The sequence below is a fragment of the Streptomyces sp. 4N124 genome, from assembly GCF_052245395.1.
In the GTDB taxonomy this organism is placed as follows: domain Bacteria; phylum Actinomycetota; class Actinomycetes; order Streptomycetales; family Streptomycetaceae; genus Streptomyces.
This window is the reverse complement of record NZ_JBQQBS010000003.1, coordinates 56,558-168,646: the sequence shown is the minus strand read 5'-3', so window position 1 is coordinate 168,646 and position 112,089 is coordinate 56,558. Positions and strand designations below refer to the sequence as shown.

The following is a 112,089-nucleotide window of genomic DNA, read 5'->3' as shown; positions in this document are numbered from 1 at the left end:
GGCCGGGTTCCCGCACAGCGAGTACTGCCGGGTCAGCCAGTTGGGCAGTGCCAGATCGATGTGCGCGCCCGGTTCCCAGGGGGCCAGCGGGCCGTCGGCGCCGCGCAGGACGAGCGACACCGCGCCCTCGGCGACCGGCTCCGCCTTCTCGAGGATTGTTCGTTGCATGGCCGTATCGCCTTCAGTACAGGTGCCGGTAGTCGTCTTCGAGCATCTCTTCCAGCACCGTCGGATCCGCGTCGGCGAGCCCCATCTGGTCGACGGCGATCTCACCCATCGACGGCAGTTCCTCGGCCAGGGCCTGGCTCGCCGGATCCCACAGCCGGGAGCGGATCAGCGCGCGGCCGCAGTGGAAGAAGACCTCAGTCAATTCCACGACGATCGCCAGCTCGGCGCCCTTTCCCTCGGTGCGCATCCGGGCGAGCACGTCCGGTTCGTCGGTGGGATAGGCACGACCGTTGACACGCAGCACTTCCCGCACTCCGGGGACGACGAACATCAGCCCGATCCCGTCGTTCTCGGCGAGATTGCGAAAAGAGTCGGCGAGGTTGTTGCCTGGCCGGTCGGGAATGGCGAGCGTGCGCTCATCGAGTACTTTGACGAATCCCGGAAAGTCACCGCGCGGTGAACTGTCGGGGAGTCCTGTCGCGTCCGACGTGGCCATTGCCAGGAAAGGGGAGTGGGCGATGAAACGGCGGCAGTGCCGGTCGAGCCGGTCGTGTATTTTGCGCTTGATCAGGTCCTCGGGCTCGCCGATCCGGGCGCGTACGTCCGCGAAGGAAATCCGGCGCGGACGGGCCTCGGAGATTGCGTCATCGCTGGTCACATGATGGTCATGAGTGATCATTCAGGTTGCTTTCTACTCGCTTCCACAAGGCCCGCGACAGGCCCAGTCGGCGTGCCGTGGGGGTCACCGGACGGCGTCGTACGGCAGCACGGCGTGTACGCCCCACGTTTCGTTGGCCACTTGGGTGATCCGCAGGTCGACGGTTGCGCCGGCCAGGGCCAGCGCGGCTGTCCTGTCCAGATCGAACAGTGAGCGCAGCCAGACGAGCATGGAGTCCAGCGCATCCCCCGTCGCCACGTTCAGGTCCTCGTCGAAACCGAAGGTGACCCGCCCTTCAGGCGTCTCGGCGTGGATACCGGGAACCGGGGCCCGCTCCCGGAGGTTCAGTGTCACTTCCGTCGTCATGGGACACTCGATCGCCGTGCCCGCGACCTCGCCGTTCCCCTGCGCCGCGTGGCCGTCTCCCAGGTGGAGCATCGCACCGGGCACGGTCACCGGCAGGTACAGCGTCGAACCCGCCACCAGTTCACGGCAGTCGATGTTTCCCCCGCTCCCCGCTCGCGGCGGGATGGTGGAATGCGGGCCCGGCTCCACCGGAGGGACACCGACCACACCCAGGAAAGGCGCGATGTCCACGGTCCGGCCGCGGTCGTTGGTGGCCGTCCCGTCGCCGATGTCCCACAACAGCCATGACGGGGGTCCGTCGGCGACGCCGAGTCGGCGCGTCAGCGGGTTGTCCTTCACCCCGGCGAGCGTCCACCCCCAGGTGCCGGCCCTGACGGACCCGAAGCGCACCTCGAGGACCATGCCCGGCTCCGCGCCCCGGACCGCGATCGGCCCGGTGAGACAGTGGCCGGTCCGGTCCTCGAACATCCTCGGCCTCGGGTCACCGGGTGTTCGCATCGGCTCCAGGTACCCTGCGGCGTCCAGCGAGCCGACCACCACCGAGTCGCCGGCGTCCACGGTGAGAACCGTTGGGGTGTCCCGGCTGAAGACGTTCACCACGGTGTCCCGTGTCGCCGGCAGTTCGTGTCGAACCATTCGAAGCCTCCCTTCGCGTCGTCGATGGATCCAGGTCGTGTACCGCAGTCCCGGTCCGCGGCAGCCGGGAGGGATGGGGTGGCCGGCGCCGCGGCACGGAAAGTTGGGCGGGCGGGGTCAGCGGAGCCCGGACCGTGGGGCAGGTTCCAGCCGGACCGTGGAAGCCGTCCCGCCCGACAGCGCGGAAAGGGTGTCGACGACGGTTGCGCACCGGGAATGCCCATGGACGGCGGCCAGGACGCGTTCCCGGTCGGCGGCGTCCTCGAAGCGCCGGATCCAGACGAAGGCGTCCTCGTCATCGGCCACCGTGAACGCTCCCACCACGTGCATCCCCATTTCCTGGTGCAGTGGGATGACGGTCTCGTCCATGTAGCGGGCCATTTCCGTGCCGCGGCCGGCGCGGGCGCGTTCCGTGCGTATCTCGTAGAACATGGGTTCCTCTCCGTTGCGTCCTCCGCGGCTGCCGTCAGGACGCGGGTCCGGTGCGGGCGGCGGCGAGCTCGTAGACGCCGGGGGAGCCCTCCCACGGGGCGGTGCGCACCACGGCCCAGTGGTGTATCAGCCAGCGTCCGCCGGATCGGCGGAGCCTGAGCCGCCAGAGGCCACGCATCGTGCAGTGGTCGGTGACACCGGGGTCCGCGGGGACGTGGTGGTAGGCGACCATGTGCGCGCGGCACTCGGCCTCGTCACCCGACAGCTGTATGACGAGGTCGGTGGCCGCGTGGTGGGTGCAGTCGAAGCCCTCCAGGGTCGTACGGGCGAGCTCGACCAGCTCGGCGGCCGGCACAGTCGCCGGCGGGGTGCCGTGGTGATGGGCCGACAGGTCCAGACGCACCGCGTCGGCGAACAGTTGCCGCAGAGCGGTCCAGTCCCGGTCGTCCTGGGCGTGGGCGAGACCGGCGACGACATCGGCGACGGCTGCCCGGTCCACCAGGTCCTGAAGTGCGCTCATGTCGGCTCCTCCGTTGCCGTGGGGTGTTCGGTCTCCGGCCGTTCGACCAGCGGTAGGACCAGGCGGCTCGGGTGGGCCGGTCCGTGGTGGACCCGGTTGACCGCGATGGCCAGGTCGTCCTCGCTGTCGGCCGCGATCGTCCTGCCCGTGTTGGTGTTGCGGTCGTAGCGGGGGAAGTTGCTGCTGGAGACTTCGAGCCGGATGCGGTGCCCGGGCAGGAACACGTTCGCGGTGACGCTCAGGTCGATGGCCAACTCGTAGACCGTTCCCGGCTCCAGGGGCTCCGGATCGGTGAGTGACGTGCGGTAGCGGGCGCGCTGGATGCCCTCGCACAGCAGGATCGCCCTGCCGTCGGGGTGCACGTCGACGAGCTTGCCGGTGAAGTCGGTGTCCGGTGCCGAGGAGGAGACGTGCAGGACCAGGGTGACGTGGCCGGTGACCTCGACGGGATGCTCGAGGACGGGAGTGGTGAAGCACAGCACGTCCTCGCGCGTTTCGACGGCTGCTTGGTCGGCCGGTCCGGGGAAGGCGCCGGAGGCGGCAGCGAGCACGGTGCCACCCAGGCTCGGGACCGGGCGGCGTGGGTCGTAGAGGAACGTGTCCGCCGCCGCCACCGACACGGCGTCGCGTGTCAGGACGCCGTCACCGCCGACGGTGTTGGCGCGGCCGCCCCCGGCGAGGAAGAAGTCGGTGTGACGGGTGTCGGGCAGCGGCCAGTCCACCTCGTCACGCCACCGGTCGACGCCCATGACGAAGATCCGGACCCGGTGGGCGTCGTCGGGGGCGTCCGTGAGGCCGCGGACCCAGCGGTCGTAGAACCGTAGGTGCTCGCCGGTGACGTCGGCGGACTTGATGCCGCTGTGGAGTCCGAACGACCGGTCGGGGAAGGTGCCGAGGTCGGCGCCGTCGGCGTGGCACCAGGGGCCGATGAGCAGCCGTTGACCGTCGCGGGCCGCGGCACTGCCACCGTGGCGGCGCATCATCGTGTAGGACCGCACGGTTTCGCCGATGAACACGTCGTACCAGCCTCCTATGTGGAGCGCGGGGACGGCGATGTCACCGCAGTGGTCGATCGAGGCGACCTCCTGCCAGAACGTGTCCCGCTCCGGGTGGTCGAGCACCTGGCCGACCCAGGGCAGATGGCGGGTGACCGCGCCGCGGTCGGCGACCGGCAGCGGGTCGTGCAGCAGCCGCGGTTCGGACAGGCCGGACAGAAGTGCGTGGGCGTCGCCCGGATCGCCGTGTCCGCCCGCGAGGCCGCGGCGCAGGTTACGCAGGGCCGAGAGCGTTCCCCAGGTCAGGACAGCGTCCTGCGACAGCGCTCCGCCCGGGGAGTACCACGGTGCCGCGTACGGGTCGGCGGAGGTCATCACGGGCGCGATCGCCCGCAGTGCCGGTCCACCGTGCACGGCCGCCTGCCACTGCGCGAATCCCATGTAGGACCCGCCCCACATGCCGACCGCGCCGTCGCACCACGGCTGTCCGGCCAGCCACGCGAGGGTGTCGGCACCGTCACGGCCCTCGTTGGCGTGGGGCACGAACGGTCCGGGTGAACGGGAGGTCCCGCGGACGTCCTGGGCCACCACCGCGTAGCCGGCCTCCACGAAGGCGAACACGTCCGGCAGCTTCGGGTTGCCGTACGTTCCGGCGTCGTCCTTGCCGTAGGGGGTACGGACCAACAGCGCGGGAAACGGTCCCGGCCCTTCAGGCCGCCACACGTTGGTCGCGAGCGCGATGCCGTCACGCATCGGCACCCGCACGTCCACTTCGACGACGAATGTCATGCGCCCACCCGGTTGTTCCCGGGGCGCTGCGGTCGCTGGGAGATCATCCAGTGGCTGAACGCGACATAGTTCTGCGCGAACTCCTGTGGTGTGGGCGCGTGTTCCACCGCCGCGGACAGTCGCGCGATGTGGGCGTACCGCGGGATCTGGTCGGCCTCGTAGGCGGCCAGCGCGACGGGCACGTCGCCGGTGGGGGTGAGCAGGCGGCCGAGCAGGGCAGCGTCCTCGATGCCCAGCGTCGCGCCCGCGGTGATGTGCGGAGACATCGCGTGGGCCGCGTCCCCGGCCAGGACCACCCGCGCGGAAACCCAGTGGGAGAGCGGCGGCACGAGCATGACCTGGTTGTGCAGGACGAGATCCTCGGGCGTCGCGTCGATCAACCCAGCCAGAACCCCGTCCCGCCCTTCCCCCTCCAGATGGACGACCCGTTCCATGGCCTGCTGCTTCGGACTGCCCGTCAGCGGCGGCGAGTTGAATTGGTTCAACAGCCAGTAGACGCGCCCGTCGTAGGTACGTATGTAGCCGCCCCGGCAGCCGTGGGTGCCCAGGATCAGCCGGTCCTCGGGCACCGTGATCCCGGTGGCCGGGATGACCGCGCGCCAGGCGTGGTGGCCGGGATGTTCCCGCGCCGGAGTGCCCGGCACCAACTGCGCGCGCACCGCCGAGTACGCCCCGTCCGCCCCCACCAGCACGTCGGCTTCCTCGCTGCTGCCGTCGGCCAGGTGGACCGTGACATGCTCCGCGTGCTCCTCGTACGCAGTGAACCCGGCGGCCAGGCGGATGTTGTCCCGCCCAACGGCGTCGGCGAGCAGATCGTTCAACTCGGCCCGGTGGACCAGCAGGTACTGATGGTCCTCGGAACCGAACCCCGGGGTGTCGAGCAGCCGCCCGGCGGGATCGTGGAAGTACATCTCTGTGGGGACACCGATACAGCGCACCTCCTCGCCGACGGCGAGGTCGTCGAAGACCGCCAGCGCGTTCGCCCAGAGCCCCAGCGAGGCCCCGTCGGCGCGGATCTCCGGCGCGCGCTCACAGATCACCACCTCGATCCCCGCATGGCGCAGTGCGAGCCCGGTTGTCAGGCCCACGATCCCGGCACCGATCACGACCGCGCGCATCACAGCCCGACCCTGGTCGCGCCGGAACCGCGACCATCAGCGTCAATGTGCCTGCTGTCGCGAGGTGGGCAGATGCGGATGTCCACTGCGAACTCCTCATGTCGTCGAGTGAGTTCGACGTTAGGAAACGCAGCCGATTCACACCAGTGCAACCTAGGTAAGTACTTCTTTCGTGAGTGATAATCCGGGGATGGACTACGTCGATCTGAACCTCATCGAGGCATTGGACGCGCTGCTCACCGAGAACAGCGTGACGAAGGCCGCGGAACGCCTGCACACCTCGCCACCGGCGATGAGCCGCGCCCTGGCCCGATTGCGCCGCGCCTTCGACGACCCGCTCCTCGTGCGTGCCGGACGCGACCTCGTGCCCACACCCCGAGCCCTGGAACTGCGTGGTGAGGTGCACGCGGTCGCCACCCGGGCGCGCGCACTCTTCGCGCCGTCGAACACCGCCGATCCCCGAACCGTTGTGCGCACGTTCGACCTGCAAGTCGACGACATGCTGTCCACGACCTTCATTCCGTCGCTCCTCGACGATCTACGGGTCCAGGCGCCCGGTATCTCACTGCGGTTGCGGCCGGAGAGCCTCGAGGACACCCCGGCCCTGCGCGAAGGACTGGTGGATCTGGAGATCGGGATCGTGCGTCCCGGTGATCCGGAGATCCGCTCGGAAACACTTCTCACGGAGACACTGATCGGCGTGGTTCGGCCGGAGCATCCACTCGCGAGGACGAAAACCGTCACACCGCGGCGGCTCGCCGCCACCGACCACGTCGTCGTGTCGCGACGCGGCCGAGCTCACGGCCCGATCGACGAGCAGCTCGCCGAACTGGGCCTGAGCCGACGCGTGGTGGCCGTGGTCCCCAGCGTCGCGACCGCGCTGTTCCTGGCCCGCGAAACCGACGTCGTCAGCGTTGCCCCGGCCGGACTCGGACGGCCGATGCTCAACACACTCGGGCTGCGCACGTTCCCGATCCCCCTGGCGCTGCCGTCCCTGACCATCGGCATGGCGTGGCACCCACGTAATCACCACGACCGCACGCATCAATTGCTACGCGAACGTATCCGCCACATCATGACCACGGCTGTCGACGGAGCCGCGTGAGCAGTCCGGTGCCCGGCCAGGGCAGAGGCCTGCCGCCGAGCGAGCGGGCGTCAACAGCGCCCGGCAGGGCGGTCAGCGGCATCCGCGGTCGCCATGAGCCGGGCTTCGAGGTATTCGTCGGGTCGCTCCGCATCGCCATCGACGGACCGGGCGTAGCGCTGTGTGCGTCTGGACCAGTCGAGGTTGCCGCGCATCCACGTCCGCATGCCGGTGAGGCAGGGGGCGAGTTGCCCGGCCCGGTGGGGATGGGCGGTGAGCAGTCGGGCCTCCGCTCGCAGGAAGCGGTCCGTCTCCTGCTGGATGGCTGTGTGGACGTGGTCCAGCGCGGCCGACCGGTCCAGTCCGCGATGGTGCTGGACGAGGAAGACGAGGTTGTGCACCTCGCCCCGCGAACGCTCCTTGGCCAGCGAGTAGACGTCGTTGGTCCAACAGACGACGTTGCAGGCGGCGTTGAGGGCGGAGGTGAACTCGGCGCCGGTGTAGAGGGTGTCGGGCACCGAGACGTCCACCGCGATCTCTATGAGGTCCATGCAGACGTAGATCGCGCCCGTGTGTCTGCGGTTGACGACGTACGCCTCCTCCGACGGGACGGTGCCGTGGACTCGATTGCCCACCTCCCAGACGGCCGCTGTCCTCAGACATGTCCCGAGGTGCCCGGCGAATCGACGGTGCCACTCGGGGTGTCCGAGCGGCGCGGTGCGCTCCCACAGATCGGCCAGTGCGGAGACAGCGGTGGGAGTGTCCGGGCTTGCCGAGCCGGTTGGGTGGTGCCCGCTCAGTACGGCGCACATCTGGTCCACGATCCGCAGTGCCCGTGCCGGGTCGCGTCCGACCGTTCCGTCGTCGAGCTGGTCGTCGACCAGGAACAGCCAGGCGAACCAGTCGGCCATGAGGTCCAGGCGAGTGGCGTCGGCGGTCGGATACACCGCTGCCGCGAACCACCCGAAGTCCGCTCTCTGGAAGCGTCTCCAGGCCGATTCCCGGTGGACGAGACGGGTGCGTCGTACCCAGTCGGCCACATGACGACGCGTCCGCTCCGTATGGGGATTGAGCCGGTGCGGGAACGGGCTGAGGATGCCCTGCTGAGAGGTGTCCATGAACGTACGGCCTTCTCGTGTCAGCGGTGCTCGAGGCGCAGCCGCATTCCGCCTCGGGGACGCAGCGTGATCAGGGCCTCCGGATGTACGTCGGGGGCATCTACGGGCAGGACCAGACGGTATGTACGCGCGACCGTGGCGAGCACCAGGGTGAGTTCGGTCAGGGCGAAGTGCCTGCCGATGCAGACGCGTTGCCCGCTGCCGAACGGGATGTAGGCGTGCCGGGGGCGGCCGGCGATCTCTTCCGCGCCGAACCGCTCGGGGCGGAAGGTTTCCGGCTCGTCCCAGAAGTCCGGATGCCGGTGCAGGACATAGCTGTTGATGAGCATGTTGCTGCCCGCCGGTATGCGGTATCCGGCGATCTCGTCGTCCTGACTCGCGTGACGCATGAACTGATAGGCGGGGGAATAGATGCGCAGCGTCTCGTCGACGACCATGCGTGTGTAGGCCAGTTCGGGAAGGTCCTCGAATTGCGGGATCCGGTCGCCGAGTACCCGGTCGACCTCCTCGTGCAGCCGCTTCTCGGCGTCGGGATGGCGCGCGAGGAGATGGAACGCCCAGCAGAGGGCGTTGGTGGTGGTCTCATAGGCGCCCACACAGAGGTTGAGGACCTCGTGGTGGAGCCGCTCGAGTGCCATTCCCCTGCCGTCTTCCTCGTCGGCGGAGTGCAGCAGGAGGGTCAGCAGATCGGGTTCCGCGTCCGTGTCCGCGCAGAGCCGTCCCTGGACGAATCCGGAGACGAAGGAGTCCATGGCGTCGATCGCGCGCCGGAGCCTGCGACGGCTGGGGGTGGGCACGCTCAACGGCGGGAAGGGACAGCGGAAGAATGCCGCGAGGATGCTGTTGGCCACCCCGAAGGCCCGCTCGAAACCCTGGGCCGTCGTGCTCACATCCGCACTGAACAAGGACCTGTTGACGATGGCGAGCGCGAGTCGGCCGAACTCGTCCATGGCGTCGATCACCCGCTCGTCGCGAGGGTCGCGCTCCCAGCGGTCCAGCATCCGCACGGTCTCGGTCGTCATGTTCCGGGCGAACGCGCCGACCGCGCCCGGGGTGAAATGCGGTGCCATCATGCGACGTTGCCGACGCCACTGCTCTGTGTCCGCGTTGGCGATCAGCCCCGTGCGCAGCACCGGACGTACGGCTTTGTAGAGGGAGGCGTTCTTGTCGTACTGCGTGCTCTTGTCGACGAGGATGCGGCGGATGTGGTCCGGGTGATTGACCATCACCATGGGGATGCCGAGCGTGCGGAAGCGGAAGATGTCGCCGTACCGCTCGCGGCCACGAGGCAGAAAGGCCAGCGGGTCACGTCTGAAGCTCGGTGACCCGCGGAGACGGTCGGTGAACCTGACGGACGGTAGAGCCCTTGGAGCCATGAACATCACCCCTGAGCTGGGTAAATGAATGTTCATTAACATCCAATAATCTGGGGCACGCGGGCTGGACCGTCAAGGAGTGCGCCCCAAGTCGACCGAATACCCGAGCGATCCGGCCGTAAGTCGTCGGTCGGCTTCCAGGCCCAGCAGCCGCTGTGCGTTGCCGAGCAGCCAGTCGTGGGTGACCGCCTCGCCCAGGCCGAGTTCGGCCACCTCCCGGATCAGGGTGCGCACGGGCACGGAGTGGACCCAGGTCGCGGTGCCGAACATGACCTTGCGGCGCAGGGTGCTACGGCCGTACAGCAGGAGGGGCTCCCAGCCCGAGCCCGGACGCGACATCCAGCTCGCGCGATGGGTGGAGAACTCCACGAAGACATGGGGGTGTCGTTGGGCGACCGAGATCATCTCGTGCAGCCACGGCCAGCCGCCGTGGCCCGCGACGATCCTCAGGTCCGGGTGGCGGCTCGCGAGCACGTCGATGACCCTCGGATGCGACAGCTCGTTCGGACGTCGGGTGCACAGATGGTGCCCGGTGTGGATCCACACCGGCAGCCTCAGCCGCTCGGCTGTCGCGAAGACGGTGGCGTAGCGCGGCGCCTGCGGTTCGACGCCGTCCCGGAACGCGATGACGGTGACGCCGCGCATGCCCAGCGCATGGCAGCGCTCCAGCTCCGCCAGCGCGGCGTGCGGATCGCTGAGGTTCAGGCCAGCCCAGGCCTCCATCCGCCCGGGGGCACGCGCCGCGAAGGCGGCCACCCGGGTGTTGACGCTGTCGCCGTCGGGCAGCCGGGCGCTGGAACCCATCAGCACCTGATAGGCCATGCCCTGCTCATCCATGGCGCGCAGATGGGCCGCCACATCGATGTCGTCGGGCTGGTTCGCCACGAGGGCCTCGACCGCCGCGTCCAGGTCGCCGGCGTCCAGTAGGCGGCGGTACTCGGTGAAGTCCGCGCCGAAGACGGTGGCCATATGGCGGCCGAAGGCCCGCAGATAGGCCGGTGCCTGGCCGCCCAGGTCGCGGAAGTAGGCGCCCCACGACTCGCGGTCGTACACCAGGGCGCACATGTCGATCGCACTGATCCCGTCCGTGCCGTCCGCCTCGCTCTTGTCGAGGACCCTCAAGATCTGCTCCCGTCCCGGGCGCGGTGAGCACGCGCCCGTCTCGGTCCGTGAGCCTCCTCGCCGGGAGGCTCCGCCTGGTAGTACCCGGCGTACCTTTCTGCGGCGGTGTGATCGCCATACGGCCGGTTGAGCCCGTAAAGTGAGCAGGTGAACGGCCATTCACCGGCTCCCCGCCACGCCGATGGCCGGCCGCCACCGAGGGACGGGAATCACTCCATGGCCATGTCGACCGAGGGAGCGTTCGCCCCGCCGCCCAGGGGGAGCACGCGGAGGCAGATCGAGTCGGTCGCCGCCGAGTTGTTCTACCGGCGGGGTTACGGCAACACGAGCGTCCGGGAGATCCTGGCGGCCCTCGGCATGACGCCCGCGGCCATGTACAACCACTTCAGGTCCAAGGAGGAACTCCTCCACTCGATCGCCTCGCGGACCTGTGCCGAGCTGGAGCGGCAGCTCGCGGATGCCTTCGAGCGGGGCGGCGGCGATCCCGTGCGCGAGCTGTGGGAGGCGGCCAGGACGCTGACCGTCTTCCACACGACGTACCGCCTGGAAGCGGTGGTCAGCCGGTCGGAGACGCATCACCTGCCGCCGTCGCTGTCCACGGAGATCCGGGACAGCGAGCGCCGCATACGCCGGGAGTTTGAGCGGATGCTGGAACAGGGGCGGACCCGGGGTGCGTTCCGGGCCGCGCTGCCCGGCGGGCGGGAGGCGGACATTCCGGTCACCGCGAAGGCGTTGCTGGACATGTGCATCCACGCCGGACTCTGGTTCCGCCCCGAGGGCAGGCTCAGCGCCGAGGAGATCGCCGAGCAGTACGGCGTCCTGGTGCTGCAGGCGGCGGGGGTCGGCCATGACGAGATTCAGTCGCTGTCCGCGAGCGTGCCCAAGTAGGCCTCCTGCAGCGCCGGTCCCTCGCGCAGCCGGGCGGCCGGTCCCTCGGTCACGATCCGGCCCGTCCGCATGACGTAGGCCCGGTCGGCCAGGCCGAGGACGCGCTCGACCGCCTGGTCGACGAGGAGCACGGTCAGGCCTGTCGTGCGCAGCTTCGCGACGGTCGCCAGGACCCGCTCGGCGGCGAGCGGCGCGAGGCCCAGCGACGGCTCGTCGATCAGAAGCATCCGCGGCTTGGCCACCAACGCCTGGGCGATGGCGAGGAGTTGCTGCTCCCCGCCGCTGAGCACCTCGGCCCGCGCCCGCAGCTTGTGTTCCAGGACGGGGAAGAGGCTGAACGTCCACTCCAGACGTTCGCGTTCCTCGGGTGCGGTCACCTTCCGCTTCCACAGGCCCAGTTCGAGGTTCTCGCGCACGGTGAGCCCGTGGAAGACGCGCCTCCCCTCCGGTACCTGGACCAGTCCGCGCAGGCTGATCGCCTCGGGCCGGTCGCGGGTGATGTCGGTGCCGCCGAACTCGACCGTGCCCGCGGTCGGGCGCAGCAGCCCCGAGATGGTGCGGAGCAAGGTCGATTTTCCGGCTCCGTTCGCGCCGATCAGGGCGCAGATCTCGCCTTCGCGCACCGCGAGCGTGACGTCGTGGACGACGGGGACGGGGCCGTAGCCGGAGTGCACCCCACTCAGGCGGAGCAGCGGTGGTTCGGGCGTCGCGGACATGCGGTTTCCCTCCGGTGCGTCCTGCTCGGTGGACATGGCGTCAGCCCCCCAGGTAGGCGTGGAGTACGCGGGCGTCGTGGAGCGCGATGGAGGGTTCGGCCGAGACGAGGGTGACTCCCGCGTCCAGCACGGTGACGTGATCGGCGACGGCCGCCACCAGCTCGATGTGGTGCTCGACGAGCAGCACCGTCATGTCGTGCGCCCTGATCTCCCGCAACAGGCCGTCCAGCATGGTGAGTTCGGCGGGCGACAGGCCGGCGGCCGGTTCGTCCATCAGCAGCAGCCGGGGACGCGCCATGAGCGCGCGGGCGATCTCCAGCAACCGCTGGTTGCCGTGCGGCAGGATTCCGGCCGGGGTCCGGGCGTACGGGGTCAGGCCCACGAAGTCCAGGTAGCCGGCGGCCTCTTCGCGCAGCAGGCGGGACTCGCTCCGCCCCCGGGGGAGCGCGAGCGCGTGCTCGACGACGCTCACCCGTTCCCTGGCATACGCCCCGAGCAGGACGTTCTCCAGCGCGGTCAGCCGGGGCAGCAGCAGGGGAGTCTGGAAGGTTCGCGCGACCCCGAGGCGGGCGATCCGCTCGGGAGCCTGGCGGCTCACCTCCGCCCCGCTCAGCAGCACCCGGCCGCGCTCCGCGGGCACAAGACCGGTCACGGCGTTCAGCAGCGTGGTCTTCCCCGATCCGTTGGGGCCCACCAGCGCGTGGATGGTGCCCGGCTCCACCGACAGATCGACACCGCCCAGCGCGTGGACACCGCCGAAGGAGCGCCGCAGGTCCGTCGTGCGCAGCCGCAGCCCACTCCCCGGGCGACTGGTCATGGGAGTGGGCCGCGGCGCGGGCGCGTCCACGGACGGCACCGCACCTGCTCCCTCGGAGCGGTGTCGTCCTCCCGCGGTCAGACGCGCCACGATCCTGGGTCCGTGCTCCTCCCACGCCCCGGCGATGCCGTGCGGCACGTACACGATCAGCACGAGCAGGGCGATGGCGTAGATGAGCAGCCGCCACTCGGCCAGGTCGTCCAGCAACTCGGGCACCACGAAGAACGCCAGCGTGCCCAGGAACGGCCCGGCCGTGCGACCGGCGCCGCCGATGATCACCACGAGGAGGAAGAACAGCGAGAACTCGATGGGGAAGTCGTCGGGGGTGACCATGCCGCGCGTCGTGGCCAGCAACGCACCCCCGAGTCCGGCGAGCGCGGCAGACAGACAGAAGGCGAAGATCTTCAGCCGGACAGGAGCCGCGCCCACCGTGCGTACGGCGTCGGGTGCGTCGCGTACGCCGGTGAGCGCCCGGCCGATCCGGGAGCGCAGCACGTTCGCGACCAGCCAGGTGGCCACCACGACCAGGGCGAGCACCAGCCAGTACAGCTGCTCTTCGGTGAGCGGCGTGCCGCCCGCCTCGGGCAGGGGGACGCCGATGATGCCCGCGAACCCGCCGGTGAGGTCCCGCAGTTCGGTCAGCAGACTGCCCACCACCATGGCGAAGGCGAGGGTGATCAGCGCCAGATGCCAGGAGGACAGCCGTAGCGCGGGCAGGGCCATCAGCCCGCCGACGGCGGCCGACACGGCCATGGCGGGGCCGACGGCCGCCCAGAACGACCAGCCGTGGTCGACGGTGAGCACGGCCGCGGTGTAGGCGCCGACCGCCACCAGGGCGCCATGCCCGAGCGACACCTGCCCGGCGTACCCGAACAGCACGTTCAGGCCCATGGCGATCAGCACATAGATGCCGACCACGGTGGCCACGTGGAGGACATATCCGTCCCGGGTGAGGGGGGGCAGTACGGCGGCCAGGACGAGGGCGACGCCAAGTCCCGTTCGTCGCAAGGAAGGTGACCTGAGCTCAGACACGGCGCAACTCCTCGCTTCCGCGCAGCCCCTGGGGTCGGACCAGGAGGATGGCGAGCGTGACGGCGAACAGCACGGCGGTCTGGGCGCCCGGTGAGACGTAGTCGGCGCCCGCGGCCTCGACGACGCCGACGATCCAGCCCCCGAGCAGTGCCCCGCGCACATCGCCGACCCCGCCGAGGACGGCCGCGAAGAAGCCCTTGATGAGCAGCCCGAAGCCCATCGCCACCGATGCGAGCGTCAGCGGTGCCGCCAGCGCACCGGTCAGCCCGGCCAGTGCCCCGCCCAGCAGGAAGGCCCGTCGGCTGAGCTTCGCGGGATCGATGCCGCGCAGCCGGGCCGCGTCCCGGTCGGCGGCCACCGCCCGCAGGGCACAGCCGGTGCGGGTCCGCGCGTGCCTCTCCAAGGCGGCGACCACGCCCAACGTGATCAGGACGACGGCCAGTTGGTAGCTGTTGAAGCGGACGCCGAGGAACGTGAGGGGGTCCAGGGACAGCGGCGCGGGGGGTTCGACGGTGCGCGGTTCGTCGGTCCACAGCCGGCCCGCGAGCTGGTTGAGGGCCAGCGAGAACGCCAGCGTGGTGATCACCCAGGCGCTGCCGTACGGCGAGCGCCGCAGCACGGGCGCCACGGCCACCCGCTCCTCGACCAGTGCCACGGCACCGACCCCGGCGGCAGCGATCGCCGCCGCGAGTGGCCAGGGCAGCGTGGTCAGCACCGCCATGGTCATCGCGCCCAGCATCACCAGGTCGCCCTGGGCGAAGTTGAGCACCCGGGTCGGCCGGTGCAGCACGGTGAGGCTCACGGCCACCAGCCCGTACAGGCTGCCGTACACCAGACCGGGCACCAGCACGTCGTTGATCACGTCTGGCCGCCCGGGGCCAGCTCGCGGAAGATGCCGTGCACCGACTGCTCCTTCTTGGCGGACAGCAGCGAGGCGACGACGAGGGCGCCGTCGTCGATGCCGGTGTGCCGTGCGGAGGTGAAGGAGATCCGTCCCCGGGGACCTTGGTGGTCGGTCACCTTGTCGAAGGCGGCTTTGAGCTTGTCCGGGGCCAGGGTCTTCTCCCGCTCGACGGTGTCGGCCAGCAGCTTGAGGAAGTCGTAGTACGGGGAGGTGGCGGCGGTGAACTCCAGCCCGGTGGCCGTGGGTTCGGCCGCGATCCGCCGGGCGTACTCCATCGCCGGGCCCTGGGCCGGCGTCTCGCCAGGCCGGTAGCTGAAGGCGGCGTAGGTGGTGGTGTACAGCCGCTCCATCAGCTCCTTGGGGAAGGCATCGTAGGCCTTGATGTAGCTGAGTTCGTGGGAGACGGTCGGTGGCGCGAAGCCGGTGGCGGCCATCGCCCGCAGGGTCAGCACGGAGGTCTGCGGCTGGCCGCTGAACAGGCCGACGGCGGCGGCGCCGTCCCGGTCGAGCTGTTTGACGAACGGGGTCATGTCGGGGGCGGCCTGGTTGAAGACCTGGACGGAGACGGGGCGCGTGCCGTAGCGGTCGTCGAGTACGGCGGTGAAGGCGTCGCGAATCGCTTCCCCGTACTCGGAGTTCTCCACCAGCAGCCCGACCTTTCTGAGGTCACGCACCTCGAACAGGTAGCGCCCCACGGCGGCCGCCTGCTGCCGGGTGTTGAAGACCAGTTGGTAGTGGAACGGGAACTGCCCTCCGTCGCCGAGCCGTTCGGCCACGCCCCAGGCGGACTGGAGTACCTCCGCGCGGCCCAGCACGCTGGCCGACGCCACCGCCTGGGAACTGCCCGTCGGTCCGAGCACGAACTGCGGCTTGTCGCGCAGCAGCCGCCGGGCCACCATCGGCTGCGTCCCGGGCTTGCCCTCGTCGTCCTCCTCGAGGAGTTTCAGCGGCCGGCCCAGCAGCCCGCCCGCCTCGTTGATCTCCCGCACGGCGAGCCGAGCCGCGGCGTAGGCCGGCTTGTACGCGGACGCCAAGGCGCCGGAGGCGGGCTGGATCCAGCCGAGCCGGGCCTGTCCGGCCGTGTCGCCGGCGTTGTCCGAGCCGCCGCAGGCGGCCAGGGCGGGGGCCGCCCCCAGCCCCATCGCGGCGGCGAGGCCGAACCGCCCGCTGCTGCGCAGCAGATCGCGACGTGACAGTTGCATGGCGCTCCCTCTCCCTGTGTGTATCTGGACCTGTGCGTAGGTGGACCTGTGCGTGGTGGAGTCGTTCCGTGGTGGCGCTGCCCGGGCCCGCCCCTTCGTCGGCGGGAAGGGGCGGGCGGGGGCGAACAGTCGCTCGCCGGCTCCGGCTCAGCACGTGGGCCTGAGCTCCGGGTCCGCGGGACCGGGGCGCTGCAGGGCGTTGCTGATCCACTGCAGCGGGACCTGGTCGAAGGCGAGGTTGAGATGGTTGATCGTGCTGCCCGGGCACCTGTCCTGGACGGTGATGTTGGTGACCTGGCTGGAAGCTCCCTTCAGGTGGGCGCTGGTGTACGGCAGGATGTACTCGTCGAACTTGGTGCTGATCGTCGTGTAGCTGACGCCCGGCTCCACCTCACGGCTCTCGTTGAGGTGGGTGAGGAACGCCGAGCCGACGTCGAACTGCAGGCACGACGGGCAGAACGCGGTGGCGACCCACTCGGGCATGTCGTGCCAGGGTGAGTGGAACGTCGTGCCGTGATTGGGTGGTCCGAGCGCGACGAAGTCGTCCACCCACCTGGCTCCGCCTTCGAAGCGCAGGTACTGACGGGGCATCAGGCCACCGGCGCTGTGCCCGACCAGGTCGACCTTGAGGGCGCCCGTCGTGATCCGGACCCGGTCGACGAACGCCTTGAGGTCCTTGGCGGATTCCTCCAGAGGCGCGACGCCCGGCAGCGGGTATTTCCCCTGCCCGGTGCCCCAGGTCAGCGCGTAGACGCAGAACCCGGCCTTATGAAGGTTTTCCGAAACGAACGGCCAGTTGACGTCCGGTGTGGCGTACAGGCCGTGGACCAGTACGACCGGTTCGGGGTGCTGCCGGGTGGGCCTGCACCGCCAGTCGTTGGCTCCGGGCAGTGGTGGGGCGGACGGTGCGTCGTCGACGGCCGCGAATCGGTGGTGCGGCTCGGGCTGGGCCGAGGACGACGTGGACGGCATTCCCAGTGCCACTGCGGCGAGTGCGGTCACGCACGCCAGCCGGAGGAGGATGTGGATCCGGCGGGTGCGAGAGGGGTTTTGGTTGGACAAGTGCGGCTCCTTCGGTCAGGCCGGGCGGGGTCCCGACCCTGCCCGGCCGTCGGAGCGGTCTTCGTCCGTGGTGGGGGACCGGTGGGTCCTCCGGTACGGGCCGGACCGCGGTGTGCGGTGTCGCATGCACCGGCTGCCCGGGCCGGCGCCCGATGCGGAACACCGGTCGCCTCCGGGGAGCCGAGTGCAGCGTGCGGGGGCGGCGGACGGACGGGGTGGGTCCGTCGGCCGCGGAGAGGGGCGATGACGTGGCAGGGTGTGTGCCGGTCATGCGGATTGCTCGCCTTCGGCCGTCACGGCGGTGCCGTGGAGCATGGTGAGTTCGAGCCAGGAGAGGTTCTCGGGGTCGTGGTGGACCGTCTGTTCGGCCACGACCGGGACGCTCTCCTGACCGATCGGGCCGCCGGTGTTGAGGTTCCGGTCGTACTGGGGGAAGTTGCTGCTCGAGACGTGGATCCGCAGGCGGTGCCCGGCAGGAAGGCGCCAGGCCGTGTGGCCCAGGTCCAGTCGGAGCGTGCTGACCGTGCCGGGTGTGAGGGGCCGCTCCGTGTCCGGACCGTGGCGGTGGCGGGCACGTGTGATGCCGTCGGCGACGAGCAGGGCTCGGCCGTCGGGGAGGACGTCGAGGAGTTTGCCGGTGAAGTCGGTGTCGGGTGCGCTGCTTCGGACCGACAGCACCAGCCGGACGGGGCCCGCCAGATCGAGGGTTTCGGGCAGCGGCTCGGAGGTGTAACTGAGCACGTCCGGGCGGTGTTCGAGATGGTTCTGGGCGAGGGGCCCGGGTACCAGGTCGCCCAGGTTGAGCACCCGTCCGCCGTGGCTGGGCACCGGGTCGGCCGGATCGTAGCGGTAGTGGGTGGCCGGCTCGTGCCGCTCGGGCGGGTCGCCCAGGATGCCGCCCTGCCGCAGGTACCACCGCCGGGTCACCGCGCGGGGCGGCGGCCACCGAGTGCTCGTACGCCACTCTCCCGCGCCCATGAGGAAGTACCGCACCCTGGGCAACTCCCTCTGCGCGCCCCGCAGATAGCGGTCGAAGAACGCCAGGTGCTGTTCGGCGAGCCCGCTGAAGCGCGCGGAGGAGGCCAGGCCGAAGTTCACTTCGCCCTGGATCGGCAGCAGTGCGCTCAGGTGGGCCCAGCTGCCCATGATCAGGTGGTGATGGTCCGCGCGGGATGTCAGGTCCTGGTGCAGGCCGAGGGTGGCGGTGGCGTAGATGTCGTACCAGCCGCTGATGGAGAGCGTGGGGATGTCGATGTCCTCGGCGTGGACGTCCGGGATCTCGGCCTGGCCCGCGAGGACGTCCCTGAGCAGCGGCGGGAATTCCTCCAGGTCGAGGATGTCGGTGAGGGGGAGCTGTTCCATCGCGCGCCGCGGATTCCTGGCGCAGTCCGCGATCGCCTCGGTCGTCTTGCGCGGTGGCGATTCGCCGCCGGCCAGTCGGCGGCGCAGCCACTCCGGCGCCATCAACACCGCGGCCCAGCTGACCAGTTGGTCCAGCCGCAGTGCTCCGCCGGTGGCGCGGGCGTCGTAGTCGCCGACCGCGCACATGGCCGGGGCGATGGCGCGCAGGTGCGGCGGGCGCAGCGCGGCGCCTACCCACTGCACGATGCCGAGGTAGGAGGGCCCCACCATGCCGACGTTGCCGTCGCACCACGGCCGGGTGGCGATCCACTCCACGGTGTCGTGGGTGTCCAGCGCCTCCTGTCGCCACATGACCGGCTGCCAGTCGCCGTCGGAGGCGAACCGGCCCCGGCTGTCCTGCAGGACCACGGTGTAGCCGGCCTCCACGGCCAGGGAGGCGGGCAGGACGTCCAGCATGGGCATCCGGCGCTTGTCGTAGGGGCCGCGGTAGAGCAGTGCGGGCGTGGGGCCGTCGGCGGGAGGGTGCCAGACGTCGGCGCGCAGGACCACTCCGTCCCGCATCGGGGCGGGCACGTCGCGCTCGATCGTCTCCGCCTGGGGCGTGGTCATGGCTGTCGGCTCCTCCCGAGGGACTCACGTTTGACCTTGATCCCGGCCTGCCGCCGGTCCCAGGTGTCGTCCGTCAGCCCCTCCGCGCGCAGCGCGTGCTTGAGCACCTTCGCGGTGGGCGTCTTGGGTAGTTCGTCCAGTACGCGGACATAGCGGGGCACCATGAAGTGCGGCATGCGCGGGACGAGGTATTCGATCAACTCGGCCGGGTCGACGGCCCGGCCCGGTGCGAGGGCGACCGCGAGGAGGACCTCGTCCTCGCCGTGTTCGCTCGGGACGGCCACCGCGGCCGACTCGCGCACCGCCGGGTGGGTCATCGCCTCGGACTCCACCTCGAAGGAGGAGATGTTCTCCCCTCGGCGGCGGATCGCGTCCTTGAGGCGGTCGACGAAGAAGATCCGGCCCGCACCGTCCTGGCGCACCGCGTCTCCGGTGTGGAACCAGCCGTTGCGCCAGGCCGCGGCCGTCGCCTCCGGCATCCCGTGGTAGCCGTGCGACAGCGACCAGGGGCGGTCGGCGCGCAGCACGAGCTCACCGCTGTGGCCCGGGGGCACCTGCCGGTCGTACGCGTCGACCACGCGGATCTCGATGCCGGGGCGCGGTGTTCCGCACAGTCCGCTCTCCTTCGGATCCGGCTCGGAGATCAGCGGGACCGATGTCTCGGTCATGTTGAACAAGGTGTGGACCTCGATGCCGAAGCGCTGTGACAGCTCAGCGCTGTTGTCGCCGAGCGGAAGCAACCACACCCACTTCAGCGGGTGTTGGAGGTCCTTTTCCGCCGGGCCGCGCTTGAGCAGGAAGGACGCCATGACTCCGAGCAGGGTGCAGCAGGTGACCCGGTGGGCGCGGACGACGTCCCAGAACGCGTCCGTGGCGAAGGAGTCGACCACGAGAACGGACCCGCCGAGCAGCAGCATCGCGTAGACCCCGATCGTCCCGCCCGCATGGAACAGCGGCAGTTGGACGAGGTAGCGGTCGGCCTCCCCGGCCCGGCCGGCGAAGGCGGCGACGGCCGCGGAGTAGTGGTGGACGTAGGAGCACAGCACGCCCTTCGAGGGGCCCGTCGTGCCCGAGGTGTAGATGATTCCGAACGTGTCCCACGGCTGCGCGGGATACGGTTCGAAGTCGCCCGGCTCGGCATGGAGTTCATGCGGGCCGACGACTGTGGGGCGCCGGTCCCCGGGCTCGATCTCCGCCAGTCGCGGGGCGAGTTCGCGATGCGCGACGACCAGCGCCGCCCCGGAGTTGGCCAGTACGTGCTCCAGCATCCGGCCCCGGTAGGCGGTGTTGACGGGCACACAGGTCGCGCCCGCGAGGTTGGTGCCGAACCAGGCCAGCAGCGCGTCCGGCCCGTTGGGCAGCCACGAGAGCACCCGGTCGCCCGGTCGCACCCCGGATGCCGCGAGGGCCGCCGCGGCGCCGAGGGAGCGCCGGAGCGTTTCGCCGTACGTCCAGCTCTCACCGTCGGCGAAGACGGCGAACACCCGGTCGGGGTGCGCGCGGGCACGGGCGGTGAGCAGTCCGGCCACCGTGCAGGACGCGGCGTCCGGCACCCGTGGATCGTCCATCGCCAGGATCCGCACCGGCGGTGTCATGACCGTATCCATCCGCCGTCGACGAACAGGCACTGGCCCGTCACGTAGCTCGCCTCGGAGGAGGCCAGCCATGCCACGGCTGCGGCCACCTCCTGCGGAGTGCCGAAACGGCTGATCGGCTGGGTGCGTACGTGCTTCTCGCCGATCCGGACGAGGTCCTCGGCCATGGCGAGCATGGGGGTGTCGACGAATCCCGGGCAGACGGCGTTGGCGCGCACGCCGGCCGGGCCCAGCTCGGCCGCGAGTGACCGCGTGAGGGTGGCGAGCCCGCCCTTGGACACGTCGTACGCCACCTGTCCGACGTTGCCGATCAATGCCACGGAGGAGAGGTTGACCACCGCGCCGCCGTCGGCCTGGGCGAGCAGCGGCGCGGCGCGGCGCGACAGGAAGAAGGGAGCGTGGAGGTTGACGGACAGCACCTTGTGCCAGATCTTCGGCGTGTGGTCCGCGAGCGTTCCGCGGAATCCGATGCCCGCGTTGTTCACCAGGACATCGAGTCCGCCCCAGGCCCGCTCGACGCGTTCCACCACGGCGTGGGCCTGCTCCTCGTGGGCGATGTTCGCCGGTACGGCGAGTCCGCCCACCTGCGCGGCCATGCGCTCGGCGGCCTCCTCGTCGATGTCGTTGACCGCGACCGTCGCGCCCTCCTCGGCGAGCCGGGTGACGATCGCCGCGCCGATGCCCCTGCCACCGCCGGTGACCAGCGCGGTGCGTCCCTTGAACAGTTCGTTCATTCGTAGCTCCCCACGAGTCGCTCCAGTGCTTGGAAGTGCCTCTCGTGCCTGCTCGCCGTCGCGTAGCTCACCAGGCGCCGCTGCGTGAGCGCCGCTTCGAGTCCGGTGTGCGTGGCCGTGCTGCGTACGGTCAGCAGCAGGGCGTCGCTGCCCGCGCCGCAGCCGTAGCCAAGGACCGCGATCCGGTCGTCGGGGACGGCCAACTCCAGTGCCCGGGCCAGTCCGAGCAGAGGTGCGGCCGCGCCCGTGTCGCCGATGCCGTGCGCGACGACGCAGGGCAGGGCAGAGCGGTCGGGCTGCCCGAGGCGCCGGGCCAGCCGGATCGGGGTGATGGCGTCCGGCTGGGGGCCGACCAGGAAGCGCAACGGCTCGGTCGGCGGGCCGAGTTGTTCCCAGGCGGTGACGCAGTGGTCGTACAGCCCGATGTCGGTGGCCGTCATCACCGCGCCACCGGTGCGGATGTGCCGCTCGCCGTCGGCGCGGAAGCCGTCGTTGGTGTCGGAGACCGCCGAGCCGACGGCGTCCACGGTGGCCAGCGTGGCGTCGCGGGTGACCAGGAGCGCCGCCGCTCCGGAGCCCGCGGTGTACTCCTGCGGATCGCCCGGCGCGATATGGGGTCCCAGCGTGTCGGTCCCCACCGCCAGTGCCGCCTCGGCGAATCCGGCCCGCACCCAGGCCAGCGCGCACAGCAGGGCGGCCGTCCCGGACTTGCCGGAGAACTGCACGTCGGCGGCGAAGGACGCGGGCGGCAGCCCGGCCATGTCGGCCAGCAGCGCCGCGCCGGCCTTGGTGAGGTACGGGCCGGTCTGCGAGCCGAAGAAGACCGCCTGAGGTGTCGCGGGCGCCTCGCGCAGGGCGATGGCCGTGGCTTCGGCAGCCAGCGTCACGGCGTCGGCGTCGGGGTCGCACACTGCGCGGTGGGTCACGCCCTTGCGCCGCACCACGTCCAGCGGCACATTGCGCCACACCTCGTGGATCTCCTCCACGGCGAGCCGGCCGGCGGGCAGCGCCGTGCCGATCGCGGAGATCCCCACGTCGTTCGTGGCGGGACCGGGCGTGTTCCCGGTGGCGTCGGTGACGTCCACGGGGATGCCGGTGAGCCGGGGCCAGTCGCCGCTCATCGCGCCCTCCGCGGCCGGAACTTGTAGCCGTACTGGTAGGGCCCCGAAGCCTCGCGCCGCCACTTGCGGACGACCAGCTCGACCTCGGTGCCTTCGGCCACAGCCGGGGGATCGCCGTCGTAACCGGCGTCGACGTCGACGAGTTCGGTGAGCACGTGGGGTCCGTCCTCCAGCTCTACGATGGCGAACGGCCGGGCGGCGCGTCCGGCGTGACCGATCAGCGGGGTGTAGTCCTCCGCCGTACTCACCACCCGGCCGAAGGGCGCCAGTTCGGTCTCGGGCAGGTCGCGCGAGCGGCAGTCGGGGCAGACGCGCCGTGCGGGGAAGAACGTCAGCCCGCAGCCCGTGCAGTGGTTGCCGACGAGGCGGTAGCGCCCGGCGCGTGAACGCCAGGCCTTGGCGGGGGTCGGGGTGGCGATGCGGTAGACCGGTTCCGTGGGGGACCACATGGGAGCGCTGTCCCTCCTTCCTGCGTGGGTCGTTCAGCGCGGGCGGCGCAGCACGGCGACGGCGCTGGTGGCGTTGGAGCCGCCCATGGACTGGCAGACCGCGACATCCGGGTCCTGGACCTGGCGTTCCCCGCACCGGCCGCGCAGTTGGAGTGCCGACTCCACGGCGACGCTGATTCCGGTGGCACCGGTGGGATGACCGAGGCCGATCCGGCCGCCGTCGGTGTTGGCGGGGCAGCGGCCCTCCAGCGTCGTCTCCCCGTCGGCCACCGCCGCCGCGGCCTTGCCCGTGGGGAAGATCCCCAGCCCCTCCAGGTGCAGCGCGCCCATCACGCTGAAGCAGTCGTGCACCTGGGCCAGCCCGACGTGCTGCGGCTCGATGCCGGCCTGCGCATAGGCGGCCTTGGCGGCCACCGCGGTCGGGACCGCCTCGGCGATGTCGGCGCCGGCGGAGGCCGGATGGCCGAACTTCGTGGCCAGTACGTTGGGCCCGGTGGCCTGCGCGATGCCCGCGATCTCCACCGGCTCGCACGCTCCCGGAGCGTCGTCGCGGCGCATCAGCACGACCGCCGAGGAACCGTCGCAGGCCCGGCCGCAGGCCGCCCGGGTGATCGGCCGCGACACCATGGGACCGTTGAGGACCTGCGGCACGGTGAGTTCCGGCCGTCCGTAGTCGACCGCGTTCGGGTTGCGCGTGGCGTACCAGCGGTCCTGTACGACCCACTGGGCGATCGCCTCGTGCGTGGCGCCGTACTTGCGCATGTACTGGTCGTGCATCAGCGCCATGAGGTCGACGTAGTCGAAGCCCGCCGGCGCCTCGAACTCGGCGTCGGGGAAGTGCAGCATCGAATCGGCGGTCGATGCCGCGTCCGACACCTTCTCCACGCCGATGACCAGCACGGCCCGCGCCATGCCCGAGGCGAGGGCGGCCACGGCGCTCCGCAGGGCCACCGTGCCTCCGGCGCAGGCGGCGTTGACCTGGCTGAAAGCCATCGGGGCGAGGCCGAGTTCGTCGGCGGTGACGGCACCGAGGTTCTGCTGCTCGAACGTCTCCGGCAGCGAGACCGACACGAAGCCGTCGGTGATGTCCCCGGCGTCGAGGCATGCGTCCTGAAGGGCCGAGAACGCGGATTCGACGACGAGGTCCTTCCAGTCCCGCGCCGGGAAGAAGCCGTGCCGCGTGATCGCGGCGCCGGCGATGACAACTCCCGTTCCATCCATGGGAAGACCCCGCTTCACGAGGGTTAATGAATGTTCATTAATGTCCGGGAGGATGTACGGACTGTCAAGGCGGTGCGCACGAGGTTTCTCCGGCGGGCGGCGCGGCCGGTACCGCGAGTCCCGGCGCGGCGGTCCGGTCGGTACCTGTCGTGCCTGGCCGCCCGGGTCGTGACGGGATGTGCTGATGGGGAGCGCGTTCCCGGCTCACTCACAACGCTCCGGCGACCCACCGCTGTTGACAGGGAGGCCCCATGCCGCATTCGGCCCGCGTAACCGGTACGGCGTTCGAGGACGTGCTCATCACCGGACTCGGTTTCGTACTGCCAGGCGCCGACAGCCCAGAGGTGGTCTGGCGACAGCTACGGGAAGGCGACTCCCAGCTCAGCGCGCTGCCGCCGGTCCTCTCCTCCGGCACGGGCATCCACAGCGCCGGCCGGCTGGGGGACTTCGAGCACACGCCCTACCTGCCGGACCTGCCGGACAACTTCGCCAAGCGGTACAGCCGGGAGATCCTCGTCGTCCTCTCGGCCGTGCAGAACGCCGCGCGGGACGCCGGCCTGGCGGACGACGGAGTGATCGACCCGCCGCGCACCGGGGTCGTCGCCTCCTGCTCCCGCGGACCGGCCGAGTGGTGGTCCCAGACCGCCTCGGGCACGGCGTGGGACCCGGCCCGCCCGCCGGTCTCCCCGGCCCAGGCGGTCTTCGCCTCACTCGCCGGGACACCCGCGTCGCTCAGCGCCATCCGGCTGGGCGCGCAGGCACTGGTCTCCACGGTGAGCAACGCCTGCGTGGGCGGCCATCAGGCGCTGGCCCTGGCAGCCCACGAGATCCAGCGCGGCGCCGCCGACGTGATGTTCGTCGTCGGCCACGAACTCCCGCTCACCCCGGAGGTGTTGCAGGTCTACTCGGCATCGGGCACCAGCGTGCTGTCCCGGGACACCGAACCCCGGCGGGCGATCAAGCCGTACGACCTGCGCAGGGACGGCTTCGCGCTCGGCGAGGGCGCCGTGGTCGTCGTACTGGAACGCAGGAAGCACGCCGAGGCCCGGCAAGCACCGGTCTACGCCGCGCTGCGGGCCTGCCACAGCATCAGCGAGGCCGCCCACGCGACCCGGATGGACCTGAGCGGGCAGAGCACGGCGCGGCTGATGGCCGACACCCTCGACACGGCGGGCGTCTTGCCGGGGGAGCTGGACTACATCTGCGGTCATGGCACCGCGACCCGCTACAACGACCTGGCCGAGAGCCACGCGCTCGGCCACCTCTTCGGACCGCGGCGCGGCGACTGGACACCGCTCGGCTCGGTCAAACCGGTCTACGGCCATCTGCTGGGCGCCGCGGGCCTGGTGAACTGCGCCGCGCTCGCCCTGATGCTCAAACACCAGTGCCTGGCGCCGACGATCAACTGCGAGACCGTGGAGCCCGAGTGCGACCACGACCACGTCACCGAAGGCGCCCGCCCCGGCGAGGTGCGCCTGGCGATGTCCCTGGCCTTCGCCATCGGCAGCCAGAGTTCCGCGCTGATCATGGAGGCCGCCGGATGAGCCCGGTGGTGGCCGCCGACCCCGACGAGCTGTGCAGGCAGTTCCTGACGCCGGGCATGCGGGTGCACATCGCCTCCACCATGTCCCGCCCCAACGCCCTGGTGCTGGCGCTCGCCCGGGTCTTCCGGGGCACGGGCCGGTTCCGGATCAGCGTCAACGCCCTGCACGCGGGGGTGCACGCGCTGACCATGGCGGGAGTGGTCGAGCACGCCGTCATCGGCTTCGCCGGCGACACCTTCCCGACGTCCCGCCCCAACCGGCTCTACGCGAGGCTGCCCGAGGGCGACCCGTTCCCGGTCGAGGAGTGGAGCCTGCTCTCCCTGCTGCAACGGCTGATCGCGGGAGCCACGGGCGCCCCGTTCGCGGTCAGCACCTCACTGTCCGGCTCCGATCTGCCGCAGGGGCACCGGCAGGTGGACGCCCTGCGGCATGAGGCGGGGGAGGCGGTGCTGGTGCCCGCGCTCCGCCCCGACGTGACGCTGCTGCACGCACAGTGCGCGGACGAGCGGGGCAACCTGTATCTCTCCGGTCCCGTCGCAGAGGGCTGGTGGGGCGCGCTGGCGGCCGAGCAGGGCGTCCTCGCCACGGTGGAGACGGTGCGCGCGGACCCACCCGCGGGCGCGGTCTGCCAGATCCCGGCCGAGCGGGTGCTGGGCCTCGCCCCCTGCCCGTACGGTGCCCACCCGCAGGGCCTCACGCCGCTGCCCGACGCCGGAGTGGACGGCTACCTCGACGACTACCTGTTCCTGGAGGACCTGGCCCAGGCGTGTGCCGATCCCGCGCTCACCGAGGAGTGGTTCGAGCGGTGGGTCACGGGAACGGCCGGACACCAGGGATACCTGGCCCGGCTGGGGGAGGCGCGGCTGGCCGGCCTCCACCCGGCCTCGCCGGTCACCGCGGCGGTGCCCGACGTCATCGCGCGCTCCGCGCCACCGACCGACCGCGAGCACCACCTGGTGCTGGCGGCCCGCACCATCGCCCGCACCATACGAACGCGGGGCTATGGCACCGTCCTCGCCGGCATCGGCACGGCCCACATGGCCAGTTGGCTGGCCGCACGCCTGCTGCGGGAGGAGGGCGTCGACGTCCAGGTCGTCAACGAACTCGGCATGATCGACTTCCTGCCGCGGGCCGGGGACACCTTCCTGTTCTCCCAACGGCATGTGCAGGGGTGCCGTCAGCACGCCGGGACGTGGGAGGTGCTCGGCGGCCTCGTCGCGGGCGGCGCCGAGCGCACCCTGGGCGTCCTGTCCGCCGCGCAGATCGACCAGCAGGGCCGTATCAACACCAGCCGTACGCCCGGCGGCGGCTTCCTGGTCGGCTCCGGCGGCGCCAACGACGTGGCCAGCCATGTGGAGACGATCGTGGTGACGGCCGCATCACCGCGCCGCTGCCCCGAGACGGTCGGCTTCGTCACCAGCCCCGGCCGCAACGTCAGCCAGGTGGTCACGGAGTTCGGCTGCTTCGAACGGGACAAGACGTGCGAGCCCTTTCGCCTCGCGACCTGGGCACCTCCGCCCGGCCTCGTCCGCACCGACGCCGCGGGCCCTGCCGAGACCGTGCGGGACCGCACCGGATGGCAGGTCAGGATCGCCGACCCGCTGCGGCACGAACCGCCCCCGACCGCCGACGAACTGGCCCTCCTGCGCTCGATCGACCCCGAAGGGATCTTCCGATGACCCTCTTCTGCCCGCCCGTCCAGCTCGCCGGGATCGGCCACGACTTCCCCGGGGAGCCGGTCCGCAACGACCACTTCACGAGCAGGCCCGAACTGGGCGTCGATGAGGAGTGGATCCTGCGCCACACCGGAGTCGCCGCCCGGCACTGGCCGCCCGAGGGCGAACGGCACGTGGACATGGCCGAGCGCGCCGCCCGCCGGGCGCTCGCCGAGGCCGAGTTGGAGCCCGGCGATGTCGACGTCATCCTCGGCACCAGCGCCACCGCGCGCCCCCGCGTCAATCCCACGAGCCCCGGCAACAACTACATGGACGTCGCCCTGCCGGTGCAGCGCCGCCTCGGCGCCCCGAAGGCGATGTGCCTGGACGTGACCGGCGTCGCCTGTTCCGGCTTCCTGCACGCCTCCGCCGTCGCCCGCGGCCTCATCGCCACCGGCCACCGCACCGTACTGATCGTCTGCGCCGAGAACCCCCGGCCGATCCTCAACTTCTCCTACCGCAACTCCGTACTGTTCGGCGGGGGCGCCGCCGCGGGCGTGTGGCGGGCGAACCCCGGGGCGGACGACGGCCTGCACGCCGTGACACTGCACTCCGACGCCACCCACTACGACGCATTCGACATCGACGAGCACGACACGATGGTGATGAAGGGAAAGGTCGTCGGCGAGTTCGCGCCCGGCGTGCTGGCGGACGCGACCCGACGGGTCCTGCGGCAGGCGGATGCCGGCCTCGACGACGTCGACTGGATCATCCCGCACCAGGGCAACATCAACCTGATCCACGACGTGCAGGACGCCCTCGGCATCCGCGACGACAAACGCGTGCTGCTCAACATCGAGCGGCGCGGCAACACCTCCAGCGTCAGCGTGCCCAGCTGTCTGTCGGAGTACGTCCACGACGGCACGATCGCGCCCGGCGACCGCATCCTGAGCATGGCCATCGGGCGCGGTTTCAGCTGGGGCGCGATGCTCTTCAGCTACGGCCGCCCCCGCCCGTGGGAGGTGTGATGCCGAGGCGGGGACAGGCCGTCGTCATCGGCGGCAGCCGGGGCCTCGGTGCCGCGATCGCGTATGCGCTCGGCGCCGCGGGATGGCCGACGACCGTCGCGGCCCGGGACGCCGAGCAGTTGGAGCGCTGCCGCAAGGAAGCCGCCGAGCGGGGCGTGGAGTTGTCGACGGCACAGGTCGACACGCTCGCGCCGGCCGACGTGCGGCGCCTGTTCGCCGAACTGGCACAGCGGGGCGAACTCGGCGTGTGCGTCATGGCGGCGGGCCGCAACCTCTCCCAGCGGCTGCTGCGTCCGCCCCGTCAGGCGGGCGGCGCCTGGAGCGCGCACGGCATCGAGGAGTGGCACGCCACTGTCGACCTCAACCTCACCGGCACGTTCCTCGCGGGCCGCGAGGCCGCGCTCACCATGGCGCAAGCGGGAACCGGTGGCGTGCTCGTCCCTGTCGTCAGCTGCACCTGGCAGGGCTCCTGGGGCCAGTCGGCGTACGCGGCCGCCAAGGCCGGCGTGGTGTCGCTGACCCGCAGCTGGGCGCTCGAACTGGGCGAGTTCGGCATCCGGGTCGTCGCCGTCGCGCCCGGTGTGGTGGACGGTGCCGCTCTGCGCGAGAAGGGCGCGCGGCACCCCGCCCACGCCCGCTACATGGAGCGGCTGCGCGAACAGGTCCCGTTGCGCCGGTTCGCCGCCGAGCACGAGGTCGCGGAGACGGTGCTGCACGCCGTGACCAACCAGTACCTGACCGGCACTGTGATCGAGGTCGCCGGAGGGGGGTTCCCGGCCCGCATTCCCTGAACCGACGGGCGTCACTGCAACTCCCTTGGGCCGGTGACCAGTACCGCAAGTCCCGGCCGGCCCGCCGAGGAGGTACTCGGCGGCCGATGTGATCGCCGTCCGCGCTGCCTAGCGTGGTCGGCGCCCCTCCCTCGTACGACCGAACTTCCCCTCGTACGACCGAACTCCCTTGACGGAGGTGTCCCTTGGCGAGCGGAATTGTCGTCGACCAGGACGTCGAGATCCCCATGCGCGACGGCACCGTGCTGCGCGCCGACGTCTGGCGGGTGCCGGGCGAGGCCCGCCCCGCGATCGTCTACCGCACGCCGTACGACAAGACGGCGACCAGGATGGACCCGCTGCCTCCGGAACGCTGCGTCCGGGCGGGTTATGCGGCCGTCGTGCAGGACACCCGGGGACGCTTCGCCTCCGACGGCGCGTGGGACACCGGGATGTGGGCCACCGAGGCCCGCGACACCCACGACACCGTCGAGTGGGTCGCCGCCCAGGACTGGTGCGACGGCGCCATAGGGATGAGCGGGACGTCGTACCTCGGCATCGTGCAGTGGGTCGGGGCGATGCTGAAGCCCCCGCACCTGCGGGCGATCGCCCCGGCGATGACCACCTCGGCCGCGCACGATCCGCGGGCCACCGGTGGTGCGCTGCGCCTGTCCCAACTCGCCGGATGGCTCGGCTTCATGGCCGTCGACTGGATGCGCCGCCAGACGGCCCAGGGGCGCAGGCACGGCTTCTCGGCCGTAGTCCGCTACCTGAACTCCCCGCAGGAGCAACTGCGTCGGCTTCCCCTCGGCCGGATCCTGGACGTGCCGGACAGCCCGCTGTCCCTGGGGGCGATGGTGGAACGGGGCCGCGCGCACGGGCCCGACATCCGCACCACGGACGTCGCCGTGCCCACCCTGTCGCTCACCGGCTGGTTCGACATCTACAACGGGCCGAGCATCGCCCTCCACGACGAGCTGGCACGCCGCGATCCGGGCGGCCACCGGCTCGTCATCGGGCCCTGGAGCCACTCCGGAACCCTGCCGCAGTACCAGGGCGAGCTGAACTTCGGCCTCACCGCGGCGGGGGAGTACGGCCCGGTGGCCGAACGGGTCCTGGACTTCTTCGACACCCACCTCAAGGGCGTCGAGCGCGCGGCCGAGCCCGTGAGCTACTTCATGATGGGCGCCAACGAATGGCGCACGGCCCGGACTTGGCCTCCTGAGGAGTCGGCCGCCAACCTCTGGTATCTGCGCGAGGGCGGCCGGCTCGCCCTGCATCCGCCGCAGGACGACGAGCCCGCCGACACCTACACCTACGATCCGGACGATCCGTCCCCCACCCACGGGGGCCGCGTCCTGGCCCTCGGGGAACTCGTGGGCGGCCCGCTCAACCAGCGGCACCTGGAGGCGCGCGCCGACACCGTCGTCTACACCGGACCCGAACTCGCCGTCGCCGTGGAGGCCGTCGGGCACGTCACCGCCTCCCTCTGCTTCGCCAGCACGGCGCCCGACACGGACATCGTCGTGAAGCTCACCGACGTCTTCCCCGACGGCCGTTCGATCCTGGTCTGCGACGGAGCGCTGCGCACCCGCTACCGCGAGGGCTTCGACAGCGAGAAGCCCCTCACCCCGTCGGTGCCCGAGCGGTGCACGGTCGACCTCGGGCACACCGCCTGGCGGTTCGAGGCCGGACACCGGTTGCGGCTGCTGGTCACCAGCAGCAACTTCCCGCATCTGGACCGGAACATGAACACCGGCCGGCGCCCTGGCCAGGACACCGAGGGAGTGGTGGCCCGACAGTCCGTCTTCCACGACGCCGTCCGGCCCTCGCTGCTACGACTGCCCGTGCTGGGCCGCCGACGGCCGGGGGAGGACGACGGATGAGCCCGCACAGCTCCGTGACCGCGCGCGAGGAGTGCGTCGTCAGCGAGCAGCTCGCCCGAGGGGCCGCCCGCCATCCCGACCGGCTCTTCGCGCTGTTCGAGGACGGCGAGCGATGGACGTACGCCGACGCCTGGCGGCAGGCCGGCTCGACGGGAGCGGCGCTCCGACAGCAGGGCGTGAGCCGCGGTGACGTGGTGATCAGCTGGCTGCCCAACGGCCCCGACCAGCTGCGGACCTGGTTCGGCACCGTCGCCGCCGGAGGCGTGTGGGCACCGCTCAACACGGCCTACCGATGGCGGATGCTGGAGCGGGTCATACGGGGCCTGGACGCCCGGCTGCTGATCACCTGCCAGGACCTGGTGACGCACCTGCACGGCCTCGACCTGGGACCGGACCTCCGGGTGCTGGTCGTCGACGGCCCGTCGGGCGACCCGTTGACCACCCATGCCGGTCAACTCACCGCTCTCGAAACGCCGTTGGAGCCGTGGGACACCCACGCGATCATCCACACCTCCGGCACCAGCGGCCGCTCCAAGGGCGTCCTGTGCAGCCACGCCCACCTCCACACCAGCGCCACGGCCGCCTACGGGCAGTGGCTCACCGCCGACGACCGCTACCTCGTCACCCTGCCGCTCTTCCACGCCGGGGGCGTCCTCGGCATCCTGGGCATGCTGGGCCTGGGCGGATCGGTCGCGGTCGTGTCGCACTTCCGTACCGAGGCGTTCTGGAAGCAGGTCCGCGACCTCGGGGCGACTGCCTGCACCCTCCTCGGCGCCATGACGGCTTTCCTGACCGAGCAGCCGTCCACTCCCGAGGACACCCGGCATCCGCTGCGCACCGCCTACGTCATTCCCTTCACGGAGACGGCCCTTGCCTTCGGTTCCCGGTTCAGCGTCGAGGTGCGCACGCTGTTCAACATGACCGAGACGTCCTGTCCGGTCATGTCGGACCCCCGGCCGACCCGGGCCGGCAGCTGCGGCAGGCCGCGCCCCGGCATCGAGGCACGGGTCGTCGACTCGTACGACCGAGAAGTCCCGCACGGCAGCGTCGGCGAACTGGTGCTGCGGGCGGACGTGCCCTGGGCGTTCAGCCACGGCTATCACGGCATGCCGGAGGCGACCGCGGCCGCCTGGCGCAACGGCTGGTTCCACACCGGCGACGCCTTCCGTCAGGAGGCCGACGGCGAGCTGTACTTCGTCGACCGGATCAAGGACGCCATCCGCAGACGCGGCGAGAACATCTCGTCCTTCGAGGTCGAGGAGGAACTGCGCGCCCACCCGGCCGTCCGCGACGCCGCGGCCGTGGGGGTTCCCGGCGAGCACGGCGAACAGGAAGTCCTCGCAGTCGTCAGCCCCGTACCCGGCGGGCACTTCGACCCTGCCGCGCTGCTGCGCTTCCTGCGCCCGCGCATGGCCCACTTCATGCTTCCCCGCTACATCCGCACCCTGCCCGAACTGCCCGTCACGCCCACCGGGAAGGTCCGCAAGGACCTGCTGCGCGAAGCGGGCGTCACGGCCGACACCTGGGACCGAGTGACGGCCGGTCACACCGTCCGCCGCGATCCGGTCACCATCCACCGAGAGGACATCGAACACCCATGACCGACACGGCAGTTGGCCCCATCCGTACCGGAGGAACCTGGGCGGGGACCGGAATCCGCATCACCGGCGTCGGGCACTACTTCCCCGAACGCGTCGTGCACAACACCCCGGACGCCGTCGGCGCCGAGGAGCGCTTCAACGCGATCGACCAGGCCGTGATCGGCCGGCTGAACGTCAAGTCGCGGCACGTCGCCGACGAGGCGGAGACCATCGACTACATGGCCGTCCGCGCGGCCGAGCATGCCCTGCGCGAGGCCGGCCGCACGGCGCGTGAGGTCGACCTGGTCATCGTCACCAACTGGACCGACCGGCAGTTCATCCCCGAGTACGGGCCTCAAGTGGCGCACGAGCTCGGTGCGCGGCGCGCCCTCGGCTTCGACCTGTGCGGGGCATGCGCCGGATTCGTGCACGGGGTGCAGTCCGCCGCCGCGATGCTGTCCTCGCCCGGCCCCTGGCGCACCGCCGTCGTGGTCAGCTCCGAGCAGCTCTCGCGCGGCACCCGGCCCGGCAGCAAGGGCGAGCTGGTCGCGGGCGACGCGGCGGGAGCCGTCGTCCTGGAACGGACCGACGGCCTCGCGCCGACCGCCCCACGGCTGATCGACTCCGTGCTGTTCAGTGACGGCGAGGACGCGCGCGTCATCCACGCCCGGCGCCCCAATGGCTGGCTCACCAGCACGCCCGACCTCATCGAGCGGGCCATCGAGGGCAATCTGCGGGCCATCGAACTCCTCCTGGAACGCAACGGCCTGGAGATCGAGGACATCGACTGGGTGCTGATCCACCCCGGCACCGACCCGCTGCACACCGCCGTACAGGAGAAGGCGGGCATCGACCCCGAGCGCTTCGTGGTCACGATGGAGACGCGCGGCAACACCTCCAGCGCCTCCATCCCCATCGCCCTGTCCGAGCTGATCGACAGCGGCCGTACCCGTCCGGGCCAGCTGTACCTCACCCCGGCGATCGGCTCCGGGTTCTACGAGGGCGGGCTGCTGTTCCGGCTGTGAGCTCGGGCTGCCCCGGGTCATCAATGTCCCCTGAACGGAAGCGAGTTGACGTGGTGAGTGTGACGGCCGGATGGCGCGACGTGCTGGTGACCGGCATGGGGTTCTGCCTGCCCGGACCCCACCGCACGGTCTGCCGGACCGGCGGCGACCTGTGGCGTACGGTGTCCCGCGCGGCGTCCCACCTGGACAACGACGGCCTGTTCTACGGCCGGGTCCACCTGGACGAGGAGGAGTTCGCGGCGGCGGTCCCCGAACTCGACGAACGCTTCCGGGCCCACTACAACGACGTCCACCGCTACGGCCTCGTCGCCCTGGTCGAGGCCTGTGAGGACGCGGATCTGAACTGGCGCGGCACCGACCTCGCAGACGCCGCGGTCCTCACCGGGCGGGCCGGGTTCGACACGGTCCTGGAGACGTACATGGCGGGCGTGACCGCCGAGCCCTCACATACCGGCCCCGCCGAGGCCCGCGCGCTGCTGATGCGCATCCTGCTGTCCGTCACCGCGACCGACGTGGCCTCGGTGCAGGCCGCCCTGCTGCGCAGCGGCGGCCCCAGCTACTCCCTGTCCTGCGGCTGCGCCTCCACCAACGCGCTGCTCGGCGCCGCCGCCCAGCAGATCGCCTCCGGCGAGGTGGACCTCGCCGTGGTCACCGGCGTCGACGCGTACAGCCTCGACTACATCGACCACTTCGAGGAACTGCGCCGGGCCGCGGAGCGGACCGGCCGCACCTCCTCCTACTCGGGCCCGACCACCCGGCTGCGCTACGACCGGCCGATGCGCCCCTACGACGAACGCGCCGAGGGCTTCAACCTCGGCGAGGGCGCGGCCACCCTGATCCTCGAAAGCCGCGAGCACGCCGAACGCCGCAACCGCCGGCCCTACGGGCGGATCCTCGGCCAGGCCGTCCGGCGCGCCGCCACCGGCAGCGCACTCACCCCCGACGAGGACGGCGACGCCCTCGTGCGCGCGGTACGCAGCGCCCTGCGCGCCACGGACAGCCACGAGCGGATCGACCCCGCCGCCGTCCCCGTCGTCAACGGCGGCGCCGAGGGCGACCCGCTCTTCCACCTCATGGAGTTCAGCGCCCTGCGCGCCCTCTACGGCCCGGACCCCGCCGACGGGCCGCTGCTGACCAACCACGAGGCGTGCTTCGGGCACAACGGCGCACCGCTCGGCGTCATCGGCGCCGCCACCACCCTGCTGATGATGCGCGACGGACAGGTCTGCCCCACCGCGAACTGCGAGAAAGTCGTCCCCGAGGCGCCCTGCACGGTCGTCACCGGCGAGGCCCGGCCGCTCTCCTTCGACCTGGCCCTGAGCTTCAACTACCAGATGGGCGCCGCCGGCGCGCTGCTGCTCGCGGCGCCGGAGCCGTGCGCCGCGGAGTACGGACACCCGGCGGGTGACGATGAGCACTGAGCCGCTGACCCTGACCGGCATCGGTGCCGTCCTGCCCGGCCGAGACGGACGGCCCTGCACGGACGTCCCGGACCTGTGGGACATCATCCGCACCGGCGCCACCTGTCTGACGCCCTTCGCCCTCGACGACCTCCCGCTGCGCATCGCGGGCCAGGTCACCGGCTGGGATCCGGTGACGGCACTCGGCGTGCCCCAGCGGGTCGGCGACCGGATGGCCCGCGTCACCGCGCTCGCCACCGGCGCCGTCAAGAACGCTCTCGCCGACGCCGGGCTGACGGCCCAGGACATCGACGACGGCCGTACCGTCCTCGTCGTCGCCTCACTGCAGTTCGCCTTCCAGGAGGCACGCCGCTACTTCACCCTGTACGAGCGGGGCGGCCCGGACGCGCTCGGCATGGAGTACTGGCTCACCGGTACCCCCGGAAGCGTCACCAGCGGCATCTGCTCCGTCCTCGGCATCGGCCCGCAGACCCTGACCGTCTCCGGCGCCTGCAACTGCTCCCTGCGCGCCCTGGAGGTGGTGGCCGCCCTGCTGCGCGACGGCACCGCGGACCGGGCGATCGTCGTCGGCGCGGACGCCACCCTCGACCCGGTCTGCGTCTCCAGCACCACGTACGAGAGCCGCAGCCGCGGCTTCCGCATCTCCACCTGGTCACCGGACCCGCGGTCCGTACGCCCGCACGACGAGGAGCAGGACGGCAACGCTCCGGGCGAGGGCGCCCTGGCCGTCGTACTGGAATCCGGTCGTACGGCCGGTATCCCGCTGCGCCTCGCGTTCCGCTCCTCGCGCAGCAACGGCACCAACCCGATGATCTCCGGACCACCCGACAACTTCGCCAGGGACGGGCACGCCCTGCTCACCGCGGCCGGTATCGGCATGGACCGGCTGGCCTTCGTCAACAGCTTCGCCGACGGCTCACGTCACGTGGAGAACCTCTTCTGCGAGGCCCTGGACGGCCTGCGCAAAGCGATGGACTACGACGGGCCGCTGCTGCTGACCAATCAGGAGGCCGCCTTCGGGCACGTCTTCGGCTTCGTCGGGCTGATGAAGTTCGTCGCCTCGGCGCTCATGTTCCGCCACGGCACGGTCGCCCCCGTGGCCGGCTGCCGTACTCCCTACGCACGGCTCGACGCGACCCCGGTACAGGGCGACCGCGCCCCGCTGACCGGGCGGCACGCCCTCGTGATGGTGGCGGGCGGCGGGGGAGACGCCACGTCCCTGCTGATCGAGCACCTGGAGGAACGATGACCAAGGACGCGCTGCCGATCCACGGTTCCACCGCAGTCGTCCTGGGGCCGCGCGGGACGGCGTACGACGTGCTCCGCGAGGCCTTCGAGAGCGTCGGCGTGAAGCTCGTCGACGACACCGGTGGGCAGGACGTGGCGGTCCCCGACATCTGCTGCGCCCTGCTCACCGGCACCGCCGTCCTCGACAGCGCCACCCCGTCCGCGCCCCTGCCCCGCGGGAACCTCGCACGGATCGCCGCGGCCATGGCGGGCCGCGGATCGGGCCGGATGATCCTCGTCCTCGACGGAGGGGGCGGACTGCACACCGGCGTCCCGGCCGAGGAGGCGGCGGCGCGGGCAGCCGACCTGGCCTGGTGGCGGCAGCTCGCGGCCCGTCTGTCCTGCCACGGCGTCCTCGCCAACCAGATCCGCGTCGGTATCGCTCCCTGCCTCTCGCACCGGCCCGGCCCGCAGCGCACCGCCGCCGTCCTGCGCCACCTGCCCCTGCGCCGCGTCGCCCAGCCCGCGGACCTGGCCGCCGCCGTCCTGCATCTGGCGTCGGAGGGCTGCGGCTACACGGTGGCCGAGACGATCCCGGTCGACGGCGGCATGGGACTGACGATGGTCCCGCCCCTGCGCCCGTCCCGCGCACGCACCGAAAGCACGGAACCGTTCGACCAGTCCCGGGGCGGAGCCGACCTGTTCGACCTGAGCGGACGGCACTGCCTGGTGGTCGGCGGGAGCAGTGGCATCGGACGGGAGGCGGCGCTGGAGCTGGCGCGACGGGGGGCCGACGTCACAGTTGTGGCGCGGCGCGAGCGTGAAATCCTCGCCGTGGCCCACGAGATCGCCACCCTGGGCCGTCGGGCCGAGGCCGTGCGGCAGGACGTGTCCCATCTCGACGCGCTCGAGCCACTGGTGGAGCGGCTGTGGTCCGCGGCGCGGATCGATGCCCTGGTGTACGCGACCGGATTGTGCGAACCGGAAGCCCCGGACCACCAACCCGCCCTGCGGGAGCGGGCGTTGGACGTCAACTACCGGGGATACGTCACGCTCGCCGACGCGCTGGTACGACGCTGGGCGAGTGACCGGCGCGGCGGCGCCGTCGTCGCGATCGGCTCCGCCGGGGCGGGTTTCGTGCCCGGGCTGGAGAGCTACGCCGCGAGCAAGGCCGCCCTGATCCAGCACACCCGGAGCCTCGCCGTCTCCGGCGGCCGCCACCGGATCCGGGCCAACTGTGTACAGCCCGGCCTGATCTCCACCCCGATGGCCGACGCGTCGGCGCACGAAGGCTTCCAGGACGCGTGGCTCGCCCGGATTCCCCAGGGCAGGGCGGGTCTGCCGGGCGATGTGGCGCCGCTCGTGGCCTATCTGGTGTCGGACGCGTCCGCGTATGTGACGGGTGCCGTCCTACATGTCGACGGCGGCCTTGCCCTGGGCGGACTGCCACCGCTGGCCGGGAACGGGGGCCTGGCATGAGCACCGCCGGAGTCTCCGGAACGGCGGTGGTGACCGGCGCCTCCTCGGGCATCGGAGCGGCCGTCGCCCGGGCGCTGGCCGATGCCGGGGCGCACGTCGTCCTGGTCGCACGGCGTATCGAGCCGCTGTCCCGGGTGGCCGAGGAGGTACACGCCCGTGGCGGACGGGCGAGTGTCCTCCCCGCCGACCTGGCCGCCGAGGGCGAGCCGGAGCGGGTGGTCGCGCAGACCGTGGAACTGTTCGGTGCCCCCGCGATGCTGGTGCACTGCGCCGGTGTGGTGCGGCTCGCCCAGGTCCACGAACTCCCGTCGAAACACTGGGAGTTGATGATCCGCCTCAACCTCACCGTGCCGTATCTGCTGTGCCATGCGGCGCTGCCGTACATGCGCAAGAACGGCGGAGGGACGATCGTGCACATCGGCTCCTCCATCACCCGCGAGACGCTCAGCCACACCGCGGGCTATGCCGTCAGCAAGCAGGGCCTCAACGTGCTCAGCGAGCTGGTGGCACTGGAGAACCGGGACCACGGCGTGCGGGCGGTGGCGATCTGCCCGGGCTGGGTGCGTACGGAGCTGTCGGCCGATCCCGACGAACTGGGCGTGGGCACAGAGGAGTTGCTCACCCCCGAGGACGTGGCGGAGACCGTGCTGTGGGCGGTGACCCGGCCGCCACGGGTGAGCGTGGGCCCGGTGCTCCACGTGAGTCCTACGACCAGCCGGGCCGGCACCCGCGCGTCGATCACCCGGCTGACCGGGGACCGGGAGGGGTGAGACATGTCCGCTCTCCAAGGCGGAGCCCCTCTTGCCGATCTCACGACGGCACCACTCAAAGGGCTGCGGGTCGTCGATCTGGCACCACCGGGCGACACGTCTCTGTGCGGGGTGCTGCTCGCCGGCCTCGGCGCCGAGATCGTACGCGTCGACCGGTCCGCGGACGCCGAGGCGGTGCTCGAACTCGCCGCCGGCGCCGACGTCCTGGTGGAGTCACCGGCCGACGCCCGGGGGCCCGGCCCCGAACGGTGCCTGGCCCGCAATCCGCGGCTCGTCCATGGACGTACGACCCTGGCAGCACGCGGCCCGGACGAGCCGGCAGCCGCGCTCCACCTCGCGGTGGCCGTGCTGGCGGCACTGGCACAGGTGGCGCGCACCGGGGAGGGCGGGATCGTCGACGACACCCTCGTGGGCTGCCCCTTCCACGCCGACTATCGCACCGCCGACGGTCACCGGATGGCAGTCCGCGCCCTGGAACCGGACGGCTACCGGGAGCTCGTCCGTCTGCTGGACGTCTGGGAGATGGTGCCCGATCACCGGGATCCCTCAGTCTGGGCGGAGCTGAGACGCCTCTTTGCCGGCGTCTTTCGCACGCGGACGAGGCAGGAATGGTGTGAGGTGTTCGACGGCACCGATGTGTGCGTCAGCCCCGTCCCGTCCTCCGAATGAAGACGTTCCGGGGCTCACCTGCACGCGTTCACGCGGACAACGCCGACTGGTCGAGGAAAAGTTCCCTGCGGTTGCGGATTCCGACCTTGTGCAGAATATTGCTCACATGGTTTTTGACGGTCTGTCCGGCCAGTGTCAGCTCGCGCGCGATCTCGTCATTCGTATAGCGGCGCAGCAGGAGTGCGAGAATCTGTTCCTCCCGCTCGGTCAGTGGCGTGAGCGGAGAAATGCGGCGGCGGTCCGACTCCTGTCGCCGGCCCGTGTCGCCGAGGAGCCACACCCGCCGGCCGCACGCGGTCTGCCGGATCGCGTCGACCAGCTCGGTGACGGAGGCGCTCTTGTGGACGAAGCTGTCCGCGCCGGAGGTCAGGGCAGCGGCGACCTGGTCGGGAGAGCTGCTGCCGGAGAAGACCATGACCCGCGGCCTCAGCGGTAGTGACCTCGCGCGTCGGCACAGCGCCGCACCCTCATGGGCGGCACCGAGCTCCAGCTCTGTCACGACGATGCTGGGACGCTGACTCAGCAGTGCGGCGTAGGCCTCCTCCGCGGTGGCCGCGGAACAGACAACGGGCATGCGGAGGTGGGATTCGACCAGTGTGCTGAGTGCCAGACGCATGGAAGGGTGGCTGTCTACGATCATCACGCCCATGCTGGAATTCCCCTTAGGTGATGCGCGGTTATGGGGATGGTATCTCCGGGCTTGTCGACGGCAGACGGTCATCGAGCCTTCTCGGCTATGTGCGGACCATGACGGGAGGTCGCTGAATCACGAACGATTTTTCTGTTGCCGGTTGATTACGGTGCAGGCTGCACGCTTGTTATGGGACGACTCGAAGTCGGCCACAAATCACAAGGATTATTCGGTCTGTGAGCTGACTCACGGTAAGTGCTGTTCAAGGACGCGCGACCCGTTTCTGTGAGGCGCTTTCTGTCGGGAATCACCCCCAATGTCGGGCGCCGCACGCGGCCCGTTGCGGCGGGCCCTCACCGCCGGATTGTCCGGTTCCCGGCTATGACTTCGGCAAGTGCTCCGGATCGGACCACCCGGTACTCTGAAGGGCCGAAGTCGAGCGGATGTGCGGAGGCGTGGGACATGGCGGACACCGTCGCCGATCTGCGCTCGGACACCCACACCGACTGGCGGACGTACGCCCCGCTGGAACTGCCGCCGATCCTCGCGCACGCCCTCGACTCCTTCGTGGAGCGGGGCTATCACGCCACCACCGTCCGAGAACTGGCCCGCCGCGTGGGCGTCACCGTGCCCGCCCTGTACTACCACTACGCCAACAAGCAGGCGATCCTGGTCGAGTTGCTCTTCGGCTCACTCGAGTCCGTGCTGGGGCGCTGCCGCACAGCCCTGGCGGAGGCGGGCGACGACCCGATCGACCGCTTCTCGGCGCTGGTCGAGTGCATCGTGCTGTACATGACCCACCGGGCGCCGCTCGCCTTCCTCGACACGGAGATGCGCAGCCTGGAGTCCGACAATCGGGCACGCTACGTCGCTCTGCGGGACGAGCTGGAAGGGCTGCTGCGTGAGGCCGTGCGGGACGGGGTGGCGACGGGCGTGTTCACCACGCCCGTGCCAGTGGATGCCGGCCGGGCGGTGCTGGCGATGTGCCAGGCCGTGGCCCAGTGGTACCGGCCCGACGGGCCCCTGACACCGGACCGGATCGCCGAGCGGTACGTCACGATCGCCCTGGATGCCGTGGGACACCGACCGTAGCGGGGGCCGCGTCCCGAGCCGGGTCGCAGCCGAACGGCGGGCAAGGTCCACGTGCTCGGCCGCCGGAGCCGGCCACCGAAGGCGACCGGGGCGCGCGGTCACCCCCGCAGTCGCCCCCCCGCGAAGCGGACGCGGCCGTAGCGGGCACGGGACTTGGCGGGCTCGCTCAGCGGGGTGCCATGCGGATGGCGCCGTCCAGACGGATCGTCTCGCCGTTCAGCATCGGATTGGCGATGATGTGGGCGACCAGATCGGCGTACTCCTCGGGCTTTCCGAGACGGCTGGGGTGCGGCACCTGGCCGCCCAGCGAGTCCTGCGCCTCCTGGGAGAGGCCGGCCAGCAGGGGAGTGGCGAACAGGCCCGGCGCGACCGTGACGACGCGGATCAGATGCTGGGCCAGATCGCGGGCGACGGGCAGCGTCATGCCGACGATGCCGCCCTTGGGGGCGGCGTACGCGGCCTGCCCGATCTGCCCGTCGAAAGCCGCCACGGAGGACGTGTTGGCGATGACGCCCCGCTCCTCGCCGACCGGTTCCGCCGTGGCGATCATGCGCGCGGCTGCCAGGCGGATGACGTTGAACGTCCCGATCAGATTGACCTCGACGGTGCGGCGGAACTCGTCGTAGGGGAACGGGCCTTGCTTGCCCACGACGCGGAAGACGTCGGTGCCGATGCCCGCGCAGTTGACGACCACGCGGAGCGCGCCGAGGCCGACGGCCGTGTCCAGGGCGGCGGTGATCTGGGCCTCGTCGGTGACGTCGGCTGGGGCGAAGACCGCACGGCCGCCGAGACCGGCGGCCACCGCCTTGCCGTCGGAGGACGCCAGGTCGACGACCACGACCCGGGCGCCGTCGGCCACCAACCGCCGTACGGTGGCCAGACCGAGGCCGGAAGCGCCGCCGGTGACCAGCGCTATATCGGTGCCGGTGAGGTTCATGGTGCCGTTCCCCTTTCGAACCGCTTCGCAGAGTCGTGGTCGCTTCTCAGGGCAGCTCGATGATCGTGGCGTTGGCCATGCCGCCGCCCTCGCACATGGTCTGGAGGCCGTAGCGGCCCCCGGTGGCGTCCAGATGGTTCACGAGAGTGGCCAGCAACCGGATGCCGGACGCGCCCAGCGGGTGGCCGAGTGCGATGGCCCCGCCGCGCGGGTTGAGGCGTGCCGGGTCGGCCCCGAACTCGCGCCGCCACATCAGGGGGACGGGTGCGAAGGCCTCATTGACCTCATAGGCGTCGATGTCGTCGAGCGACAGCCGGGCGCGGGCCAGGACCTTCTCCGTCGCCGGCAGGACACCGGTGAGCATCAGCAGGGGATCGCTTCCGACGACGGCGAAGGAGTGGAAGCGGGCGCGCGCCCGCAAACCCAGCCGGTCGGCCCGCTCCGCGTTCATGATGAGCGCGGCCGCCGCCCCGTCGGTCAGCGGCGAGGAATTACCCGGCGTGACCGACCAGTTGATCTCCGGAAAGCGTCGGGCGAGGCTCGGGTCGGCAAAGGCGGGACTCAGGTCGGCCAGGCCCTCGACCGTGGTCGACGGACGGACGGTCTCGTCCACCGCGTGGCCGCCGACAGGGACGATCTCGCCGTCGAAACCCCCTGCCGCCGCGGTGGCGGCGGCGCACCGGTGCGAGCGTGTCGCGAACTCGTCCAGTTCACCACGGCTCAATTTCCAGCGGGCCGCGACGAGTTCGGCGCTGACCCCCTGCTGGACCAGTCCGTTCGGATACCGCCGGGCAAGGGGAGCGTGCGGATCCCGGCCCTGGGCGCTGCTGAACATCGGCACCCGGCTCATCGACTCCACACCGCAGGCAACGACGACGTCGTAGGCCCCGGCCCGCACGCCCTGCGCGGCGAAGTGCGCCGCCTGCTGACCGGAGCCGCACTGCCGGTCGACCGTGGTGGCCGGCACGGACTCCGGGAAGCCGGCGGCCAGCAGCGCCGTCCGCCCGAGGTTGAGGGCCTGTTCACCGGACTGCGAGACACAGCCGGTGATCACGTCGTCGACCAGAGCCGGGTCGAGTTCGTTGCGATCCAGCAGCTCGCGCAGGACGGTGGCGAGCAGCTCCGCGGGATGCAGGCCGGCCAGTGCCCCGCCGGGCTTGCCCTTCCCGGAGGCGGTGCGCACCACATCGACGATGACGGCGTCGGTCATGGAACTCCCTTCCTGCGAGGGCCCCTTGAGGAGCGGTAGGCGTTCTTGCGCGCGCTGCCGTTCTGCCCCGTACCTTAGCGAGCGATAAGTAAGGGAGCCAGGGTGAGGGAGAGGGCAGATGACGGATGACCATCAGGGCAGTGTGCTGACGGAGTTCGCCGACGGCGTCGGTGTCGTCACGATCAACCGGCCTGCGGTCCGTAACGCGGTCGACCTGTACGTCGCCGTGCAACTGGCCCGAGCCATGGATGAGTTGGAGGCACGAGACGACGTTGTCGTGGGCATCCTCACCGGGGCGGGAAACACCTTCTGCGCGGGCATGGACCTGAAGGCCTTCGCTCGGGGCGAGCGCCCCTCGATACCGGGCCGTGGCTTCGCGGGGATCACCGAGCGACCGCCGGCCAAACCGCTCATCGCGGCGGTCGAGGGCTGGGCCCTGGCCGGTGGCTGCGAACTGGCGCTGGCCGCCGACCTGATCGTCGCGGCACGGGGCGCTCAGTTCGGGTTGCCGGAGGTGAAGCGAGGCCTCGTCGCGGCTGCCGGCGGACTGCTGCGGCTGCCCAGGGTTCTGCCGTATCAACTCGCGATGGAACTCGCGCTCACCGGTGACCCGATCTCCGCCGAGACCGCCCACCGCCACGGCATGGTCAACATGGTGACCGAGCCGGGCGGAGCCCTCGCCGGTGCCCGTGAACTGGCCGCCCGCATCACCGCCAACGGACCACTCGCGGTCCGCGCGGCCAAGCGCATGGTGTCGGCGTCCATCGGCCACACGGACGCCCGCGACTACGCCGAGCAGCAGGAAATCGCCGCCCCTGTCCTCGCCTCCAGCGACGCCCAGGAGGGCGCCCGGGCATTCGCCGAGAAGCGGGCGCCGGTGTGGCGGGGGAAGTAGCCGATCGGCCGACCCTCAAATCACCCATGCTGATCCTGGTCGACCTTCGTGAAATAGGCGACGGTCTCCGGGTCCGCCGGGTAGTACGACTCGATCGCGACCTCGTCCAGCGTGATGTCCATCGGGGTGCCGAACGTGGTGATGGTCGAGAACAGCCGCAGTTCTCGTCCGTCGAAGCGGAAGATCATCGGGATCACGATGTCGGATTCGGCCGGCCGGCTCGGTGTGTCCGTGGAGTCGGGGACCAGCAGTTCCTCGTAGAGCGCGGTGAGTTCGGCGTCGGGGGCGGTTGCCAGTTGACGCGTGATGCGGGAGCGGAGCACCGCCCGCACGTCGTCCAGGTTGACGAGCCGAGGGGCGAGCCCGCGCGGGTCCAGTCCCAGCCGCAGCATGTTGATCGGCGGCCGCAGCAGCTCGGGAGCGACGTCTGCGAGGAATGGGTCGACCGCGCGATTGGTCATCGCGATGTTCCATCGGCGGTCGAGGACCAGCGCCGGATACGGCTCGTGCGCGCGGAGCACCCTGCCGACCGCGTCCCGGGCCGCCGACAGCGCGTCGCCGTCGAGCGGCCGCTCGGCGTACCGGGGCGCGAAGCCGGCGGCGAGCAACAGCCGGTTGCGCTCACGCAGCGGCACATCGAGCTGCTTCGCGAGCCGCAGGACCATGTCGGCGCTCGGGTTGGACTTGCCGGTCTCGACCAGACTGACGTGACGGGCCGATACGTCGGCAGCGAGCGCGAGATCAAGTTGGCTGAGTCGGCGGCGATGCCGCCACTGCCGCAACAGTTCCCCGATCGTGGACACGATCACCGAGGCTACTCCTCGTGGCGCCGTACGCCATGAAATCCGAGTTCATCGACAACCAACGCGGGCCCCGGAAACACTGCGTGCATGACCACAGAGAACAAGAGCATCGTGGAACGGGCGTTGGCGGAGCTGATCGGGACGGGTGACGTCGATGCGCTTGAGCCGTTGCTGAGCGATGACTTCGTCCATCACACGCCGGATTCAACCTCGTCGACCAAGGCGGAATGGCTCGCGGCCCTACGCACGGTGCCGCTCGCCGACATGCGGGTGGAGGTCCATCACGTGCTGGCCGACGGTGATCACGTCGCGATGTACTCGCGGCGCTGGATTCCCGGTGCCGGTCCGGGAATCGCCGTCGTCGACATCCTGCGGTTCGACGACGGGCGGATCGCCGAGGCGTGGGAGATCATCGAAGGAGTGTCCCAGGTGGCCGCCAATCTGGCGTGGTGGAAATCCGCTGAGCACTGACACGGCAGCTCTAGGGCGTGAACTTCGCGGTCGGCAGTCATGGAGCGTGCATGCGTTGGTCGTATTCCGCCGCTCGGTGCGAGTCGGCCCTCCAGGAGCGGGGTGCCGGACCCCGGCGACGCTCCGTCGGCGCCGGCCCGAACCATCAGATGGTCTTCACCGGCCGGGTGCCGGTCACCCTGGTCGTACTGCGCAACCAGTCACGGATACGCGGTCGACAACCACCGCGCCTGTGTGTCGTGCGTCAGGACGTCGTGGCTCCGTCGTGCACCGGTTGGGCCAGTCGTCCGAGCAGTCCGGCGATGAGGGCGGTCTGGGTGGGCGCGGTGTCGGGGTAGATGTACTCACCCTGGGCGTGGGCGCCGTCGCCGACCGCGCCCAGGCCGCACAGCACCGGCAGGCCGAGGGCGGCGACGAAGTTGGCGTCGCTGGCGCCGCCGACGGCGGCATCGGGCAGGTCGCGGCCCTGCGCACGGGCGACGCCGCGGGCGAGGTCGAGGAGGGGCGCGGAGGCGGCGTTGAGCGTCATGGGCGGACGGTTCCAGGCGTGGTCCACGTGGATGCGGACGCGGGGGTCGCTGACCTTGATGGCGGCGAACTCGGCGTCGACGCGGTCCTGTTCGCTCTCGCTGCTGACCCGGATATCGATGCTCGCGGTGGCCTGTCCGGCCACGACGTTGGTGGCGGTACCGCCGCTGATGAGCCCGGTGTTGATGGTGGTGCCCCTCTCGGGGGCGGCGACGGCCGCGGCGGCGAGGACGAACTCCGACAATGCGGTGATCGCGCTGGCCCCGTCCTGGGGCGCGAGCCCGGCGTGCGCCTCGACGCCGGTGGCGGTGACCTTGAAGATCCCGGAGCCCTTGCGGGCGGTCTTGACCGCGCCGTGGGCGGTCGGCTCCAGCACCAGCGTGACGTCGACCTTCCTGGCGACGTCCTCGATCACCGGACGGGAGGACAGGGAGCCGATCTCCTCGTCGCCGTTGAAGACGAAGGTGACGGTGGGCACGGGTGCGCCGCTCTCGCGGGCGAGCTTCAGTGCCCATATGCCCTGGGCCAGGCCGGTCTTCATGTCGAAGATGCCCGGACCGCTGAGCTTCGCCCGGCCGCCGGATTCGACCGACGGCTGCTCCCATCCGGCGAGGGTGCCGGTCGGCCATACGGTGTCGTAGTGGCCGACGAGCGCGACGTGCCCGGCGCCGGTGCCGGTGTAGGTCAGCGTGAGGGTGTCCCCGCACTCGCCGCCGGGGTGGCGCTGTTCGTGGTCGGGCCGACCGAGCCGGTGAACGGCCAGTTCACGCAGGAGGTCCAGACCCGCCGCGAGGCCGGGCAGGTCGTAACTGCCGGTCTCGTGGCGGACGAGGGTCAGGATGTCGGTGACGATCTCCGACGAGACCTCCTGGGCGCGGGCGGTGAGGGCGGCAGCGGGCGATACGGTCATGATCTGCTTTCTCGTACGAGGTGTGGGTGTGGTGTTTCCTGGCGGCAGGGGTGGGGTCAGCTGATGCCGAAGGGGATGCCCAGCAGGTACCAGGCCACGAAGAACGCGACCCAGACGACCCAGACGACGGCGGCGATCGGGATCGTGAAGGAGGCCAGCGTGCCGATGCCGGCGGACTTGCGGTACTGCTGGATGAAGCCCAGCGCCATCACGAAGTACGGGCTCATCGGGGTGACGCAGTTGGTGACCGAGTCGGCGACGCGGTAGACGGCCTGGGTGGTCTCGGGCTCGATGCCGATGAGCATCAGCATGGGCACGATCACCGGCGCGGCCAGCGCCCACAGTGCGGAGCCGCTGGTGATGACGAGGTTCATGAAGGTGATCAGCACGGCGACGCCGACCAGCACGGTCCAGCCGCTCATGTCCAGGTCACGCAGCGTCTCGGCGCCCTTGACGGCGAGGATGTCGCCGATGTTCGTCCACTTGAAGTAGGCGAGGAACTGCGAGATCGCGAAGAAGAGGACGAGGATCGGGGCCATCGAGCGGGTGCCGTCGACCATCGCGGCGATGATGTCGCGGGCGGCGGAGAAGGTGCCGGTCATCCGGCCGTAGACGGTGCCGAGCACGGCGAAGAACAGGCCCAGGACGAGTGCCATCCCGCCGATCAGTGAGGAGTCGACGATGCCGCCGTGCTCGCCGCGCAGCGGTGAGGACGAAGGGATCATCGCCACCACCAGGAACGCGATGAAGCCGAGGGCGACCAGTCCGGTCACCCGCAGAGCGCGGCGCTGCTGCTCGGTGACGTCGATCGCCTCCCGCTCGTCGGCGTTCAGTGCGGCGACCGGCTCGTCGGGCTCAAGGTCCGTACGGCGGGCGAGGACCTTGTCGACGACGAGCGTGATCACCAGGGCCACGAGGACCGATGAGGCGAGCCCGAAGAAGTAGTTGGCCACCGGGGTGACGACGTAGTCCGCGTCGATGGTGTGGGCGGCGGTGGTGGAGATTCCCGACAGCAGTACGTCGGTGGTGGTGAGCGAGGGGGAGGCGTCGTAGCCGGCGGAGATCGAGACGTAGGCGACGATGCAGCCGAGCACCGGACTGCGGCCCGCCGCGCGGAAGACGAGTGCGCCGAGCGGGATGAGGGTGACGTAGGCGGCGTCACCGGCCACATGGCTGACCATGGCCGTCATCGACAGGGCGAAGGTCAGGTACTTGCCCGGCACCCGCGCGACCATCCGGCGCAGCAGGGCGGAGAACAGTCCGCTCTTCTCGGCGACGGCGATGCCGAACATCACGGTGAGGATGGTGGCCAGCGGCGGGAAGGCCGCGAAGTTGTCGACGGCCCCCTCGACGGCCATGGTGATGCCGTCCCTGCTGAGCAGGTTCTCCACCTTGATGGTCTCGTCCGTGCCGGGGTGCACGGCGCTGACCCCGACCGCCGCCAGTACGGCGCTGAGCACGGCGACGACCCCCGCGAGGATCCAGAACAGCCAGAAAGGGTTGGGCAGTTTGTTGCCGACCTTCTCGATCGCCGCGAGCGCGCGGAACGCGGCGCGCAGGACTCTCGACTGTGGCTCGGTCGGCTGGGGCGGGGTCGCGGTGGCACTCATCGGTACCTCTTCGTGCGCTTGAGGGATGTTCCTGCGAACAATGGCAGCCGAATGAGAGATTCTCTAGACCAAGGATGTAACAGCGGGATTAATCGGCAGTCTAAGGTGATGCACTATGACCCGCCCTCTCCTCGACGAGCTCGACCGGCGCCTCATCGGCGCGCTGCACCTGGCGCCCCGGGCCACCTGGGACGACATCGGCGGGATCCTGTCCGCCGACGCCAGCACGCTCAAACGCCGTTACGACCGCCTTCACGAGGCCCGGATGGTCCGGGTGATCGGGCAGGCCGACTGGGGCATGCATTCCACGGCGATGCCGGTCCACGTCTTCCTGGACATCACCGGCGAAACCCCGCTCGCCGTCCTCCACCGGCTGCGTGACCTGCCCCACCTCCAGCTCCTGGCACAGATCTCCGGCGACTACCCCCTCTACGCCGTCGTCCACGCCCCCTCCGAGGCGGCCACCAGCGAGGCGATCGACCGGATGTTCTCGATCCCCGGCGTCCGCCGCGTCAACGCCCTGCCCGCCCTCAGCACCCTGCGCCGCGGCATCACCTGGGACCCCCAGTTCCTCACCGACACCGAACGCGCCGACCTGCTGAAACTCACCGGCGCCCGCCCCGAGGGCACCGCGACCGCGACACCCCCCGCCAAACCACTCAGCGAGGCCGAACGCACCGTCGTCGCCCAGCTGATCCAGGACAGCCGCGCATCCGCCGCGAGCATCGCCCGAGCCGCCGGCCTGGCCACCTCCACCGCGCACCGCGTCGTCCGCCGGGTCCTCGACGAGGGATGGGTCAAGCCGCGTCTGGAGATCGTGTCGGAATGGCTCGGCTTCCAGACCCCGTTCATACTCCGCCTGCGCGTTGCCCCAGGCGAAACCCCCGACGTCATGCGCCGCATCGACCAACTCCCCCAGACCCGGCTCGCCGCCCACGTCGCCAGCGACATGTCCGTCCTCGCCACCGGCCTGGTCTCCGACCGCTCCGCCCTGGCACTCTTCATCGACCACGAGCTGGCCAAGATCCCCGGCATCCTCACCGTCAGCGTCGACGTCATGCTCGCCGAACCGCGCCGCTACTGGCTGGACCGGGACCTGACCTCCGGCCTCGGCGAATTCCACGCCCCGACGCTGCTGTGAGCGCCAGGGGCGTTGGAGTGAGCGGGCAGGACAGGCGCCGCCACCGTGTGTGCATCACGGCCGGTGGAGGGCGACTGAGGTGATCACTGCCTGGACGGTGCCAGATGTGCGCGCTCTCCCTGCGCGCCGAACAGGGCGAGCAGTTCCGCGGGCCGGCTGTCGGCGCTGCCGATCCAGTGCGGTGTGCGGGTGTCGAACTCCGCGGCCTCGCCGACACCGAGCCGGAACTCCCGCTCGCCGAGCACGAACCTGACGTGTCCGTCGAGGACGTAGAACCACTCGTATCCCTCATGGGTCTGCAGGTTCATCGTGGGTGCACGGCCGGCGGGCGGATGGATCACCTTGTACGCCTGAATCCCGCCGGCCCGCGTGGTCAGTGGCACCATCACCAGCCCGGATCGCCGTACGGGTCGCGGGTGGACGCGCGGATCGCCGGTGGGCGGCGCCGCTACGAGATCATCGAGCGGGACACCGTACGCCCGGGCCAGGGGCAGTAGCTGCTCCAGCGTGGGGCGGAGCTTGCCGTTCTCGAGACGGGACAAGGTGCTCGCCGTGAGGCCGGTTTCGTCTGCCAACGCCGCCAGCGTGGCGCGCCGCGCCCGGCGCAGGGCACGCAGACGTGGTCCGACCCCGGCCAGAACATCTCCCGCGGGGTTGTCCTGGTTGTCCATGGCCCGATGATGCGGATCCGCAACTTCTCTTGCAAGACCGAAAAAGCGGTGGCGATGCTGTCGGAACCACGGATCACGCTCGGCACGCCGGCCGACGAAGGGGCGACTCCGATGGATTCCTCTCGACGCCGACGGCCTCCAGCCGACCGCTGGATGACCGCCCGACCCTCACCATGTCCCGCAGGAACGGACTCCCAATGAAGTTGTCAAGCAAGAGAGTTGATGGGGCGTCTGATCTCGAAGGTGCGACCGTCACGAAGAAGCGCCCACAGGACATTGAGTCGACGGCGTGCAAGAGCGATGACGGCTTGCTTGTGCGTCTTCTTCTCCGCCCGTTTCCGCTGGTAGAACGCCATGGAGGCAGGGCAGTGCTGGGCGGCGACCTGGGCGGACAGGTAGAAGACCCGCATCAGGCGCCGGCAGTATCGGCGCGGGCGACGCATGTTGCCGCTGATGCGTCCGGAGTCCTTGGGGACCGGAGCCAGTCCAGCGACGCCCGCGAGGCGATCCGAGCTGCCGAACACGCTCATGTCCCCACCGGTGCAGGCGATGAGCTCGGCCCCGAGGACGAGCCCCATGCCGGGCATGCTCAGGAGCATCTCGGCATACGGGTGCTCCCGAAATCGGCTCTCGATCAGAGCGTCGGTCTCCGAGAGCTCTTCGTCGAGAGCCGTCACCTCCCTCGCAAGTTTCGCCACCACGGCCGCGGCCAGCTTCTCCCCAGCCACTGTGACGTGCTGGGCTTTCGCAGCCTCGACCGCGCGGGCGGCAACATGCTTGCCGCTGCGCACGCTGCGGTTCTTCAGCCAGGCCGCAAGCCGGCTCTCACCGATGCGACGCAGAGCCGCCGGGGTCTGATAGCTGGTGAGCAGCACCAGGGCGCCCTTGGAGCTCTTGTAGTCGAATGCTCGCTCCAGCGCGGGGAAGTACTCCAGCAGCTGCGCACGCAGCCGGTTGATCGTCCTCGTACGGTCGGCGGCCAAGTCCATCCGACGCGCGGTGAGGATCCGCAGGTCCACGGCTATCTCGTCGCTGTTCCGGACCGGCTGGAGGTCTCGGCGCATGCGGGCCTGGTCGGCGATGACGAACGCGTCCTTCGCGTCGCTCTTGCCGTCTCCGCGGTAGGAGCCCGAGGCGTGGTAGATGGTGCGGCCAGGGATGTAGAGCACCGACTGCCCGTTGTCGGTGAGCAGGGCGATCATGAGCGCGGCCCCGCCTGCGTTCAGGTCGATCGCCCAGGTCACGGGATCCCCGTCGCTCAGCTCCAGCACATCAGTGATCAACGTGAGCAGCGCGCTCTCCTCGTTGGCCACGCGTCGCGACAGCCGACGTGTGCCGTTGGCGTCGATCACCGTGCAGTGATGCTCTGCCTTGCCTGCATCCGTACCAGCCCAGAGTTCGGGCACGGCTACCTCCCTCGTCGAACCGTCGCACAGCCCAGCAGACGACCTCGGCAGCGTGTCCTTACACAGCGATTTTGTTCGCGCATCCCAATCAGTGCCCGAGTCGTCGCGGGCAGCGGGTGGCCAGTCCGTTCAAGCCACCGAGGGCTGGAGTAACTCAGCCATACCCGCTGCCCCTGGGCCTCCCGATCCTACGAATGACGGGGAGCGGCCCGAGCAACAACGTAAGGAGTGACTTGATGCCAGGAAACCGTACGCAGCGACCGCGGACTCGGCCGAAGGACACCGGGCCTCCCTCGACCGGCACCGACGAGAAGGCCACCCTGCGGGGCTTCCTCGACTATCTGCGGAGCGCGGTCGCGGACAAGGCTGCGGGCGTGCCGGAACCGCAGGTCCGAACGGGCGGAGTGCCTTCGGGTACCAGCCTTCTCGGGCTGCTCAAGCATCTGACGTTCGTCGAACGGTTCTACTTCCTCGGGGAGGAGATCGGCCACTGGCGTGCGACCATGCGGCCGTCCGCGGAGGACACCATCGACGGCGTCCTGGCCGACTACCGGGAGGCCGTCGAGCGAGCGAACCAGGTCATCGACGCCTGCCCGGACCTGGCTCTTCCCGCCCCGCGACCCCCGCGCCGAGGGCCGGCACCATCGATGCGATGGGTCCTGGTGCACATGATCGAAGAGACCGCCCGGCACGCCGGCCACGCCGACATCCTCCGCGAACAGATCGACGGATCCACCGGCCGCTGACACCGACCACGGGTGCGTCCGACTTCGCCCGTACCTTGCCGTCCGAGCAGCGCGCGATAGCCTTTCGCAGCGCCTGTCGATGTGCGGTCATCGGCTCAACTCCGCTGAACACGTCCTGGTCAGTCGATGTCGAAGAGCGGCCCAGTAAGGGTCAGGCCCAGCTCGCCGTCGGCATGGGCGATGAGCCCGAGCAGCATGAGCGAGGCGCCGGCGAGTGCCATGTCCTTCTGGAACTGGACCATCTCCATCTGACGCGCCTGGGGGTCGGTCTCTTTCCAGAAGGCGTGCATCAGTACGGCGGTCGGCACGAGGAAGACGATCAGGAGCAGCGCCCCGAGGTCCGGCCACACGCCGAGGAGAACGCTCAGCCCGCCCGCGAGAAGCAGCACGCCACTGCCCAGCACGGCGGGAACCGCGGCCGGTACGCCTCGGGACGTCGCGTATCCGGCCATCGCCTTGGTCTGGGTCAAGTGGCCGACCGCGCTTGCGAGGAAGAGGGCGGCGAAGAGAATGCGCCCGATCAGTACCAGGACGTCCATGGCGGCCTCCAGCAGGAGTTTGATTGAAGGTCCAACCACCTGACCCCAGGCTACCTCCGACTACGGGCCGACGGGCGGTGGCAGCGCAGTGCCGTACGCAGGCCTCGCGCGTGCGTCGCTACGTCGGCCGGGCCGCCGGCCGCGTCGTGCCGGTGGACTTCGTCGAGGTGTCCGATGAAGCCCCCGCGCCCTTGACGTCGCGGCCCCAGAAGAAGCACCCGTCGCACGTCGCGCACCAGGACACGCCCCGGCCCGACAGCTCGTCTTCGCGCAGCAGGCCGAGCTTGCGGTAGCCGGAAAGTCGCGAAGATCACGGTCGTGGTCCGGTGGGCGGTGCCCGCGGTGTCGGTGACGGTCTTGTTGTCCCCGTGAAGCCGACCTCGACGATGTCGTCGTGGTCAGCGCTCCGCCGACGACGATGACCTCACGTATGGAGTTGCCCGTCACCGAGGTCACGCCTCCTGCGTGGCGTCGATCTCGGCGATCAGCCCCTCGATGCGGGTCTTGATCTCGTCGCGGATGGGGCGCACGGACTCCACGCCCTTGCCGGCCGGGTCCTCCAGGGCCCAGTCGAGGTACTTCTTGCCCGGGAAGATCGGGCAGGCGTCGCCGCAGCCCATGGTGATGACGTAGTCGGAGGCCTGGACCGCCTCGGTGGTCAGCACCTTGGGCTGCTGGCCGGAGATGTCGACGCCGACCTCCTTCATGGCCTCCACGGCAGCCGGGTTGACCTGATCGGCGGGGATGGAGCCGGCCGAGCGGACCTCGATCCGGTCGCCCGCGAGGTGGGTGAGGAATCCGGCGGCCATCTGCGAGCGCCCGGCGTTGTGGACGCAGACGAACAGCACGGAGGCAAGCGGGGTCGAGGACATCGGGTCTTCCTTCTTCTTGAGCAGGTGTACGGGGTTCAGGTGCTCGGCAGGGAGTCGAGCAGCTCGGTGATGTGGGCGTCGATCTCGTCGCGGATGCCGCGGACGACGTCGATCGGGGCGCCCTCGGGGTCGGTGGTCGGCCAGTCCAGATAACGGCGGCCGGGCACGACGGGGCAGGCGTCGCCGCAGCCCATGGTGATGACGATGTCGGCGGCCTGGACCACCTCGTCGGTCAGCGGCTTGGGGAAGGCGGCCTCGCTCAGGTTCACCCCTACCTCGGCCAGCACCTGCCCGACGGCCGGCTCGACCTCGGCGGCGGGACGCGTGCCCGCGGAGGAGACGACCACATGGCGGTGGGCCCGGTGGGCGAGGAGGGCGGCTGCCATCTGGGACCGTCCGGCGTTGTGGGTGCACACGAACAGCACTCGGGGCAGGCCGACGCCTGGCGAGCCCTGGATGTGGGCGAGGGCGTCGAGCCGGTCCTTCGTCAGGTGCTCGCTCAGCACGACGAGGTGGGTGCGGACGTGGGCGTGCTCGGCGAGACGCTCGTACGAGTCGGTGATGACGCTTTGGATGGTCTCCGCGGAGAACTGGCCCCGGTAGCGCAGAGCGAGCCGGGCCACGCTGGCTTCGAGGTGCTCATCAGGCAGAACGGGGGGTGAGGAGGACGTCATGGTGACCCCTTTCAAAGGGTCAGGGGCCCAACGGGTGTTGGGTGCGGGTCCCAGTGATCGGCGAGGATCAGCCCAGGGTGGTATCAACCGTGGATGATGTGACAGTATCAGCCCATGATGACGTCAGTCGACACTGATCTGATCCGGGTTCTGGCCGACCCGCTCAGGCTCCAGATCGTGACCCTGCTCGCCAAGGAGACCCTCTGCACCACCCACCTGGTGGAGGAGACCGGCGCTCGCCAGACCAACCTCTCCAACCACCTGAGAGTGCTGCGCGAGGCCGGCGTCGTCGAGACGGAACCGTGCGGCCGTTACACGTACTACAAGCTTCGCCCGGACGTCGTCGCCTCGCTCGCGGACCAGTTCGCCGAGCTGGCCGAGTCTGCCCGCACCGCGGCCGACAACAAGCGGTCCTGCCCCTGATCCCCGCCGCTTGAGGCGACAGCACCAAGGAGTCTTCGTTGACCGCCACCCACGAGTCCGCCGCGGAGTCCGTCATACCCGCGGGCGAGCCGCAGCCCGCGCCCGGAGCGACGCCGCCCCGTACACCCCTGCTCGCCAGGGCCGCCGCCGAGCTGGTCGGCACCGCTGCCCTGGTCACGGTCGTGGTCGGCTCCGGCATCCAGGCCACCGAGCTGACCCAGGACGTCGGGGTGCAGCTGCTGGCCAACTCCCTGGCCACGGTCTTCGGGCTCGGTGTGCTGATCGTGCTGCTCGGTCCGGTCTCCGGGGCGCACTTCAACCCGGCCGTCACGCTGGCCGAGTGGTGGACCGCGCGGCGAGGAGGATCCGGCGTCACCGCGCGGGAGGCCGCGGTGTACGTCCCCGCGCAGATCGTCGGCGCGATCGCGGGCGCCGTCCTGGCGAACGCGATGTTCGGCGAGCCGCTGGTGGAATGGTCCACGCATGACCGCTCGGCAGGGAATCTGCTGCTGGGCGAGGTGGTCGCGACCGCCGGTCTGATCCTGCTGATCTTCGGCCTGGCCCGCACCGACAGGCTCCGCTTCGCCCCGGTCGCGGTCGCGTCGTACATCGGCGCCGCGTACTGGTTCACCTCGTCCACGTCCTTCGCCAACCCGGCAGTGACCATTGGCCGCGCGTTCAGCGACACCTTCGCGGGCATCGAGCCGGCTTCCGTGCCGGCGTTCATCGGAATGCAGGTGATCGGCGCCGTGGTGGGGCTGGCGCTGGTGTCGCTCATCTTCATGAACGGCGGCACGGCTCCGGGATCAGCAGCTTCGCCGCGGTGACGGCCGGGCTGACCACCGACTCGAACTCCGGCCCGGTCGAAGGGGCAGTCAAGCAACGTTGCTCTCAACGCGCTGCACGCCGAGGGCTTCGGACCCCCGGTCGCTCAGCCCGACTGGCGAACACGGCTTGAGCGAGCATCACCGGGCGCAAGGAGTTGGGGCCGCGCTGGTCGCAGCGGCAGCGCGTGAAGCCCGCGCCGCGAAGTGCGAATGGCTTCACGTCGACTTCGAGGAGCACCTGCGTCCGTTCTGTTTCGGCGCCTGCGGCTTCAAGGAGACCGCAGCCGGTCTGTTTTCCCTGTGACAGCGCAGGTCAAGCGCCCGACTGCACACGCGCGACCGATCCGCGGCTCTGCGCGGTCATCGTGGACCGGCGCACCTTCGGCGGCAACATCATCGAGACCGGAACTGAGTCCTACCGGCTTGCCCCCCGGGCTCGCGCGGCAGCGCAAGACGCCGGCACCGGCTGCTCAGCGGGCCGCAGTGCGGTGGGTGGTGGCGAGCGCCCGGTCCACGGCGGCGGACAGTGTGGTGTCGTCCTCATCGATGCCGGCCCAGGCGACGTGGCCGTCGGGGCGGATGAGGGCGGCGCGCACGGTGGCCCAGGCGGCCGGGGGCCGGTCGAGGGTTGCGGTGTGCACCGCGAGCCCCGGCCGCGTCCGGTCCGCCAGGACGCCCGCCGTCAGATCGAGCAGGAGGTGGCTGTCCGGGCGCAAACGGGAGAACAGGTGCTTCTCGGAGCCGGTGAAGGCCAGGTCGGGGGCGCGGGTGCCGGTGAGCGGGTGGGCTGTTGGGTCCGGCGTGGGGTAGCTGACGGCGAGCGCGGTGAGACGTTCGGACAGCGCTTTGTTGAGTGCCGGCTGAGTGGCGATCATCTTGCTGAACAGGGAGCGCAGGTCGATGCCTTCGGGGGTGAAGCCGGTCATCAGGGCGGTCTGGGCGCGGCTGTGTTCCATCAGCTGGGCGCCTACGGGGTGGCGCTCGATGTGGTAGGTGTCGAGCAGGTGGTCAGGGGCCCAGCCGCGGAGGGTGGCGGCGAGTTTCCAGCCGAGGTTGTGCGCGTCCTGGATGCCGACGTTCATGCCGACGCCACCCGCCGGGAAGTGCTGGTGTGCGGCGTCACCGGCGAGCAGGATCCGGCCTCGCCGGTACTGGGCTGCCAGCCGAGTGGCGTTGCCGAATCGGGAGAGCCAGACCGCGTCGCGCATCCCGAAGTCCTCGCCCGTGATGGCGACGGTCTTGGCCCGCAGCTCCTCCAGGGTGAGGTCGCCGGGCCATTGCGTCGTAAGGCTGTCGGGGCTGACACCGACCACGCGGTACCGCCCACCCGGCAGTGGCGCGACCATCACCCCACCCCGGAGCCCGAACGTGCTGAACCCGGGCCGCGGCGGGCTGTCAAGGGTGACGTCGCCCATCCAGCCCAAGACGGTGGAGGGCGTACCGACGAAGTCGATGCCGGCGGCGGTGCGCACGGTGCTGCGGGAGCCGTCGCAGCCGATGATGAACGCCGCCTGGAGTTCGTACGACTCGTCCGGCCCGTCCACCTGCACGGTCACCGACTCCGCGTGCTCGGTGAACCCGGTGACGCGGTGACCGCGCACGATCGTGGCACCGAGCGCGAGCGCGTGCTCCTCCAGTAGTTCCTCAGTACGGGCCTGGGGCAGGGCGAGCGTGTACGGGAACGGGGTCTCCAGCGCCCGGAAGTCGAGCCGGTCGTCGAGCATGGCGAAGTGGCCGCCCGGGATCGGCAGGCCCTCGGCGAGGAAGGGCTTGTGCACGCCGCGCGAGGCCAGGACCTCGATGGTGCGTGGGTGGACGGTGAGGGCCTTGGAGCGCTGGTCGATGTCTGCACGCTCCTCGACGACGGTGACGGAAACCCCACCCAGCCGCAGTTCGGCGGCGAGCCAGAGCCCGACCGGGCCTCCTCCGGCGATGACAACCTGCTGCTCCATGAACCATCCTTGGTCAGTGACCAATAACCTTTGTGCGCAGTAAACTAGGTCAATGACCAATAGGCAAGCGAGTGAGGACCGCGGCCCGCGGCTGGACCCCGGAACGGTGATCCGTACCGCGCTGGAACTGCTGGACGAAAAGGGCCTGGACGCCCTGTCCACCCGGGCGGTCGCCGACCGGCTCGGCGTACGGATGAACACCGTGCTGTGGCATGTGAAGACCAAGGCCCGGATGCTGGAGCTGATGGCGGACGCCGTCGTCGGCGAAGCCCCGCTCAACGACCTTCCGGCCTCCTGGGACGAGCGCGTCCGCGAACTGGCCCGCCGGTACCGCCACGCCCTGCTCGCCCACCGCGACGGCGCCGCGCTCGTCGTCGGCACCTATGCCGCCGAACCACATACCCTGCGTTTCGCCGACACCCTGGTGAGCGCGTTGCTGGACGGCGGCCTGGACGAGCGTGAGACCGCCTGGACCACGTGGACGATCATCTACTTCACCCTCGGCCTCACCCAGGAAGAACAGGCGGCGGTCCACCAGTCCCCGAACGGCCGGCTGGCGAACGCGGTCTCCGAGACGGCCCACCCCGCCCTCCATCGCGTCCTCGGCCATCTCGACGCGGAATCATTTGGCGAGCGCTTCGAGTTCGGCCTGTCCGCGATCCTCGCGCGAAGGTGACCGAGCACGAGGAAAGGACCAACAGGCGTGCTCGCGGGCGAGCGTACGGTGCCGTCCCGAAGGTCTTCGGCGGCAACTCCGGGATGTAGTCGACGACGTGGAGGGGCTCCCCAGGCCGCCTCCATGGCGGCGGCCCGTCGCGGTCAGCTGACTGGGGAGGAGGCCGGCAGGTGCTGGTCGGCGGCCCAGGAGGCGAGGATGCGGAGCCGTTCGTGGGTGGGGGAGCCGGGCCCGGCGGTCCAGACGGTGAGGTGCTGGTCGGGGTCGGTGTTGGCGGTGAGGGTGTCCCAGTCGAGGACGAGTTCGCCGACGACGGGATGGTTGAGGGTCTTCGTGCCCACGGTGCGGGCGGCGACCTTGTGGTCGCCCCACCACTTGGCGAACTGATGGTCGCGCGTGGACAGTTCACCGACCAGCTCGATCAGGCGGGGGTCCTCGGGATACTTCGCGGCCTCCATGCGCAGTTGGGCGACGGCGATGTGCGCGGAGGTCTCCCAGTCGGCGTACAGGGTGCGCAGGGCAGGATCCGTGAAGATGAGCCGCGGGTAGTTGCGGTGCCTTTCCGGGATGCGGGAGAAGTCGGTGACCAGGGCGGCGGCCAGCGCGTTCCAGGCCAGGATGTCCCCGCGCCGGCCCTGCACAATGGCGGGAGTGGCGGTGAGGTCGTCCAGGACCCGCTGAAGCTGCGGCTGGACCTTCTGCCGGCCGCGGCGCCGGGTGCGGGTGGTGGTCTTGCCCGCGAGCTGGAAGAGGTAGCCGCGCTCGTCGTCGTCCAGGTGGAGGACGCGGGCGAGGACGTCCAGTACGGGGGCCGACGCCTGCATGCGGCCCTGCTCCAGGCGGGTGTAGTAGTCAGTGCTGATGCTGGCCAGTTGGGCGACCTCCTCGCGGCGCAGCCCCTCCACCCGGCGGGGCCTGTCGCTCTCGGGCAGTCCGACCGTGCGCGGGCTCAGCTCGGAGCGGCGCTTCTTGAGGAACTCTCCCAGCTCATTGAGGGGGACGTTGCTGGTCATGCTTCCCAGCATGGCACCGGAGGGGCCCGGGGAAAGGGGGAGAATTTCCTCCCTGGATGTTCCTCTCCCAGGATGGATCTCTCCGCTTATCGCGCCTGCCCTCGCGTGTGAGGGTCGACGGTGAGCAGCCGTCCCGACCCCGGCTGCGGCTCACCGACCCTCGCACCGAAGGGAGCACCCCCATGCGCGGAGCAGTCATCTACGCCCCCGGCGACGTGCGCTTCGAGAACCTCGACGACCCGAAGATCGTCCACCCGACCGACGCGGTGATCCGCACGATCGCCACCTGCGTGTGCGGCTCGGACCTGTGGCCGTACCGCGGCGTGGAACCCATCGGCGACCCGCACCCGATGGGGCACGAGTACGTCGGCATCGTCGAGGAGGCGGGCAGCGAGGTCGCCAACGTCAGGCCGGGCCAGTTCGTGGTCGGCTCCTTCGCCACCTCGGACAACACCTGCGCCAACTGCCTGGGCGGCTGGCAGTCCAACTGCCTGCACCGCGAGTTCATGAGCACCTGCCAGGCCGACTACGTCCGCATCCCCAACGCCCACGGCACGCTAGTCGCCACCGACGAGCACCCGGACGCCGAGATGGTGCCGAGCCTGCTCGCCGTGTCCGACGTGATGGGCACCGGCTGGTACGCCGCCCTCGCCGCGGAAGTGAGGCCCGGCTCGACGGCTGTCGTGGTCGGTGACGGCGCGGTCGGCCTGTGCGGCGTCATCGCCGCCAAGGAACTCGGCGCGGAGCGGATCATCGCCATGAGCCGTCATGAGTCCCGGCAGAAGCTGGCCCTGGAGTTCGGCGCCACCGACATCGTGACCGAGCGCGGCGAGGACGGCGTCGCCCGCGTCAAGGACCTCACCGACGGGATCGGGGCGGACGCGGTGCTGGAGTGCGTCGGCACCGCCGAGTCGATGCGGCAGGCGCTGCGCTCGGCCCGGCCCGGCGGCAACGTCGGTTTCGTCGGCGTCCCGCACGAGGTGCAGGTCTGCGGCCAGGAGCTGTTCTTCTCCCACGTCGGCCTGCGCGGCGGCCCCGCACCCGTCCGCCGCTACCTGCCCGACCTGATCGAGCGCGTCCTGACCGGGCTGATCAACCCCGGCAAGGTCTTCGATCTCAGCCTGCCCCTGGACCAAGTCGCCGAGGGCTACCGGGCGATGGACGAGCGCCGCGCCATCAAGGCCCTGCTCAAGCCCTGAGCGCAGACGCGTCCACGCCGGGGGCGCGCTCAGGGTCGGCGTGGCCCTCGGACCGTAACCACCCCCACTCACTCAAGGACAGACCATGACGACCTTCGCCCTTGTCGGCGCGGGCCCCGGCCTCGGGCTCGCCACCGCCCGCCGCTTCGGAGCCGCCGGCCACACCGTCGCCCTCATCGCCCGCAACGCGGAAAAGCTGGACGACCTGACCGCCGACCTCGCCCGTGGCAACATCCAGGCGCGCGGTTTCACCGCCGACGTCCTCGACATCGAGTCGCTGACCGCGGCCCTGTACGCGGCTGCGGCCGCCCTGGGACCCATCGAGATCCTCCAGTACAGCCCGGTGCCGCACGCCGACTTCATGAAGCCGGTCCTCGACACGAGCGCCGACGACCTCGACGCCCCGCTCGCCTTCTCCGTCAAGGGCCCCGTCACCTGTGTGAACGCCGTCCTGCCCGGTATGCGCGCCCTCGGCCGCGGCACCTTGCTGTTCGTCAACGGCTCCAGCGCCGTACGCCCCAACCCGAACGTGGCCGGCACCTCGATCGCGTTCGCCGCCGAGAGCGCCTACGCCCGCACACTGCACGACACGCTCGCCGGGGAGAACATCCACGCCGCGCAGCTGATCATCCCGGGCGCCATCCGGCCCGACGCCGAGCACAGCAGCCCCGAGGTGCTGGCACAGCGGCTGTACGACATCCACCAGCAGCGGGACGGCTTCCGCCACTACGCCGAGCCTCTGCCCCGCTAGTCACAGGACGCCCCCGTGAAACCGGTACCCCTTCCTGCTCTCGTCCGCGTGGTCCCGGCCGCCGCCCTGTTGCTGGTCACGACCGCCTGCACCAGCGACTCCCCGTCCTCCTCCTTCTCCGAGCCCGCATCGCCGCAGGCTTCGACAGCTCCGGCCGCCACCACTTCACCCGGCAGGACAACCGCCATGAACATCCGGCTCACGCTCAACGGTCACCGCGTCGCCGCCACCCTGAACGACAGCCCCACCGCCCGCGACTTCGCCGCCCAGCTCCCCCTCACCCTGTCCGTGCGTGACTTCCACCAGGCCGAGAAGATCGCCGACCTGCCCCAGAAGCTGTCCACCTCCGGCGCCCCGGAAGGCGCCGCCCCCAAGGCAGGTGACCTGGCGTACTACGCCCCCTGGAACCAACTCGCCACCTACTACCGCGACGCCCCCTACGCGACCGGCCTGGTGCCCCTCGGGCACATGGCCGACAGCGGCGCCGAGCAGCTCTCCACCGCCGACGAGATCACCATCGAAGCCGCACCCTGACCAGCCCCACCGCTCGCCCTCACGGACGGCCCCGGCACCACTCGCGCCGCCACACCTCCGCTCTCGAAGGGACAACACGACGTGAATCCCATGTACGACTTCACCGGCCAGGTCGCGCTGGTCACCGGGGCCGGCGCCGGTATGGGCCTGGCGACGGCCCGCGCGTTCGCCGCGTCCGGAGCCGCCGTCGCCCTGACCGACATCGACGAAGCCGCCCTGAACGCAGCCGCGAAGGAACTCACCGGCGCCGGCCACCAAGCCCTCGCCCTCACCTGCGACGTCAGCGACGAGGACCAGGTCGCCGCCGCGGTCGACCGCACCGTGGAGACCTTCGGCCGCCTGGACATGGCCTACAACAACGCCGGCGTCCAGATCCCGCCCAGCGACGCCGCCGACGAACCCGCCGAACACTTCGACCGTGTCAACGCCGTCAACCTCCGCGGTGTCTGGGCCTGCATGAAGCACGAGCTGCGGCACATGCGTGCCCAGGGCAGCGGTGCCATCGTCAACTGCTCCTCCCTCGGCGGCCTGGTCGGGCTGCCCGGCCGCGCCTCGTACCACGCCTCCAAACACGGAGTCATCGGCCTGACCACCAGCGCCGCCCTCGAATACGCCCCGCGCGGCATCCGCGTCAACGCCGTCTGCCCCGGCACCATCGACACCCCCATGGTCAGCGACATGATCGCCAAGGGGGAACTCGACCGCGCCGAGGCCGAGGCCAACCAGCCCATCAACCGGCTCGGCACCGCTGAGGAAATCGCCCAGGCGGTCCTGTGGCTGTGCAGCCCCGGGGCCAGTTTCGTCGTCGGCGTCGCCCTCCCCGTCGACGGCGGCTACGTCGCCCGCTGAGGACAGTCCACGCACGAAGGAGACATGGAGAGACACCATGGAGTTCAACAAGCAGCAGCCCAGCAGCAGGGCCCCGGCGGACTGGTTCACCGGGGACGTGTGGTGGGACGTCATCGTGGCCGGCCAGGAGCCCTCCCGGATACGCGCCAACCTGGTCCGCTTCTCACCGAGCGCCCGCACCCACTGGCACTCCCACGCCCTCGGCCAGACCCTGCACATCGTCTCCGGCGTCGCCCTGATCGGCACCCGGGACGGCACCGTCTTCGAGGCCCACCCCGGCGAGACCGTCGCCTGCCCGCCGCACGAGGAACACTGGCACGGAGCCGCCCCGGACCGGTTCATGGAGCACATCGCCCTGTGGGAGGGCACAGGCGACGGCACCCCCGAGACCACTTGGGCCCAGCCGGTCACCGACCAGCAGTACAACGGCCCCCGCACCCGCAACCAGTAGACGGATCGCTCCTGACGGAGCGTAAAGGGGGGAGGAAAGTCTCCCTGCCACGAGCGTTGCCGGTGGTGCAAGACTCCCCATGCGACCAGTCGCCGCTGCCGAAGCGCGCGGTTGCCCGATTCCCCGCGGTGATGACGATCCAGTCTCCCGTCCCGCTGTTGTGTACGGCCGATCCGTCCGCGATACGAAGGCGTACGTATGTCTACCGAACTCCCTGAGTCTGCCGCTCCGCCCCCCACCGGAGCCGGCGAGTCCTCCCCGGCGCCCACGCGGCGCACGTTCATCGCCACCAGTGCCGCGGTCGGTGGTGCCGTCGTGGCCGGAGGGGCCTTCATCGCCCTCCCGGAGGAGGCGACCGGTGCGTGGGCGTCGCCCTCCAGCCGCGTCTCCCTGACGGTCAACGGCACCCGCCGGACCGTGACGGTCGACAACCGCACGTCGCTGCTGGACCTGCTTCGCGAGCACCTCGGCCTCACGGGCTCGAAGAAGGGCTGCAACGCCGGGGCCTGCGGTGCGTGCACGGTCCTGGTCGACGGGCAGCGGCACAACGCCTGCCTCACGCTCGCCGTGCGACTGGAGGGCGCCGAGGTCACCACGATCGAGGGCCTGGCCGACGGCGATCAACTCCACCCGCTCCAGCAGGCGTTCATCGACCAGGACGCCTTCCAGTGCGGCTACTGCACCCCCGGTCAGATCGTCTCCGGGGTCGGCTGCGTCCAGGAGGGCCACACCGGCTCTCCGGAGGAGATCCGGGAGTGGATGAGCGGCAACATCTGCCGCTGCGGCTGCTACGTCAAGATCGTGCGCGCGGTCGAACAGACCGCGGGACGGAAGTAAGGAGCGGCCCACCATGCATCCCTTCTCCTACACCCGGGTCTCCGACACCCGCGAGGCACTCAACGCCGGTCGCCGCGGCGGCCGTTACATCGCCGGCGGCACCACCCTGGTCGACCTCATGCGCGAGACCGTCGAACGCCCCGAGGCCCTCGTCGACATCACCGGCCTGCCGCTGCGCGAGATCACCGTCACCGAGCGCGGAGGCTTGCGCATCGGCGCCCTGGTGACCATGTCCGAGGCCGCCGCCCACGCGAAGGTGCGCACCCTGTATCCCGTCGTCTCCGAGGCACTGGAGCTGAGCGCATCCGCCCAGCTGCGGAACATGGCGACCATCGGCGGCAACATCATGCAGCGCACCCGGTGCACCTACTTCCGTGACGTGAGCGCCGACTGCAACAAGCGTGAGCCCGGCTCCGGTTGCGCCGCACTGCACGGCGTCAACCGCACCCACGCCATCCTCGGGACCTCCGACGCCTGCGTGGCCACGCATCCGTCCGACGCCGCCGTGGCCTTCGCCGCCCTGGAGGCCCGGGTACACCTGCTGGGCCCGGACGGAGCACGCCAAGTCACCTTCGCCGACTTCCTGTTGCCGCCGGGCAGCACTCCACAACGCGAACAGGCCCTGCACAAAGGTGAGTTGATCACCGCAGTGGAGATCCCCGCTCTTCCGCGCCCGCTCAGGTCCGGCTATCTGAAGGTGCGTGACCGGCAGTCGTACGAGTTCGCCCTGACGTCGGCGGCCGTCGCGCTGCACGTACGCGGCGGGGTGATCCGCGAGGCCAAGGTTGCCGCCGGGGGAGTGGGCACCGTGCCCTGGAAGCTGCCCGCCGTCGAGCGACACCTCGTCGGTGAACGCCCCTCGGGGGCCCTCTGGTCGGCCGCTGCCGCGAAGGCGGCCGACGGCGCCCGCCCCCTTCAGCACAACCGGTTCAAGGTCGAGCTGCTCAAACGCACCGTCGAACGCCAGCTGCGCGTCGTAGGAGGTACCAAGTGAGCCCCCAGCCGCAGGCAGCCGTGGGTGCGCCGCTGTCCCGGGTGGACGGGCGGCTGAAGGTCACCGGCCAGGCGCAGTACGCCGCCGAGTTCGACATCGACGGGGCGGTGCACGCGGTCATGATCGACGCGAGCATCGGCCGCGGCCGTATCACCGGCGTCGACACGGCTGACGCCGAAAAGCACCCGGGTGTGCTGCGGGTGATCCATCACGGCAACGCGCCGACGCTGCCGTACCGCGACAACTCCGGCTCCAACAACCCGCCCGGGCGCAGGCTTCGGGTTTTCCAGGACGACCGGGTGCTCTTCCACGGCCAGCCGGTCGCCGTCGTCGTGGCCACGACCCTGGAGGCCGCACAGCACGGCGCGAGCCTGGTCAAGGTCCGCTACGACGCCGAGGAGCCCTCGACGGACCTTGCCGAGGCCGAGCCGGACAAGCCGACGGACTACGCGCGCGGTGACGCGGAGGCCGGCCTGGGCTCCTCGGCCGTACGGCTGGACGTGACCTACCAGTTGGCGCGTAATCACCACAATCCGATGGAGCCGCACGCCACCATCGCCCGCTGGGACGGCAACCGGCTGACCGTGTGGGACAAGACGCAGTGGGTGATGGGCACGCACGACGAGCTCGCCGCCGTGTTCGACCTGCCCGCGGAAGCGGTGCGCGTCATCAACCCGTTCGTCGGCGGAGGCTTCGGCAGCGGACTGCGCTGCTGGCCGCACACCACCGTCGCCGCCCTGGCCGCGCGCGAGGTCGGTCGTCCGGTCAAGCTGGTGCTCAGCCGCAGGCAGATGTACTTCGGGACGGGATTCCGGCCGTCGTACGAGTACCGGCTGCGCCTCGGCAGCGACCGGCGCGGTCGGCTGTCCGCCGCTGTCCACGACATCGACGCCGAGACCTCCTCGTACGAGACGTTCACCGAGGCCGTCATGGGCGCCGGGCAGATGCTCTACAGCATGCCGAACGTCAGCCAGGCGTACCGGACGGTGCCGCTGGATGTGAACACGCCGATCTGGATGCGTGGCCCCGGCTTCGCTTCGGCGTCGTTCGCGATCGAGTCGGCCATGGACGAACTCGCGCACGAACTCGGCATCGACCCGATCGAACTGCGCCGGCGCAACGAGCCGGACGAGGACGAGTCGAACAACCTGCCGTTCTCCACCCGCCGACTGCGGGAGTGCTACACCGTCGGCGCCCGGGAGTTCGGCTGGCAGCGGCGCTCGTCCCGGCCGCGTTCGCAGCGCGAGGGCGACTGGCTGATCGGCCTGGGCATGGCCGCCAGCGTGTACGACCCCGGGCGGTTTCCCGCGGAGGCCCGGGCCCGCCTGGATGCCGACGGCACCGCTGTGGTCGAGACGGCCACCAGTGACATGGGGCCGGGCACCTACACCTCCCAGACCCAGGTGGCCGCGGACGCGCTCGGGCTGACCATGCGCACGGTGACCTTCCGGCTCGGCGACTCGCTGTATCCGCAGACCGGCCCGCACGGCGGCTCGGCGACCATGGCCAGCGTCGGCTCCGCCGTCGTCGACGCCTGCGACAAGGTCCGGCAGCAGGCGGTCAAGCTGGCCGTCGAGGACCGCAAGTCGCCGCTGTACGGGGTGGATGCCGGCGATGTGGTGGTGCGCGGCGGCCGGCTGCATGTGAAGGGCAGCCCGGCGCGCGGTGAGACGTACCAACGGCTGCTGGCCCGCAACGACCGCTCCCACCTGGAAGCACGCGGCTCCTACGCCGGGCCGCCGGCTCCCGCGCGGCGCTCCTACCACGCCTACGGCGCGGCCTTCGCCGAGGTCGCCGTGGATGCGACCCTCGGTCTTGTGCGGGTGCGGCGGATGCTCGGGGTGTATGACGCCGGGCGCATCATCAGCCCCAAGCTGGCGGACAGCCAGGCCATCGGCGGCATCGTGGGCGGCATCGGCACGGCCCTGCTGGAGCACACGGTCACCGACCACCGCGACGGGCGGATCGTCAACGCCAACCTTGCCGACTACCTCGTCCCGGTCAACGCCGACGTCCCCGAGGTCAGGGCGATCTACCTGGACGGCGAGGACAACGACGGCAACGCGCTCGGCGTCAAGGGGCTCGGCGAGGTCGTCCAGGTGGGTGTGGCGGCCGCGATCGGCAACGCGGTCTTCAACGCCACAGGCCGACGAGTGCGCGAACTGCCCATCACGGCCGAGGCATTGCTCTGACCCCAGCGCCCCACCGTCCTGTCCGGCAGCCGTCCCCCGTCCGGCTGCCGGACCTACCAGGGCCGCCGCCTATGCACTCCCCGTCGGCGCGGCGGCGGCCCACCCCACCTCCACCGCGAACAACGGAGAACACCGGCCATGTTGAACATCGCGGAGACACTCCACCGCTGGTGCCGCGAAGGCCGTCCCTTCGCCCTGGCCACCGTCGTCGACGTCACCGGCAGCGCACCTCTGCCCGCCGGTACGTCGGTCGCGGTGGACGCCGACGGCAACGCGGTCGGCAGCATCTCCGGCGGCTGCGTCGAAGGAGCCGTCTACGAACTGTGCCGGCAGGTGCTGCACGACCAAGGTGCCCCTCAGCGCGCCTGGTTCGGATACTCCGACGACGATGCCTTCGCCGTCGGCCTGACCTGCGGCGGCGAACTCGACGTGCTCGTCCGGCGCGTCGATCCCGCCACCGACCCCCATTTCGGCGCCGCCCTGGACGACATCGTCCAAGGCAGGCCGACTGCCGTGGCACAGGTCGTCGACGGCCCCTACGACCTGGTGGGCAGCACGCTGTGTGTCCTTGCCGACGGCACTGCCTCGTACGGAACCCTGGATGGAGGGATGACGGACAGCGCGGTGACCGCACAGGCCGGCGCCCTGCTCCGGTCAGGCCGTACCGCCCGGATCGAGCTGGGCTCAGACGCCGCCACTTGTCCGGACCGGCTGTCCGTCCTCGTCCACGTGGCCGCGTCCCGCCCTCGCATGCTGATCTTCGGCGCCGTCGACTTCGCCGCCGCGCTCACCCGGGCCGGCCGCTTCCTGGGCTACCAGGTCACCGTGTGCGACGCCCGGCCCGTCTTCGCCACCGCTGCTCGCTTCCCGGACGCGGACGAGGTCGTGGTCGACTGGCCCCACCGCTACCTGGAGCACACGGCCGTGGACGCCCGTACCGCCGTCTGTGTCCTCACCCACGACGCCAAGTTCGACATTCCCCTGCTCCGGCTGGCCCTCGATCTGCCCGTCGGCTACGTCGGGGCCATGGGATCGCGGCGCACCCACGAACAGCGTCTTCGCCTCCTGCGCGAGGCGGGCATGTCCGACGAACACATCGCCCGCTTGCACTCGCCGATCGGCCTGGACCTAGGAGCTCACACACCTGAGGAGACGGCCGTCTCCATCGTGGCGGAGATCATCGCCTCCACCAACCTCGCGAGCGGCATGCCCCTTTCCCGGGGAGCGGGCCCGATCCACCGCCCGGTGCCTGTCTTTCCTGCCCCAGCCAATGGCCGGCCCGGGCTCGACGAGGCAGCCGCACGCGCCGGTGTGGGACGCGGCGCGGGCTCCCGGTGATGCGGTGATCGAGGCGACGGTCGCCGAGCTGGGCCGCGTACCGGACACGGCGGCCGGAGCGCTCGCCGGGGACCGGCCACACTGGCGGCTGTTTCTTCCGAGTAACGCTCGGAGTCGTTGCCGCCAGTTCGGCCGCTCAACCGTCTAATCTTGCGAAGCTCGAACTTTTGATCTAGCGATGCTGGAAGGAAACTGTGTGAGCGGGAACTTGGTGCGGGGCTTAGCGGTGGCTTCTGCCACTGCGGTCACCACTGTCGGCGCCGTCGCGGGAGCTGCCCAGAGCAGCACCGGCCAGTCGGTGAACGACACCGAAACGACAGCGAGCAACTCGACCCTCCTCGCGGACTTGCCCGCGGGGCAGCAAGCTCAGGTGCAGACGGTCGCCCTGGCTCAGCAGGCCGACTCGCAGGCCATCGCCGCGGACACCAGCGCAAGGAAAACCGCGGCGGAGGCGGCCCGCAAGGAGGCCGCGAAGGCGGCGATCGCCAAGCAGCAGGCAGCCAAGCAGCAGGCCCTCGAGGACGCCAAGGAGCGCGAGGAGGCGCGGCAGAAAGCCAGTCGATCGTCGACGGACTCCTCGTCGACAGGCTCCTCGGCGACGGACAACTCCAGCCTCGCGACGCAGTCCTCGTACACCGTTGCCCAGGTCCGGGCTATGGCGCAGCAGATGGTGCCCAGCGATCAGTTCCAGTGCTTCAGCAACATCGTGGACCACGAGTCCGGCTGGAATTACAAGGCGGTCAACCCCTCTTCCGGGGCCTACGGTCTCGTACAGGCCTATCCCGGTTCCAAGATGTCGTCTGCCGGAGCCGACTGGCAGACCAATCCGGCCACGCAGATCAAGTGGGGCCTGAACTACATGAACGACCGCTATGGCAGTCCCTGCGACGCCTGGGCTTTCTGGCAGGCCAACGGCTCCTACTGAGGCGATGCCGTCGAGGCCGCTCAACCCTGCGCAGCTCCTCACTGTTCTGCGGTGAGGAGCTGCTCCATGTGGGTAGGTCGGGACGGGTCCACCCGACCGTGACGCCGTTGAGGGCCCCAACGTGACGGCTTGACAGGCCCCGTCCCGGGCACAGCCACGAGCCAACTACGTCTGGGCCGACGGCATCCACCTGCGCATCCGCTGCGCGAGGCGAAGTCGTGCGTACTGGTCCTGGTGGGCATGCGCGCCGCCGGCACCAAGGAGCTGATCGCCATGAGCGACGGCCACCGCGAATCCGCCGACTCATGGGCGGATCTCCTGCGCGACTGCGCCCACCGCGGCATGCGCGCGCTCCCGTCCTCGCGATCGGCGACGGCGCACTCGGCTTCTGGAAGGCCCTGGCCGAGGTGTTCCCCGAAACCCGCCATCAAAGGTGCTGGGTTCATAAGATCGCCAAGGTTGCGAACGCCCTGCCGAAGTCCGCCCAGCCCGGCGCGGAGTTTCCCAAGCCGTCAAGAAGATCACCGACGACGTGGACGAGCTGCTGGCCTTCTACGATTTCCCCGCCGAGCACTGGATCCACCTGCGGACCACGAATCCGATTGAGTCGAATTCGCCACTGTCCGCCTGCGCACGAAGGTCACCCGGGGCGCCGGCAGTGCGGCCGCCGCCCTGGCCATGATCTTCGAGCTCGTCGAGTCCGCCCAGCAGCGGTGGCGGGCCGTGAACGCCCCCCACCTCGTCGAACGCTCCGAGAGCCGCGCGGCCTGAACGACCGCAATTGATCCACGGGGCAGGACTCCTGCCCCCTCAGCCCAGCAGCAGGCCGGCGCGTCGGGCCGATGAGTTTGCCGGTTGCCTGAAGTCTTCCTTGCGACAAGCCCGCCCGGTCGGCGCATCAGGAAACGCCGGATCCCGGTGATGGAGGAGAGAGGGAGGCCAGGATGAACAATCCGATTCGGCTGTACATATCGATGTCGCTCGACGGCTATATCGCCGGCCCGGACGATCGGCCAGGGCAGGAGCTCGGACGCGACGGTGGACGGCTCTTCAACTGGCTCGACGACCGGGAGTCCGACGGTCCGAGCGGCCAGGTCTACCGCGAAGCGCTGGCGACCGGCGCGGTGATTTCCGGCCGTCGGACCTTCGAACTCGCCGGGCGCTGGCAGGGCGATCACCACGACGGCGTGCCGATCTTCGTACTCACCCACCAGGTGGATGACGGGGACGTGCCACCCGGCCACGCGCGTTTCGTCACCGATGTCGAGGACTGCGCCCGTCGGGCTCGCGCAGCCGCAGGGGACCGGCCGGTCATGGTCCATGGGGCGGGGGCGGCCCAAGCACTTCTCCGAGCCGGGCAGGTGGACGAGATGGAGATCCATCTGGTTCCGGTGCTCCTTGGGGACGGTCGACGGCTGTTCGACCACCTGGGTAGCGATCACATCGAACTCGACCTCGTCCGACGGCTCGAGGACCGAGACGTTACGCATCTCCGCTACCGGGTGCGTCGACCCGAGGAGGCCGCGTGAAGACGCTCTTCGTCTCCTACCGCGTCACCGACCTGGACCGCTCGCTCGGTTTCTACACCGCCTTGGGCTACGCCGAGCTGGGCAGGGTCGACGTCGGCGAAGGGGCTCGCCTCGTGATCCTCAAGTTCCCCGACGAACCGGCGGCCTCGCTCGAACTGGTCCACCGCCCCGGCGACGGACCGGTCGACGTAGGCAGCGGTTTCGACCACCTCGCGATCCAGGTGGAAACGCTCGCCACCACCCTGGATACGCTGACCGAAGCCGGCCTGAGGCCCGAACCACTCCAGTACCCGGGCGGCCCTCACGGCCCGAAGACGTCGTGGCTCACGGACCCGGATGGTTACCGGATCGAGCTGGTGGAGTGGCCGTCCGGACATCCCGACGGCATCACCGCAGCAGACTTCGCCTGAGGCGGCCACGGCCTGTTGAGTGACGAAGCTCCCCCTCGTCGCGACCGCGGCGCAACGCGAGGCGACATCCCACCCCATCCACAAGTCTTGACGATTACTCCAGCGCACCCGGCACAAGCCCGAGAATCGAACGCACCCCTCACTCGCAGTGACAGCTCCTGTGATCGCTGAGGATGGTGCCGAGGTCGACGCCGGTCAGGTCACGGCTGGCGTCCCACAACCGCGCCGCGATGGAGGTGTCGGTGAGGTGGTTCCACGCCGGTTCACGTTGGGGTTTGCCGCGCAGGCTGAAGACGCGCGGTCCCCACAGCTGCCCTCCGCGCACGGTCGGGTCGAGCACCGCTCGGACCGCGGGCCATGCGCCGGCGTGCTTGCCCTGGACGAAGAGGGCGGCTGGTGCCCCGCATAGCCGCGCACCAGCGGTCCGCACATGGACTGGCGGGCGTGACGGGGTCAGGGCGTCCAGCGCGCCGCCGGGATGGACCACCACGCTTGCCACCGTGCTGTCGACGGCGCGCAAGTGGCGGTCGAGTTCGAGGCCGAAGTACATCTGCGCCAGCTTGGAGCGTCCGTAGGTGCGCTTGGGCCGGTAGTCCTTCCGGGACTGCAGGTCGTCGAGGTCGAGCCGCTCGGACTTCGCCGCGAAGCTGCCCATGGTCACGATGCGGGCCGCCGGTGCGGCCGACAACAGCGGCATCAGCCAGTGGGTCAGCGCGAAGTGCCCGAGGTGGTTCGTGCCGAACATGAGCTCGTGACCGTCCCCGGTCTCCCGGCGCGGCGGGTCGTCGAGCGCGACGCCGGCGTTGTGGACCACCGCGTCGAGGCATTCCACATCCAGTGATTCCACCGCTGTTCTGAGCGACGAGAGGTCGGCGAGGTCCAGCCGTACGGCCCGCACCCGCGCGTCAGGGACACGCGAGCGGATCGAGGCCGTGGCGACTTCGGCCTTCGAGGGATTCCGGCTGCCCAGTACGACAGTGGCTCCGGTCGCGGACAACTGCTCCGCGACGAAGTACCCGATGCCGGCGTTGCCGCCGGTGACCAGGAAGACGCTGCCATCGGCACGCGGCAGCCGTTGAACATCCCAGGGCTGGATGGAGGACGTGGACGACATGGCGGCGGGGCTCCCTTGCCGGTGAAGGTGGCTGCGGCTGCCTTGCAGGGCAACTCGACGCCCACGGTTCCAGCGGCCCCCGACACATCGCCTACGGATCACCGACAGCCCCGCCGGACGGCCGACATCCTGCCGACGCGGTGCTGGCCGTCCGGAGGGCCTCGGCCCATTGCTCGACACCATCACCGTGCACCGGGACGCCGGCTACGACTCGGACAGCACCCGCGCTCTGCTCAGCGAACGCGGCCTGCACGGACGCATCGCACACAAGGGGGAGAAGGCGCCCATTCAGGCCAGTCGGCGTTGGCACGTCGAACGCACTCACGCGTGGCAGAACGCCTTTCCCCGTCTCGCCCGGTGCTACGAGCGTCGCGTCACTGTCATTGATGCCTTCTTCGACCTCGCCGACACAATCATCACCGTGCGCAGCCTGATCCGCCGGTCATGGACAACTCACCGCTGGGACGAACGCCCGAACCGCCGACCGTGATCCTTCAACCCCGGTCCGGCTCTGGCAGATCGGCGGAGAGGAAGGGAGCAAGAAGCGCGAACAATGCGTCGGGGCGGTCGAGGGGGATGATGTGGCCGCAGTCCTGGAGATGGTGTCCGACCAGGTCATCGGCGATGGGACGGAGTTGGCGTTCGAGCCCGGCGCCGACGGGATGAGAGCCGACGGCCATGGTGGGCATCGTCAGCCGAGCCGTCGCGACGGCGTCCTGTATCTGCTGCGCGCTGGTGGGCAGGGCCCGGTAATAGGAGAACGCGCAGCGCAGGGCCTCGCTCCCGGTGAAGGCGTGGACGAAGGCCGCACGGATGTCGTCGGGTACTCCTCGCCCGAGCGTCCCCGAGTCGAGGAACCAGTCGATGTACGGGGCCTCGTTGCCGGCCAGGACGGTCTCGGCGAGGCCGGGGACGGCGTGGAAGCCGAACCACCACGGGGTGCCGCCCGCGATGGCGTGTTCTGCTCCGGGCAGGCGGCCGAGCAGTGCCTCCATCACGACCAGGCGCCGGACGAGGCCGGGGCGGCGCAGCGCGAGCAGGACGGCGGGGGCGGTGCCCGCGTCGATGCCCACCACTGCTGCCGAGGGCTCACCGAGTGCGTCGAGTAGCCCTTCGGCGTCGGTGGCGAGGGTCCCTGCGTCGTAACCCTCGACGGCTCGTGTACTGGCACCGAAGCCTCGCAGGTCCGGGGCGATGACCCGGTACTGCCCGGCCAGTCGGCCCATGATGCCGCTCCAGAGTTGCCAGGTGTGCGGAAAGCCGTGCAGCAGGAGAACCGCAGGTCCGTCCCCGGCGATTGCGACGTTGAGTTGGACGCCGTTCGTCGCGATGCGGCGCAGTTGGTGTGCGGTGGTGGCGGGCATGACGACCCCTCTGTGGTTACCATTGGTGACCACAAAACGATAGGTAACCGTCCGACCGCTGCCTAGACGGCACTTTCAGGGAAGGTGGTGAGCCACAGGTGACCACCCAAGAAGCCCGGACCGCCGGTCGCGGGGTGCGCGGCGATCTGTTCGATCCCCGGTGCCCGACGCGGCAGTTGCTGGACCGCATAGGTACGAAGTGGACGTCCATGGCCGTCAAGACGCTCGCCGATGCCGCACCGGACGAGGTGCGCTTCGCGGAGCTGAGACGCCGGATGCCCGGCGTCTCGCAGAAGATGCTGTCCGTGACGCTGCGAAGCCTGACCCGCGACGGGCTGGTGGCGCGCCGGGTCGAACCGACAGTGCCGCCGCGGGTCTTCTACCGACTCACCGGACTCGGCCTGTCTCTGGAAGTCGCGCTTGCGGGGCTGCGGACTTGGGCGGAGGAGCACATGACCGAGATCGACCGCGCCAACGAAGCCGCTGACCAGGAAGTCGATGAGGGGTAGGCAGCCCGGCTGCGCGCTCAGCACTGGCGGCTCGGGTCCTCGATGTAGCCGGCGTCGCCGCCCTGGTACCACGTAGGAGCTGGGGGGAAGTCGCCGGCTCAGTGGCTGGCGACGAAGGAGCAGGTCCACTTCGTGGGCTCTGTTGCTGATTTGGGGTGCGCGGCGACCGGGGACAGGTGGGCATCACCTGGTGTGATGGATGCGGTACGCGTCGCCGACATCACCTCCCAGCAGATGCACCTCGACTTCGCCGTCAACGAACTCGCCACCGCCCACCGCGTGGCGACCGAGGCCGGCGCGAGTCGGCTGCGGCCCACCGGCGACATCCATCCGGAATCCCAGACGGGCAGCCGGGTCCACGCCAGCCCCGCCGGGCACCCCTTCTGTCTGCGATCAACCTGAGCGGCAGACGCTTTGCCTGGCCATGGAACCGTGAGTAGTCCGGTGCGAAGACAGCCGGACTGTTCGAACAGCTGGACCGAGCGGTGCTGTCGAAACTGGTGAACAGAGCCACAAGATCCCGAAGCTGGCCGTCGAGGGCATCCATCCGCGGTGGTTCTTACTCGCGCCACATCGCCAGTTCCGGTAGTCCGCCAGGTCCTGACGCGTCGACTGCATGCGCCTGTCGCGGCGCCGGGGATCAGTCACGAGCCGAAGGGACTGTGAACGACGGGAGCTGCGTCGCCAACTTCTTCTTCGTGTACGCCTTCACGTAGGTGTCGAGGTACGGCGAGCGCTTGCCTTCGGTGGCCTGGTCGTCGGAGGGGTCGTCGACGGAGAGGCCGAGGCGCGCGTCCGTCACCTTGATGCGGTCGCCGGTCGGGGTGTCGATCCACGCGCCGTCATAGACGGTGCCGATCTCGACGGCCAGGGAGTGGCCGGCCTTCAGACGCCAGTCGGTCGACTTGAGGTCCATGGCCACGTGGCCGGAGGCATCCACGATCGCCACCTGCTCGTCGAACATGACGGCGGAACCGTCCCGCGCGACGTCGTACAGCTTGACCATGACGTTGCCACTGCCCTCGGTGTCCATCTCGATCCTGGGCGTCCTGGTGATGCGGATGTCGCGCTCGACCGGTTCGGACCACGTGAGGAAGCTCGCCGAGTCGCCGGGCTCGCCCTGGTCCACGTAGGACCCGTCGCGCAGCACCACGTCGGCGGACCGGTCCGAGAGGGGCCAGGTGTCCTGGGAACGCCAGGCTCCGGTGCTGTCCTGGACGGCGAAGGCCGGGTAGTCGGTCGTGGGGGCGATCCCCTTGAGATGCTGGTCGTAGAAGGACATCACCTCCTTGAACCAGCCCGCCCGCCCCATCTGCAGCCGCCCGTCCTCGGTGCGTTCGTTGCCGCGTACGTGGTCTCACTGGCCGAGCCAGCCGCGCTCGGTGCCCTGGTGGCCCGCGAGGTACTCCTGCATCGCCTCTGGCTTGGTGTTCGACTCGATGAAGCCCTGGGTGAAGAACAGCGGGGTGTCGCTGCCCTTGGCCTGCTTCGCCAGATCGCGCTGTTGCCAGTACGGATCCTCGGAGTCGGCCTTGAGGTTGTTGTCCGTGTTGTACGCGGTGCACTCGGGGTGCTTCAGCTCGTACCCGTTGTTCCTCTTGTAGCGCTCCTGGTCGTCCGGCAGCGGCGGCAACTGCGCTATCTGGTTGTAGGTGTTGGGGGCGAGGACCCCGCCCAGTTTCGGCACTCTGTTGGAGCGGGTCAGGCGGTACATGTCCCAGACGGGTTCCTGGGCGACGACGGCCTTGAGCGCGTCCTGGTCCAGGTTGTTGCCGACCAGGGCGGTCGTCGCGTCGTACGACTTGCCGTACATGCCGACCTTGCCGGTGGACCACGGCTGTTTCGCCGCCCAGTCGATCGCCGCCTTGACGTCGGCCTGCTCGCCCTTGCCCATGTAGTCGAGGCAGCCGTTGGACCCGCCGAAGCCGCGCAGGTCCACCTGCACCAGGGCGTAGCCCCGGTCGAACAGGTCGCCGCCCTCGGCGAGGTCCTTGAAGCGTGCAGACGGGCCGGTCTTCTTCCACTTCTCGTCCGTGAGCTCTCCGGAGTGGCCGAAGTAGGCGCCGACAGAGAGGATGACCGGCACCTTCTCGCCCTGGGGCAGTTTCTCCGGCAGCAGGACATCGGCGTGCAGCTCGGTGCCGGAGCCGTCCGAGGACGGGAAGTAGTGCTGTGTCCACGCCGCGCCCTTGGGGACACGGTCGTTGTCCTTGTGCGTCACCGGGTCCTCGGCGGTGGCCACCGTGGGGGCAGCGGACTGTGCCGCGCCGGCAGGGCCGACGGACCCACCGGCCAACGCCAGCGCGGCGACTGCCGCAGTGGCCGCGGCGGGCACGGGAATCTTCTTCATGGTCTCCTCCGGAAACGACGTGTGGCCGACCTTGAGTTCGGCGGGAACGAGGGGTTCTGCTGGTGCGGGTTCTGCTGGTGCGAGGTGGCACCGTGCCGTCGCGGCACGGTCATGCCGGGCCGTCGCCCGGCTCACCGGCTCGCCGGCTCACTGGGTCGCCGGCTCTACGAGCCGCTTGGTCGTACGGCGGAACGCCCAGAAGACGACCAGCAGAGCCAATGCGAGCAGGGGCACGCCCATACCGACCTTGGCGAGAGCCAGCCAGCCCGTGGCATCGCTTTCGTAGAGCCACTGCTGCACGCCGAACCGTGCCGCGAACAGGACGGTCAGGGTGGCGGTGGCGATGTCGTGCGCCAGCAGGCTGGGGCGGTCGCCCCACCACGGGTGCCTGTTGCCGTGCAGCGCGTTCCACAGCAGGCCGGTCACCGGCCTGCGGGCCAGCAACGTGACGAGCAGGAGCACCGCGCCCGCGCAGCTCGCCCAGATGCCGATCAGGAAGAAGCCACCCGCCGAGCCGGTCCACGCCGCGACGCCGCCGGCGGCCGCGACTCCGAAGACACCGCCGGCCGCCGCGGTGAACGGCTCCCCCTGCGCCATCCGCCACACGGTGATCAGCAGGGCCGCCGCGAGTGCGATGCCGATCGCGAGCGTCAGCCCGAGAGCGGCATTCGCCGCGACGAACGCCGAGATCGGGATCGCCGTGTACACCATCCCCTTCGTACCGCCGAGTTGGTCGAGCAGCTTCTGATGCGCTTCGCTCTGCGCGGCGGGCTCGGCCGGTGTCCTGTCGGCGGGGTGATGCCCGGCCGCGTCGGTGCGGTGGTGCTCGGTCATGGCGTCTCCTCGGTCTTCGCGAACCCGTGCCGTCGATGCGATGGGAACCACGAAAAACCGTGCCGTCACGGCACAGTCAAGCCCTTGCGGAGGGGTGGGGTGGCGCTTGACCGTGCCGCGACGGCATGGTTTCGAATGGAGTGAGTCGAGGCCGCGCGCTGACGCGCGAGCAGCCGAACGGAGTGCGAAGCCATGGCATGGAGCACGCGTGAGATCGCCGAGCTCGCGGGCACCAGCCTGCGGGCGGTACGGCACTACCACGAGGTCGGTCTGCTCGACGAGCCGGAACGCCGGGCCAATGGCTACAAGCAGTACGGCGTGGCCCACCTCGTGCGGCTGCTGCGCATCAAGCGCCTTGTCGACCTGGGGTTCCCCCTGTCCCAGATCGCCGAGATGGGCGAGTCCGATGATCATCCGGAGGAGGCGTTGCGCACGCTCGACGCCGAACTGGCGGCCACCATCGAACGGTTGCAGCGGGCCAGGATGGAACTCGGGTTCATCCTGAAGAAGTCGGTTCCGGCCGACCTGCCTCCGGAGTTCGCCGCGGCCGCGGTCGACACCCCGATGTCCGACGCGGATCGCTCGTTCGTCACCGTGATGAGCAGGGTGCTCGGCCCGAAGGGCACGGCGGCCTATGCGGACCTGATGAGGAACCCCGTAATGGATGCCGCCGGTGAGAGGTTCGAGCGGCTGCCCGCCGACGCCGACGAGCAGACCCGCGCCGACGTCGCCGAAGGGCTGGTCGCCTTCGTGCACTCGCTGTACCGGCAGCACCCGGGTCTGCGCACCCTGCCCGCCGACGCCCCGCGCGGCGAGAAGTTCGCGAAGAAGACCGTCGGCCAGGCCATCCAGGACATCTACAACGACGCCCAAGTGGACGTCCTGCGCCGGTTGGGCGTCCTGCTCGCCGAAGCGCGGCGGGGCACCGAACAGCCTGGCAGCACCGGGATCTGAGCGCACTTACGTCGGCGGCTGCCGACTGTGACGCAGCGACCGGGCGAGAGTTTCAGCGACATCAGAGCGACTGCCCGACCGTGAAACTCGGCCGGCTCGAGTGAAACGGGACCGATTTCGGCCCACCGGGCGTTCGCTGCCAAACCCCAGAATCAGCAGACCCTCGGCAGCGACTCTTGGGCCCCCGAGGAACTGACCACCGCCACCCGCCGCCTCCAACACCCCGCGCAGCCAAGCTGACTTGACCCACAGGTCTTGACTATTAGAGGTCCTAACAGAAGCTGTTGGTCATGTGACTGTCGGTCTTGGTTGCTCGTTGGTGTTGTCGTGGGAAGGAGGGAGTCGCGACCGTGGATTGTCCCGGACGAACTGTGGTCGCTGATCGAGCCGTTGCTGCCCGAGCCGGGTCCGAAGCTGGTGGAGGGGCGGCCGCGAATACCGGACCAGCAGGCGCTGTGCGGAATCCTGTTCGTGCTGCACACCGGCATCCAGTGGGAGTACCTGCCCCAAGAGCTGGGCTTCGGCTCGGGGATGACGTGCTGGCGGCGGCTGGCCGCGTGGAACGAGGCCGGCGTGTGGGACGAGTTGCACCTGGTGCTGCGGAAGAAGCTACGGGCCGCGAAGAAGCTGGACTGGTCGCGGGCGGTGATCGACTCCTCCCACGTGCGGGTCGCTCGGCGCGGCCCAAAAGGCGGGCCCAGGCCGGTCGACCGCGCACGGCCGGGCAGCAAGCACCACGTCCTCACCGACGGCCAGGGCATCCCGCTCGCGGTGTCGCTGACCGGCGGAAACCGCAACGACGTCACGCAGTTGCTGCCTCTGCTGGACAAGGTTCCGGCCGTGGCCGGCGTCGTCGGCCGGCCCAGACACCGACCCGGCGTACTCCTCGCCGACCGCGGCTACGACCACGACAAGTACCGGCGCCTGCTCTGGGCCCGCGGCATCCGCCCGGTCATCGCCGAACGAGGCCAACCACACGGCTCCGGCCTGGGCATCTTCCGCTATGTCGTCGAGAGAACGATCTCCTGGCAGCACGGCTTCCGCCACCTGCCTCATCACCCACCGGCACGTTCAGCGCCTTTGTTAGGAACTCTAAGTAACCTTACCGGTATGGTCGGTCCCAAGGGTCGGGGTACCGGATTCCCTGATGCATTCGACCGCACGCAGGGTTGGGACATTTCAGTGTTTCAGATGCAGGATCCGGAACCGGCCACGTATAGCCGCAGTAGGCGCACGAGAGCGTATATGCCGAATGCGGCGCCGGCGCGGTTTTCCTTCGAGGCCGCTCTGTGGGCTCATCCGCGTCACGCATGCTCCACGCCCAAAATGCCCACATCAGCAGCATCATCCCGAGAACGGCACCTGATGCGATCCAGGCAATGACATCGTCTGTCATGGCTCAGTCCCTTCTCTGTCGCCTTCTCGCGTCGAGGGGCCAAAAGAGCGGAGCCCGGTTCCGTCAACCGACCTGTTTCGGCCGGAAGATGCCTCCGCAGCTTTGGTGCCTGGCCGGCCGCCCGCCGTGCCCGGTGACCTTGTCCACGCACACATGGCACATCCAGGAATTGCAGCGATCGCACCGCCGCGCGTAGAGCTGGGCGCTGACATCGACCATCGGCCCAGCGAGATCCTCCCGGGTCAGACCGAGGTTCGCGGCGATGTCCCACAAGCCCCGCTCACCCATCGGGTCGGGACGCAAGTCCTCAGGATCGATGTTTCGTCGGCAACTCACACATCTCGGATGCGGTTCAATGCGGTGGGACTTCTCCGTTCCGACATTGCCCTCTTGCCTCGGGGTTGACTCAGGTTCGGGCTCCACTTCCGTCTTCGGTTCTGGTTCCGGTCCCTTCTTGCGCATCGTAGTGGCGGGGATCGGGACCCCTCCCGAAGCTGGGACAGTGCGTCATATGGCGCGTCCGTGGCGCTGGCGCTGGCGCTGGTGTCGGTGGGGCGGTGCGCCGGCGTCTTAGAGGTCCTAACAAAGGCGCTGAACGTGCCGTTGGGTGATGAGGCAGGTGGCGAGGCCGAGGAAGGCTTCGTGGATGTCGTCGCGTCGCTCCCAGCGGATCCGCAGGCGGCGGAAGCCGTGCAGCAACCAGACCGACAGTCACATGATCAACAGCTTCTGTTAGGACCTCTAACTCCGCCGTTCCTGCGGCCCACCTCCTCAAGTGAGCCAGCTTGGCGGCCGTAGTCGTATCCGGTCCGGCGCTGTGGACGATGATCGAGAGTCCTTGGTCGGCCCGCACATCAAGGGTCTCGAAGGCAAGGGTGAGGTCTCCCACGACCGGATGACGCAACCGCTGCAATCCGGTGTGGTGCGCACGCACATCGTGGTGCGTCCACACTTCACGGAAGGCCGGGTTCCTAGCCCGGAGCTCGTCGATCAGAGAGGGCCTGCACGCCGCCCGCGAGGCGGGCCTGACCCCGGTCAAGGTCAACTCGGTCCTGATGCCGGGGCTGAACGACGACGAGGCCCGCGGCTCGGCCCCGGCGGAGCGCTGGCTGGTCAACGGCGGGCCGCACCGCGTCGGCGTCATCGCCTCGGTCACCCGCCCGTTCTGCGCGGCCTGCGACCGCACCCGCCTCACCGCCGACGGCCAGGTGCGCACCTGCCTGTTCGCCAGAGAGGAAACCGACCTCCGCGCCGCCCTGCGCTCCGACGCCCCCGACGAGGAGATCGCCCGCATCTGGCGCCTGGCCATGTGGGGCAAGAAGGCCGGCGCCGGCCTGGACGACCCCACATTCGTGCAGCCGGACAGGCCGATGTCGGCCATCGGGGCTAGACGAGCAGGTCCGAACCCCGCCTGAGCCGCGGTGCGTGTGCATCGCCACGATCGTTCCGTTTACAGAACGTTCTGTTTGTGGAACGCTAGTCGCGTCATGACCATGCTTCACCGGCGCGGTAGGGGCGGAAAGCTATGGGACTGGCCCAGGAGGTGGGCGAGCGGCTGCGCCGTCTGCGCCAAGACGGCGGCCTGTCGCTGTCGGAACTGGCCCGCCGCTCCGGCGTCGGCAAGGGCACGCTCTCGGAACTGGAGACCGGCCGGCGCAATCCGACCCTGGAGACGCTGTACGCGCTGACCACTGCCCTCGAGGCGCCGCTCAGCACGGTCGTCGGCGCCGCCCCGGTGCAGGGCGCGGCGGTGCACGCGGTGCTGATGGACCGCGTGCAGGACGCGGCTGCGGTGTCGGAGGTGTATCGCATCCGCATTCAGAGCGGCGCGGTGCAGCGCTCGGCCGCTCATGTGCCGGGCACGGAGGAGCACTTGCTGGTCTTCAGCGGCACGGCGCGGGTTGGTCCCGCCTCCGCCCCGCTCGAGGTGGGCCCGGGCGGCCACGCCCAGTGGGCGGCGGATGTACCGCATCAGTACGAGGCGGTGGGGAGGGATGTGGAGGGGGTGTTGGTGGTGCGCTACCCGACAGTATCCAGTCCATAGGCCCGGGTCTGATGGTCGGTCTGACAAGAGCAGGAACAGCCAGGCCCGCCGGTGCCACTGGGTGGCGATTTCATGCAAAGCCAGCTACGTCATCGAGAGACAGGATGATCCCAGTACATGCCCATACGTATAGCGCGCCCAGACGAACTACCTGCCCTCGTCCAGCACTCCGACCAGCCCGAGCGCAACGACGGGACGGCCGCCTACCTCACCGACCTGCTTGCCAAGAAGTGCACCCGGCCGGAGTGGTGTCTGGTCGCGGAGGACGAGGCCGGTCGGCTCACCGCGGCCACCGCGCTATGGACCTTCCCCGGGAACGACGTCCCGATGGCCCTGGTGCTCCTTGAGACACCGTGGGACGAACCCGGCCTGGCCACCGGCCAGACGCTGCTGGCCGAGGCCGTCGCCCTGGCCGACTCGCTCGGCGCCACGGAGCTGGAGCACGTCATCGACTCGCCGACGCAGCCGCCGCAGTACCAGGCGGAGCCGGAACGGCGCGCCGAGCTTCTCGGTCTGGCGGGCTTCGAGCGGGCCCGTGACGGTCGCCGCTTCCGCCGCCGCTCGGGGGTAGAACTCACTTCGCATGATGACCGATTGACCTGGCATTCCCTGCCCAGTCTGGGCCGTGAGCCGTTCATCGCTCTCCTCGCCGAGGCGCTGCCGACCAGCGCCGACGCCCAACTCGCCGCCAAGGTCGCCCGGCATGGCGCCCGGCGTGCCGCGGAGAGCCTCTTCGCGGACATGGAGGAGTTCTCGTACGAGCCCACGTGGTGGGAACTCGGCTACGCTCCGGACGGCACGCCAGCTGCCCTCAGCCTCCCCGCCCGAAACCCCTCGACCGCGGTGATCGGCCTGGTGGCTGTGTCTCCCGCCTGCCGTGGCAACGGCTACGCGACGGCGGTGGTGGCCCGCGGCACGCGGCTGCTGGTCGAAGCGGGCGCCGAGGAGATCCGCGGCGACTGCGACGCGGCCAACACCGCCATGATCATGGCTTTCGAACGGGCAGGCTACGAGAACTTCGCCGACCGCCAGGAGTTCACCCGCCGGTTGTGAGCGGGGGCCGCTCCCGCGCCGTAACGCATGCTGAGCGGCCCCTCCCCACCCCGGTCGGTAGGGCTGGACGAGCAGGTCCGAAGTCCTGCAGGCGCAAAGGAGAAGGGTCTCGTTGATCGTTGTGCGACGAACGACATCGAGACCCCACTGACCGCCCTGTACATGAAGATCGACGACGAACTGGCGGGACCACGACGGGTGGGCAGGCCCCCCGGTGTTGACCGACTCCGAGCTCGTGTGCCTCGCGCTCGCCCAGTCGCTGCTACGGTCCCATCCATTTCCGTGCCCTCCTTCCGACGCCCGCTTCCCAGGTGACCGGTGTCCTGACAGGGCTCGCACCGGGGTCCACCCCTGTCCGTGGCGGGCGTCGGTGGATACGTCCTGCTGGGGGTGGGGCCCCGGTGCGAACGCTGCTGACCCAGTGCTGTCCTGACGTGGCCGGCCATCACGGTTTGCGCGGCGGACACCTCCGGTGGCGACAACGGACCGGCCGGGCCAGCGACGGTCACCGGCTGCTCGACACCCTCGATCCCTGTCTCAGCTGAACTCCTTTGTCCCCGAACTCCTTTGTCCCCGAACCGAAAGGCGACCAGGTTCCCATGCCTCCCGAACTCCGGCCTCCGACCCCTGCTGTACGCCTGGACCGGTCGGGAAGCCGAGCTGCGGGCCGCGGTCGCGACCATGAACGCCATGGCCGAGAACCTGGGGATCGGATCGACGTACCGGTGGTCCGGCCAGGCCTGAGCATCTTCGAGATCGGTCGCAGGCGGTACCGGGAGGCGCTCGACGCCCTGCTCATGGTCTTTGCCGAGCGCTCGGTGGTCATCGGCGACGTCAATCTCGCCGGAATGGTCGAGGCCGGGCTGCGGGTCGGCGACCGGAAGGCAGCCGTCATGGCCATGGAGCGCATGGAGGAGCGCGCTCGTGTGGCCGGAACCCCATGGGCGTTGGGGTTGCTCGCGCGCTGCCGGGCCCTGATGACCGACAATGACGGAGCCGAGCAGCTGTACGAGGAATCGATCTCGTAGCTCGGGAGGGTCCCAGTGGCCGTGGAGCTGGCATGGTCGCGCCTGCTGTTCGGCGAGTGGCTCCGCCGGCGCAGGCGTCGTGCCGACGCCAGGGTCCAGCTGCGCGCCGCGCACGAGTCGTTCGAGTCCTGGGGGGGGGGAGCCGCGCCTTTCGCCGAGCGGGCGAGGGTGGAGCTGCTGGCCACCGGGGAGACGGCACGCAAACGAACGGTCGACACCCAGTTCGACCTCACCCCGCAGGAACGCCATGTGGCGAGACTGGCCGCGTCGGGGTTGACCAACGCGGAGATCGCCAGCGGAAGCAGATCGGGCGCAAGCTGAGTCAGACCGATTCCGGCGATTGACAGCGGGTCGTCGGCGGTGTGCTCGGCCCGACTCACTCGGGTTGCAGGGCGCGGCCCACCGCGGCCGGCCGGAGCGCGCGCATTCGTCGCCGAGGTGACGGACATCCGGGTGTGAACGCCGTCGGATTGTCGATGATTGTCGGTGTAACGACAAAACTGACCCCCGCCGATAGGCTCTGACAGCCTGTCACCGACAAGCCCATGGGGGTCTCGTGACACAACGCCCGCTCGCCGGATCATTCAGAGGGTTACGACGTATTGCGGTCCTCACCGCACTCGCCCTGACCGTCCCACTGACGGCCACCACCGCCGAGGCACACAGCGGCGTGGAGGCCGCCCCGGGCAATCCCGTCATCGCCTGGAACATCCACGCCCAGACCGCCATCTACGACACCGCCAAGCAGTCGCCCACCACCGGCAACCGCAGCTTCGCCATCGTGCAGGGCGCCGTGTACGACGCGGTCAACGCCGTCGCCGGCCGTCCGTACGAGCCCCTGGTCAGCGCGCCCCGCAGCCGCCCCGGGGACTCCACCGCCGCGGCGGTCGCCGCGGCCGCCCACGACACGCTGCTGTGGCTCTTCCCCGGGCAGGCCGAGTCGCTGAACGCCCGGTACGACGAGGCGCTGGCCGCGATCCCCGACGGCCGCGCCGAGGACGGCGGGGTGGCCGTCGGCAGGGCCGCCGCCGCGGCGATGACCGAAAGCCGCCGTGACGACGGCTTCGACCCCACCGCGCCGTGGACCGTCGGTACCGAGCCAGGCGAATACCGGCCCACCCCGCCCAACTACGTCGGCGTCGGCGCCTGGGTACCGAACCTGAAGCCGTTCGTCGTCCCCGACGCCGGCGTCTACCCGGTCAAGCCCCCGCCGGCCCTGACCAGCGCCGCCTGGGCCCGCAACCTGAACGAGGTCAAGAGCCTCGGCGCGGCCACCAGCACCGTCCGCACCGAGGACCAGACCGAGGCGGCGATCTGGTGGGACGACCCCCAGATGGTCGAATGGTCGATCACCCGGCAACTCGCCGGCGCGCACCACCTCAGCAGCCTCCGGACGGCCCGGCTGCTCGCCATGGTGTATGTGGCCTCCACCGACACCCTGATCGCCTGCTACAAGGCCAAGGCGCACTGGAACTTCTGGCGCCCGGTGACGGCCATTCCGCTCGCCGGCACCGACGGCAACGCGGCCACCGATCCCGACCCGGACTGGACGCCGCTGCGGGTCACCGCCCCGTCGCCGGAGTACCCGTCGGGCCACGCCTGCTTCACCACGGCGGTCATGACGGCCCTGGGGTCGTTCTTCGGCCGTGACGACCTCACGTTCGCCGCGTACAGCCCCGCCTCCGGCACGACCCGCCACTACGACAGCCTTCGGGCGGCGACAGCCGAACTCCTGGAGGCGCGAATCTGGGCCGGCGTGCATTACCGCTTCGCCTCCGAGCACGGGCACCGGGTCGGGCTGGCGGTCACCCGCGACGTCCTGAACCGCGCCTTCCAGCGGCGCTGACGCGGCCGTCCCTCAAATGGTGGTTGTTGCGGGCGGGTTGCGACACTGAGCATCCAACGGAGTTCCTCGTACGACAGAAGGATCTTGGTCGATCTCCTGTCTATGGGGAACTCCGTTGTAACCGGCATTGCCTGGCGGGGAAGCTCGTCATCGGCGGGTGTTTTCCCGAGGGCTCGGGGAGGGCCGCGCGGTGAGGGGGCCTGCTCCGCGCCTAGTGACGGTGGACGCGCTCGCCCGCCGTCGGGCCAGGGCACTGGCGGCCGTTCACGGGGTGTGACCGGCGCGGCGGAGGACCGGGCGCAGGGTCTCGATGACGTTGGGGTCGTCCACGGTGGAGGGGATGGGTTCGTCGTGGCCGTCGGCGATGCCGCGCATGGTCTTGCGCAGGATCTTGCCCGAGCGGGTCTTGGGGAGGGCGGCCACGACCGTCACGTCCTTGAGAGAGGCGACGGCGCCGATGCGTTCGCGTACGAGCTGGACGAGTTCGGCCTCGACGTCGCTCGGTTCGCGGTTGCTGTCGGCCTTCAGGACGACGAGGCCGCGCGGGATCTGGCCCTTGAGTTCGTCGGCGACGCCGATGACGGCGCATTCGGCGACGTCGGGGTGGGCGGCCAGGGCCTCTTCCATGCTGCCGGTGGACAGCCGGTGTCCGGCGACGTTGATGACGTCGTCGGTGCGGCCCATGACGAAGACGTAACCGTCGTCGTCGATGTGGCCGCTGTCGCCGGTGAGGTAGTAGCCGTCGTAGGCCGAGAGGTAGGAGGCGACGTAGCGGTCGTCGTCGTTCCAGAGCGTGGGGAGTGCGCCGGGCGGCAGGGGGAGCCTGACGACGATCGCGCCGTCGACGCCCGCCGGCGTCGGCTCGCCCGAGGGGTCGAGGACGCGGACGTCCCAGCCCGGCAGCGGGCGGGTGGGGGAGCCGGGTTTGAGGGCAGCGGCCTCGATGCCGACCGGGTTGGCGACGATGGGCCAGCCGGTCTCGGTCTGCCACCAGTGGTCGACCACCGGGACGCCCAGAAGGCCGCTCGCCCAATGATAGGTCTCGGGGTCGAGGCGCTCGCCGGCGAGGAAGAGATAGCGCAGGCCGGTCAGGTCGTAGCCGGCGGTGAGCGCACCCTTCGGGTCCTCCTTCCTGATCGCCCGGAAGGCGGTGGGCGCCGTGAACATGGTCTTGACCCGGTATTCGGCGGCGACGCGCCAGAACTGGCCCGCGTCCGGGGTGCCGACCGGCTTGCCCTCGTACAGGACCGTCGTGGCGCCGGCCAGCAGGGGTGCGTAGACGATGTAGGAGTGCCCGACGACCCAGCCGACGTCGGAGCCGGTGAACATCGTCTCGCCCGGGCCCACGTCGTAGACGGCGCCCATCGACCAGTGCAGGGCGACCGCGTAACCGCCGCAGTCACGCACGACTCCCTTCGGCTTTCCGGTCGTTCCGGACGTGTAGAGGATGTACAGGGGATCGGTGGCGGCGACGGGAACGCAGTCGGCCGGCGGCGCGGCGGCGACCAGCTCGCCCCAGTCGAGATCGTCCGGCCCCAACTCGGCCGGCTCCTGCGGGCGTTGCAGGATTACGCTCTTCTCCGGCTTGAGGGCGGCGAGTTCGATGGCCCGGTCGAGCAGGGGCTTGTACGCGATGACCCGCTTGCCCTCGATGCCGCAGGAGGCGGAGACGACCACCTTGGGGGCGGCGTCGTCGATGCGGAGGGCGAGTTCGTGCGGGGCGAACCCGCCGAAGACGACCGAGTGGACTGCGCCGATCCGTGCGCAGGCCAGCATCGCGACGGCGGCCTCGGGGACCATCGGCATGTAGATGACCACGCGGTCGCCGTGTCCCACACCGAGCTGGGCGAGTGCTCCGGCGAAGGCCGCGACCTCGTCCCTCAACTGCGCGTAGCTGTAGGTGCGTTGGGCGCCGGTGACGGGGGAGTCGTAGATGAGCGCGGACTGTTCGCCGCGGCCGGCTTCGACGTGCCGGTCGAGCGCGTTGAAACAGACGTTGAGTCGCCCGTCGGGAAACCAGCGGTAGAACGGTGCGCCCGAGGAATCCAGCGCGCGCCGCGGAGTGGCGTCCCAGTCGATGGCCTCGGCCGCCTTCAGCCAGAAGCTCTCCGGGTCCTCGGTACTGGCGCGGAAGACATCCTCGTACGTTCCCATCGCGCACTCCTTTGTGGCATCGAGAGACGGTGGTGGGGCTGCGTGCGGAACAGTGTCGGACACAAGTAACGCATGCCGGCCGGCATGGTCGAGCACACGGGGCCGGCCACGTACTTCGTCTCCGCGGACGGGCTCGATCGAGGCGGTCGGGGAGGCCCGTGCGTCCCTGGTTGGCAAGGACAGCACTCCCAACTGGCAACGTGCGCCGCTCGGTGGACGGACGCTGTCGTCCTGAGCATGTCCGCCGTGATCACACTCCCGACACGCAACGGGGGCGGGGGCTTGAGGGGGCTCGACCACGGCTCGGAGCGGCGCAGAGCCGCGTGGCGCGCTGTGCCGCGAGCCATATGGAGTGCGCAATGACAGCGAGGCGCCTACAGCGGCGGCCTCCGCGACCGTAGCCGCTGTTGGATCGCCGAGGGCGTCGTCGCCCCTTCGGTGACCGTGCCGGACGTAGGGTCCGTGGTCGGCACGGGCTCAGTCGTTGGCGGGCACCATCGAGACCACGACCTTGCCGGCCTTGGTGCGGCCCTGTTCGACGTGCGTCATCGCCTCGAGCGTCTGGTCGAACGGGAAGGTGCTGTCGATGACCGGGCGGAGCTTCCCGCTGTCGTAAAGGGCAGCGAGTTTGCGCAGCTGGGAGCCGTTGGCCTGCATGAAGAAGGGCTGGTAGCGCACGCCCAGTGCCTTCGCCCGCTTGCGGATCTTGCGGCTGAGCACGTTCATGACCAGGCGCAGGAAAGAGGGGGCGCCGAGCTGCTTGCCGAAGTCGGCGTCCGGCGGGCCGACAACACTGATGGCCAGGCCGCCGGGCTTCAGGACGGTCAGCGACTTCTCGAGGTTCGCTCCGCCCAGGGAGTCCAGCACCAGGTCGTAGCCGGACAGCACCTTCGAGAAGTCTTCCTTGGTGTAGTCGACGACGACGTCGGCACCGAGGCTCCGGACCAGCTTCTCGGAATCAGTGTTCGCGGTCGTCGCCACTGTGGCGCCGAGGTGTTTGGCGAGCTGGATGACCGTCGAGCCGAGGCCGCCGGCACCGGCGTGGATGAGCACCTTCTGTCCCGGCTTCACCTGGGCACGGTCAACGAGGACCTGCCAGGCGCTCAGGGCCACCAGCGGCACTGCGGCTGCCTCTTGGAGGGTGAGGGAGGCCGGCTTGGGCGCGACATCGTCCATGTCGATCGCGATGAACTCCGCGAAACCTCCGATCCGAAGGTCGCGCGGACGGGCGTAGACCTCGTCGCCGACTTTGAGGCCGTGTACGGCGGAGCCGACCCGTGTCACGACGCCGGCCAGGTCGTGGCCGAGCACGAACGGAAGCTTGTACTTCAGGAGCTGCTTGAACTCCCCGTTGCGGACCATTTTGTCCAGGGGGTTGATGCTGGCGGCGCTCACTCTGACCAGGACGTCGCGGTCCCCGACGGTGGGCTCGGGTACCTCTGTGGCGCGCGCGCCGTCCTTGCCGTACTTCTCGACGACGAATGCCTTCATGCCGGCCGTCTTTCCAAGTGGGTTTCCGGTGGTTGATGTGATCCTTCGCGCAGGTCCCCTGCGCGCCCGTTTCTCGCGTGCGGCCGGGTTGATGTGCTGGCCATGACGCTACCCACTGGGTATAGAAAAGTAAACTCAGATGAGGTTGGGGTCACCCTGCGCACGTCGACGCTCAGATCCGCTGCGAACGAGTCCATGCCGTGCAGGTACGTAAACCGACCCTCTTGACGGGCCCAACGACCCCTTTACCGCGTGGCGTTGGGCCACCGCCGCGCAGCCCGTCTTCAGGATTCCGGTTCAAGGCCCGTCTGGTGCAGTCAGGGTCTTGTGGGCCGACTCCAGGATCTTCTCCGACAGTTCCGTGCCCGCCGTGGCCCGGGCGAGCAGGATCGCGCCGACCAGAGTGGCCACCATGGGAAGGCCGTCGTTGGCGTCGGTGGACAGCCACTTGGCGAATTCCTCGACTCCGGCTGCGTACGTCTCGCGCACCTCCCCAGCTGTGGACTCGCGAGCCATGTCCCCTGCGAATCCCGCGGTGGGGCAACCGGTGCCGGGCTGGTCGCGGTGCTCGGCCGACAGGTAGAAGTCGACGAGGGCGCCGCGTGCGGTGTCGTGATCGCCGTGGGTCGTGTCGAACGACGCCAGGAGCAGGTCGAGGTCCCCGAAAGCGGCTTGAGCCGCCTCGGCGATCAGGGCCTCCTTGGAGGGGAACTGCTTGTAGAAGCCGCCCGTCGTCAGCCCGATGGACTTCATCAGATCGGCGACGCTGATGCCGTTCACGCCCCGTTCCCGGAAGAGCTGGGAGGCCGCGGCGACCGCCCGCCTGCGGTTCTCGAGCGCCTGTGCTTGCGAAACGCGACTCATCAGTCACCTGCCCACGATAGATAGTAAAGCGCATCTATCGTATGCGAAGTGCCGAGCGGCCGGCCGCGGTGCGTCGGTCGCGGGTGGGGCTGACGGCGTCGGGGCGTTGACTGGATGGCTTTAGATATCTATCGTAATCTAAAGCGAGGTCGACGCTTTGGCCCCCACGCATCCGCCACCCCAGAAATGAGATCCACCCCTTTGACCATGTAGACCAGGAGCGCCGTCGTCACTGGTGCATCCGCCGGCCTGGGTACCGCCTACGCGCAGCGGCTTGCCGACCGGGTTACGACCTGATCCTGGTGGCCCCTTTGTGGCAACGGCACGGCCGCTGCTGCACACGAGCGATGTGTCCTCCGGCGTGGGGAAGACCGGCGCGCTCGGCCTCCGCCCGTGCGAACAGCCGGGGCCCGGCACCGCCTGCATCGGCGGCGGTCATGTGCGCCGCTGCGAGCCCGTCCGCACCGCCGACCACCCCTCCACGCAGTCCCCCCTTTCACGGTGGAAGGTCACCGGGCCCATCCGGCCGGTCATCGTCTACGCGCTCCCCACGGGGCAGGCAGCCCGCCACCCGCAGCTCTCTCACCCTTTATCTGAGGAAACATCCATGTCGAATGCCCTGTGGAACCCGATCGTCGCCGGGGAGATCTCCCTGCCGCACCGGCTTGCGATGGCCCCCATGACGCGGGACCGGTCCACCCCGGAAGGCATACCCACCGAGCTGAACGCCGAGTACTACGCCCAGCGCGCCTCGCACGCCCTCATCATCACCGAGGGCACCCAGCCGAACGCCGACGGACAGGGCTACCCGCTCACCCCCGGCATCTACTCCGAGGAGCACATCGCCGGCTGGCGCAAGGTCACCGACGCCGTGCACGGCGTCGACGGACGCATCGTCATCCAGCTCATGCATGTCGGACGGATGTCCCACCCCGACAACACCCCCCACCACCGGCAGCCGGTCGCCCCCTCCCCGGTCCAGCCGGCGGGCACCATGTTCACCGCGTCCGGCCCTCAGGAGATGCCGGTACCGCGCGAGTTGTCCACCGAGGAGGTCGCCGCCACGGTCGAGGACTTCCGGCGCGCCGCCGCGGCCGCCATCGCGGCCGGCGCCGACGGCGTCGAGATCCACGGCGCCAACGGCTACCTCGTGCACCAGTTCCTCGCCGCCAACACCAACCAGCGCACCGACCGCTACGGCGGCTCCATCGACAACCGCATCCGCTTCGCCGTCGAGGTCGCCACCGCGGTGGCGGACGAGATCGGCGTCGGCCGTACCGGCTTCCGGATCTCTCCCGGCAACCCGTTCAACGACATCGCGGAGAGCGACACCCGGCACTCGTACGCGCCCTCGCCCCGCTCGACCTCGCCTACCTGCACATCGGCCACGGCGGTGACGACGAACTCCTGCACACCCTCCGCAAGCTGTGGCCGAACACCTTGGTTCTCAACCGGGCCGGCACCGACATCGCCACCCGCGCCAAGGACATCGAAGACGGCCTGGCCGACATCGTCACCGTCGGCGTGATGGCACTCGCCAACCCCGACCTCGTCGAGCGCGTACGCACCGGCGCACCCCTGAACACCCCCGACCCCGCCACGTTCTACGGCGGCGGCGAGGCCGGCTACACCGACTACCCCACCCACACCGCCTGACAAACCCCACCCACATCCACGGCCATACCGGTCCTGGCGGGCCGGTACGCCCAAATGGTCCCATGGAGGTACCAAATGTCTGAGCACGCTGCAGTTGAACTGAGCCCGGAAGCAATCCAATTCGCGGAATGGTTGGTCGCGGGGCAGAATCCCCCGTCCGAGGTGGATGCGGCGCGCATCCAGGCGGAGCAAGTCCATCTCGCGGCCCGGGAGCCGGAAGGCGTCACCTACCGGGAGGTGGACGCGGGTGGCGTTCTGGGAATCTGGTGCGAACCCGTCGACGCCAACACCGACTTCGTCCTCCTGCACACTCACGCCGGAGGCTCCGTTCTGGCGTCGGCACACGTCGACCGAAAGCTCGCCGGCCATGTCGCCAAGGCCGCCGGGGCCCCCGTACTGGTCCTGGACTTCCGTCGGGCACCGGAACACAAGTACCCGGCTCAGGTGGACGACTCGGAGGCGGCCTTCAACTGGCTGCTCTCCGAAGGGTATGCACCGGGAAACATCATCACGATCGGCCACTCGATCGGCGGGTACCTCGCCGTCGCCCTGGCGCTTCGCCTCCGCGACAAGAAGCAGCCGATGCCCGGCGCCATCGTGTCGATTTCCCCCTGGTGCGACCTCGAGATCGCCAACGAGACCATCGCGACCAACGCCGAGACGGACAAGATTCTCAGCAAGGAACTGCTGGAGTTCTTCCGGGAATCCTGGATCGGCGGCACGGGCATCGAGTTCACGGACACCAGGATCAATCTGAACCGGGCGGACCTGAGCGGTCTGCCCCCGACCCTCGTCTCCTGGGGAACGTACGAGGTTCTGGCCGGCGAGGACGAGGAGTTCGCCGGCCGCGTCAAGGACGCCGGAATCGACACGGCGACCGTCGTGGTCCCCGGAGGCCAGCACTCATACGTCTACGGGGCCGGCCGGATTCCGGAAACTGACGCCGCCATCGCACAGATCGGCGCGTGGGTCCGGGAGAAGACGAAGATCTGACCGGGCGATCCGGGCACGGCAATTGCAAGATCCACGCGCCTGCCGGTTCGGGACGGTGGACGGACGCCGACATGGCCTGGGCCGGCGCGCAGGTCCGCGACGCCCGCGATCTCGTCCCGGTCCGGCAGACGAGAGTCGGGACGGCCGACCACGACGGCGGCTTCAGCGACGCGCGCACAGCCGCGGGACCAAGCTCGCCGACTTTCGGGTCGTCGTCCGGGCTGAGGATCCGTCGCGTGGTTCACACACCGCACAGGGCAACGGCGGCGGCCGGCGTACACGGCACTCAGCTGATGTTTCACCGCCGCCTGCCCCGCGACCGCGAGGCAGATGGCTCATGATCTTCAGGACCGGAGGTGGGCGCCTGTTCCCAGCCGGGCGGTGACGTCGCGGGGAGTGAGGGCGGAGTGTTCCGCGGAGCACTCGACGACGACGCGGACCGGGGCGTCGCAGTCGGTGTGGCGGACGTCCAGTACGGGGCCCTCGGGGCCGAGGGCGTACGACTCGCCCCACTGGCTCAGTGCCATCAGGACGGGCCACAGGTCCCAGCCCTTGCGGGTCAGGCGGTACTCGTTGCGGGAGCGGCTGCCGGGCTCTCGGTAGGGGACGGTCTTCAGGATGTCGGCCGAGGTCAGCTTGCGGAGGCGGTCGCTGAGGACGGCTTCCGACAGGCCGATGTGGCGGTGGAAGTCGTCGAAGCGGCGGACGCCGTTGACGGCGTCACGCAGGATCAGCAGGGTCCATTTCTCCCCGATCACGTCGAGCGTGCGCTGAACGGGGCAGTTCTCCGTGCTCGCCTCAAGCCAGTCCATTCCGCCATCGTACGATCCTGACTTCGCCATTGACAGTCAGGTGAGCGAAAGTCTAGCTTCGCTTGAAAAAGTCAGCTGACAGTCAGAGGGAAGGCGCTGGACCGTGGGGCGAACGCGTACGTATCACTGGGACGATCCCGCGATCTCGGCGGAGGCCGCAGGGCGCATGGCCGGCATTGACTTCCTGCGCGAGTTGCAGGCGGGGCGACTGCCGGCACCGCCCATCAACTACACCATCGACTTCGCCCTGGACGAGGTGGAGCCCGGCAGGGCGGTCTTCTCGCTGACACCGGGGGAGGACCACTACAACCCGATCGGCAGCGTGCACGGCGGCATCTTCGCCACTCTGCTCGACTCGGCGGCGGGCTGCGCCGTCCAGTCCACCCTCCCGCAGGGCATGGCGTACACCTCGCTCGACCTGACCGTGAAGTTCCTGCGACGGATCACGGTGGACACCGGCCCGGTGCGTGCCATCGGCACGGTCGTCAGCAAGGGCCGCCAAACCGCCCTCGCCCAGGCCCAGTTGGTCGACGCGACGGACCGCCTCCTCGCCCACGCCACCAGTAGCTGCATGCTCTTCCCGGTACCCGCCCCCCGGGTGTGACTCCGCAGGCGGGCCCTCGGTCCCCCGGTCCGTGGGATTTTTTAGATTACGTTCGCAATACCATAGACTTGCGGAGTCGGTGAAGGGCAACCGGCCCTTCCGGCCGGCGAAGGAGCGTGTGTGCTGTGGTGCGGTACGGAAAAGAGCACAAGCAGGAGACGAGGCGGCGCATCATCGAGACGGCGGGGCGCCGGCTCAAGCAGGACGGTATCGACGGCTCCGGAGTCTCGACGCTCATGAAGGACGCCGGGCTGACCAACGGGGCCTTCTACGCGCACTTCGAATCCAAAGACGACCTTGTCACCACGGCAATCGCCGAGCAGTTGAAGGTGCAGGCCGAGGATGTCGTCGCGCGGGCTGCACCTGGCCGTGCCGGACTCGAGCAGATTGTGCGCGGATACCTGTCGCCCCAGCACCGCGACAGCCTTGGCGACGGCTGCCCCAACGCCGCTCTGCTCGACGAGATCGGGCGCTGCACCGACACCACCAGGCAGGCGTACACCGACGGCGTGCTGGCCCTCGTCGACGGCATGGCCGCCCGCATGGCGCCCGAGGACCCGTCCTCCGCGCGTGTGAAGGCGCTCAGCCTCCTCGGCATGATGGCCGGGACACTGCAGCTTTCCCGCGCCTTGACCGACAGTCAGCTCGCTCATGAGCTCCTCGATCAGGGAGTGAACAACGCCCTCGCCCTGCTGGACGCCGGGCAGCGCGTCTGACGATGGCACGACCGTGCGGGCGCGGGGCACCGAGCATCGGCATCGGCGGGCACTGTGCGGACTCCTGGGCTCAGTGCGAGGGGGACAGGGCGCCGCGGAAGGTGCGCCGGTAGGCGAGCGGTGAGACGCCGATGGCGGCATGCAGGTGTTCCCGTAGCGATGTGCCGCCGGCGAAGCCGACTTGGCCGGCGATCTCGTCCACCGGCAGGTCGGTGGTTTCCAGGAGGTGCCGTGCCCGCTCGACGCGCTGCTGGATCAGCCAGCGTCCCGGGCTCATGCCCACCTCTTCGGTGAAGCGGCGGGCGAAGGTTCTCAGGCTCATGTGGGAGTGCTCGGCGAGGTCCGCCAGAGTCATCGGCTCGTGGAGGTTCTCCAGCGCCCACTGACGGGCGGTGGCCGTTCCGCTGGCCGTGGCCTCGGGCACCGGGTGCTGGATGTACTGCGCCTGTCCTCCGTCGCGCCACGGGGGGACGACGCACCTGCGGGCCACCTGGTTGGCGACTTCACTGCCGTGGTCCTTGCGGATGATGTGCAGGCAGGCGTCGAGCCCGGACGCGGCACCGGCCGAGGTCAGCACATCTCCGTCGTCGATGAAAAGGACGTCGGGATCGAGTGCGACCTGTGGGAACCAGGCGCGGAAGAGGTCCGCGGCCATCCAGTGGGTGGTGGCCGGCCGGCCGTCGAGGAGACCGGCTGCGGCGAGGACGAAGGCGCCGGTGCAGATCGATACGAGGCGGGCGCCCGGAGCCACGGACGCGAGCGCCTGGGTCACGGCCCGTGGCACTTCCCTCGTGACGGCGGTGGGGATGAAGGGCGGGATGACGACGGTGTCGGCGGTGCGCAGCGCCTCCGGGCCGTGCTCGACGGTGATCGAGAAGTCGGAGTTGGTGCGGACCGGGCGGCCGTCGACGCTGCAGGTGAGGACCTCGTAGCGGCCGTCCGCCGCCTCGAAGACCCGGCTGGGAATGCCCAGTTCGAAGGGGTACACCCCGTCTACGGCCAGAACGACGACTCGGTGAATGGGTGCCATGGCGTGATCCCGTCGAAAAGTGGAATTCATGCCACGGTATCCGACGGTGGCGGCAGCTCGCTGGACGCATCACGCGCCGGCCCCTCCAGCGCGGCGAGCCCAGGTGCGGCCGACAAGGAATCGACGAACGTACGCCATGGCGTGATCCCGTTGAAAGTTGGCATTCATGCCATGGCGCCCAGGAGTGGCAGACCGCGACGCTGGACGCATGACGAGTCCCAATACCACCACCATGCGTGCCATCCGCCAGGACGTCCACGGTTCCCCCGAGGTACTCAAAGAGGTCGAACTACCCCGGCCCGAGCCGGAGTTGAGTGAGATCCTGATCGCCGTCCGCGCGGCCGGCGTCAACCCGACCGACTGGTGGAACCGCGCCCAGCCCATGACCGCAGGCGGCCTGCCCCTCATCCTGGGCTGGGACGTCTCCGGAGTCGTCGAGGCCGTCGGCACCGGCGTCACCCTGTTCAAGCCGGGCGACGAGGTCTTCGGCATGCTGCCCTACCCCCACGGGGTCGGCGCCCACGCCGAATACGTGACCGCCCCCGCCCGCGCCTTCGTCCACAAGCCCGCCGGCATCGACCACGTCCAGGCCGGCGCCCTGCCGCTCGCCGCCCTGACCGCCTACCAGGCACTCGTCGACACCGCCGATGTCCAGCCCGGGCAGCGCGTTTTCCTCCACGCGGCGGCCGGCGGCGTCGGCCATCTCGCCGTCCAGATCGCCAAGTCCCGCGGCGCGTACGTCATCGGCACCGCCAGCGCCGCCAAGCACGACTTCCTGCGGTCCCTGGGAGTGGACGAGGCCATCGACTACCACACGGTCGACATCGCCGAGGCCGCCAAGGACATCGACGTGGTCCTCGACCCGGTCTCGCTGGACACCGCCGCCCGCGCCCGCTCCCTCGCCGTGCTGCGCCCGGGCGGCACCCTCGTCTCGATCCTGCCGGTACCCATCGACCCCGACGAGCTGGCCGACATCGCCGAGCGGGGCATCCGCTACGAGTCCCTCCTCGTCGAGGCCGACCGCGCCGGCATGCAAGCCATCGCCGACCTCGTCGAAACCGGCGCCCTGCGCGCGCACATCGCGGCCACCTTCCCGCTCGCCGAGGCCGCCAAGGCTCACACCCTGGGCGAGACCGGCCGCACCACCGGCAAGATCGTGCTGACCGTGGAAGGGACGGTGAAGAAGCAGATCGCCCAATCCCTCACGACCGTCTTCGACGGGGGCGACACGACCGTCATCGACCGCCACGTACGGCCGGACTACATCCAGCACAACCCGCTCGCCCCCGACGGCCCCGAGGCCATGAAGGCCTTCGGCGCCGGCATGCGAGCGCAGTTCCCGGACGCCAAGTACAACGTGTTGCGGGTCCTGTCCGAGGGCGACCTGGTGCTCCTGCACTCCAACGTCGTCCTGGTTCCCGGCACTCCCGGCATCGCCGCCTTCGACATCTTCCGCTTCAAGGACGGGAAGATCGCCGAGCACTGGGACATCCTCCAGGAGGTGCCGGCGAAAACGGCCAACGGCAACGACATGTTCTCCACCCTCAGCCGGCCGCAGACCGAGGCGCCGGAGCAGCGGTGGTTCACCGCGTACAACAAGAAGCTCATCACCGCCTTCGTCGACCAGCTCCTGGTCCGCAAGGACCTGACCGCCATCGACACCTACGTGGGCCCCGAGTACCACCAGCACAGCCCGAACTTCCCCGACGGCGTGGCCGGCGTGAAGGCCGGAGCGGGCGCGTACTTCGAGCAGTTCCCGCAGCTGAGCGTGGAGCCGAAGCGGATCATCGCCGAGGGTGACCTGGTGGCCGTCCACAGCCACTACGTCGACACACCGGGCGAGCGCGGCCGGGCGGTCCTCGACCTCTTCCGGGTCAGGGACGGAAAGATCGTCGAGCACTGGGACGCCGCGCAGGACGTGCCGGAGACCTCCGCCAACGACAACACGATGCTCTGACGGCCACCGCGGCGCGCGTACTCGCGTCGGCCGACGACCACCCCATCGGTTCCGTCGCCCCGGCCTATCACCGTCCCCACTCTCGACGCTGACCATCGGCCGGGTGGCCAGACAATTCCGCACACCCTCGATGAGGGGAAAGAAACGAGGACCCGATGAGTGCCTTCCACCCCGATCTCGCACGAGGTCGCTTGATCCCCAATGTGTCCGTCGGACGCCTGTCGTCGCGCATCGTGCGGAGCCGGAAGATACGCCCGACTGATCCAGGGGCGGACGTCACGGTTCAGGAGCTGGTCGTGCCCGGGCCGAAGGACGCACCGCCCGTCTCGCTTCGCGTCTTCCAACCGACCGGCTTGAAGGCAGCGGCTCCGGCGCTGCTCTGGATACACGGAGGTGGGCTGATCATGGGCGCACCCGAGCTGGACGACCGTACGAACATCGCTTTCGCCCGCGAGCTCGGCATCACCGTCGCCGCGGTTCGTTATCGACTGGCGCCGGACCATCCCGCGCCCGCCGCGGTCGAGGACGCCTACGCCGCGCTGCGTGGACTGGCCGAGCGCGCGGGCGACCTGCACATCGACATCGATCGCATCGCGATCGGCGGTGCCAGCGCAGGCGGCGGAGTCGCCGCGGCCCTCGCACTGCTCGCCCATGACCGGGCCGAGATCCGGCCGGTGTTCCAACTCCTCCTGTACCCCATGCTGGACGACCGCACGACGACGAGAACCGACCTGGACACCCTCAAGGTGCGTCTATGGACGCCCAAGAGCAACCGGTACGCCTGGTCGTCCTACCTCGGCGAAGCCGTCGCGGGCCCGGACGTCTCCCCGTACTCGGCCGCAGCCCGCCGCGAGGATCTCACCGGTCTTCCTCCGGCCTGGATCGGCGTCGGCACCCTCGATCTCTTCCACGACGAAGATGTGGAGTACGCGCGTCGGCTGAGTGACAGCGGCGTCCCCTGCGACCTCGACGTCGTTCCCGGCGCTTTCCACGCCTTCGACTTGGTGTTTCCCAAGGCCAAGGTCTCGCGGGAGTTCTGGCGCCGGCAGGCACGGGCGCTGAAGGGCGCACTGTGAGGCCGACCCCGAGCTGAGCGCGGTCCTCACCGGCGACACCTTCTTCGCCGGTGGACCGGGCGCGACCGCACCCCACGTTTCCCGGATCTTTCTCGGATCGCTGGACGTGAGCACTTGCCATCGACCGACGACCCCCATATGGTCGTACGAACGTAAGGCATACGAACGTAATTCAAAATCAAGGGAGTCCGTGATGGTGACAACTCAGCCGGTGGCGCTCGTGACAGGCGCCTCATCGGGGATCGGCAAAGAGGCGGCCCGCGCCTTCGCCGCGGCGGGTTACGAGGTGATCGGAACTGGCCGCAAGACCTCCGGACTCACCCCGCCCGCCGGTGTGACGTACCTCGATCTCGACGTGGCCAGTGACGACTCGGCCACTGCCGCGGTCAGTGAGGTGATCGACCGGTTCGGGCGGATCGACGTCCTGGTCAACAACGCAGGCGTCGGCTCGGCGGGTGCCGTGGAGGAGAACTCCGTCGCCCAGGCCCAGAGCATCTTCAACATCAACGTCCTCGGCGTCATCCGTATGACGAAGGCCGTCCTGCCGCACATGCGCGCCCAGGGTGGCGGGCGCGTCATCAACATCTCGTCCGTCCTCGGGATCGCCCCCCAGCCGTTCATGGCCCTCTACGTCGCCTCGAAGCACGCCATCGAGGGCTACTCCGAGTCGCTGGACCACGAGGTCCGCGAGCACGGCGTCCGAGTTCTGATCGTCCAGCCCGCCTATACCAAGACCAGCTTCGATGCCAATGCCGCGCAGCCCGACACCCCGCTGCCGCTGTACGCGGAGCGACGGCGCGACTTCGACGTGATGATCGCGGAGGCGATGGAGAAGGGCGACGACCCCGCCGTGGTCGCCAAGGTGATCGTCACCGCGGCCACCGACAAGAAGCCGAAGCTGCGCTACACCGCCGGCCCGCTGGCCTCACGCGTCACCACGGCGCGCCGCCTCGTCCCCGCCGGAACGTTCGACAAGCAGATCCGCAAGAACAACCGCCTGCCCGCGTGACATCCGGGCCGGGCATCAAGGGCGCCGGCCCCGCCCCGTCTCCGACATCTCTGATGCCGCCGAAAGTCCATTGATCAGTCACTCGTTGATTTGCCTTTGCCGAGGAGAGTCATGCAGCAGCAACGCCAGCAAGCGGCCCGGCGCAGTGCATCGAGCGCGAGACGTTTTCTGAAGAAGAACGCCGCAATCGCGCTGACGGTCACCGCGACGGCGGCCGTCCTGGCCTCGGCGCCGTCCGCGTCCGCAGGGACAGGACCCTCGGGATACTCGTATCGCGGATCCGCTGTCACCGACGTACGCACCGCGGCGACGTTCGACTACGCCGCCGGCGAGATCCCCGAGAACATCACCGCCAATCCCGACGGTTCAGTGACCCTGTCGATGCTCGGCAGTTGCGCGGTGTGCGAGCGCACCCATGGGCCGCAGTTGATGCGTATCTCCGCGTCCGGACAGCGCACCGTGCTCGTCACCGGACAGGTGGGTGAGGCGATCAGCGGCAACACCCGTGGCAATGACGGCACCGTCTACTACAGCGTGTGGGCCCCGGGCAACGCGGCCAGGAACGGCGTGTACAAGCTGCTTCCGGACGGCACCCCTGAGCGCATCGCCGCTCTGCCCGCCGACGCGGGCCCCAATGGGCTGGCCATCGATCCGGCCGGACGCACCCTCTACATCGCGGACAGCCTGAAGGGTGTCATCTGGTCCGTTCCGGTCTCGGGCGGATCGGCGACCCCGTGGCTGACCGACGCCGCTCTGGCGCCGGTGCCGACCGAAGCCCTGCCGATCGGCGCCAACGGGCTCAGGTTCCACAACGGCGCGCTGTGGGTCAGCAACTTCAACAAGGGAACACTGCTGCGGGTACCGGTCACTCCCGCCGGCGCGGCCGGTCCCATCCGCCTTGTCGCGGGCGGCCTGCCCAACATCGACGATTTCAGCTTCCTGACCCCCCGCTCCGATGTGGTGTTCGCGGCGCAGAACGGCTCCTCCTCGCAGAACGGGCCGGACCGGGTCGTGGTCATCTACCCGAACGGCACCTACAAGCCCGTCCTGACCAGCGCGGACGGCCTCGCCTCGCCCTCCGCGACCGCGGTTCGCGGCGACCGGCTCTACATCACCGACGGCGGGGTCCCCGAGCCCCACGACGCGAAACTGCAGACCGCCAGGATCAACTTCCCCGCACTGACCTGATCAGGGCGGCAGCCGGGGTGCAAGCCGTGTCTGCCGCGATGGAGGAACGCATCGTGCGGTACACGAAAGAACACAAACTGGAGACAAGACAGCGGATCATCGCGACGGCCGGCCGTCGGCAGATCGTACTGAGACGCCATCCGCTGTCATCGTGTGCGGGAACTCAACCGAACAGGCTTCTGACTCCTGTGGGCCTCCTGCCGTCGACCGAACGGACTGCAGACGCAGTCCAGAAACCCCATGCAGAAGGGCACGGCCATGAATGACGCACAAGGAGTACGAGGCGACGCGGTGACGTCGTACAAGAACGCACCCACCCGCACCCTCACCGCCGGGGGAGTGACCTTCGCCTACCGCGACCTCGGTCCCCGGCCTGGCGTCCCGGTGGTCTTCATCACCCACCTTGCCGCGGTCCTCGACAACTGGGATCCCCGGGTCGTCGACGGCATCGCCACCAGGCATCGGGTCATCACCTTCGACAACAGAGGCGTCGGCGCTTCCAGCGGCTCGACGCCGAAGACCATCGAGGAGATGGCGAAGGATGCCGTCACCTTCATCCGGGGGCTCGGGCTAGAGCATGTCGACATTCACGGATTCTCGATGGGCGGCATGATCGCCCAGGTGATCGTGCAGACCGAACCGCAGCTCGTCCGCAAACTGATCCTCACGGGCACCGGCCCCGCGGGCGGCGAGGGCATCAAGAACGTGACCCGACTGTCCCATCTCGACACCGTCCGGGCCCTGTTCACCCTTCAGGATCCGAAGCAGTTCCTCTTCTTCACCCGCACTGCGGACGGACGCCGAGCCGGAAAGCAGTTCCTGGCCCGCCTCAAGGAACGCACCCACGACCGGGACAAGGCGATCTCCCTCACGTCGTACTTCGCCCAGCTCAAGGCCATCCACCGCTGGGGGCTCGCGCAGCCCCGGGACCTCTCCGTCATCCATCAGCCCGTGCTCATCGCCAACGGCGAGAGCGACAGGATGGTGCCGACGAAGAACTCGTTCGAACTGGCCCGGCGACTGCCGAACGCCGACCTGGTCATCTACCCCGACGCCGGCCACGGAGGCATCTTCCAGTTCCACGAGCAGTTCGTGGCGGAAGCCCTTGCCTTCCTTGAGCGGTAGTGGGTGTCAGGGGCGGGCGGCACGTGGGCTGGGGACGTTGGAGGCTTCTCAGGCCCGGGTGGTCGACGCCCGTCAACGTCATGAGTCGAGGCCGGAGAGGCCACTTCACGAGTCCGCGAGTGGCCGATCGCGGCACCGAAGTCTGAGTATTCAAAAGTAAACTCAAGCGGTTAGTATCGCTCCCATGGATGCGTGGACCGAAGTTCTTCAAGACACCGGCATGGACCCCCGACTCGACCGGGACACGTCCAACTGCTCGATCGCGCGGACTCTTGAGATCGTGGGCGAGAAGTGGACGATCCTGATCCTGCGTGAGGTGTGGTACGGCTCGTCCCGGTTCGGTGACTTCGAACGTGTCCTGGGCTGTCCTCGTAACCTTCTGGCGACGCGGCTTCGGATGCTGGTGGAGGAAGGGATCCTGGCAACCGAGACGTACAAGGAGCCCGGTTCGCGGAGCCGGCCGAAGTACGTGATCACCCCAAAGGGCATGGATCTGGTGCCGGCCGTGATGGGGCTGCTGCAGTGGGGTGACCGTTACCGCGCCGACCCGGAAGGGCCGGCGGTACTGGCGCGACACCGCGAGTGCGGCGCGCACGTCGATGTCCAGATTCGCTGCGAACGAGGCCACCCGGTGCAAGCGAAGGACATCGAGAGCGTCCCCGGCCCAGCTTTTCGTATGAGGTCGCCCGAGTGAGCTGAGGACTCCTCCGTCAGCCAGACGGCTAACGACTACACCGTTGTGGCGCCGGACCTGCGCGTCTACGGCCTGAGCGACAAGCCCACAACTGGTCACGGCAAGCGACGCATGGCTGCCGACATGGCAGGCCTCGTTGAGGCGCTCGGCTTCGAGCGGGCCATGGTCGTGGGCCTCGACCGCGGCGCTCGCGTCGGGCACCGCTGGGCGCTGGACCGACCGGACCAGGTGGACCGACCGGACCAGGTGGAGCGGCCGGCCGTCGCGCAGGGCTGGCGGGCGCTTTGGATTCCCGAGCCCCTCGGGCGCGACGCGCCCACGCACGCCGGCTATCTGCTAACGAGCGGTGAGTATGTTGCCCATCGCGGCAACCACGCTCGGCTCGACCCGGTAATACACCCACGTCCCGCGCCGCTCGGAGGTCAGGAGCCCGGCCTCCTTGAGCTTCTTCAGGTGGTGGGAGACGGTCGGCTGGGACACTCCGACGTCGGAGATGTCGCACACGCATGCCTCGCCGCCCTCGTGCGAGGCCACCAGCGAGAACAGCCGCAGCCGCACGGGATCGCCGAGCGCCTTGAACATCCTCGCCGTCCGCTCGGCCTCTTCGGCGGTGAAGGGGCGCTCGGTCAGCGGCGGGCAGCATGGTGCCACGGCCTCGGGGGTCTCCGGCTCCAGCAGCGGCAGCACCTTCGTGTTCGACATGCATCTATGTTGACACATGTCGAACTACGGTGGCGAGGGGTCGCAGACCGGACTTCACGCCTTTGTCACGTGCGCAGCCGGCACGCCCGCCACTCGTGCGGCATCCCGCCCCCCGCCTCGCAGGGAGTTGGGGGACAAGCTGCGCCGCCACTCCAGCCCGACGGAGGGACTGTCCGATGGGTTGCCAGCCGGACGGACAACAGCTGACCCATCGGGTGCCCGGTGCGGAGCGAACTGTCAGATGTCCGGTGGGGCACGGATAGAGCCGCGCCTACCGAAGATCGGGGGCCGTTCGTGACGTCCGCAGTTCCGTCAGATACCGCTTGGTGACCCGGCCTCCGTACCGCCTGTCGATCAGCCCGGCGATGCAGTCCAGCAGTCCCTCCCTGGCGCCCGGCGGCAGCGCCCGGTGGCCGGAGTAGGTCCGCAGCACCTCCAGGTACTCCGCCGTGGTGTACGCCAGCTCCCACTCGTAACGCCGGAAGACGACGGGGCCGAATCGGCCACTGCGTGCGACCTCATCCGTGCGATCCAAGGTGTCGACCTCCTGTGCTGCAGGAAGCCGCAGCCCGGGAGGGGTGGCCGGATCGAAACGCTCGTAGCAGTCCTGGACCTCGACGAAGAACTCCTCGCTGCCACCCGCCACATGTTGTGTGGCCACCACGGCGAGGGCACCACCGAGGCGCAGCGCGTCGGCGGCTTTTGCCATCCGCACCCCCGGATCAATCCAGTGGAACGCCGTCGCCGAGACCACCGCGTCGAACGGCTCCTCCGGCAGTGGCCAGATCTCGAAATCCGCGGTCACGATCTCCACCGCTTCGAACCCGGCCAGGTTGCGCCGGGCCACGGCGGCCATACCCGCGCCCAGCTCGACGGCGGTGATCCGGCAACCGAGCTCAGCGAGCGGCAAGGTCGCCTTGCCGGTACCCGCCCCTACCTCAAGGACACGACAGCCGGGACCAGTGCCGGCTGCCTCTGTGAGGTCGTCGAACAACTCTGACGGATACCCGGGCCTGGCCCGGTCGTACAGCTCCGCGTCCTCATCGAAGGTCCGGCTCAAGTGAACACGGCGCAGTTCGTCAGGCGTGTCGTCGCGCATGCCAGCACACCTAGAGCAGGCTGAGTGCCTGCATCGCATCGCGTTCGATGCGCGCGAGCTCATGGAGGATGGAGCCGGCCTGCATGAAGTGCTTCGCGTCGCCGGATTCGCCTGCTGTCGCGACGAGTGCAGCCACCTGTGTCCAGAGGGCGGCGGCCTCGGTATAAAGGGCGTGGCCGGTGCGCAGATGGCTGCTGTCGATCAGCTGGGCGCACTCGGCGAGGAAGTCCCGGTACAGATTGCGGAACAGGGCGCCGCCGGTGCCTGCCCTCTCCATGAGAACAGCGGTCCGTGGCAGGTCTTCCCGCGGATTGTCGCTGCGCTGCAGCCACGTCGGCAGTTGCTTGGCGGTCTTCTCGATGCCCCGGTGGCCCAGGTTCGCGATGGGCGGGTTCAGGAATGCGTCGGCGCAGGTCTTGATCGCGGGAATGATCCGGTCCTGCGGTGGCGTCGGGCTGCTGGGCGCTGTGATGGTGAAGGAGCGGTGCTTGGCGGTCATCGGGCCGCGCTCGGCCCTGGCTCTGGCCAGGCCGGTGCGGCTGGTGGAGACGGCTCCGCCCTGCGGGTCGGTGTCCACCAGGTAGGCGTTCTGCTCGTCGTAGCCGTACATGGCCACGACGTGCCCACCGAAGTGCACCTTGGTGTTGAAGTAGTCCAGGTGGTAGCTGTCGAGTTGCAGGCCGACCGGCCGGCCGGCGTCGATGGGTGCCGCCACGTTCTGCCATGCCTTGCGCGGGGAGGTGGTCTCCTCGATCAGCAGATCAAGCCCGAGGGCGGCGGCCAGGCTTCTGGTGATCTCGAACGGCTTGACCCGACCTGCGAGGAAGGGAAAGCCCAGCCCATGGCTTTGCTGTCCCATTGACATCCTCGCCCATCTGAAGGAGGGCGATTCCCGTCTGCCGCGCCGTTGTCGGGCGCGGCTCCGGGTGGGTTCCTGCTTCATCGCACTGTGCGGGGACGAGTCCCCGTCTTACCTGCGCTCCACGGGCTGACACGGCCAGTCCGGCCGCCTTCGCGACGTTGACCGCCGCGTTGATGTCTCGGTCCAGGACGGTCCCGCACTCCGCACACGTCCACTCCCGGACGTGCAGGGGCTTGGGGCCGTCCTGGATGCCGCAGGCCGAGCAGACCTGCGAGGTGGGCTCGAACCGGCCGATGCGCACGAAGGTGCGCCCGTACCGGCTGGCCTTGTACTCCAGCATGGTCACGAACTGCGACCATCCGGCGTCGTGCACGGACTTGGCCAGACGTGTGCGGGCGAGTCCCTTGACCGCCAGGTCCTCCACCGCGATGGCTTGGTTTTCGCAGATCAGCTTGGTGGAGAGCTGGTGGTGGAACTCCCGCCGTGCGTCCGCGACGCGGGCGTGTGCCCGTGCGACGCGAACCCTGGCCTTGTTCCGGTTGGCGCTGCCCTTGTCCTTGCGGGACAGGGCGCGCTGAGCCTTCTTGAGCTGCTTCTCAGCCCGGCGCAGGAAGCGCGGGCTGTCGATCTTCCGGCCGTCGCTCAGGACGGCGAAGTGCCCCAGCCCGAGGTCTATGCCGACCTCGGGTGTGGTGGTCGGAAGGCCTTCTTCCGGGCCGGTCTCGACCACGAACGAGGCGAAGTGCCTGCCCGCGCTGTCCTTGAGCACGGTCACAGTGGTGGGGGTGGATGGCAGGGTGCGCGACCATTTCACCGCCACGTCGCCGACCTTGGGCAGGCGGAGCTTCCCGCCGGGGGTGATCTTCCATCCGGCGTTCGGGGTGAAGCGGATCGCCTGCCGGGTGTCCCGCTTGGACTTCAAGCGGGGCGGCCCCATCTTCGGGCGCTTGCCCTTGAGGGAGTCGAAGAAGTTGCGGTACGCGGTGTCCAGGTCCCGAAGGGACTGCTGGAGGATCACCGAAGAGACCTCGCCGAGCCACGCCCGCTCGGGCGTCTTCTTCGCGGCCGTGAGCCGCTTGGACAGCTCACCGGAGGTGACGAACGGCAGCCCGGCGGCACGCGCGTCCTCAACGACGCGCAACGCGTCGTTGAAGACCACCCGTGCGCACCCGAACGCCTTGGCCAGCGACTGACGCTGACCGGCGCTTGGGTACACGCGGAATGAGTACCGAAGCTGCATAACCAAGATCGTATCATTGGTTTATGTCGCCACGCTGGAACCCAAATCCCGATGTGCGTATGGGCCGTCACGTCGTCTACAACTTGCACGTCCACTTGGTTTTCGTCACGAAGTACCGGCGCAAAGCCATGACGGACGCCATGCTGACGCGCTGCGAGGCGATCATGCGGGAGGTGTGCACGGACTTCGAGGCCGAGCTGAAGCAGTTCAACGGCGAGGACGACCATGTGCACCTCTTGGTGCACTACCCGCCGAAGGTCCAGCTCTCCAAGCTGGTCAACTCCCTCAAGGGCGTCTCCGCCCGGCTCCTGCGCAAGGAGTACGACAGCCACGTCCGCCGGTACCTGTGGGGCGGCCACTTCTGGTCCGGCTCCTACTTCGCCGGAAGCTGCGGCGGGGCACCCCTGACCGTCGTCAAGCAGTACATCGAGAATCAGAAACGCCCTGTGGGCTGAGGTGAACAGTGCGGCCCCGTGCCCACAGCGCGGGTCAGAGTAGTTCTGAGATGGCCTTCACCGCCGCCCTAAAGGGCGGAGCACTGGCCAAGATCAAAGGTAGATGAGCCTGGCCGACCGCCAATGCCGGAAAGTTATGATCCATACTGGTTTGTCAAGCAGCTCGGCGAGTCGGCGTGTTCGTGGCGGCGAGCGGCCTCGCGGGGGCGGCCGGCATGGGCTGTTCGGGGAGTCGGTAGGTTGTGGGCGCGGTCTTGACCAGCAGGTTCTTGTGTGCCCAGGCGCTGAGGTGTTGTGCGAGGGTGCTGTGTTTGACGGTGTTCAGCGCAGCGGTGATCTCACGGGCGTGCCAGGGGCGGTGAGGATCGGTGGCCATGACCGCGAGGACGTCTTTAGGGTGGACGGCGAGCTTGGAGGGCTGTGGCGGTCCGTCCGGGATCTTGAAGGTGGCCGGTCTGGTCTTGATGAGGATCTGACGCCTGGACCAACGGATCAGCTCGCCGGTCAGGTCGCTGCGGTCCAGCCGTAGCAGGGTGGCCAGTTCGATGGCCCGCCACTCACGCTCCGGAGCGGTGCCCATCGCGGCGAGCACATCCTCGAGCCTGCTGGTGTGCATCGGGACCGCGGGCGGCAGCAGCGTCTGGGCCGTCACGGGCGGGTCCTGCTGCGGGGCCGGGTTCCGGCCGGGCCGGCCGGGCGGAGCTGCTGTCGGTGCGGGGGCGGAAGTGTCCTGCTGAGGGAAGTGGACGATGATGTCGGGGGCGGTGACCGGGGTGCTGACGCAGGGGCGGTCCTCGTCGGACCGGTGGTGTCCGTAACGAGCGGAGACGCCCTTGACGGTGCGCGCGCTGATCCGTGGTCGGCGCGGCGGCAGCAGGGCGCCGGTGACCGCCTCGGTGATCGGGCCGGTCAGCTCGCTGTCGGCGCCGGGCACGATGGTGGCGCCACGGGTGACACTGTCGCGGGCGGCGGCCAGGGCCGCGGTGAAGCAGGCCCGGTCCGGATCGCATCCGGGTACGGCATCGGTGGCGTCCAGCATCGCCATCCGCAAAAGCTGGTGGACCGTCAGCAGCGCCCACATCTCCTGACGCAGGCCCTGAGGGTCACCCGAGCGCAGCACGCGGCCCTTGAGCATGGTGTGACGGATCGCCAGGAACGCTACCTCGATCTCCCACCGCTGGTGGTAGAGGGCCAGCAGGTCTTCGGTCGGGTGGCGGCGCACATCGGTCAGTGTGGTCACCAGCCGGTACTCGCCCCGGTGGGTGCTGCCGTCCGCGCAGGTGACGGTGACGGTCGCGGCGATGACACGGACCGGGACCCCCGCGATGACCGACAGGAAGGAACCGTCGGCCAGGACCTGCAGCACGGCGGGCCTGCGCGAGGAGCAGATCCGCAGCAGCAGCGCAGCCCGTGAGGCGTGCACGGCGCGGATGAAGGCGTTCGCGTCGAAGCCGCGGTCGGCGAGCACCACCATGTCCTGCCGCAGGTGGCCGACCAGCTGCAGGGCAGCCTCCACCTCACCGCGATACGGTCCGACGACCGCGCCCAGCAGGGCCCGCGTCCCGGTCTCCGCCAGGGCCATCACCGCCAGCAGCGGGTAGGCGGCCACCCCGGCGGCGACCTTGTACCGGCCCAGCCAGGCCACGTTGTCGCCGGTCTCGGGGACCCGGGTGGACCGGCAGCCGTCGAACGCGACCGTGCGCAGACCCCGCGAGGACACACCCCTCGTGCACGGACGGCCCAGTGGACCTGCCACAACCTCGAACAACTGCCGTAGCGGGTCCGGTCCCACCCGCCGACGCACACAGGCCAGACCCGCCGCGGTCACCGACGCCACGAGGCGTTCTGCCTGCCGCAACGCTCCGGCCAGGGTGTCCCACAGGACGCGGACACTATAGTGGGTCGAATCGGGGGCGTCTCGACCAGGCAACCGGCGTCGCCTGGGCCGTCGTCAGCTTCATTACGATAGGGGCATAGCTGCCCATAGGTGGTCGCGTCGTCCTGCTTGACCGCCAAGTGTTGCGCTTTATAGGCGTGCATATGATTCCAGGTATGACCCCCCTGTCGCGCGAGGCGGTCTGCGGTTGCCGTTTGGTGGCCTTCCGTGCTCGGTCCGGCATCAACTAGGGGCGGCCGCTCCGGGAGATCGCTTGCGGCGGCACAGGTGGTTCGTTGTGTGGCCGTGGGAAATGGTCGTGGATCCGCCTGGCTAGGGCGGGCGGAAGCGGCCCCACTGAGGCGTCTTGGTTCTAGAGGTGGTTGCAGCACCTGACCCTCGGGGTTGTTGCAATGACCAAGCCGCGTCGGAAGCCGATAATCGCCGACCTGCCCCGCGCCGGGCATCATAGTGCAGCAGACTCATTCCCCCACGGCCTTCGTGCTGGTCAAGTGCCTCTTTGGTCGGAGCACAGGATCAGACGAAGGCCGTGTTCACGTTCGGGGAATCCTCGGACGAACGATCATGTTCGAGGGCGTCGTTCGAGGAAAAGGCGAGCCGATCTACGGCAACGGCAGGCGACGCTGCCGCCAGCCATGTACCCAGTTGTGCTGGACAGCTCAAGCACAGCACTCCGAGCCAGACAGCCTCGTAGCGGTGATTAAGATTGGCGCTGCTTGCGCCGCGCCGCTGGGAAAGTGACACCGAGGACGCCGCCTGTGCCACTGCCGAGCACCAGGCCGATCGCCATGTTGTCGAAGACAGCCAGGCCGAGCACGAGCCCGACTGTGATGCCGATCAGCATGCCTACAACAAGCCCTGTGCTGATGGACGGTACTCCGACGTCCTCGTTGTTCGTCACACGATCATTGTGCCGAACGAGCCTTCGGGGACGAGATCCGATACGGCCAACCTTTGAAGTAGGCCAGACCTTAAAGAACAAGATTGGTGTGTGTCTCCGAACCCGAACCGGAAGCTCAGTGGCTTGATGGACGAACAGGACGGCTGTGAGGCCGCTCAGCGATGTGTCATGTGCCCGTCCGGCAATCAGCGTGCGACGCTGCGCATCAGTCCCTCAAGGTCGCGTTCGCCAGCCGGTGTCTGTGCCCCCTCCTGCAGGCCCTTGCTGATCAGATGCTGAGCGGTCGGCAGACTGAACGTGGAAGCCCAGGCATGGTTCTCACGCAGGAGTCCTTCCTTGAAGTCTTCGGCGGGCAGCGAGTGCTTGGCTGCTTCGATGACACCGACGGGCAGCGCGGCGATGTTACGGGCGACACGGTCGACGTGCTCGTCGAGTTCGTCGGCCGGCAGGGCCCGGTTGATCCAGCCGTAGGACGCTGCGGTCTCGGCATCGAACAATTCGGCGGTGAGGATCACCTCCAGTGCGCGGTTGCGACCCACGCGGTCCCGGAGGTACTGCGTTCCGCCTCCGCCGGGGATGATGCCCATCAGCGCTTCGATCTGACCGAGTCCGGCAGTCTCGACAGCGGCGAACGTCATGTCCGCTGCGGCCACGAATTCCGCCCCGCCTCCGCGGGCCTTCCCGGCGAGCTTCACGATGGTCACCTGGGGCTGGTGGCGGATCAGCTCACCAATCGCCTGGAACACGTTGACGTCCGCCGGCGCGGATGCGGCGAGTTCCTGGAGGACGTCCATCTCCTCGCCGACGTGCATGTCCACGTGAGCGATGAAGAATTCCGGGTCGGCGCTCGAGAAGACGATCACGCGGACGGAAGGATCGTCCTTGAGGCCCGTCAGCACCGTCCGCAGCTCACGCATCATAGTCGTTCCGAGCGCGTTCACCGGGGGATTGTCGAGGACGATCCGGGCGACGCCGTGTTCGCTGCTCACGCGCAGGGTCGAGTAGGCATCGTTCGTCATGAGGTTCTCCGTAGGTTACCGCTGGGCATGTAGGTTTGCAGTGCATACCTACCGTCGGCGACGGCGCTCAGATGGTCAAGAACGCACTTTGGGAGCACCTAGGATCATGAAGGACACCGATCTGCACGGCGTTGACACCGAAACACGAACGGTTTTCCGGGCGGACTGCCCCAGCCGACCGATCCTCGACCAGATAGCGGACAAGTGGTCGATGATGGTGATGGCGCTGCTGGAGCGGCCCACCCGGTTCAATGAACTGAAGCGAGGTCTAGAGGGCATCACGCAACGTGTCCTCACCCAGACACTGCGCCGTCTCGAGCGCAACGGCATGATTCAGCGCACGGTGCTGCCGACCTCACCGGTCGGCGTCGAGTACTCGCTCACACCCCTGGGCGAGTCCTTGCGCGAACCGTTCGGCCTGCTCTACGACTGGACCGTCGAGCACAGCGGAGAGATCCAGAACTGCCAGCGGGCGTACGACACCAGGGCTGACGCTTAACCGCCTGCGATGGCATCTCAGTGGGGCCGCTGACGCCCGCCCTAGTCAATCCGCCTGCCGGCTTGCGGCGCGTGTTCGCTGAAGGCCGGCCGCTGTGACCGAGGAGGAAGGGCCGCTCCCTGCTGGTAATTGCCAGTACGGCGACGCGGTGTCCCTGGAGTGCCCAGACGGCTCCCATTTCGGTTGCGACCGCGTGCAGTTCAACGGAATCAATTCTGTTCGGGACATGATCCAGTGAGATCAGGCCAACCACTTGTACGCCAGGGGTCTGAGAGCGGTCCCGCCGGAGGTCGGTGCCCCGATGCGGCCGGGTGGGAGGCAAGGGGTCTCCGAGGGCGAGCAGTGGCCGCGGTGAGCGGCAGCCGCTGGA

103 protein-coding genes and 14 pseudogenes (1 of these 117 running past the window's edge) are annotated in these 112,089 nt (G+C 69.7%); 63 read left to right on the top strand and 54 right to left on the bottom strand.

The features are described from left to right. From ACTWQO_RS04650 to ACTWQO_RS04620, 7 genes are all read right to left on the bottom strand, one after another. Positions 1-168, bottom strand: partial view of a PDR/VanB family oxidoreductase gene (locus ACTWQO_RS04650; protein WP_443235907.1) — the 5' end (the start) only. The gene continues 741 nt to the left of window position 1, outside the view; the window shows 168 of its 909 coding nt (coding positions 1-168); it begins with the start codon at positions 166-168; the stop codon falls past the left edge of the window. 13 nt (positions 169-181) lie between these two features. Beyond that, a complete protein-coding gene (locus ACTWQO_RS04645; protein ID WP_443235906.1) occupies positions 182-826 on the bottom strand; it encodes an MSMEG_1061 family FMN-dependent PPOX-type flavoprotein in 645 nt (214 codons plus the stop codon). An 84-nt stretch (positions 827-910) separates the two neighbouring features. Beyond that, positions 911-1,828 carry an acetamidase/formamidase family protein gene (locus tag ACTWQO_RS04640; protein WP_443235905.1) on the bottom strand — a complete coding sequence of 306 codons (918 nt, stop codon included), beginning with the start codon at positions 1,826-1,828 and terminating at the stop codon, positions 911-913. Between the two features lie 117 nt (positions 1,829-1,945). Beyond that, a complete protein-coding gene (locus tag ACTWQO_RS04635) occupies positions 1,946-2,260 on the bottom strand; it encodes an NIPSNAP family protein (RefSeq protein ID WP_443236007.1) in 315 nt (104 codons plus the stop codon). 34 nt (positions 2,261-2,294) lie between these two features. Beyond that, positions 2,295-2,780 (bottom strand): nuclear transport factor 2 family protein, encoded by a 486-nt coding sequence (locus ACTWQO_RS04630; protein WP_443235904.1) that lies wholly within the window; start codon positions 2,778-2,780, stop codon positions 2,295-2,297. After that, positions 2,777-4,564 carry a CocE/NonD family hydrolase gene (locus tag ACTWQO_RS04625; protein WP_443235903.1) on the bottom strand — a complete coding sequence of 596 codons (1,788 nt, stop codon included), beginning with the start codon at positions 4,562-4,564 and terminating at the stop codon, positions 2,777-2,779. Before ACTWQO_RS04625 ends, ACTWQO_RS04630 begins: the two co-directional genes overlap by 4 nt. After that, positions 4,561-5,682 carry an FAD-dependent oxidoreductase gene (locus ACTWQO_RS04620; RefSeq protein WP_443235902.1) on the bottom strand — a complete coding sequence of 374 codons (1,122 nt, stop codon included), beginning with the start codon at positions 5,680-5,682 and terminating at the stop codon, positions 4,561-4,563. Before ACTWQO_RS04620 ends, ACTWQO_RS04625 begins: the two co-directional genes overlap by 4 nt. Before the next feature lie 190 nt (positions 5,683-5,872). Here ACTWQO_RS04620 and ACTWQO_RS04615 point away from each other — a divergent pair, with 190 nt between their 5' ends. Then, a complete protein-coding gene (locus ACTWQO_RS04615; RefSeq protein WP_443235901.1) occupies positions 5,873-6,787 on the top strand; it encodes a LysR family transcriptional regulator in 915 nt (304 codons plus the stop codon). A gap of 50 nt (positions 6,788-6,837) precedes the next feature. On the opposite strand, the gene ACTWQO_RS04610 is transcribed toward ACTWQO_RS04615, so the two are convergent. The 3 genes from ACTWQO_RS04610 to ACTWQO_RS04600 all read right to left on the bottom strand — a co-directional run bounded on the left by ACTWQO_RS04610 (position 6,838) and on the right by ACTWQO_RS04600 (position 10,382). Next, entirely contained in the window at positions 6,838-7,884 is a 1,047-nt protein-coding gene (locus tag ACTWQO_RS04610) for a terpene synthase family protein (protein ID WP_443235900.1), read from the bottom strand. Between the two features lie 20 nt (positions 7,885-7,904). After that, entirely contained in the window at positions 7,905-9,260 is a 1,356-nt protein-coding gene (locus ACTWQO_RS04605) for a cytochrome P450 (protein ID WP_443235899.1), read from the bottom strand. Positions 9,261-9,332: 72 nt separating this feature from the next. Continuing rightward, positions 9,333-10,382, bottom strand: coding sequence for an amidohydrolase family protein (locus ACTWQO_RS04600; RefSeq protein WP_443235898.1), 1,050 nt, complete (start codon positions 10,380-10,382; stop codon positions 9,333-9,335). A gap of 216 nt (positions 10,383-10,598) precedes the next feature. Between ACTWQO_RS04600 and ACTWQO_RS04595 the strand changes: the two genes are divergently transcribed. Further along, a complete protein-coding gene (locus ACTWQO_RS04595) occupies positions 10,599-11,270 on the top strand; it encodes a TetR/AcrR family transcriptional regulator (protein ID WP_443235897.1) in 672 nt (223 codons plus the stop codon). On the opposite strand, the gene ACTWQO_RS04590 is transcribed toward ACTWQO_RS04595, so the two are convergent. From ACTWQO_RS04590 to ACTWQO_RS04540, 11 genes are all read right to left on the bottom strand, one after another. Then, complete coding sequence (locus ACTWQO_RS04590; RefSeq protein WP_443235896.1) at positions 11,240-12,022, bottom strand: ABC transporter ATP-binding protein; 783 nt, start codon at positions 12,020-12,022, stop codon at positions 11,240-11,242. The genes ACTWQO_RS04595 and ACTWQO_RS04590 overlap by 31 nt on opposite strands. Before the next feature lie 4 nt (positions 12,023-12,026). Beyond that, positions 12,027-13,835 (bottom strand): branched-chain amino acid ABC transporter ATP-binding protein/permease, encoded by a 1,809-nt coding sequence (locus ACTWQO_RS04585; RefSeq protein ID WP_443235895.1) that lies wholly within the window; start codon positions 13,833-13,835, stop codon positions 12,027-12,029. Beyond that, complete coding sequence (locus tag ACTWQO_RS04580; protein ID WP_443235894.1) at positions 13,828-14,697, bottom strand: branched-chain amino acid ABC transporter permease; 870 nt, start codon at positions 14,695-14,697, stop codon at positions 13,828-13,830. The genes ACTWQO_RS04585 and ACTWQO_RS04580 overlap by 8 nt, the downstream gene beginning before the upstream one ends. Then, positions 14,694-15,941 carry an ABC transporter substrate-binding protein gene (locus ACTWQO_RS04575; RefSeq protein WP_443235893.1) on the bottom strand — a complete coding sequence of 416 codons (1,248 nt, stop codon included), beginning with the start codon at positions 15,939-15,941 and terminating at the stop codon, positions 14,694-14,696. The genes ACTWQO_RS04580 and ACTWQO_RS04575 overlap by 4 nt, the downstream gene beginning before the upstream one ends. A 147-nt stretch (positions 15,942-16,088) precedes the next feature. Continuing rightward, positions 16,089-17,003, bottom strand: a complete 915-nt coding sequence (locus ACTWQO_RS04570; protein ID WP_443235892.1) for an esterase/lipase family protein — start codon at positions 17,001-17,003, stop codon at positions 16,089-16,091. 267 nt (positions 17,004-17,270) lie between these two features. Next, complete coding sequence (locus ACTWQO_RS04565; RefSeq protein WP_443235891.1) at positions 17,271-18,974, bottom strand: CocE/NonD family hydrolase; 1,704 nt, start codon at positions 18,972-18,974, stop codon at positions 17,271-17,273. Next, complete coding sequence (locus tag ACTWQO_RS04560) at positions 18,971-20,569, bottom strand: AMP-binding protein (protein WP_443235890.1); 1,599 nt, start codon at positions 20,567-20,569, stop codon at positions 18,971-18,973. The genes ACTWQO_RS04565 and ACTWQO_RS04560 overlap by 4 nt, the downstream gene beginning before the upstream one ends. Beyond that, entirely contained in the window at positions 20,566-21,303 is a 738-nt protein-coding gene (locus tag ACTWQO_RS04555; protein ID WP_443235889.1) for an SDR family NAD(P)-dependent oxidoreductase, read from the bottom strand. Before ACTWQO_RS04555 ends, ACTWQO_RS04560 begins: the two co-directional genes overlap by 4 nt. After that, positions 21,300-22,424, bottom strand: coding sequence for a hypothetical protein (locus tag ACTWQO_RS04550; protein WP_443235888.1), 1,125 nt, complete (start codon positions 22,422-22,424; stop codon positions 21,300-21,302). The genes ACTWQO_RS04555 and ACTWQO_RS04550 overlap by 4 nt, the downstream gene beginning before the upstream one ends. Next, positions 22,421-22,873: a Zn-ribbon domain-containing OB-fold protein gene (locus ACTWQO_RS04545; RefSeq protein ID WP_443235887.1), complete on the bottom strand. Its 453-nt coding sequence runs from the start codon at positions 22,871-22,873 to the stop codon at positions 22,421-22,423. The genes ACTWQO_RS04550 and ACTWQO_RS04545 overlap by 4 nt, the downstream gene beginning before the upstream one ends. A gap of 33 nt (positions 22,874-22,906) precedes the next feature. Next, positions 22,907-24,094, bottom strand: coding sequence for a thiolase family protein (locus ACTWQO_RS04540; protein WP_443235886.1), 1,188 nt, complete (start codon positions 24,092-24,094; stop codon positions 22,907-22,909). Positions 24,095-24,345: 251 nt separating this feature from the next. Here ACTWQO_RS04540 and ACTWQO_RS04535 point away from each other — a divergent pair, with 251 nt between their 5' ends. From ACTWQO_RS04535 to ACTWQO_RS04480, 12 genes are all read left to right on the top strand, one after another. Further along, entirely contained in the window at positions 24,346-25,638 is a 1,293-nt protein-coding gene (locus ACTWQO_RS04535) for a beta-ketoacyl-[acyl-carrier-protein] synthase family protein (protein ID WP_443235885.1), read from the top strand. Next, entirely contained in the window at positions 25,635-27,317 is a 1,683-nt protein-coding gene (locus ACTWQO_RS04530; RefSeq protein WP_443235884.1) for a CoA-transferase, read from the top strand. Before ACTWQO_RS04535 ends, ACTWQO_RS04530 begins: the two co-directional genes overlap by 4 nt. Continuing rightward, on the top strand, positions 27,314-28,321 hold the full coding sequence (locus ACTWQO_RS04525; RefSeq protein WP_443235883.1) for a ketoacyl-ACP synthase III: 1,008 nt from the start codon (positions 27,314-27,316) through the stop codon (positions 28,319-28,321). Before ACTWQO_RS04530 ends, ACTWQO_RS04525 begins: the two co-directional genes overlap by 4 nt. Continuing rightward, positions 28,321-29,112 carry an SDR family NAD(P)-dependent oxidoreductase gene (locus tag ACTWQO_RS04520; protein ID WP_443235882.1) on the top strand — a complete coding sequence of 264 codons (792 nt, stop codon included), beginning with the start codon at positions 28,321-28,323 and terminating at the stop codon, positions 29,110-29,112. The genes ACTWQO_RS04525 and ACTWQO_RS04520 overlap by 1 nt, the downstream gene beginning before the upstream one ends. A gap of 185 nt (positions 29,113-29,297) precedes the next feature. After that, positions 29,298-30,977 (top strand): CocE/NonD family hydrolase, encoded by a 1,680-nt coding sequence (locus tag ACTWQO_RS04515; protein ID WP_443235881.1) that lies wholly within the window; start codon positions 29,298-29,300, stop codon positions 30,975-30,977. Continuing rightward, complete coding sequence (locus ACTWQO_RS04510) at positions 30,974-32,578, top strand: AMP-binding protein (RefSeq protein ID WP_443235880.1); 1,605 nt, start codon at positions 30,974-30,976, stop codon at positions 32,576-32,578. The genes ACTWQO_RS04515 and ACTWQO_RS04510 overlap by 4 nt, the downstream gene beginning before the upstream one ends. Then, complete coding sequence (locus ACTWQO_RS04505; protein ID WP_443235879.1) at positions 32,575-33,582, top strand: ketoacyl-ACP synthase III; 1,008 nt, start codon at positions 32,575-32,577, stop codon at positions 33,580-33,582. The genes ACTWQO_RS04510 and ACTWQO_RS04505 overlap by 4 nt, the downstream gene beginning before the upstream one ends. A gap of 50 nt (positions 33,583-33,632) precedes the next feature. Further along, positions 33,633-35,003, top strand: coding sequence for a beta-ketoacyl synthase N-terminal-like domain-containing protein (locus ACTWQO_RS04500; protein WP_443235878.1), 1,371 nt, complete (start codon positions 33,633-33,635; stop codon positions 35,001-35,003). Next, positions 34,993-36,252: a beta-ketoacyl synthase gene (locus ACTWQO_RS04495; RefSeq protein ID WP_443235877.1), complete on the top strand. Its 1,260-nt coding sequence runs from the start codon at positions 34,993-34,995 to the stop codon at positions 36,250-36,252. The genes ACTWQO_RS04500 and ACTWQO_RS04495 overlap by 11 nt, the downstream gene beginning before the upstream one ends. Next, positions 36,249-37,709 (top strand): SDR family oxidoreductase, encoded by a 1,461-nt coding sequence (locus ACTWQO_RS04490; RefSeq protein ID WP_443235876.1) that lies wholly within the window; start codon positions 36,249-36,251, stop codon positions 37,707-37,709. The genes ACTWQO_RS04495 and ACTWQO_RS04490 overlap by 4 nt, the downstream gene beginning before the upstream one ends. Next, complete coding sequence (locus ACTWQO_RS04485; RefSeq protein WP_443235875.1) at positions 37,706-38,479, top strand: SDR family oxidoreductase; 774 nt, start codon at positions 37,706-37,708, stop codon at positions 38,477-38,479. The genes ACTWQO_RS04490 and ACTWQO_RS04485 overlap by 4 nt, the downstream gene beginning before the upstream one ends. Before the next feature lie 3 nt (positions 38,480-38,482). Next, positions 38,483-39,148 (top strand): CoA transferase, encoded by a 666-nt coding sequence (locus ACTWQO_RS04480; protein WP_443235874.1) that lies wholly within the window; start codon positions 38,483-38,485, stop codon positions 39,146-39,148. Between the two features lie 28 nt (positions 39,149-39,176). Here the strand turns inward: ACTWQO_RS04480 and ACTWQO_RS04475 are convergent, their stop codons facing one another. Next, on the bottom strand, positions 39,177-39,788 hold the full coding sequence (locus ACTWQO_RS04475) for a response regulator (protein ID WP_443235873.1): 612 nt from the start codon (positions 39,786-39,788) through the stop codon (positions 39,177-39,179). 453 nt (positions 39,789-40,241) lie between these two features. Here ACTWQO_RS04475 and ACTWQO_RS04470 point away from each other — a divergent pair, with 453 nt between their 5' ends. Next, entirely contained in the window at positions 40,242-40,871 is a 630-nt protein-coding gene (locus tag ACTWQO_RS04470) for a TetR/AcrR family transcriptional regulator (protein ID WP_443235872.1), read from the top strand. 166 nt (positions 40,872-41,037) lie between these two features. On the opposite strand, the gene ACTWQO_RS04465 is transcribed toward ACTWQO_RS04470, so the two are convergent. Next, positions 41,038-41,808 carry a 3-hydroxyacyl-CoA dehydrogenase gene (locus tag ACTWQO_RS04465; RefSeq protein ID WP_443235871.1) on the bottom strand — a complete coding sequence of 257 codons (771 nt, stop codon included), beginning with the start codon at positions 41,806-41,808 and terminating at the stop codon, positions 41,038-41,040. Positions 41,809-41,854: 46 nt separating this feature from the next. Beyond that, a complete protein-coding gene (locus tag ACTWQO_RS04460) occupies positions 41,855-43,018 on the bottom strand; it encodes a thiolase family protein (protein WP_443235870.1) in 1,164 nt (387 codons plus the stop codon). Between the two features lie 118 nt (positions 43,019-43,136). Here ACTWQO_RS04460 and ACTWQO_RS04455 point away from each other — a divergent pair, with 118 nt between their 5' ends. Then, entirely contained in the window at positions 43,137-43,913 is a 777-nt protein-coding gene (locus tag ACTWQO_RS04455) for a crotonase/enoyl-CoA hydratase family protein (RefSeq protein WP_443235869.1), read from the top strand. A gap of 20 nt (positions 43,914-43,933) precedes the next feature. On the opposite strand, the gene ACTWQO_RS04450 is transcribed toward ACTWQO_RS04455, so the two are convergent. Then, complete coding sequence (locus tag ACTWQO_RS04450; RefSeq protein ID WP_443235868.1) at positions 43,934-44,716, bottom strand: helix-turn-helix domain-containing protein; 783 nt, start codon at positions 44,714-44,716, stop codon at positions 43,934-43,936. Between the two features lie 87 nt (positions 44,717-44,803). Here ACTWQO_RS04450 and ACTWQO_RS04445 point away from each other — a divergent pair, with 87 nt between their 5' ends. Beyond that, complete coding sequence (locus tag ACTWQO_RS04445) at positions 44,804-45,187, top strand: nuclear transport factor 2 family protein (RefSeq protein WP_443235867.1); 384 nt, start codon at positions 44,804-44,806, stop codon at positions 45,185-45,187. Between the two features lie 244 nt (positions 45,188-45,431). Here the strand turns inward: ACTWQO_RS04445 and ACTWQO_RS04440 are convergent, their stop codons facing one another. Together ACTWQO_RS04440 and ACTWQO_RS04435 are read right to left on the bottom strand one after the other, a co-directional pair. Beyond that, positions 45,432-46,625 carry a M20 family metallopeptidase gene (locus tag ACTWQO_RS04440; RefSeq protein WP_443235866.1) on the bottom strand — a complete coding sequence of 398 codons (1,194 nt, stop codon included), beginning with the start codon at positions 46,623-46,625 and terminating at the stop codon, positions 45,432-45,434. 56 nt (positions 46,626-46,681) lie between these two features. Then, positions 46,682-48,235, bottom strand: coding sequence for an AbgT family transporter (locus ACTWQO_RS04435; protein WP_443235865.1), 1,554 nt, complete (start codon positions 48,233-48,235; stop codon positions 46,682-46,684). 115 nt (positions 48,236-48,350) lie between these two features. On the opposite strand from ACTWQO_RS04435, the gene ACTWQO_RS04430 reads away from it, so the two are divergent. Further along, positions 48,351-49,376, top strand: coding sequence for a winged helix-turn-helix transcriptional regulator (locus ACTWQO_RS04430; RefSeq protein ID WP_443235864.1), 1,026 nt, complete (start codon positions 48,351-48,353; stop codon positions 49,374-49,376). Between the two features lie 83 nt (positions 49,377-49,459). On the opposite strand, the gene ACTWQO_RS04425 is transcribed toward ACTWQO_RS04430, so the two are convergent. Both ACTWQO_RS04425 and ACTWQO_RS04420 read right to left on the bottom strand, forming a co-directional pair. Continuing rightward, on the bottom strand, positions 49,460-50,047 hold the full coding sequence (locus ACTWQO_RS04425; RefSeq protein WP_443235863.1) for a helix-turn-helix domain-containing protein: 588 nt from the start codon (positions 50,045-50,047) through the stop codon (positions 49,460-49,462). A 206-nt stretch (positions 50,048-50,253) separates the two neighbouring features. Next, positions 50,254-51,453: an IS110 family transposase gene (locus ACTWQO_RS04420; RefSeq protein WP_443235862.1), complete on the bottom strand. Its 1,200-nt coding sequence runs from the start codon at positions 51,451-51,453 to the stop codon at positions 50,254-50,256. A 236-nt stretch (positions 51,454-51,689) separates the two neighbouring features. Here ACTWQO_RS04420 and ACTWQO_RS04415 point away from each other — a divergent pair, with 236 nt between their 5' ends. Beyond that, positions 51,690-52,199: a DinB family protein gene (locus ACTWQO_RS04415; RefSeq protein WP_443235861.1), complete on the top strand. Its 510-nt coding sequence runs from the start codon at positions 51,690-51,692 to the stop codon at positions 52,197-52,199. A 119-nt stretch (positions 52,200-52,318) separates the two neighbouring features. On the opposite strand, the gene ACTWQO_RS04410 is transcribed toward ACTWQO_RS04415, so the two are convergent. The 4 genes and pseudogenes from ACTWQO_RS04410 to ACTWQO_RS04395 all read right to left on the bottom strand — a co-directional run bounded on the left by ACTWQO_RS04410 (position 52,319) and on the right by ACTWQO_RS04395 (position 54,284). After that, a complete protein-coding gene (locus ACTWQO_RS04410) occupies positions 52,319-52,738 on the bottom strand; it encodes a DoxX family protein (protein WP_443236001.1) in 420 nt (139 codons plus the stop codon). Between the two features lie 121 nt (positions 52,739-52,859). Then, positions 52,860-53,112, bottom strand: a pseudogene (locus tag ACTWQO_RS04405) (thioredoxin-disulfide reductase); the annotation flags it as partial. A gap of 78 nt (positions 53,113-53,190) precedes the next feature. Beyond that, on the bottom strand, positions 53,191-53,610 hold the full coding sequence (locus ACTWQO_RS04400) for an arsenate reductase ArsC (RefSeq protein WP_443235860.1): 420 nt from the start codon (positions 53,608-53,610) through the stop codon (positions 53,191-53,193). 35 nt (positions 53,611-53,645) lie between these two features. Beyond that, a complete protein-coding gene (locus ACTWQO_RS04395; protein ID WP_443235859.1) occupies positions 53,646-54,284 on the bottom strand; it encodes an arsenate-mycothiol transferase ArsC in 639 nt (212 codons plus the stop codon). A 114-nt stretch (positions 54,285-54,398) separates the two neighbouring features. Between ACTWQO_RS04395 and ACTWQO_RS04390 the strand changes: the two genes are divergently transcribed. The 4 genes and pseudogenes from ACTWQO_RS04390 to ACTWQO_RS04375 form a co-directional block, all read left to right on the top strand. Continuing rightward, complete coding sequence (locus ACTWQO_RS04390; RefSeq protein ID WP_443235858.1) at positions 54,399-54,707, top strand: ArsR/SmtB family transcription factor; 309 nt, start codon at positions 54,399-54,401, stop codon at positions 54,705-54,707. Between the two features lie 38 nt (positions 54,708-54,745). Then, positions 54,746-55,534, top strand: a complete 789-nt coding sequence (locus ACTWQO_RS04385; protein WP_443235857.1) for an aquaporin — start codon at positions 54,746-54,748, stop codon at positions 55,532-55,534. A gap of 72 nt (positions 55,535-55,606) precedes the next feature. After that, positions 55,607-55,838 (top strand): annotated as a pseudogene (locus ACTWQO_RS04380) (hypothetical protein). Positions 55,839-55,872: 34 nt separating this feature from the next. Beyond that, positions 55,873-55,995: pseudogene (locus tag ACTWQO_RS04375) on the top strand (IS21-like element helper ATPase IstB); the annotation flags it as partial. A gap of 9 nt (positions 55,996-56,004) precedes the next feature. Here the strand turns inward: ACTWQO_RS04375 and ACTWQO_RS04370 are convergent. Further along, the gene (locus ACTWQO_RS04370) at positions 56,005-57,486 is read right to left on the bottom strand and encodes an FAD-dependent monooxygenase (protein WP_443235856.1); all 1,482 of its coding nucleotides are present in this window, start codon (positions 57,484-57,486) and stop codon (positions 56,005-56,007) included. Between the two features lie 52 nt (positions 57,487-57,538). Between ACTWQO_RS04370 and ACTWQO_RS04365 the strand changes: the two genes are divergently transcribed. Then, a complete protein-coding gene (locus ACTWQO_RS04365; protein ID WP_443235855.1) occupies positions 57,539-58,162 on the top strand; it encodes a TetR/AcrR family transcriptional regulator C-terminal domain-containing protein in 624 nt (207 codons plus the stop codon). 143 nt (positions 58,163-58,305) lie between these two features. Here ACTWQO_RS04365 and ACTWQO_RS04360 read toward each other — a convergent pair whose 3' ends face one another. After that, on the bottom strand, positions 58,306-59,187 hold the full coding sequence (locus ACTWQO_RS04360) for a helix-turn-helix domain-containing protein (RefSeq protein ID WP_443235854.1): 882 nt from the start codon (positions 59,185-59,187) through the stop codon (positions 58,306-58,308). Positions 59,188-59,357: 170 nt separating this feature from the next. On the opposite strand from ACTWQO_RS04360, the gene ACTWQO_RS04355 reads away from it, so the two are divergent. The 13 genes and pseudogenes from ACTWQO_RS04355 (at position 59,358) to ACTWQO_RS04295 (ending at position 71,184) form a co-directional block, all read left to right on the top strand. Beyond that, a complete protein-coding gene (locus ACTWQO_RS04355; protein ID WP_443235853.1) occupies positions 59,358-60,374 on the top strand; it encodes a zinc-dependent alcohol dehydrogenase family protein in 1,017 nt (338 codons plus the stop codon). 85 nt (positions 60,375-60,459) lie between these two features. Further along, positions 60,460-61,125 (top strand): SDR family NAD(P)-dependent oxidoreductase, encoded by a 666-nt coding sequence (locus ACTWQO_RS04350; protein WP_443235852.1) that lies wholly within the window; start codon positions 60,460-60,462, stop codon positions 61,123-61,125. 15 nt (positions 61,126-61,140) lie between these two features. Next, complete coding sequence (locus ACTWQO_RS04345; protein WP_443235851.1) at positions 61,141-61,659, top strand: cyclophilin-like fold protein; 519 nt, start codon at positions 61,141-61,143, stop codon at positions 61,657-61,659. Between the two features lie 81 nt (positions 61,660-61,740). Beyond that, complete coding sequence (locus tag ACTWQO_RS04340; protein ID WP_443235850.1) at positions 61,741-62,508, top strand: SDR family NAD(P)-dependent oxidoreductase; 768 nt, start codon at positions 61,741-61,743, stop codon at positions 62,506-62,508. A gap of 37 nt (positions 62,509-62,545) precedes the next feature. Beyond that, positions 62,546-62,959: a (R)-mandelonitrile lyase gene (locus ACTWQO_RS04335; RefSeq protein WP_443235849.1), complete on the top strand. Its 414-nt coding sequence runs from the start codon at positions 62,546-62,548 to the stop codon at positions 62,957-62,959. Positions 62,960-63,157: 198 nt separating this feature from the next. Then, entirely contained in the window at positions 63,158-63,796 is a 639-nt protein-coding gene (locus ACTWQO_RS04330) for a (2Fe-2S)-binding protein (protein WP_443235848.1), read from the top strand. Between the two features lie 13 nt (positions 63,797-63,809). Next, positions 63,810-64,790 (top strand): FAD binding domain-containing protein, encoded by a 981-nt coding sequence (locus ACTWQO_RS04325; protein WP_443235847.1) that lies wholly within the window; start codon positions 63,810-63,812, stop codon positions 64,788-64,790. Next, positions 64,787-66,982, top strand: coding sequence for a xanthine dehydrogenase family protein molybdopterin-binding subunit (locus ACTWQO_RS04320; RefSeq protein WP_443235846.1), 2,196 nt, complete (start codon positions 64,787-64,789; stop codon positions 66,980-66,982). The genes ACTWQO_RS04325 and ACTWQO_RS04320 overlap by 4 nt, the downstream gene beginning before the upstream one ends. A 138-nt stretch (positions 66,983-67,120) precedes the next feature. Next, a complete protein-coding gene (locus ACTWQO_RS04315) occupies positions 67,121-68,320 on the top strand; it encodes an XdhC family protein (RefSeq protein ID WP_443235845.1) in 1,200 nt (399 codons plus the stop codon). Between the two features lie 178 nt (positions 68,321-68,498). After that, positions 68,499-69,245: a transglycosylase SLT domain-containing protein gene (locus ACTWQO_RS04310; RefSeq protein WP_443235844.1), complete on the top strand. Its 747-nt coding sequence runs from the start codon at positions 68,499-68,501 to the stop codon at positions 69,243-69,245. Positions 69,246-69,411: 166 nt separating this feature from the next. Then, positions 69,412-70,016, top strand: a pseudogene (locus tag ACTWQO_RS04305) (transposase); the annotation flags it as partial. A 173-nt stretch (positions 70,017-70,189) separates the two neighbouring features. Further along, the gene (locus tag ACTWQO_RS04300; RefSeq protein WP_443235843.1) at positions 70,190-70,774 is read left to right on the top strand and encodes a dihydrofolate reductase family protein; all 585 of its coding nucleotides are present in this window, start codon (positions 70,190-70,192) and stop codon (positions 70,772-70,774) included. Then, complete coding sequence (locus tag ACTWQO_RS04295; protein ID WP_443235842.1) at positions 70,771-71,184, top strand: VOC family protein; 414 nt, start codon at positions 70,771-70,773, stop codon at positions 71,182-71,184. The genes ACTWQO_RS04300 and ACTWQO_RS04295 overlap by 4 nt, the downstream gene beginning before the upstream one ends. 139 nt (positions 71,185-71,323) lie before the next feature. Here the strand turns inward: ACTWQO_RS04295 and ACTWQO_RS04290 are convergent, their stop codons facing one another. After that, complete coding sequence (locus ACTWQO_RS04290) at positions 71,324-72,298, bottom strand: SDR family NAD(P)-dependent oxidoreductase (protein ID WP_443235841.1); 975 nt, start codon at positions 72,296-72,298, stop codon at positions 71,324-71,326. Between the two features lie 154 nt (positions 72,299-72,452). Between ACTWQO_RS04290 and ACTWQO_RS04285 the strand changes: the two are divergent. Further along, positions 72,453-72,788, top strand: a pseudogene (locus tag ACTWQO_RS04285) (transposase); the annotation flags it as partial. A gap of 4 nt (positions 72,789-72,792) precedes the next feature. Here ACTWQO_RS04285 and ACTWQO_RS04280 read toward each other — a convergent pair. Further along, the gene (locus tag ACTWQO_RS04280; RefSeq protein ID WP_443235840.1) at positions 72,793-73,662 is read right to left on the bottom strand and encodes an alpha/beta fold hydrolase; all 870 of its coding nucleotides are present in this window, start codon (positions 73,660-73,662) and stop codon (positions 72,793-72,795) included. A gap of 98 nt (positions 73,663-73,760) precedes the next feature. Here ACTWQO_RS04280 and ACTWQO_RS04275 point away from each other — a divergent pair, with 98 nt between their 5' ends. Together ACTWQO_RS04275 and ACTWQO_RS04270 are read left to right on the top strand one after the other, a co-directional pair. Further along, entirely contained in the window at positions 73,761-74,171 is a 411-nt protein-coding gene (locus ACTWQO_RS04275) for a winged helix-turn-helix transcriptional regulator (protein ID WP_443235839.1), read from the top strand. A 195-nt stretch (positions 74,172-74,366) separates the two neighbouring features. Continuing rightward, a complete protein-coding gene (locus ACTWQO_RS04270) occupies positions 74,367-74,573 on the top strand; it encodes a VOC family protein (protein WP_443235838.1) in 207 nt (68 codons plus the stop codon). Between the two features lie 238 nt (positions 74,574-74,811). Here ACTWQO_RS04270 and ACTWQO_RS04265 read toward each other — a convergent pair. Beyond that, positions 74,812-76,521 (bottom strand): annotated as a pseudogene (locus ACTWQO_RS04265) (CocE/NonD family hydrolase). Between the two features lie 147 nt (positions 76,522-76,668). Next, a complete protein-coding gene (locus ACTWQO_RS04260) occupies positions 76,669-77,355 on the bottom strand; it encodes a DUF3159 domain-containing protein (protein ID WP_443235837.1) in 687 nt (228 codons plus the stop codon). Positions 77,356-77,547: 192 nt separating this feature from the next. Between ACTWQO_RS04260 and ACTWQO_RS04255 the strand changes: the two genes are divergently transcribed. Further along, positions 77,548-78,309: a MerR family transcriptional regulator gene (locus ACTWQO_RS04255; RefSeq protein WP_443235836.1), complete on the top strand. Its 762-nt coding sequence runs from the start codon at positions 77,548-77,550 to the stop codon at positions 78,307-78,309. 327 nt (positions 78,310-78,636) lie between these two features. Beyond that, a pseudogene (locus ACTWQO_RS04250) lies at positions 78,637-79,359 on the top strand (IS5 family transposase); the annotation flags it as partial. Positions 79,360-79,768: 409 nt separating this feature from the next. On the opposite strand, the gene ACTWQO_RS04245 reads toward ACTWQO_RS04250, so the two are convergent. The 3 genes and pseudogenes from ACTWQO_RS04245 to ACTWQO_RS04235 form a co-directional block, all read right to left on the bottom strand. Next, entirely contained in the window at positions 79,769-80,008 is a 240-nt protein-coding gene (locus ACTWQO_RS04245; protein WP_443235835.1) for a hypothetical protein, read from the bottom strand. A gap of 276 nt (positions 80,009-80,284) precedes the next feature. Then, positions 80,285-80,401: pseudogene (locus ACTWQO_RS04240) on the bottom strand (IS5/IS1182 family transposase); the annotation flags it as partial. A gap of 136 nt (positions 80,402-80,537) precedes the next feature. Continuing rightward, positions 80,538-80,657 (bottom strand): annotated as a pseudogene (locus ACTWQO_RS04235) (MmyB family transcriptional regulator); the annotation flags it as partial. Positions 80,658-80,682: 25 nt separating this feature from the next. Between ACTWQO_RS04235 and ACTWQO_RS04230 the strand changes: the two are divergent. The 7 genes and pseudogenes from ACTWQO_RS04230 to ACTWQO_RS04200 all read left to right on the top strand — a co-directional run. Further along, positions 80,683-81,120: pseudogene (locus ACTWQO_RS04230) on the top strand (hypothetical protein); the annotation flags it as partial. Positions 81,121-81,230: 110 nt separating this feature from the next. Further along, positions 81,231-81,749 (top strand): helix-turn-helix domain-containing protein, encoded by a 519-nt coding sequence (locus ACTWQO_RS04225; protein ID WP_443235834.1) that lies wholly within the window; start codon positions 81,231-81,233, stop codon positions 81,747-81,749. 117 nt (positions 81,750-81,866) lie between these two features. Continuing rightward, complete coding sequence (locus ACTWQO_RS04220) at positions 81,867-82,802, top strand: GNAT family N-acetyltransferase (protein WP_443235833.1); 936 nt, start codon at positions 81,867-81,869, stop codon at positions 82,800-82,802. A 162-nt stretch (positions 82,803-82,964) separates the two neighbouring features. Next, positions 82,965-83,067, top strand: a pseudogene (locus ACTWQO_RS04215) (IS982 family transposase); the annotation flags it as partial. A gap of 460 nt (positions 83,068-83,527) precedes the next feature. After that, positions 83,528-83,830: a hypothetical protein gene (locus ACTWQO_RS04210; protein WP_443235832.1), complete on the top strand. Its 303-nt coding sequence runs from the start codon at positions 83,528-83,530 to the stop codon at positions 83,828-83,830. Between the two features lie 21 nt (positions 83,831-83,851). Beyond that, on the top strand, positions 83,852-84,151 hold the full coding sequence (locus ACTWQO_RS04205; protein WP_443235831.1) for a hypothetical protein: 300 nt from the start codon (positions 83,852-83,854) through the stop codon (positions 84,149-84,151). A 235-nt stretch (positions 84,152-84,386) separates the two neighbouring features. Beyond that, a complete protein-coding gene (locus ACTWQO_RS04200; RefSeq protein WP_443235830.1) occupies positions 84,387-85,676 on the top strand; it encodes a vanadium-dependent haloperoxidase in 1,290 nt (429 codons plus the stop codon). 264 nt (positions 85,677-85,940) lie between these two features. Here the strand turns inward: ACTWQO_RS04200 and ACTWQO_RS04195 are convergent, their stop codons facing one another. The 3 genes from ACTWQO_RS04195 to ACTWQO_RS04185 all read right to left on the bottom strand — a co-directional run bounded on the left by ACTWQO_RS04195 (position 85,941) and on the right by ACTWQO_RS04185 (position 90,185). Beyond that, complete coding sequence (locus ACTWQO_RS04195; RefSeq protein WP_443235829.1) at positions 85,941-87,830, bottom strand: propionyl-CoA synthetase; 1,890 nt, start codon at positions 87,828-87,830, stop codon at positions 85,941-85,943. A 477-nt stretch (positions 87,831-88,307) separates the two neighbouring features. Continuing rightward, positions 88,308-89,321 carry an NADP-dependent oxidoreductase gene (locus ACTWQO_RS04190; protein WP_443235828.1) on the bottom strand — a complete coding sequence of 338 codons (1,014 nt, stop codon included), beginning with the start codon at positions 89,319-89,321 and terminating at the stop codon, positions 88,308-88,310. Between the two features lie 297 nt (positions 89,322-89,618). After that, positions 89,619-90,185 carry a TetR/AcrR family transcriptional regulator gene (locus ACTWQO_RS04185; RefSeq protein WP_443235827.1) on the bottom strand — a complete coding sequence of 189 codons (567 nt, stop codon included), beginning with the start codon at positions 90,183-90,185 and terminating at the stop codon, positions 89,619-89,621. A 607-nt stretch (positions 90,186-90,792) separates the two neighbouring features. Between ACTWQO_RS04185 and ACTWQO_RS04180 the strand changes: the two are divergent. Together ACTWQO_RS04180 and ACTWQO_RS04175 are read left to right on the top strand one after the other, a co-directional pair. Then, positions 90,793-91,841, top strand: a pseudogene (locus ACTWQO_RS04180) (alkene reductase). Positions 91,842-91,916: 75 nt separating this feature from the next. Further along, positions 91,917-92,834 (top strand): alpha/beta hydrolase, encoded by a 918-nt coding sequence (locus tag ACTWQO_RS04175; protein WP_443235826.1) that lies wholly within the window; start codon positions 91,917-91,919, stop codon positions 92,832-92,834. Between the two features lie 344 nt (positions 92,835-93,178). Here ACTWQO_RS04175 and ACTWQO_RS04170 read toward each other — a convergent pair whose 3' ends face one another. Continuing rightward, positions 93,179-93,646, bottom strand: a complete 468-nt coding sequence (locus tag ACTWQO_RS04170; RefSeq protein ID WP_443235825.1) for a winged helix-turn-helix transcriptional regulator — start codon at positions 93,644-93,646, stop codon at positions 93,179-93,181. Between the two features lie 103 nt (positions 93,647-93,749). On the opposite strand from ACTWQO_RS04170, the gene ACTWQO_RS04165 reads away from it, so the two are divergent. Both ACTWQO_RS04165 and ACTWQO_RS04160 read left to right on the top strand, forming a co-directional pair. Beyond that, entirely contained in the window at positions 93,750-94,250 is a 501-nt protein-coding gene (locus ACTWQO_RS04165; RefSeq protein WP_443235824.1) for a PaaI family thioesterase, read from the top strand. 125 nt (positions 94,251-94,375) lie between these two features. After that, entirely contained in the window at positions 94,376-94,966 is a 591-nt protein-coding gene (locus ACTWQO_RS04160; protein ID WP_443235823.1) for a TetR/AcrR family transcriptional regulator, read from the top strand. 70 nt (positions 94,967-95,036) lie between these two features. On the opposite strand, the gene ACTWQO_RS04155 is transcribed toward ACTWQO_RS04160, so the two are convergent. Continuing rightward, a complete protein-coding gene (locus ACTWQO_RS04155) occupies positions 95,037-95,996 on the bottom strand; it encodes a GlxA family transcriptional regulator (protein ID WP_443235822.1) in 960 nt (319 codons plus the stop codon). Between the two features lie 232 nt (positions 95,997-96,228). Between ACTWQO_RS04155 and ACTWQO_RS04150 the strand changes: the two are divergent. The 8 genes and pseudogenes from ACTWQO_RS04150 to ACTWQO_RS04115 all read left to right on the top strand — a co-directional run. Beyond that, positions 96,229-97,167, top strand: a pseudogene (locus ACTWQO_RS04150) (NADP-dependent oxidoreductase); the annotation flags it as partial. Then, positions 97,153-97,953, top strand: coding sequence for a nuclear transport factor 2 family protein (locus ACTWQO_RS04145; protein ID WP_443236000.1), 801 nt, complete (start codon positions 97,153-97,155; stop codon positions 97,951-97,953). The pseudogene ACTWQO_RS04150 and the gene ACTWQO_RS04145, both read left to right, overlap by 15 nt. 155 nt (positions 97,954-98,108) lie before the next feature. Next, positions 98,109-99,029: an alpha/beta hydrolase gene (locus ACTWQO_RS04140; RefSeq protein WP_443235821.1), complete on the top strand. Its 921-nt coding sequence runs from the start codon at positions 98,109-98,111 to the stop codon at positions 99,027-99,029. 193 nt (positions 99,030-99,222) lie between these two features. Continuing rightward, entirely contained in the window at positions 99,223-100,038 is an 816-nt protein-coding gene (locus ACTWQO_RS04135) for an oxidoreductase (RefSeq protein WP_443235820.1), read from the top strand. A 111-nt stretch (positions 100,039-100,149) separates the two neighbouring features. After that, a complete protein-coding gene (locus ACTWQO_RS04130; protein WP_443235819.1) occupies positions 100,150-101,226 on the top strand; it encodes an SMP-30/gluconolactonase/LRE family protein in 1,077 nt (358 codons plus the stop codon). A 258-nt stretch (positions 101,227-101,484) separates the two neighbouring features. After that, the gene (locus ACTWQO_RS04125) at positions 101,485-102,351 is read left to right on the top strand and encodes an alpha/beta fold hydrolase (protein ID WP_443235818.1); all 867 of its coding nucleotides are present in this window, start codon (positions 101,485-101,487) and stop codon (positions 102,349-102,351) included. A gap of 220 nt (positions 102,352-102,571) precedes the next feature. Continuing rightward, positions 102,572-103,045, top strand: a complete 474-nt coding sequence (locus ACTWQO_RS04120) for a winged helix-turn-helix transcriptional regulator (RefSeq protein ID WP_443235999.1) — start codon at positions 102,572-102,574, stop codon at positions 103,043-103,045. A 45-nt stretch (positions 103,046-103,090) separates the two neighbouring features. Next, positions 103,091-103,219: pseudogene (locus ACTWQO_RS04115) on the top strand (alpha/beta fold hydrolase); the annotation flags it as partial. A gap of 162 nt (positions 103,220-103,381) precedes the next feature. On the opposite strand, the gene ACTWQO_RS04110 reads toward ACTWQO_RS04115, so the two are convergent. The 4 genes from ACTWQO_RS04110 to ACTWQO_RS04095 all read right to left on the bottom strand — a co-directional run bounded on the left by ACTWQO_RS04110 (position 103,382) and on the right by ACTWQO_RS04095 (position 106,948). Then, a complete protein-coding gene (locus tag ACTWQO_RS04110) occupies positions 103,382-103,747 on the bottom strand; it encodes an ArsR/SmtB family transcription factor (protein WP_443235817.1) in 366 nt (121 codons plus the stop codon). 271 nt (positions 103,748-104,018) lie between these two features. Continuing rightward, complete coding sequence (locus tag ACTWQO_RS04105) at positions 104,019-104,846, bottom strand: class I SAM-dependent methyltransferase (protein ID WP_443235816.1); 828 nt, start codon at positions 104,844-104,846, stop codon at positions 104,019-104,021. A gap of 10 nt (positions 104,847-104,856) precedes the next feature. Continuing rightward, positions 104,857-105,705, bottom strand: a complete 849-nt coding sequence (locus ACTWQO_RS04100; protein WP_443235815.1) for a BtrH N-terminal domain-containing protein — start codon at positions 105,703-105,705, stop codon at positions 104,857-104,859. Beyond that, positions 105,608-106,948, bottom strand: a complete 1,341-nt coding sequence (locus tag ACTWQO_RS04095; protein ID WP_443235814.1) for an RNA-guided endonuclease InsQ/TnpB family protein — start codon at positions 106,946-106,948, stop codon at positions 105,608-105,610. The genes ACTWQO_RS04100 and ACTWQO_RS04095 overlap by 98 nt, the downstream gene beginning before the upstream one ends. A 23-nt stretch (positions 106,949-106,971) precedes the next feature. Between ACTWQO_RS04095 and tnpA the strand changes: the two genes are divergently transcribed. Further along, the gene (gene tnpA / locus ACTWQO_RS04090; protein WP_443235813.1) at positions 106,972-107,403 is read left to right on the top strand and encodes an IS200/IS605 family transposase; all 432 of its coding nucleotides are present in this window, start codon (positions 106,972-106,974) and stop codon (positions 107,401-107,403) included. Between the two features lie 154 nt (positions 107,404-107,557). Here the strand turns inward: tnpA and ACTWQO_RS04085 are convergent, their stop codons facing one another. The 3 genes from ACTWQO_RS04085 to ACTWQO_RS04075 all read right to left on the bottom strand — a co-directional run bounded on the left by ACTWQO_RS04085 (position 107,558) and on the right by ACTWQO_RS04075 (position 111,220). Next, positions 107,558-109,123 (bottom strand): transposase, encoded by a 1,566-nt coding sequence (locus tag ACTWQO_RS04085; RefSeq protein ID WP_443235812.1) that lies wholly within the window; start codon positions 109,121-109,123, stop codon positions 107,558-107,560. 877 nt (positions 109,124-110,000) lie between these two features. Beyond that, positions 110,001-110,201 carry a hypothetical protein gene (locus ACTWQO_RS04080; protein ID WP_443235811.1) on the bottom strand — a complete coding sequence of 67 codons (201 nt, stop codon included), beginning with the start codon at positions 110,199-110,201 and terminating at the stop codon, positions 110,001-110,003. 185 nt (positions 110,202-110,386) lie between these two features. After that, a complete protein-coding gene (locus ACTWQO_RS04075) occupies positions 110,387-111,220 on the bottom strand; it encodes an enoyl-CoA hydratase/isomerase family protein (RefSeq protein WP_443235810.1) in 834 nt (277 codons plus the stop codon). 106 nt (positions 111,221-111,326) lie between these two features. Between ACTWQO_RS04075 and ACTWQO_RS04070 the strand changes: the two genes are divergently transcribed. Continuing rightward, positions 111,327-111,719, top strand: coding sequence for a winged helix-turn-helix transcriptional regulator (locus ACTWQO_RS04070; RefSeq protein WP_443235809.1), 393 nt, complete (start codon positions 111,327-111,329; stop codon positions 111,717-111,719). Positions 111,720-112,089: the final 370 nt, after the last annotated feature.

Coding starts and splice junctions, on each gene's coding strand:
- ACTWQO_RS04640 (WP_443235905.1), bottom strand. CDS start 1,828: ATGGTTCGACACGAACTGCCGGCGACACGGGACACCGTGGTGAACGTC.
- ACTWQO_RS04635 (WP_443236007.1), bottom strand. CDS start 2,260: ATGTTCTACGAGATACGCACGGAACGCGCCCGCGCCGGCCGCGGCACG.
- ACTWQO_RS04630 (WP_443235904.1), bottom strand. CDS start 2,780: ATGAGCGCACTTCAGGACCTGGTGGACCGGGCAGCCGTCGCCGATGTC.
- ACTWQO_RS04625 (WP_443235903.1), bottom strand. CDS start 4,564: ATGACATTCGTCGTCGAAGTGGACGTGCGGGTGCCGATGCGTGACGGC.
- ACTWQO_RS04620 (WP_443235902.1), bottom strand. CDS start 5,682: ATGCGCGCGGTCGTGATCGGTGCCGGGATCGTGGGCCTGACAACCGGG.
- ACTWQO_RS04615 (WP_443235901.1), top strand. CDS start 5,873: ATGGACTACGTCGATCTGAACCTCATCGAGGCATTGGACGCGCTGCTC.
- ACTWQO_RS04610 (WP_443235900.1), bottom strand. CDS start 7,884: ATGGACACCTCTCAGCAGGGCATCCTCAGCCCGTTCCCGCACCGGCTC.
- ACTWQO_RS04605 (WP_443235899.1), bottom strand. CDS start 9,260: ATGGCTCCAAGGGCTCTACCGTCCGTCAGGTTCACCGACCGTCTCCGC.
- ACTWQO_RS04595 (WP_443235897.1), top strand. CDS start 10,599: ATGGCCATGTCGACCGAGGGAGCGTTCGCCCCGCCGCCCAGGGGGAGC.
- ACTWQO_RS04590 (WP_443235896.1), bottom strand. CDS start 12,022: ATGTCCACCGAGCAGGACGCACCGGAGGGAAACCGCATGTCCGCGACG.
- ACTWQO_RS04575 (WP_443235893.1), bottom strand. CDS start 15,941: ATGCAACTGTCACGTCGCGATCTGCTGCGCAGCAGCGGGCGGTTCGGC.
- ACTWQO_RS04565 (WP_443235891.1), bottom strand. CDS start 18,974: ATGACCACGCCCCAGGCGGAGACGATCGAGCGCGACGTGCCCGCCCCG.
- ACTWQO_RS04560 (WP_443235890.1), bottom strand. CDS start 20,569: ATGACACCGCCGGTGCGGATCCTGGCGATGGACGATCCACGGGTGCCG.
- ACTWQO_RS04555 (WP_443235889.1), bottom strand. CDS start 21,303: ATGAACGAACTGTTCAAGGGACGCACCGCGCTGGTCACCGGCGGTGGC.
- ACTWQO_RS04550 (WP_443235888.1), bottom strand. CDS start 22,424: ATGAGCGGCGACTGGCCCCGGCTCACCGGCATCCCCGTGGACGTCACC.
- ACTWQO_RS04545 (WP_443235887.1), bottom strand. CDS start 22,873: ATGTGGTCCCCCACGGAACCGGTCTACCGCATCGCCACCCCGACCCCC.
- ACTWQO_RS04540 (WP_443235886.1), bottom strand. CDS start 24,094: ATGGATGGAACGGGAGTTGTCATCGCCGGCGCCGCGATCACGCGGCAC.
- ACTWQO_RS04535 (WP_443235885.1), top strand. CDS start 24,346: ATGCCGCATTCGGCCCGCGTAACCGGTACGGCGTTCGAGGACGTGCTC.
- ACTWQO_RS04530 (WP_443235884.1), top strand. CDS start 25,635: ATGAGCCCGGTGGTGGCCGCCGACCCCGACGAGCTGTGCAGGCAGTTC.
- ACTWQO_RS04525 (WP_443235883.1), top strand. CDS start 27,314: ATGACCCTCTTCTGCCCGCCCGTCCAGCTCGCCGGGATCGGCCACGAC.
- ACTWQO_RS04520 (WP_443235882.1), top strand. CDS start 28,321: ATGCCGAGGCGGGGACAGGCCGTCGTCATCGGCGGCAGCCGGGGCCTC.
- ACTWQO_RS04510 (WP_443235880.1), top strand. CDS start 30,974: ATGAGCCCGCACAGCTCCGTGACCGCGCGCGAGGAGTGCGTCGTCAGC.
- ACTWQO_RS04505 (WP_443235879.1), top strand. CDS start 32,575: ATGACCGACACGGCAGTTGGCCCCATCCGTACCGGAGGAACCTGGGCG.
- ACTWQO_RS04495 (WP_443235877.1), top strand. CDS start 34,993: ATGAGCACTGAGCCGCTGACCCTGACCGGCATCGGTGCCGTCCTGCCC.
- ACTWQO_RS04490 (WP_443235876.1), top strand. CDS start 36,249: ATGACCAAGGACGCGCTGCCGATCCACGGTTCCACCGCAGTCGTCCTG.
- ACTWQO_RS04485 (WP_443235875.1), top strand. CDS start 37,706: ATGAGCACCGCCGGAGTCTCCGGAACGGCGGTGGTGACCGGCGCCTCC.
- ACTWQO_RS04480 (WP_443235874.1), top strand. CDS start 38,483: ATGTCCGCTCTCCAAGGCGGAGCCCCTCTTGCCGATCTCACGACGGCA.
- ACTWQO_RS04475 (WP_443235873.1), bottom strand. CDS start 39,788: ATGATCGTAGACAGCCACCCTTCCATGCGTCTGGCACTCAGCACACTG.
- ACTWQO_RS04470 (WP_443235872.1), top strand. CDS start 40,242: ATGGCGGACACCGTCGCCGATCTGCGCTCGGACACCCACACCGACTGG.
- ACTWQO_RS04465 (WP_443235871.1), bottom strand. CDS start 41,808: ATGAACCTCACCGGCACCGATATAGCGCTGGTCACCGGCGGCGCTTCC.
- ACTWQO_RS04460 (WP_443235870.1), bottom strand. CDS start 43,018: ATGACCGACGCCGTCATCGTCGATGTGGTGCGCACCGCCTCCGGGAAG.
- ACTWQO_RS04455 (WP_443235869.1), top strand. CDS start 43,137: ATGACGGATGACCATCAGGGCAGTGTGCTGACGGAGTTCGCCGACGGC.
- ACTWQO_RS04445 (WP_443235867.1), top strand. CDS start 44,804: ATGACCACAGAGAACAAGAGCATCGTGGAACGGGCGTTGGCGGAGCTG.
- ACTWQO_RS04440 (WP_443235866.1), bottom strand. CDS start 46,625: ATGACCGTATCGCCCGCTGCCGCCCTCACCGCCCGCGCCCAGGAGGTC.
- ACTWQO_RS04435 (WP_443235865.1), bottom strand. CDS start 48,235: ATGAGTGCCACCGCGACCCCGCCCCAGCCGACCGAGCCACAGTCGAGA.
- ACTWQO_RS04430 (WP_443235864.1), top strand. CDS start 48,351: ATGACCCGCCCTCTCCTCGACGAGCTCGACCGGCGCCTCATCGGCGCG.
- ACTWQO_RS04425 (WP_443235863.1), bottom strand. CDS start 50,047: ATGGACAACCAGGACAACCCCGCGGGAGATGTTCTGGCCGGGGTCGGA.
- ACTWQO_RS04415 (WP_443235861.1), top strand. CDS start 51,690: ATGCCAGGAAACCGTACGCAGCGACCGCGGACTCGGCCGAAGGACACC.
- ACTWQO_RS04410 (WP_443236001.1), bottom strand. CDS start 52,738: ATGGACGTCCTGGTACTGATCGGGCGCATTCTCTTCGCCGCCCTCTTC.
- ACTWQO_RS04400 (WP_443235860.1), bottom strand. CDS start 53,610: ATGTCCTCGACCCCGCTTGCCTCCGTGCTGTTCGTCTGCGTCCACAAC.
- ACTWQO_RS04395 (WP_443235859.1), bottom strand. CDS start 54,284: ATGACGTCCTCCTCACCCCCCGTTCTGCCTGATGAGCACCTCGAAGCC.
- ACTWQO_RS04390 (WP_443235858.1), top strand. CDS start 54,399: ATGATGACGTCAGTCGACACTGATCTGATCCGGGTTCTGGCCGACCCG.
- ACTWQO_RS04370 (WP_443235856.1), bottom strand. CDS start 57,486: ATGGAGCAGCAGGTTGTCATCGCCGGAGGAGGCCCGGTCGGGCTCTGG.
- ACTWQO_RS04365 (WP_443235855.1), top strand. CDS start 57,539: ATGACCAATAGGCAAGCGAGTGAGGACCGCGGCCCGCGGCTGGACCCC.
- ACTWQO_RS04360 (WP_443235854.1), bottom strand. CDS start 59,187: ATGCTGGGAAGCATGACCAGCAACGTCCCCCTCAATGAGCTGGGAGAG.
- ACTWQO_RS04355 (WP_443235853.1), top strand. CDS start 59,358: ATGCGCGGAGCAGTCATCTACGCCCCCGGCGACGTGCGCTTCGAGAAC.
- ACTWQO_RS04350 (WP_443235852.1), top strand. CDS start 60,460: ATGACGACCTTCGCCCTTGTCGGCGCGGGCCCCGGCCTCGGGCTCGCC.
- ACTWQO_RS04335 (WP_443235849.1), top strand. CDS start 62,546: ATGGAGTTCAACAAGCAGCAGCCCAGCAGCAGGGCCCCGGCGGACTGG.
- ACTWQO_RS04330 (WP_443235848.1), top strand. CDS start 63,158: ATGTCTACCGAACTCCCTGAGTCTGCCGCTCCGCCCCCCACCGGAGCC.
- ACTWQO_RS04325 (WP_443235847.1), top strand. CDS start 63,810: ATGCATCCCTTCTCCTACACCCGGGTCTCCGACACCCGCGAGGCACTC.
- ACTWQO_RS04315 (WP_443235845.1), top strand. CDS start 67,121: ATGTTGAACATCGCGGAGACACTCCACCGCTGGTGCCGCGAAGGCCGT.
- ACTWQO_RS04310 (WP_443235844.1), top strand. CDS start 68,499: ATGCTGGAAGGAAACTGTGTGAGCGGGAACTTGGTGCGGGGCTTAGCG.
- ACTWQO_RS04300 (WP_443235843.1), top strand. CDS start 70,190: ATGAACAATCCGATTCGGCTGTACATATCGATGTCGCTCGACGGCTAT.
- ACTWQO_RS04290 (WP_443235841.1), bottom strand. CDS start 72,298: ATGTCGTCCACGTCCTCCATCCAGCCCTGGGATGTTCAACGGCTGCCG.
- ACTWQO_RS04280 (WP_443235840.1), bottom strand. CDS start 73,662: ATGCCCGCCACCACCGCACACCAACTGCGCCGCATCGCGACGAACGGC.
- ACTWQO_RS04270 (WP_443235838.1), top strand. CDS start 74,367: ATGGATGCGGTACGCGTCGCCGACATCACCTCCCAGCAGATGCACCTC.
- ACTWQO_RS04260 (WP_443235837.1), bottom strand. CDS start 77,355: ATGACCGAGCACCACCGCACCGACGCGGCCGGGCATCACCCCGCCGAC.
- ACTWQO_RS04255 (WP_443235836.1), top strand. CDS start 77,548: ATGGCATGGAGCACGCGTGAGATCGCCGAGCTCGCGGGCACCAGCCTG.
- ACTWQO_RS04225 (WP_443235834.1), top strand. CDS start 81,231: ATGGGACTGGCCCAGGAGGTGGGCGAGCGGCTGCGCCGTCTGCGCCAA.
- ACTWQO_RS04220 (WP_443235833.1), top strand. CDS start 81,867: ATGCCCATACGTATAGCGCGCCCAGACGAACTACCTGCCCTCGTCCAG.
- ACTWQO_RS04195 (WP_443235829.1), bottom strand. CDS start 87,830: ATGGGAACGTACGAGGATGTCTTCCGCGCCAGTACCGAGGACCCGGAG.
- ACTWQO_RS04190 (WP_443235828.1), bottom strand. CDS start 89,321: ATGAAGGCATTCGTCGTCGAGAAGTACGGCAAGGACGGCGCGCGCGCC.
- ACTWQO_RS04185 (WP_443235827.1), bottom strand. CDS start 90,185: ATGAGTCGCGTTTCGCAAGCACAGGCGCTCGAGAACCGCAGGCGGGCG.
- ACTWQO_RS04175 (WP_443235826.1), top strand. CDS start 91,917: ATGTCTGAGCACGCTGCAGTTGAACTGAGCCCGGAAGCAATCCAATTC.
- ACTWQO_RS04170 (WP_443235825.1), bottom strand. CDS start 93,646: ATGGACTGGCTTGAGGCGAGCACGGAGAACTGCCCCGTTCAGCGCACG.
- ACTWQO_RS04155 (WP_443235822.1), bottom strand. CDS start 95,996: ATGGCACCCATTCACCGAGTCGTCGTTCTGGCCGTAGACGGGGTGTAC.
- ACTWQO_RS04140 (WP_443235821.1), top strand. CDS start 98,109: ATGAGTGCCTTCCACCCCGATCTCGCACGAGGTCGCTTGATCCCCAAT.
- ACTWQO_RS04135 (WP_443235820.1), top strand. CDS start 99,223: ATGGTGACAACTCAGCCGGTGGCGCTCGTGACAGGCGCCTCATCGGGG.
- ACTWQO_RS04130 (WP_443235819.1), top strand. CDS start 100,150: ATGCAGCAGCAACGCCAGCAAGCGGCCCGGCGCAGTGCATCGAGCGCG.
- ACTWQO_RS04125 (WP_443235818.1), top strand. CDS start 101,485: ATGAATGACGCACAAGGAGTACGAGGCGACGCGGTGACGTCGTACAAG.
- ACTWQO_RS04120 (WP_443235999.1), top strand. CDS start 102,572: ATGGACCCCCGACTCGACCGGGACACGTCCAACTGCTCGATCGCGCGG.
- ACTWQO_RS04110 (WP_443235817.1), bottom strand. CDS start 103,747: ATGTCGAACACGAAGGTGCTGCCGCTGCTGGAGCCGGAGACCCCCGAG.
- ACTWQO_RS04105 (WP_443235816.1), bottom strand. CDS start 104,846: ATGCGCGACGACACGCCTGACGAACTGCGCCGTGTTCACTTGAGCCGG.
- ACTWQO_RS04100 (WP_443235815.1), bottom strand. CDS start 105,705: ATGGGACAGCAAAGCCATGGGCTGGGCTTTCCCTTCCTCGCAGGTCGG.
- ACTWQO_RS04095 (WP_443235814.1), bottom strand. CDS start 106,948: ATGCAGCTTCGGTACTCATTCCGCGTGTACCCAAGCGCCGGTCAGCGT.
- tnpA (WP_443235813.1), top strand. CDS start 106,972: ATGTCGCCACGCTGGAACCCAAATCCCGATGTGCGTATGGGCCGTCAC.
- ACTWQO_RS04075 (WP_443235810.1), bottom strand. CDS start 111,220: ATGACGAACGATGCCTACTCGACCCTGCGCGTGAGCAGCGAACACGGC.
- ACTWQO_RS04070 (WP_443235809.1), top strand. CDS start 111,327: ATGAAGGACACCGATCTGCACGGCGTTGACACCGAAACACGAACGGTT.